General features: G+C 66.1%; 111 protein-coding genes (2 of these 111 cut by a window edge). 41 read left to right on the top strand and 70 right to left on the bottom strand.

The genetic code is table 11. The annotated features are described in order from the left end of the window. The 3 genes from ACUDP5_RS12005 to ACUDP5_RS11995 form a co-directional block, all read right to left on the bottom strand. Positions 1-250, bottom strand: partial view of an acyl-CoA dehydrogenase family protein gene (locus ACUDP5_RS12005; protein ID WP_263912525.1) — the 5' portion only. 905 nt of this gene lie to the left of the window's left edge; 250 of the gene's 1155 nt are visible here — the first part of the coding sequence; the start codon lies at positions 248-250; its stop codon lies off the left edge, out of view. Between the two features lie 210 nt (positions 251-460). Beyond that, on the bottom strand, positions 461-808 hold the full coding sequence (locus ACUDP5_RS12000) for an RnfH family protein (protein WP_263912524.1): 348 nt from the start codon (positions 806-808) through the stop codon (positions 461-463). After that, positions 798-1232: a type II toxin-antitoxin system RatA family toxin gene (locus tag ACUDP5_RS11995; RefSeq protein WP_006223413.1), complete on the bottom strand. Its 435-nt coding sequence runs from the start codon at positions 1230-1232 to the stop codon at positions 798-800. Before ACUDP5_RS11995 ends, ACUDP5_RS12000 begins: the two co-directional genes overlap by 11 nt. Positions 1233-1378: 146 nt before the next feature. Here ACUDP5_RS11995 and smpB point away from each other — a divergent pair, with 146 nt between their 5' ends. After that, positions 1379-1846 (top strand): SsrA-binding protein SmpB, encoded by a 468-nt coding sequence (gene smpB / locus ACUDP5_RS11990; RefSeq protein ID WP_445658835.1) that lies wholly within the window; start codon positions 1379-1381, stop codon positions 1844-1846. Positions 1847-1893: 47 nt separating this feature from the next. On the opposite strand, the gene ACUDP5_RS11985 is transcribed toward smpB, so the two are convergent. From ACUDP5_RS11985 to ACUDP5_RS11975, 3 genes are all read right to left on the bottom strand, one after another. After that, on the bottom strand, positions 1894-3084 hold the full coding sequence (locus ACUDP5_RS11985; RefSeq protein ID WP_445658834.1) for a GGDEF domain-containing protein: 1191 nt from the start codon (positions 3082-3084) through the stop codon (positions 1894-1896). Positions 3085-3110: 26 nt separating this feature from the next. Next, positions 3111-4037: an SPFH domain-containing protein gene (locus ACUDP5_RS11980; RefSeq protein WP_025138819.1), complete on the bottom strand. Its 927-nt coding sequence runs from the start codon at positions 4035-4037 to the stop codon at positions 3111-3113. A gap of 180 nt (positions 4038-4217) precedes the next feature. Beyond that, complete coding sequence (locus ACUDP5_RS11975; protein WP_445658833.1) at positions 4218-4658, bottom strand: NfeD family protein; 441 nt, start codon at positions 4656-4658, stop codon at positions 4218-4220. A gap of 167 nt (positions 4659-4825) precedes the next feature. On the opposite strand from ACUDP5_RS11975, the gene ACUDP5_RS11970 reads away from it, so the two are divergent. Both ACUDP5_RS11970 and ACUDP5_RS11965 read left to right on the top strand, forming a co-directional pair. Next, positions 4826-5563, top strand: coding sequence for a glutamine amidotransferase (locus ACUDP5_RS11970; RefSeq protein WP_263912517.1), 738 nt, complete (start codon positions 4826-4828; stop codon positions 5561-5563). Positions 5564-5685: 122 nt separating this feature from the next. Next, positions 5686-6528: a bifunctional transcriptional activator/DNA repair enzyme AdaA gene (locus tag ACUDP5_RS11965; RefSeq protein WP_445658832.1), complete on the top strand. Its 843-nt coding sequence runs from the start codon at positions 5686-5688 to the stop codon at positions 6526-6528. 88 nt (positions 6529-6616) lie between these two features. On the opposite strand, the gene ACUDP5_RS11960 is transcribed toward ACUDP5_RS11965, so the two are convergent. Continuing rightward, a complete protein-coding gene (locus ACUDP5_RS11960; RefSeq protein ID WP_445658831.1) occupies positions 6617-7492 on the bottom strand; it encodes a LysR family transcriptional regulator in 876 nt (291 codons plus the stop codon). A 377-nt stretch (positions 7493-7869) separates the two neighbouring features. Beyond that, complete coding sequence (gene ppsA, locus ACUDP5_RS11955; RefSeq protein WP_263912511.1) at positions 7870-10236, bottom strand: phosphoenolpyruvate synthase; 2367 nt, start codon at positions 10234-10236, stop codon at positions 7870-7872. Between the two features lie 193 nt (positions 10237-10429). On the opposite strand from ppsA, the gene ppsR reads away from it, so the two are divergent. Next, positions 10430-11257 (top strand): posphoenolpyruvate synthetase regulatory kinase/phosphorylase PpsR, encoded by an 828-nt coding sequence (ppsR, locus tag ACUDP5_RS11950; protein WP_263912509.1) that lies wholly within the window; start codon positions 10430-10432, stop codon positions 11255-11257. Positions 11258-11317: 60 nt separating this feature from the next. Here the strand turns inward: ppsR and ACUDP5_RS11945 are convergent, their stop codons facing one another. From ACUDP5_RS11945 to rpsB, 19 genes are all read right to left on the bottom strand, one after another. After that, positions 11318-11797: a DUF2846 domain-containing protein gene (locus tag ACUDP5_RS11945; protein WP_445658830.1), complete on the bottom strand. Its 480-nt coding sequence runs from the start codon at positions 11795-11797 to the stop codon at positions 11318-11320. Between the two features lie 34 nt (positions 11798-11831). Next, the gene (locus ACUDP5_RS11940; protein ID WP_263912507.1) at positions 11832-12245 is read right to left on the bottom strand and encodes a hypothetical protein; all 414 of its coding nucleotides are present in this window, start codon (positions 12243-12245) and stop codon (positions 11832-11834) included. Positions 12246-12316: 71 nt separating this feature from the next. Continuing rightward, a complete protein-coding gene (locus ACUDP5_RS11935; RefSeq protein WP_445658829.1) occupies positions 12317-12787 on the bottom strand; it encodes a DUF2846 domain-containing protein in 471 nt (156 codons plus the stop codon). A gap of 121 nt (positions 12788-12908) precedes the next feature. Continuing rightward, positions 12909-13697 (bottom strand): TrmH family RNA methyltransferase, encoded by a 789-nt coding sequence (locus ACUDP5_RS11930; protein WP_263912504.1) that lies wholly within the window; start codon positions 13695-13697, stop codon positions 12909-12911. Next, positions 13694-14302, bottom strand: a complete 609-nt coding sequence (gene rnhB / locus ACUDP5_RS11925) for a ribonuclease HII (protein ID WP_263912503.1) — start codon at positions 14300-14302, stop codon at positions 13694-13696. The genes ACUDP5_RS11930 and rnhB overlap by 4 nt, the downstream gene beginning before the upstream one ends. After that, on the bottom strand, positions 14289-15485 hold the full coding sequence (lpxB, locus tag ACUDP5_RS11920) for a lipid-A-disaccharide synthase (protein ID WP_263912501.1): 1197 nt from the start codon (positions 15483-15485) through the stop codon (positions 14289-14291). The genes rnhB and lpxB overlap by 14 nt, the downstream gene beginning before the upstream one ends. Beyond that, positions 15482-16276 carry an acyl-ACP--UDP-N-acetylglucosamine O-acyltransferase gene (gene lpxA, locus ACUDP5_RS11915; RefSeq protein WP_263912500.1) on the bottom strand — a complete coding sequence of 265 codons (795 nt, stop codon included), beginning with the start codon at positions 16274-16276 and terminating at the stop codon, positions 15482-15484. The genes lpxB and lpxA overlap by 4 nt, the downstream gene beginning before the upstream one ends. Further along, positions 16277-16732 (bottom strand): 3-hydroxyacyl-ACP dehydratase FabZ, encoded by a 456-nt coding sequence (fabZ, locus tag ACUDP5_RS11910; RefSeq protein WP_025138834.1) that lies wholly within the window; start codon positions 16730-16732, stop codon positions 16277-16279. A gap of 71 nt (positions 16733-16803) precedes the next feature. After that, entirely contained in the window at positions 16804-17898 is a 1095-nt protein-coding gene (gene lpxD, locus ACUDP5_RS11905; protein ID WP_263912497.1) for a UDP-3-O-(3-hydroxymyristoyl)glucosamine N-acyltransferase, read from the bottom strand. A gap of 11 nt (positions 17899-17909) precedes the next feature. Further along, the gene (locus ACUDP5_RS11900; RefSeq protein ID WP_263912495.1) at positions 17910-18470 is read right to left on the bottom strand and encodes an OmpH family outer membrane protein; all 561 of its coding nucleotides are present in this window, start codon (positions 18468-18470) and stop codon (positions 17910-17912) included. 109 nt (positions 18471-18579) lie between these two features. Continuing rightward, entirely contained in the window at positions 18580-20925 is a 2346-nt protein-coding gene (gene bamA / locus ACUDP5_RS11895) for an outer membrane protein assembly factor BamA (protein ID WP_263912494.1), read from the bottom strand. A gap of 53 nt (positions 20926-20978) precedes the next feature. Beyond that, the gene (rseP, locus tag ACUDP5_RS11890) at positions 20979-22310 is read right to left on the bottom strand and encodes an RIP metalloprotease RseP (RefSeq protein ID WP_445658828.1); all 1332 of its coding nucleotides are present in this window, start codon (positions 22308-22310) and stop codon (positions 20979-20981) included. A gap of 50 nt (positions 22311-22360) precedes the next feature. Beyond that, entirely contained in the window at positions 22361-23560 is a 1200-nt protein-coding gene (locus ACUDP5_RS11885; RefSeq protein ID WP_263912491.1) for a 1-deoxy-D-xylulose-5-phosphate reductoisomerase, read from the bottom strand. Continuing rightward, entirely contained in the window at positions 23557-24414 is an 858-nt protein-coding gene (locus tag ACUDP5_RS11880) for a phosphatidate cytidylyltransferase (RefSeq protein ID WP_263912490.1), read from the bottom strand. Before ACUDP5_RS11880 ends, ACUDP5_RS11885 begins: the two co-directional genes overlap by 4 nt. A 67-nt stretch (positions 24415-24481) precedes the next feature. Further along, the gene (uppS, locus tag ACUDP5_RS11875) at positions 24482-25246 is read right to left on the bottom strand and encodes a polyprenyl diphosphate synthase (protein WP_263912489.1); all 765 of its coding nucleotides are present in this window, start codon (positions 25244-25246) and stop codon (positions 24482-24484) included. 149 nt (positions 25247-25395) lie between these two features. After that, positions 25396-25956: a ribosome recycling factor gene (gene frr, locus ACUDP5_RS11870; RefSeq protein ID WP_263912487.1), complete on the bottom strand. Its 561-nt coding sequence runs from the start codon at positions 25954-25956 to the stop codon at positions 25396-25398. A 15-nt stretch (positions 25957-25971) separates the two neighbouring features. Further along, positions 25972-26688, bottom strand: coding sequence for a UMP kinase (pyrH, locus tag ACUDP5_RS11865; protein WP_025138843.1), 717 nt, complete (start codon positions 26686-26688; stop codon positions 25972-25974). A 180-nt stretch (positions 26689-26868) separates the two neighbouring features. After that, positions 26869-27747: a translation elongation factor Ts gene (gene tsf, locus ACUDP5_RS11860; RefSeq protein ID WP_199164072.1), complete on the bottom strand. Its 879-nt coding sequence runs from the start codon at positions 27745-27747 to the stop codon at positions 26869-26871. Positions 27748-27928: 181 nt separating this feature from the next. Beyond that, positions 27929-28678 (bottom strand): 30S ribosomal protein S2, encoded by a 750-nt coding sequence (gene rpsB, locus ACUDP5_RS11855; protein WP_025138845.1) that lies wholly within the window; start codon positions 28676-28678, stop codon positions 27929-27931. Positions 28679-29506: 828 nt separating this feature from the next. On the opposite strand from rpsB, the gene map reads away from it, so the two are divergent. The 5 genes from map to ACUDP5_RS11830 all read left to right on the top strand — a co-directional run bounded on the left by map (position 29507) and on the right by ACUDP5_RS11830 (position 34885). Beyond that, on the top strand, positions 29507-30328 hold the full coding sequence (gene map / locus ACUDP5_RS11850) for a type I methionyl aminopeptidase (protein WP_263912481.1): 822 nt from the start codon (positions 29507-29509) through the stop codon (positions 30326-30328). Positions 30329-30345: 17 nt separating this feature from the next. After that, positions 30346-32949 carry a [protein-PII] uridylyltransferase gene (locus ACUDP5_RS11845; RefSeq protein ID WP_445658827.1) on the top strand — a complete coding sequence of 868 codons (2604 nt, stop codon included), beginning with the start codon at positions 30346-30348 and terminating at the stop codon, positions 32947-32949. Between the two features lie 125 nt (positions 32950-33074). Further along, on the top strand, positions 33075-33788 hold the full coding sequence (locus tag ACUDP5_RS11840; protein WP_025138848.1) for a MarC family protein: 714 nt from the start codon (positions 33075-33077) through the stop codon (positions 33786-33788). A gap of 90 nt (positions 33789-33878) precedes the next feature. Further along, the gene (locus ACUDP5_RS11835; protein ID WP_445658826.1) at positions 33879-34370 is read left to right on the top strand and encodes a disulfide bond formation protein B; all 492 of its coding nucleotides are present in this window, start codon (positions 33879-33881) and stop codon (positions 34368-34370) included. Continuing rightward, entirely contained in the window at positions 34367-34885 is a 519-nt protein-coding gene (locus ACUDP5_RS11830) for a M48 metallopeptidase family protein (RefSeq protein ID WP_263912476.1), read from the top strand. The genes ACUDP5_RS11835 and ACUDP5_RS11830 overlap by 4 nt, the downstream gene beginning before the upstream one ends. A gap of 68 nt (positions 34886-34953) precedes the next feature. On the opposite strand, the gene purF is transcribed toward ACUDP5_RS11830, so the two are convergent. From purF to folC, 4 genes are read right to left on the bottom strand one after another with little or no spacing between them, the layout of a single operon-like run. Then, positions 34954-36474 carry an amidophosphoribosyltransferase gene (gene purF, locus ACUDP5_RS11825; RefSeq protein WP_263912474.1) on the bottom strand — a complete coding sequence of 507 codons (1521 nt, stop codon included), beginning with the start codon at positions 36472-36474 and terminating at the stop codon, positions 34954-34956. A gap of 30 nt (positions 36475-36504) precedes the next feature. Beyond that, positions 36505-36993: a CvpA family protein gene (locus ACUDP5_RS11820; RefSeq protein ID WP_025138852.1), complete on the bottom strand. Its 489-nt coding sequence runs from the start codon at positions 36991-36993 to the stop codon at positions 36505-36507. Beyond that, complete coding sequence (locus tag ACUDP5_RS11815; RefSeq protein ID WP_445658825.1) at positions 36993-37829, bottom strand: SPOR domain-containing protein; 837 nt, start codon at positions 37827-37829, stop codon at positions 36993-36995. Before ACUDP5_RS11815 ends, ACUDP5_RS11820 begins: the two co-directional genes overlap by 1 nt. A gap of 32 nt (positions 37830-37861) precedes the next feature. Next, on the bottom strand, positions 37862-39172 hold the full coding sequence (folC, locus tag ACUDP5_RS11810) for a bifunctional tetrahydrofolate synthase/dihydrofolate synthase (protein WP_445658824.1): 1311 nt from the start codon (positions 39170-39172) through the stop codon (positions 37862-37864). 163 nt (positions 39173-39335) lie between these two features. Here folC and ACUDP5_RS11805 point away from each other — a divergent pair, with 163 nt between their 5' ends. The 4 genes from ACUDP5_RS11805 (at position 39336) to ACUDP5_RS11790 (ending at position 43222) form a co-directional block, all read left to right on the top strand. Continuing rightward, the gene (locus ACUDP5_RS11805) at positions 39336-39752 is read left to right on the top strand and encodes a cupin domain-containing protein (RefSeq protein ID WP_263912469.1); all 417 of its coding nucleotides are present in this window, start codon (positions 39336-39338) and stop codon (positions 39750-39752) included. A 97-nt stretch (positions 39753-39849) separates the two neighbouring features. Next, entirely contained in the window at positions 39850-40824 is a 975-nt protein-coding gene (locus tag ACUDP5_RS11800; RefSeq protein WP_263912468.1) for a Bug family tripartite tricarboxylate transporter substrate binding protein, read from the top strand. Then, complete coding sequence (locus tag ACUDP5_RS11795) at positions 40821-42056, top strand: CoA transferase (RefSeq protein ID WP_263912467.1); 1236 nt, start codon at positions 40821-40823, stop codon at positions 42054-42056. The genes ACUDP5_RS11800 and ACUDP5_RS11795 overlap by 4 nt, the downstream gene beginning before the upstream one ends. Continuing rightward, positions 42056-43222, top strand: coding sequence for an acyl-CoA/acyl-ACP dehydrogenase (locus tag ACUDP5_RS11790; protein WP_263912465.1), 1167 nt, complete (start codon positions 42056-42058; stop codon positions 43220-43222). Before ACUDP5_RS11795 ends, ACUDP5_RS11790 begins: the two co-directional genes overlap by 1 nt. 2 nt (positions 43223-43224) lie before the next feature. On the opposite strand, the gene ACUDP5_RS11785 is transcribed toward ACUDP5_RS11790, so the two are convergent. Continuing rightward, positions 43225-43962 carry an IclR family transcriptional regulator gene (locus tag ACUDP5_RS11785; RefSeq protein WP_445658823.1) on the bottom strand — a complete coding sequence of 246 codons (738 nt, stop codon included), beginning with the start codon at positions 43960-43962 and terminating at the stop codon, positions 43225-43227. 143 nt (positions 43963-44105) lie between these two features. Here ACUDP5_RS11785 and ACUDP5_RS11780 point away from each other — a divergent pair, with 143 nt between their 5' ends. From ACUDP5_RS11780 to ACUDP5_RS11750, 7 genes are all read left to right on the top strand, one after another. Then, on the top strand, positions 44106-44483 hold the full coding sequence (locus ACUDP5_RS11780; RefSeq protein WP_263912461.1) for a flagellar protein FlaG: 378 nt from the start codon (positions 44106-44108) through the stop codon (positions 44481-44483). Between the two features lie 144 nt (positions 44484-44627). Further along, on the top strand, positions 44628-46037 hold the full coding sequence (gene fliD, locus ACUDP5_RS11775) for a flagellar filament capping protein FliD (protein WP_263912459.1): 1410 nt from the start codon (positions 44628-44630) through the stop codon (positions 46035-46037). An 18-nt stretch (positions 46038-46055) separates the two neighbouring features. Continuing rightward, positions 46056-46484, top strand: coding sequence for a flagellar export chaperone FliS (gene fliS / locus ACUDP5_RS11770; protein ID WP_263912457.1), 429 nt, complete (start codon positions 46056-46058; stop codon positions 46482-46484). A gap of 47 nt (positions 46485-46531) precedes the next feature. Continuing rightward, on the top strand, positions 46532-46885 hold the full coding sequence (locus ACUDP5_RS11765) for a flagellar protein FliT (RefSeq protein ID WP_263912455.1): 354 nt from the start codon (positions 46532-46534) through the stop codon (positions 46883-46885). Then, complete coding sequence (locus ACUDP5_RS11760; RefSeq protein WP_445658822.1) at positions 46882-48234, top strand: flagellar hook-length control protein FliK; 1353 nt, start codon at positions 46882-46884, stop codon at positions 48232-48234. The genes ACUDP5_RS11765 and ACUDP5_RS11760 overlap by 4 nt, the downstream gene beginning before the upstream one ends. Then, entirely contained in the window at positions 48234-48548 is a 315-nt protein-coding gene (locus ACUDP5_RS11755) for an EscU/YscU/HrcU family type III secretion system export apparatus switch protein (protein WP_263912453.1), read from the top strand. The genes ACUDP5_RS11760 and ACUDP5_RS11755 overlap by 1 nt, the downstream gene beginning before the upstream one ends. Positions 48549-48573: 25 nt before the next feature. After that, a complete protein-coding gene (locus ACUDP5_RS11750; protein WP_445658821.1) occupies positions 48574-49371 on the top strand; it encodes a flagellar brake protein in 798 nt (265 codons plus the stop codon). Positions 49372-49485: 114 nt separating this feature from the next. Here ACUDP5_RS11750 and fliE read toward each other — a convergent pair whose 3' ends face one another. Continuing rightward, positions 49486-49818, bottom strand: a complete 333-nt coding sequence (gene fliE / locus ACUDP5_RS11745; RefSeq protein WP_263912451.1) for a flagellar hook-basal body complex protein FliE — start codon at positions 49816-49818, stop codon at positions 49486-49488. A 340-nt stretch (positions 49819-50158) separates the two neighbouring features. Here fliE and fliF point away from each other — a divergent pair, with 340 nt between their 5' ends. The 13 genes from fliF (at position 50159) to fliR (ending at position 61451) form a co-directional block, all read left to right on the top strand. Next, positions 50159-51835: a flagellar basal-body MS-ring/collar protein FliF gene (fliF, locus tag ACUDP5_RS11740; protein WP_445658820.1), complete on the top strand. Its 1677-nt coding sequence runs from the start codon at positions 50159-50161 to the stop codon at positions 51833-51835. Next, the gene (fliG, locus tag ACUDP5_RS11735; protein ID WP_025138869.1) at positions 51825-52835 is read left to right on the top strand and encodes a flagellar motor switch protein FliG; all 1011 of its coding nucleotides are present in this window, start codon (positions 51825-51827) and stop codon (positions 52833-52835) included. Before fliF ends, fliG begins: the two co-directional genes overlap by 11 nt. Then, on the top strand, positions 52828-53571 hold the full coding sequence (gene fliH, locus ACUDP5_RS11730) for a flagellar assembly protein FliH (protein WP_263912449.1): 744 nt from the start codon (positions 52828-52830) through the stop codon (positions 53569-53571). The genes fliG and fliH overlap by 8 nt, the downstream gene beginning before the upstream one ends. Continuing rightward, the gene (fliI, locus tag ACUDP5_RS11725; RefSeq protein ID WP_025138871.1) at positions 53568-55043 is read left to right on the top strand and encodes a flagellar protein export ATPase FliI; all 1476 of its coding nucleotides are present in this window, start codon (positions 53568-53570) and stop codon (positions 55041-55043) included. The genes fliH and fliI overlap by 4 nt, the downstream gene beginning before the upstream one ends. Then, positions 55036-55485 carry a flagellar export protein FliJ gene (gene fliJ / locus ACUDP5_RS11720; RefSeq protein WP_263912448.1) on the top strand — a complete coding sequence of 150 codons (450 nt, stop codon included), beginning with the start codon at positions 55036-55038 and terminating at the stop codon, positions 55483-55485. The genes fliI and fliJ overlap by 8 nt, the downstream gene beginning before the upstream one ends. 16 nt (positions 55486-55501) lie before the next feature. Next, the gene (locus tag ACUDP5_RS11715) at positions 55502-56863 is read left to right on the top strand and encodes a flagellar hook-length control protein FliK (protein ID WP_263912446.1); all 1362 of its coding nucleotides are present in this window, start codon (positions 55502-55504) and stop codon (positions 56861-56863) included. 170 nt (positions 56864-57033) lie between these two features. Beyond that, positions 57034-57645, top strand: coding sequence for a flagellar basal body-associated protein FliL (gene fliL, locus ACUDP5_RS11710; protein WP_263912445.1), 612 nt, complete (start codon positions 57034-57036; stop codon positions 57643-57645). 2 nt (positions 57646-57647) lie between these two features. Then, positions 57648-58655 carry a flagellar motor switch protein FliM gene (gene fliM, locus ACUDP5_RS11705; protein WP_263912443.1) on the top strand — a complete coding sequence of 336 codons (1008 nt, stop codon included), beginning with the start codon at positions 57648-57650 and terminating at the stop codon, positions 58653-58655. Continuing rightward, entirely contained in the window at positions 58648-59196 is a 549-nt protein-coding gene (gene fliN, locus ACUDP5_RS11700) for a flagellar motor switch protein FliN (protein ID WP_025138876.1), read from the top strand. The genes fliM and fliN overlap by 8 nt, the downstream gene beginning before the upstream one ends. Before the next feature lie 13 nt (positions 59197-59209). Next, positions 59210-59533, top strand: a complete 324-nt coding sequence (gene fliO, locus ACUDP5_RS11695) for a flagellar biosynthetic protein FliO (RefSeq protein ID WP_025138877.1) — start codon at positions 59210-59212, stop codon at positions 59531-59533. 23 nt (positions 59534-59556) lie between these two features. Next, the gene (fliP, locus tag ACUDP5_RS11690) at positions 59557-60345 is read left to right on the top strand and encodes a flagellar type III secretion system pore protein FliP (RefSeq protein ID WP_445658819.1); all 789 of its coding nucleotides are present in this window, start codon (positions 59557-59559) and stop codon (positions 60343-60345) included. Between the two features lie 13 nt (positions 60346-60358). After that, the gene (gene fliQ, locus ACUDP5_RS11685; protein ID WP_175135941.1) at positions 60359-60628 is read left to right on the top strand and encodes a flagellar biosynthesis protein FliQ; all 270 of its coding nucleotides are present in this window, start codon (positions 60359-60361) and stop codon (positions 60626-60628) included. A gap of 34 nt (positions 60629-60662) precedes the next feature. Then, complete coding sequence (gene fliR, locus ACUDP5_RS11680) at positions 60663-61451, top strand: flagellar biosynthetic protein FliR (RefSeq protein ID WP_263912441.1); 789 nt, start codon at positions 60663-60665, stop codon at positions 61449-61451. A 112-nt stretch (positions 61452-61563) separates the two neighbouring features. On the opposite strand, the gene ACUDP5_RS11675 is transcribed toward fliR, so the two are convergent. The 16 genes from ACUDP5_RS11675 to flgB form a co-directional block, all read right to left on the bottom strand. Further along, the gene (locus tag ACUDP5_RS11675) at positions 61564-63159 is read right to left on the bottom strand and encodes a methyl-accepting chemotaxis protein (RefSeq protein WP_263912440.1); all 1596 of its coding nucleotides are present in this window, start codon (positions 63157-63159) and stop codon (positions 61564-61566) included. Between the two features lie 182 nt (positions 63160-63341). After that, positions 63342-65072, bottom strand: coding sequence for a methyl-accepting chemotaxis protein (locus ACUDP5_RS11670; RefSeq protein ID WP_445658818.1), 1731 nt, complete (start codon positions 65070-65072; stop codon positions 63342-63344). 140 nt (positions 65073-65212) lie between these two features. After that, a complete protein-coding gene (locus tag ACUDP5_RS11665; protein WP_445658817.1) occupies positions 65213-65683 on the bottom strand; it encodes a hypothetical protein in 471 nt (156 codons plus the stop codon). 29 nt (positions 65684-65712) lie between these two features. Further along, entirely contained in the window at positions 65713-67593 is a 1881-nt protein-coding gene (locus ACUDP5_RS11660) for a methyl-accepting chemotaxis protein (RefSeq protein WP_445658816.1), read from the bottom strand. A gap of 103 nt (positions 67594-67696) precedes the next feature. Continuing rightward, positions 67697-69598, bottom strand: a complete 1902-nt coding sequence (locus tag ACUDP5_RS11655) for a methyl-accepting chemotaxis protein (RefSeq protein ID WP_263912027.1) — start codon at positions 69596-69598, stop codon at positions 67697-67699. A gap of 141 nt (positions 69599-69739) precedes the next feature. Beyond that, entirely contained in the window at positions 69740-70999 is a 1260-nt protein-coding gene (gene flgL, locus ACUDP5_RS11650; protein WP_263912026.1) for a flagellar hook-associated protein FlgL, read from the bottom strand. A 47-nt stretch (positions 71000-71046) separates the two neighbouring features. Next, positions 71047-72723, bottom strand: a complete 1677-nt coding sequence (gene flgK / locus ACUDP5_RS11645) for a flagellar hook-associated protein FlgK (RefSeq protein WP_263912025.1) — start codon at positions 72721-72723, stop codon at positions 71047-71049. A gap of 73 nt (positions 72724-72796) precedes the next feature. Next, positions 72797-73780, bottom strand: a complete 984-nt coding sequence (flgJ, locus tag ACUDP5_RS11640; protein WP_263912023.1) for a flagellar assembly peptidoglycan hydrolase FlgJ — start codon at positions 73778-73780, stop codon at positions 72797-72799. Between the two features lie 5 nt (positions 73781-73785). Further along, positions 73786-74922: a flagellar basal body P-ring protein FlgI gene (locus ACUDP5_RS11635; RefSeq protein ID WP_263912022.1), complete on the bottom strand. Its 1137-nt coding sequence runs from the start codon at positions 74920-74922 to the stop codon at positions 73786-73788. A 2-nt stretch (positions 74923-74924) separates the two neighbouring features. Continuing rightward, positions 74925-75614, bottom strand: coding sequence for a flagellar basal body L-ring protein FlgH (locus ACUDP5_RS11630; protein WP_263912021.1), 690 nt, complete (start codon positions 75612-75614; stop codon positions 74925-74927). Next, positions 75614-76399, bottom strand: a complete 786-nt coding sequence (gene flgG, locus ACUDP5_RS11625; protein WP_020927340.1) for a flagellar basal-body rod protein FlgG — start codon at positions 76397-76399, stop codon at positions 75614-75616. Before flgG ends, ACUDP5_RS11630 begins: the two co-directional genes overlap by 1 nt. A gap of 54 nt (positions 76400-76453) precedes the next feature. Then, complete coding sequence (locus ACUDP5_RS11620; RefSeq protein ID WP_263912020.1) at positions 76454-77215, bottom strand: flagellar basal body rod protein FlgF; 762 nt, start codon at positions 77213-77215, stop codon at positions 76454-76456. A gap of 38 nt (positions 77216-77253) precedes the next feature. Next, positions 77254-78741, bottom strand: a complete 1488-nt coding sequence (locus ACUDP5_RS11615) for a flagellar hook-basal body complex protein (protein ID WP_263912018.1) — start codon at positions 78739-78741, stop codon at positions 77254-77256. Between the two features lie 70 nt (positions 78742-78811). After that, entirely contained in the window at positions 78812-79510 is a 699-nt protein-coding gene (locus ACUDP5_RS11610) for a flagellar hook capping FlgD N-terminal domain-containing protein (protein WP_263912017.1), read from the bottom strand. Positions 79511-79567: 57 nt separating this feature from the next. Continuing rightward, complete coding sequence (flgC, locus tag ACUDP5_RS11605) at positions 79568-79987, bottom strand: flagellar basal body rod protein FlgC (protein ID WP_263912015.1); 420 nt, start codon at positions 79985-79987, stop codon at positions 79568-79570. Between the two features lie 22 nt (positions 79988-80009). Further along, complete coding sequence (gene flgB / locus ACUDP5_RS11600) at positions 80010-80417, bottom strand: flagellar basal body rod protein FlgB (RefSeq protein ID WP_263912014.1); 408 nt, start codon at positions 80415-80417, stop codon at positions 80010-80012. Positions 80418-80585: 168 nt separating this feature from the next. Here flgB and flgA point away from each other — a divergent pair, with 168 nt between their 5' ends. The 3 genes from flgA (at position 80586) to ACUDP5_RS11585 (ending at position 82247) form a co-directional block, all read left to right on the top strand. Beyond that, entirely contained in the window at positions 80586-81296 is a 711-nt protein-coding gene (gene flgA / locus ACUDP5_RS11595; RefSeq protein ID WP_445658815.1) for a flagellar basal body P-ring formation chaperone FlgA, read from the top strand. Positions 81297-81423: 127 nt separating this feature from the next. Beyond that, positions 81424-81717 (top strand): flagellar biosynthesis anti-sigma factor FlgM, encoded by a 294-nt coding sequence (gene flgM, locus ACUDP5_RS11590; RefSeq protein ID WP_263912012.1) that lies wholly within the window; start codon positions 81424-81426, stop codon positions 81715-81717. Between the two features lie 53 nt (positions 81718-81770). Continuing rightward, the gene (locus ACUDP5_RS11585) at positions 81771-82247 is read left to right on the top strand and encodes a flagellar protein FlgN (RefSeq protein WP_263912011.1); all 477 of its coding nucleotides are present in this window, start codon (positions 81771-81773) and stop codon (positions 82245-82247) included. Between the two features lie 49 nt (positions 82248-82296). Here the strand turns inward: ACUDP5_RS11585 and flhF are convergent, their stop codons facing one another. The 16 genes from flhF to flhD all read right to left on the bottom strand — a co-directional run bounded on the left by flhF (position 82297) and on the right by flhD (position 101142). Next, positions 82297-85188, bottom strand: a complete 2892-nt coding sequence (gene flhF / locus ACUDP5_RS11580) for a flagellar biosynthesis protein FlhF (RefSeq protein WP_445658814.1) — start codon at positions 85186-85188, stop codon at positions 82297-82299. Next, the gene (flhA, locus tag ACUDP5_RS11575; RefSeq protein WP_263912009.1) at positions 85185-87305 is read right to left on the bottom strand and encodes a flagellar biosynthesis protein FlhA; all 2121 of its coding nucleotides are present in this window, start codon (positions 87303-87305) and stop codon (positions 85185-85187) included. The genes flhF and flhA overlap by 4 nt, the downstream gene beginning before the upstream one ends. Before the next feature lie 3 nt (positions 87306-87308). Continuing rightward, entirely contained in the window at positions 87309-88463 is a 1155-nt protein-coding gene (gene flhB / locus ACUDP5_RS11570) for a flagellar biosynthesis protein FlhB (protein WP_263912008.1), read from the bottom strand. A gap of 117 nt (positions 88464-88580) precedes the next feature. Continuing rightward, complete coding sequence (locus ACUDP5_RS11565; protein WP_263912006.1) at positions 88581-90128, bottom strand: methyl-accepting chemotaxis protein; 1548 nt, start codon at positions 90126-90128, stop codon at positions 88581-88583. Positions 90129-90340: 212 nt separating this feature from the next. Further along, on the bottom strand, positions 90341-90973 hold the full coding sequence (gene cheZ, locus ACUDP5_RS11560) for a protein phosphatase CheZ (RefSeq protein ID WP_445658813.1): 633 nt from the start codon (positions 90971-90973) through the stop codon (positions 90341-90343). Positions 90974-90982: 9 nt separating this feature from the next. Next, positions 90983-91372, bottom strand: coding sequence for a chemotaxis response regulator CheY (gene cheY, locus ACUDP5_RS11555; RefSeq protein WP_006387517.1), 390 nt, complete (start codon positions 91370-91372; stop codon positions 90983-90985). Positions 91373-91422: 50 nt separating this feature from the next. Beyond that, complete coding sequence (locus tag ACUDP5_RS11550; protein WP_445658812.1) at positions 91423-92481, bottom strand: protein-glutamate methylesterase/protein-glutamine glutaminase; 1059 nt, start codon at positions 92479-92481, stop codon at positions 91423-91425. A 30-nt stretch (positions 92482-92511) separates the two neighbouring features. Beyond that, the gene (locus tag ACUDP5_RS11545; RefSeq protein ID WP_445658811.1) at positions 92512-93366 is read right to left on the bottom strand and encodes a CheR family methyltransferase; all 855 of its coding nucleotides are present in this window, start codon (positions 93364-93366) and stop codon (positions 92512-92514) included. Between the two features lie 8 nt (positions 93367-93374). Continuing rightward, positions 93375-95078, bottom strand: coding sequence for a methyl-accepting chemotaxis protein (locus ACUDP5_RS11540; protein ID WP_445658810.1), 1704 nt, complete (start codon positions 95076-95078; stop codon positions 93375-93377). 91 nt (positions 95079-95169) lie between these two features. Beyond that, complete coding sequence (cheW, locus tag ACUDP5_RS11535; protein WP_025138907.1) at positions 95170-95670, bottom strand: chemotaxis protein CheW; 501 nt, start codon at positions 95668-95670, stop codon at positions 95170-95172. Positions 95671-95685: 15 nt separating this feature from the next. Further along, complete coding sequence (cheA, locus tag ACUDP5_RS11530) at positions 95686-97806, bottom strand: chemotaxis protein CheA (RefSeq protein WP_263911999.1); 2121 nt, start codon at positions 97804-97806, stop codon at positions 95686-95688. 29 nt (positions 97807-97835) lie between these two features. Next, positions 97836-98216, bottom strand: coding sequence for a response regulator (locus ACUDP5_RS11525; protein WP_263911998.1), 381 nt, complete (start codon positions 98214-98216; stop codon positions 97836-97838). A gap of 2 nt (positions 98217-98218) precedes the next feature. Beyond that, complete coding sequence (gene motB, locus ACUDP5_RS11520; RefSeq protein ID WP_025138910.1) at positions 98219-99208, bottom strand: flagellar motor protein MotB; 990 nt, start codon at positions 99206-99208, stop codon at positions 98219-98221. A gap of 11 nt (positions 99209-99219) precedes the next feature. Beyond that, positions 99220-100089, bottom strand: a complete 870-nt coding sequence (gene motA, locus ACUDP5_RS11515; protein WP_263911996.1) for a flagellar motor stator protein MotA — start codon at positions 100087-100089, stop codon at positions 99220-99222. Positions 100090-100206: 117 nt separating this feature from the next. Next, the gene (gene flhC, locus ACUDP5_RS11510) at positions 100207-100788 is read right to left on the bottom strand and encodes a flagellar transcriptional regulator FlhC (RefSeq protein ID WP_263911995.1); all 582 of its coding nucleotides are present in this window, start codon (positions 100786-100788) and stop codon (positions 100207-100209) included. 30 nt (positions 100789-100818) lie between these two features. Next, entirely contained in the window at positions 100819-101142 is a 324-nt protein-coding gene (gene flhD, locus ACUDP5_RS11505) for a flagellar transcriptional regulator FlhD (RefSeq protein WP_006219025.1), read from the bottom strand. 430 nt (positions 101143-101572) lie between these two features. Between flhD and ACUDP5_RS11500 the strand changes: the two genes are divergently transcribed. The 5 genes from ACUDP5_RS11500 (at position 101573) to ACUDP5_RS11480 (ending at position 107471) form a co-directional block, all read left to right on the top strand. After that, positions 101573-102328 (top strand): RNA polymerase sigma factor FliA, encoded by a 756-nt coding sequence (locus ACUDP5_RS11500; protein ID WP_025138913.1) that lies wholly within the window; start codon positions 101573-101575, stop codon positions 102326-102328. A 169-nt stretch (positions 102329-102497) separates the two neighbouring features. Then, positions 102498-104096: a methyltransferase regulatory domain-containing protein gene (locus ACUDP5_RS11495; protein ID WP_445658809.1), complete on the top strand. Its 1599-nt coding sequence runs from the start codon at positions 102498-102500 to the stop codon at positions 104094-104096. Positions 104097-104346: 250 nt separating this feature from the next. Beyond that, positions 104347-106029, top strand: a complete 1683-nt coding sequence (locus tag ACUDP5_RS11490) for a flagellin N-terminal helical domain-containing protein (protein ID WP_445658808.1) — start codon at positions 104347-104349, stop codon at positions 106027-106029. A 274-nt stretch (positions 106030-106303) separates the two neighbouring features. Then, positions 106304-107167, top strand: coding sequence for a hypothetical protein (locus tag ACUDP5_RS11485; protein ID WP_445658807.1), 864 nt, complete (start codon positions 106304-106306; stop codon positions 107165-107167). Positions 107168-107276: 109 nt separating this feature from the next. Continuing rightward, positions 107277-107471 (top strand): putative motility protein, encoded by a 195-nt coding sequence (locus tag ACUDP5_RS11480; protein ID WP_025138917.1) that lies wholly within the window; start codon positions 107277-107279, stop codon positions 107469-107471. A gap of 151 nt (positions 107472-107622) precedes the next feature. Here the strand turns inward: ACUDP5_RS11480 and ACUDP5_RS11475 are convergent, their stop codons facing one another. The 5 genes from ACUDP5_RS11475 to aceE form a co-directional block, all read right to left on the bottom strand. Continuing rightward, a complete protein-coding gene (locus ACUDP5_RS11475; RefSeq protein ID WP_263911988.1) occupies positions 107623-108531 on the bottom strand; it encodes a LysR family transcriptional regulator in 909 nt (302 codons plus the stop codon). Between the two features lie 175 nt (positions 108532-108706). Further along, on the bottom strand, positions 108707-109480 hold the full coding sequence (locus tag ACUDP5_RS11470) for an SDR family oxidoreductase (protein WP_263911987.1): 774 nt from the start codon (positions 109478-109480) through the stop codon (positions 108707-108709). A gap of 185 nt (positions 109481-109665) precedes the next feature. Beyond that, complete coding sequence (gene lpdA / locus ACUDP5_RS11465; protein ID WP_445658806.1) at positions 109666-111447, bottom strand: dihydrolipoyl dehydrogenase; 1782 nt, start codon at positions 111445-111447, stop codon at positions 109666-109668. Between the two features lie 12 nt (positions 111448-111459). Next, positions 111460-113130 carry a dihydrolipoyllysine-residue acetyltransferase gene (aceF, locus tag ACUDP5_RS11460; protein ID WP_263911985.1) on the bottom strand — a complete coding sequence of 557 codons (1671 nt, stop codon included), beginning with the start codon at positions 113128-113130 and terminating at the stop codon, positions 111460-111462. A 12-nt stretch (positions 113131-113142) separates the two neighbouring features. After that, positions 113143-113369, bottom strand: partial view of a pyruvate dehydrogenase (acetyl-transferring), homodimeric type gene (gene aceE / locus ACUDP5_RS11455; protein ID WP_445658805.1) — the final stretch only. It continues 2482 nt past the right edge of the window; only the last 227 of its 2709 coding nucleotides appear in the window; the start codon falls outside the window, past its right edge — the gene reads right to left on this strand; it ends in the stop codon at positions 113143-113145.

Below are 113369 nucleotides of genomic sequence, written 5' to 3'. Positions count from 1 at the left end.
TGGTCGACGGGTCCACCGCCGCCATTTCCTCGAACACCAGCGTGGCGTCCAGGCGCGGCAGGCCCAGGCCGCCGATATCCTCGCTGGCGTAGATGGCGCAAAAGCCCATCTCGCCGGCCCGCGCAAACGCGTCTTTGGGGAAGATGCCTTCGGCGTCCCAGCGCGCCGCGTGGGGCGCCAGTTCACCTTGCGCGTAGTCGCGCGCGGCCTGCGCGAACGCGCGCTGTTCGTCGGTCAGTTCCAAGTCCACAGCCTGTCTCCTGGTGTTATGGGTATTGTCTGTTGGCGTTGCTGCCGTCTCGTGAACGCCAGCCTGCCGATTTTGACATGACGTTGACGTAAACGTAAGTGCGGTGACGTCAATGTTACGCCGGAAGCGCCGACGGAATTTGTCCTATTGATGACAATGTGGCGGCCGCGCGCCGGGCAAGCGCGCCCGGCCGCGGCCCGCACGTGCTGACTACAGCAACCCGGCGGGGCGCACCCGCCCGTTGCGGGCGGTCTTGGCACGCCGGTGCTCGGCCCGGCGGCGCCGCGATTCCTTCGGATCGAAGGACAGGCCGCGGTAGATCTCGACCCGGTCGCCATCGGCCAGCAGCGTCTGCGGCTCGGCCACGCGGCCAAACACGCCCACGCCCCGCTCCCAGGGTTGCACCACCGGAAACGCCTGGGCGAAGCCGCTGGCTGCCAGGGCATCGGCAACCGTGGACCCGGCCGGCAGGCGCAACTCGCGCAGCCACACCTGGGCCGCCAGGGCATAACAGACGCTGACGCCGATCAGGCCGTCCGCGGACGCCTCATTCGCCATACTTGGCCTGCGCCCGCTTGGTGAAGGAATCGATGAAGCTGGTGGCGATGCGGTTGAACACCGGACCCACCACCATTTCCAGCGCGCGGTTCGAGAACGCGTATTCCATGGTGAACAGGACCTTGCACGCGTCTTCGGCCAGGGGCTGGAATTCCCAGTGCCCCACCAGGCTGGAAAACGGGCCGTCGACCAGTTCAAGGTCGATACGGTCCGGATAGACGTGCGTGTTGCGCGTGGTGAAGCGCTGCTTCATCCCCGCGAAACTGATCAGGATGGAGGCCTGCATGCCGTGCTCGTCGCGGGTCTGCACCTCGGCGCCGCCACACCACGGCATGAACTCGGGGTACTTTTCCACGTCGGCCACCAGGTCGAACATCTGGGCGGCGCTGTAAGGCACCAGGACGGATCGCTGTACTTTGTGCATCGACTATCGCAAATGGCTAGAATGACAGGATTTTACCGGCACCGCGCCCTCCAGGCCAAAATGGCGGTATCCCGACGATCGCCGCGTCGACGGCAACGTTGGCCGCCCCGACAAGATGGGCCAAGAAGAAAGATGGGCAAAACAAGATGAGCATTATCGATAACCGCAAGGCCTCGCACGACTATTTCATCGAAGACCGCTATGAGGCCGGCCTGGTCCTGCAAGGCTGGGAAGTCAAGGCGATCCGCGACGGCCGCGTGCAGCTCAAGGAAAGCTACGTCATCGTGCGCGACGGCGAACTTTACCTGCTGGGCATGCACGTCAGCCCCCTGCCCACCGCGTCCACCCACATCCACCCCGACGCCATGCGCACGCGCAAGCTGCTGCTCAAGGCCGAGGAAATCAGCAAGCTGATCGGCAAGGTCGAACAACGCGGCTACACCCTGGTGCCGCTTAACCTGCACTACAAGAACGGCCGCATCAAGCTGGACTTCGCGCTGGGCCGCGGCAAGAAGCTGTTCGACAAGCGCGACACGGCGCGCGAAAAAGACTGGCAGCGCGAGAAAGAACGCATCATGAAGCACGACACCCGTGCGCCTCGCAAGGCCGACTGAGGGCCGGCTCACACTGCCCTGCGGCTCGCACCAGCCGGGATCGACCCCTAGGCCGCCACCGGCAGCGCGGGTAGCTCCGCCGCCGCACCGCCCGGCCCCACCACCCGGTTGCGCCCGGCCTGCTTGGCCGCATACAGCATGCGGTCAGCGCGTTCGAAACAGGCTTGCAGGTTTTCACCAGGCAGCCAGTCCACCACCCCCGCGCTGAACGTATACGCGATCGTGCTGCCGCCGTGCGCACAGGGGGTGCGCCGCACGGAATCCAGCAGCCGGTCCGCCACGTCCATCACCGCGTCGCTGCGCATGTCGGCAAACAGCACGCTGAACTCCTCGCCCCCTACCCGGCCCACGTGGTCGCCCGTGCGCAGCGTGGCCGTGGCCAGCAGGCCGAAATGGCGCAGCACCGCGTCGCCCGCCGCATGGCCATGGGTGTCGTTGATGCGCTTGAAATGATCGATATCCAGCACCATCAGCGCCAGCGGCCGGCGCGTGCGCAGCGCCTGGGCGCAATACCGTTCGGCCTGCAGCCACCAGGCCTTGCGCGACATCAGCCCGGTCAGGAAATCGGTGCTGGCCTCCTGTTCGCGGTCAGCCAGCATGCGGTCGTGGATGATCATGATGGTGCCCAGCGTCAGGCACGGCATCGCCAGCACGCCCAGCGTCATGAACAGGATGTTCCAGGCGGTGGGTTCCAGCAGCGACTGCGCCGGCGCCACGCCGGAAGCGAAGACCAGCGACCGCAGCCCGCAGGTCAGGCCCGAGATCATCGCCACCGACCACACGAAGTAATAGCTGTAGCGCGAGCGGTTCGCCGGCATGCCGCGGCGCACGCCCACGGCCACGCCGAACATGAAGCCCATCTGCAGCGTCGACATCGCCACGATGCGCGGCGCCACCTGGCTGTCGATATAGGTGTAGCCAGCCACCACCAGCCAGGCGACCGTGCAGGCCACCCCCATCAGATGACGCGGCACCCGTTGCCCCATCAGGCGGCGGATGCCGGTGTAATAGGCGCACAGCGCCGCCGCAATCAGGGCGTTGGGCAGCAGGATCGACAGCCAGCGCGGCGCCTCGGTGACCTGCAGGCCGAATAAAAAAAACGCCAACAGCGTAAGCAGGTTGGCGCGTATGGTCTCGGGTATCCCCGCCATGCCGCTGCGCGCCAGGGACCCCAGCACGCAAAGCGACAACACCCCCGCCAGTACTGCTATCGACAGCAAATGAACGGGAGCGATCATGGGCGGTGCGCCAGACGGCGCGCGGGTCAGGTGTTGCGGGTGGATTTCACGATGGTCATGGCGGACGCGATCATGCCGCCGACATCCGCCAGGTTGGCCGGCAGGATCAGCGTATTGCCTTCCTTGGCCACGTTGCCGAAGGCTTCGACGTAGCGCTCGGCCACCTTCAGGTTCACCGCTTCCATGCCGCCCGGCTGGCGCACCGCGTCGGCGACCTGCGTGATGGCCTTGGCGGTGGCTTCCGCAATCGCGAGCACGGCGGCCGCTTCGCCCTGGGCCTGGTTGATCTGGGCCTGCTTCTCGCCTTCCGAGCGGGCAATGGCGGCTTCGCGTTCGCCGGTGGCGATGTTGATCTGCTCTTGGCGACGGCCTTCGGACGCCGCGATCAGCGCGCGCTTTTCACGTTCGGCGGTGATCTGCGCCTGCATCGAACGCAGGATCTCATTGGGCGGGGTCAAGTCCTTGATTTCATAACGCAGCACCTTCACGCCCCAGTTCAGCGCGGCCTCGTCCAGCGACGAGACGATGTTGCTGTTGATGGAATCGCGCTCTTCGAAGGTGCGGTCCAGTTCCATCTTGCCGATGACCGAGCGCAGCGTGGTCTGCGCCAGCTGCGTGATGGCCGAGATGTAGTTCGACGAGCCGTACGAGGCGCGCATCGGGTCGGTCACCTGGAAGTACAGCACGCCGTCCACCTGCAGCTGGGTGTTGTCGCGCGTGATGCAGACCTGGCTCGGCACGTCCAGCGGGATTTCCTTGAGCGAATGCTTGTAGGACACGCGTTCGATGAACGGAATCACGAAGCCGGCGCCCGGCGACAGGACGCGGTCGAACTTGCCCAGTCGTTCGACCACCCAGGCATGCTGCTGGGGAACGATGGCGATCGCCCTGATGACGATCAGGATCGCCAGCGCGACGATGACGAGCAGGACGATAGTGGAAGTATCGATCATGATGTAGAGCCTCTTCTGGGGTGAATGCGGTGGCGCTCCTGCCCGCGATAGCCAGGGCGCCTGCTGCTGCCGGCTCCGCCTGGGGCGGGCCTGGGTCTTGCATGGAGGCCGCCCGCGCCGCAAGGTGTACTTGCCGCGAGGGGCCTCCTTTGAGGGGAATGCCTTCTTGAGGGTTCCTTGTCAGCGCGCGGCGCCGGCCAGGTCGCCCTTGGGCGTCAGGACCAGGCATGTGCCGCGCATTTCGGTAATGGTGTGTTCGCCGGCGTGGGCCGGTTGCCCCTCGGCCAGTTGCGCCTGCCAGTGCGCGCCGCGGTACCAGACTCGCGCCGAGCCGTCGGCGGCCCAGGCTTCGACCTTGACGGTCTGGCCGATGTCCAGGTTGACGTCCGCGTTGCGGGCGGCATTGACCTCGCGCTTTTTCAGCACACGCGTCTTGCGCAGCAGCAAGAGGCCCAGCAGCAGCACCACGCCGCAAGCCACCAGTTGCCATTCCAGGCCCGCCAGCAGCCACGCCGCGACGCCGCCGGCGGCCAGTCCCAGCGCCACCAGCAGCAAGTAGAACGTTCCCGTCGCCAGTTCCCCGATGAGGGCCAGCGCGGCCAGTCCCAGCCATATCCACATAGTTGAATTCGCCTGAAAGGATGAGTCGTTCAGCGGATTGTACGGATTTCCAGGACGCAACGGGGGGCATCCGGCCCCATTGCGGACAATTGCCTGGATTATGATGTGTGCTGGCGTTCGCCATCCGGCCCGATCCGGCGCCCGGCATCTTCAACGCATAAGCCTCCATGACCGCTGCAATACCCTCAGTCCGCCCCGTCCTCATCCTGCACACGGGCGACCCGGACGACACGCTCAAAAGCCAGTTCGGCGGCTATGCCGAACAACTCGCCCGAGCCTCCGGCCTGGCCCCCGACGCGCTCGACATCGTCGCCGTCCACAATGGCGAACGCCCTGGCGCCCCCGGTCAATACCGCGCCGCCCTCATCACCGGTTCGCCCGCCATGGTCACCGACCTGGAACCCTGGAGCGAAGACACCGCTGCCTGGCTGCGCGAAGCCGCTGCGGCCGGCCTGCCCATGTTCGGCATCTGCTACGGCCACCAGTTGCTGGCGCACGCGTTGGGCGGCAAGGTCGGCTACAACCCCGCCGGCCGCGAAGTCGGCACCCAGACCGTCGAACTGCTGCCCGCCGCCGCCGGCGACAAGCTGCTGGCCGGCCTGCCCCCCACGTTCCCCGCCCAGATGCTGCATGCCCAGACCGTGCTGCAGCCGCCGCCCGGCTCTGCCGTGCTGGCCCGCTCCGATCTGGACGAACACCAGATGATCCGCATCGGCCGCAATATCTTCTCGACCCAGTTCCATCCCGAATTCGGTCCCGACTTCGTGCGCGCCCACCTCGAACGCTTCGGCCGCCGCTATGCCGCCGAAAACCTCGACGTGCCGGGCCTGTCCGCCAACGTGCGGGCCACGCCCGTGTCCGGCGAACTGGTGCGCCGTTTCCTGGACGCCTACGCACCCGCCTGAGGCCCCGGTGCCGGGCAGCGCGCAATGCCGCCGTCCGGCCCGCAACAACCGGAGTGCGGCACGGGGCGGCCTTTGAGAACATACCCAAAAGCGCGTCAATTCCCGCGCCCAGGAGCCCCCTCATGACCCAAGCCGCCCCCTTGAGCAAACAGCACGCCGCCGCCGTCGAACGCGCCTGCCGCGCGCTCGAAGCCGAGCAGCCGCCCGACCTGAACACGCTGGCCGAACAGGCCGGCATGAGCCGCTTCCATTTCCATCGCATCTTCAAGGCGGCCACGGGCATCACCCCCAAGGCCTACGCCAACGCGCTGCGCGCCGACCGCGCGCGCCAGCAATTGCGGCAAGGCGCCAGCGTCACCGACGCCATGTACGGCGCCGGTTTCAATTCCAGCGGCCGCTTCTACGAGGCCGCGCCCGCCATCCTGGGCATGACCCCCACGGCCTTTCGCAACGACGGCGCCGGCGTCGAGATCCGCTTCGCGGTCGGCCAGTGCTCGCTGGGCGCGTTGCTGGTGGCTGCCAGCGACACCGGCATCTGCGAAATTGCCCTGCACGACGACCCCGAACAACTGGTGCGCAACCTGCAGGACCGCTTCAAGGCCGCCCGGTTGATCGGCGCCGACCGCGAATTCGAACAATGGATGGCGGCAGTGGTCGGCTTTGTCGAAAACCCGTCCGTCGGCCTGCACCTGCCGCTGGACGTGCGTGGCACTGCCTTCCAGCGCCGCGTCTGGGAAGCCCTGCGCGACATCCCCGTGGGCGCCACCGCCACCTACACGGACATCGCCGAGCGCATCGGTGCGCCCCGCGCCGTGCGTGCCGTCGCCCGCGCCTGCGCCACCAACAACATCGCGCTGGCCATCCCCTGCCACCGTGTCGTGCGCACCGACGGCTCACTGGCGGGCTACCGCTGGGGCATCGAGCGCAAGCGCGAACTGATCGAACGCGAAGCGCTGGCGGCCTAGGGCGGGTTGCTGGCGGCCCGCTTCCCGGCAGCCAGGTCCCGGACAGGCCAGGCCCTTGCTTGATTCCTGCCAGCTCAGTGCCTGGCCCCTACGCCGCAAACGCCGCCAGCACATCCAGCACCGCGCCCACCGCATCACCGGGGGCCGGTGCATTGCGATACGCCAGCGCCATCGGCCGCATGAGCGGCGGCGACAGCGGGCGAACCCGATCCGGCTCGTCGCCCACCTCTTCCAGCGGCAGGATCGCCACGCTCTGGTTCGCCGCGGCCAGCCGCTTCAAGGCCTCGGGGTAGCTCAGCGCCAGGTAGGGCCGCGGATTCAAGCCGGCCTGGCCAAACCATGATGCGATCAAGCCGTGCATCTGCGTGCCCGGCGCAAAGGACGCCCAGCGCCTGGTCGAGAGCCACTCGGGCGTGACCGTCTCCGGCGCATCCCAGTCTGGCGGCATCAGCGCCACCATGGGGTCGCTGCGCCAGGGCGCCAGCGTCACCCGCGCCGCGGCCGGCTGGGGGCTGGCGACGATGCCGATATCCAGCGTATCGGCCTGCAAGCGCAGCATCGCCTCGGCAGACCCCACCGCTTCCAGCTTCAGTTCCACCCCGGGATTGCGGCGGCCCAGCGCATCGAGCATCAGCGGCAGCCGCCGCATCCCCACGCCAGCGGACACGCCGACCCTCACCACGCCGCCCCCGCCTGCCGCGCAGCGGCGCACCAGGTCGATCAGGTCATCGCTGGCCGACAGCAGCTTGCGCCCCGCCTGCACCAGCGCCAGGCCCGCGGGCGTCAATTCGGCCTGCCGGCGACCGCGCGCGACCAACGCGACCTGCATGCGCGCCTCCAGCTCTTTCACGTGCAGGCTGATGGTGGGCGGGGCCAGGTGCAAGGCTTGCGCAGCCGCGGCGAACGTGCCCAGGTCCGCAATGGCCACCAGGGTCTGGATCTGGTCCAGGTTGAGATTACGCATCAGTTTTTCTGACCAATCAGGTCAATAAAGTCAACTTTACGGATGCTAACCCATCGCCGAACATCCGGCCATGCACAACGACACCCCGCTTTCCCCCCAACGCGCCCCGGCCGAACAGACCGCCACGGACTTGCCGCCAGACCGTCCCGCCGGGCGCCTGCGACGCTGGGCGAGCGCTGCGCGCGCCAGGCTGGCACGCGCCGAGAAACGCATCATCGAACGCTTCAGGGTCCCGCCCAGCGGGGCCTGAAACCGGCCCCCGGATCGACCCTCCCCGATCCTTGGAACCGCCGTAAACGCACCTCCTGGAACAGACGCGAACAGCCATAAAAAAACCCGCGCCGAAAACGGCGCGGGTTTTGAAGATCGACTGGCGATTACTGCTTGGCCAGGCGCTGCCACGTATCGACAACGGTGTCGGGGTTGAGCGACATCGACAGGATGCCCTCGTCCTTGAGCCATTGCGCGAAGTCCGGGTGGTCGCTGGGGCCTTGGCCGCAGATACCCACGTACTTGTTGGCGGCCAGGCAAGCCTTGATCGCACGGCGCAGCATGAACTTCACGGCCTCGTCGCGTTCGTCGAAGTCGGCGGCCAGCAGTTCCATGCCGGAATCGCGGTCCAGGCCCAGCGTCAGCTGGGTCATGTCGTTCGAGCCGATCGAGAAACCGTCGAAATACTGCAGGAACTCGTCGGCCAGGATGGCGTTGGACGGCACTTCGCACATCATGATCAGCTTCAGGCCGTTTTCGCCACGCGCCAGGCCGTGCTTGGCCAGCAGGTTCACGACCTTCTCAGCCTGACCCAGCGTGCGCACGAAGGGCACCATGATCTCGACGTTGGTCAGGCCCATGTCATCGCGCACCTTCTTGAGGGCTTCGCATTCCATGCGGAAGCACTCGGCGAAGTCTTCGGCGATGTAGCGCGACGCGCCGCGGAAGCCCAGCATGGGGTTCTCTTCCTCGGGCTCGTAGCGCGAACCGCCCACCAGCTTGCGGTACTCGTTGGACTTGAAGTCCGACATGCGCACGATGACCGGCTTCGGGTAGAACGCGGCCGCGATGGTGGCCACGCCTTCGGCCATCTTCTCGACGAAGAACGCGCGCGGGCTGGCATGGCCGCGAGCAGCCGATTCCACGGCCTTCTTCAGTTCGCCATCCACGTTCGGGTAGTCCAGCACCGCCTTGGGGTGGATGCCGATGTTGTTGTTGATGATGAATTCCAGGCGAGCCAGGCCCACACCCCCGTTGGGGATCTGGGCAAAGTCGAACGCCAGCTGGGGGTTGCCCACGTTCATCATGATCTTCAGATCGATGGCGGGCATGTCGCCGCGGCGCACTTCCTCGACTTCGGTCTCGATCAGGCCGTCATAGATGCGGCCTTCGTCGCCTTCGGCGCACGACACGGTCACGGCCTGGCCTTCCTTGAGCAGGTCGGTGGCGTTGCCGCAACCCACCACGGCCGGAATGCCGAGTTCACGCGCGATGATGGCCGCGTGGCAGGTACGGCCGCCGCGGTTGGTCACGATCGCCGAGGCGCGCTTCATGACGGGTTCCCAGTTGGGGTCGGTCATGTCGGTGACCAGCACGTCGCCGGGCTGCACCTTGTCCATGTCGGAGATGTCGCCGACCACGCGCACCGGGCCCGCGCCGATCTTCTGGCCGATCGCACGGCCGGTGATCAGGACCTGGCCGGTGGCCTTCAGGCGGTAGCGCTGCTGCACGTCGTTGGCGCCCTGCTGCGACTTCACCGTTTCGGGGCGCGCCTGCAGAATGTAGATCTTGCCGTCGACGCCGTCGCGGCCCCACTCGATGTCCATCGGGCGGCCGTAGTGCTTTTCGATGATGACGGCGTAGCGGGCCAATTCATTGACCTCGTCGTCGGTCAGCGAATAGCGGTTGCGCTCGGACACGGGCACGTCCACCGTGCGCACGGCACGGCCTTCCGGACGCTCGGGGTCGAATTCCATCTTGATCAGCTTCGAACCGATGCGGCGGCCGACGATGGGGAAGTGGCCTTGGGCCAGCGTGGGCTTGAAGACGTAGAACTCGTCGGGGTTGACGGCGCCCTGCACCACGGTTTCGCCCAGGCCGTACGACGAGGTGATGAACACCACGTCCTGGAAGCCCGATTCGGTGTCGATGGTGAACATCACGCCGGCGCTGCCCTTGTCGGAACGCACCATGCGCTGGATGCCGGCCGACAGGGCCACATCGGCGTGGGCGTAGCCCTTGTGCACGCGATACGAAATGGCGCGGTCGTTGTAGAGCGAGGCGAACACGTGGCGGATCTTGTCCAGCACGTCATCGATGCCGACGACGTTCAGGAAGGTTTCCTGCTGGCCGGCGAACGAGGCGTCGGGCAGGTCTTCGGCGGTGGCGGACGAGCGCACGGCGAACGAGCCCTTGCCGTCAGCGTCGAGCTTGGCGAAGGCGTCGCGGATCTGCGATTCGAATTCCGACGAGAACGGCGCCTCGATGATCCATTGACGAATCTGCGAGCCGGCGTTGGCCAGTTCGCGGACGTCTTCGGGGTTCAGCGTGGTCAGGCGTTCGGCGATGCGCTTATCCAGGCCCGAGGCCTTGAGGAAGTCGCGGAAAGCATCAGCGGTCGTGGCAAAGCCGCCCGGCACGCGGACACCCGCGCCAGACAGCTGGCTGATCATTTCGCCTAGTGATGCGTTCTTGCCTCCTACCGAGTCCACGTCCGTCATGCGGAGCTGCTCGAACAAAACAACATACGACATTGAAGTCACCTTTTACAATGGAATGAAAGCGAGTTTGGTCAATGCAGATTCGGCGCCCGGCAACTGCCCGGAAATCGCCGATCCGACTGCGCTGACCAAACTGGCCTTGGACCGCCCTTGGGGTGACTTATAGGGGCCTGATTGTACTCGTACGAGCACAGTCGGCCATCTGCCTGGTTGGAATTTTTTACACATGACATCTACCCCGATCGTACGCACGGTATACATCGTTTCCGACAGCACCGGCATCACTGCGGAAACCTTCAGCCAGTCAGTGCTTTCCCAGTTCGAGGAAGTCAATTTCAAGCCCGTGCGGCTGCCGTTTGTCGACACGCTGGAAAAAGCCGCCGAAGTCGCCGCACGCATCGACCGCAGCGCCCTGGAAGCCGGGGTGCCGCCCATCGTGTTCAGCACCTTGGTCAACCCCGACATCCTGGCCCGTGTTCGTCAGGCGAACGGAATTTTCCTGGACCTGTTCGGCACCTTCGTCAGCCACATCGAGCAGGCGCTGGGGCTGAAATCCAGCCATTCCATCGGCCGCTCGCACATGCAGGCCAATTCAGAAAAGTACCGCAACCGCATCGACGCCATCAACTTCAGCCTGGCGCACGACGACGGCCAGTTCGTGAACCAGCTGGACCAGGCCGACGTCATCCTGGTGGGCGTCTCGCGCTGCGGCAAGACCCCCACCAGCCTGTACCTGGCCATGCAGTACGCCATCAAGGCGGCCAACTTCCCCCTGACGCCCGATGACTTCGAGCGGGGCACCCTGCCCTCGACCATCGCGCCGCACCGCTCCAAGCTGTTCGGCCTGTCGATCCAGCCCGAGCGCCTGTCCGAGGTGCGCAACGAACGCCGCCCGAACAGCCGCTACGCGCAGCTGGAGCAATGCCGCTATGAAGTCGCCGAAGCCGAACGCATGATGCGTCGCGAAGGCATTTCGTGGCTGTCCACCACCACCAAGTCGATCGAAGAAATCTCGACCACGGTGTTGCAGGAAGTCGGCCTGGACCGGGGCTGAAAATGCCCAGGGCGCGCCATTGGCGCGCCCTGGGCCGGCCGACGGATCCGCCAGCTGCGATCAGCGACGCAGCTTGACGCGCTCGCGCGAGTCGGCGCCCCAGTACCGCAGTGGCGCCATTTCTTGCTGCGCCACCGTCTCGGAATCCTCCAGGCGCATGGCCTGCGCACCCATGCTGGAAGAATTGCCCCCCACGCCCTCGACACTCAACCGCACGTAGCGCGTCTGGCCCGGCGCCAGGTCGAACGTCAGCGATTCGTTGTCGCGCAGGGTATCCACACGGTAGGTCCCTGCCGGACGATTCACGAAGAAGAAGCTGCCCGGCTTGGAACGCCCGACCTTCACCTCATTGACGCGCAGGTAAGGCTGGCTCGCAACCACACTGATCGGCGCCGGGGGCTGGTAGAAATAGATCCGGCCGGTGTCCGGCACCATCACGGGCATGTTCGCCGCCACATCCCGATAGCGGGCGCCACCGCAACCCGCCAACAATCCCGCCGCGACCGCGACGGCGGCCAGCATATTGATCCCGCGATTCATTGCTTTTTCTCCTCTGCTGCATGGTGTAGATCAGTTATTGCCGCTGCGGTATGGGCAGCGCCACAGGGCGCGGCAATTCGATATAAGTGCCGTCGCCGGGCAGGTAGAACCCCACCAGCTTGCCGGAAGAGGCCACGAGATTGGCCTCGGCCTGCCGCGGCAACGGGATCGTGAACGCCTCCCCTAAGGCACGGTACACATCGCCCTGCACAATGGCGCCGATACGCTTCCACGGCACCCCCGACGCCAGCGTTACGGCCGCCCCGTCGGGCAGCGAAGCGACGACATCGCGCGACAGCTGGACGGCGCCAGCCCCCTCGACAGCATCCACCGGCACCAAACTGACACGCTGCGGCTTTCCCCCGCCGCAACCGCCCAGCGCCACCATGCACAGGACGACTCCCAGCGCGCGACACGACAGGCGATACATGACCGGAGAGGACAGCATGGGTACCTCGATGCGAAGGATGTGGGCTTACTTATTGGAGCAATTTATTGGCGCAACGATGTAACCCGGCATCAATAGCGCAGCTTTTCGCGATCGCGCCAACCGGCGCCCCAATAGCGCAAACCGGACATGTCCTGCCGAGCCTTGTCGGCATCGTCCTCCAGGTGCAGCACCTGGGTGCCCGCCACGACTTCCGTGCGCACATAGCGGGTCTGGCCGGCGTCCATGGGTATGTCCAGCGCCGCCCTGCCCGCCTTCTTGTCGGTAGCGGTGGCCACGGTATGCGTGCCGGCGGGACGATCGACGAAGAAGAAGCGTCCCGGCTTGGAGCGACCGATCTTGCGGCCGTCGACCAGGATCGCGGGCTCGGCGGCGTTGCCGCTCCCGGTTGCCTGGACGGGCTGGTAGATATAGATGCGGCCATTGCCGGTCTCGATGGCGGGAATCTGCGCGGCGATCTCGCCGTAGCGCGGCCCCGCGCAACCTGCCAGCAGCAGCGTGGCCGCGGACACGGCCAGGGTCAATCGGATCCAGCCCTTCATGCGCATTCCTCCTCGTTGGCGGGCGCAATGCCGTCGATAACGGCGCCGCGTCCCGGGCACGCAAGAGTATAAGCGGGGACAGGCCCCCGTAATGCGTAACGAAAAATAAGAGAGGACCGAATCAGCGTGCGGCCGCGGCAAGCGCCTGGCGCCGCTGTTCGAACAGACAGACGGCTGCGGCCGCGCCCACGTTCAGCGACTCCACGGCCGCCATGTCGTGCGGGATGCGCACCTTGAGCCGGGCGGCCGCCAGCAGCGACGGCGCCACGCCCTGCCCTTCGTGGCCGAACACCCACGCGCAGCGCTCGGGCAGGCGTGCGGCATACAGGTCCTGGGCGCCATCCAGCGCCGTGGCGACCAGCGGCACGCCCAGGCGCGAAGCCAACGCCTGCAGGTCCACGTGCTCGTGAATCGCCAGGGCGAAATGCGCGCCTTGCCCACTGCGCAGCACCTTGGGCGACCAGGCAGCCGCCGTGCCCGTGGCCAGGAACACGCGCTTGATGCCCGCGGCCGCGCTGGTGCGCAGCAACGTGCCGACATTGCCGGGGTCCTGGATACGATCAAACAGCACGCAGTTCTCGTCGACCGTGTCCGGCAACGCAGGACTGGGTGGCGTGACCACGAATGCCACGCCCTGCCCGCTTTCGACGCTGGCCAGCGCCTGCATCAGCCGGGCGTCCAGCGCCAGGCAGCGCGCGTCCGGCACCGAAGCGGCCAGCGCGGCGATGTCGGGCTGCGACAGGCGTTCGATGTCGAAGATGGCCTGATCCGGCGCGCCATGGTGCTGCAACCACGCCTGGCATAGATGCACGCCATCGAGCAGCACGGGCGCGCCGCGCTTGCCGGCGGTGCCGGCCAGCTTGACCAGCGCCTTGACCGCGGGGTTGTCGCGGGAACTGATGTGCTTCATGGCGTCGCGCCAAAGGCCTTGATGGGCGCGAAGCTGCGGCGGTGCTCGGCGCAGGGGCCATGCTCGCGCAGCATCTGCAGGTGCAGTGCGGTGCCGTAGCCCTTGTGCTGGTCGAACGCGTATTGGGGATACAGCGCATGCAGGCGCAGCAGATCGGCATCGCGCGCGGTCTTGGCCAGGATGGAGGCCGCCGAAATGGCCGGCACCAAGGCGTCGCCCTTGATCACGGTCTGGACCGTGCAGCCCAGCTTGGGCGCCTGGTTGCCGTCCACCAGCGCCAGCTGGGGCATGGTGGCCAGGCCCTGCACGGCACGCTGCATCGCCAGCAAGGTGGCGCGCAGGATATTCAGGCTGTCGATCTCGGCCACGCTGGCGCTGGCCACGCACCAGGCCAAGGCGTGCGCCTGGATTTCCAGCGCCAGGGCCTCGCGGGTGGCCGCCTTGAGCACCTTGGAATCGGCCAGGCCGTCGATGGGGCGCGCGGGGTCCAGGATGACGGCCGCGGCATACACCGCGCCCGCCAAGGGGCCGCGGCCAGCTTCGTCCACGCCGGCCGTCACCAATGCCGGCTGGGCCGGCATGGCGAACAGGTCAGGCTGCTCCACCGGCCACCTCCAGGATCGCCTGGGCCGCGAGCGCCGGCGTATCGCGCAGCAGCTCTTGATGCAAGGCGGTAAAGCGTGCCTCGATGCGGGCGGTATGGGCCTCGTCGGTCAGGGCCGTCCAGGTGGCTTCGGCCAGCTTCTCGGGCGTGGCGTCGTCCTGCAGCAGCTCGGGCACGGCAAAGTCGCGCAGCAGCACGTTGGGCAGGCCCACCCAGGGCAGATAGGGGCGTTCTTGCCCGGACTTCCAGGCCATGATGCGTCGCATCCAGGGCGAGAGCACGTACGAGATGACCATGGGGCGCTTGTACAGCGCCGTTTCGAGCGTGGCGGTACCGCTGGCCACCAGCACGGCGGTGCTGGCTTCCATGACGGACCAGGCCACGGGGGCCTGGCGTTCGCCCCCCTCGCCATGCAGGTCGTTCGCCGTGATGCAGCGCAGGCCCGGCACCGGATACTGGGCCAGGATCGCCTGGAATTCGGCGCGGCGCTGGTCATTGACCATGGGCACTACGCATTGCAGCGCCGGATCCCGTTTTTGCAGCAATTGGGCGGCTTGCAGGAAGCGCGGCGCCAACAGGCGAATCTCGGACGAACGGCTACCCGGCAGGATCGCCAGCACGCGGGCATTCTGGTCGATGCCCAGTCGCGCGCGCGCCGCGGCACGATCGGGCTGCATGGGCACTGCGCCAGCCAGCGGATGGCCGACGTAGGTCACCGGGATGCCTTCCTTGCGGTAGATCTCTTCCTCGAACGGAAACAGCACCAGCATGTGCGAGACCGATTCGCGGATCTTGTGGATGCGGTCGTAGCGCCAGGCCCAGATGGACGGGCCGACGAAATGCACCGTGGGCGTACCGGCCTCGCGCAGCTTGTGCTCAAGCCGCAGGTTGAAATCCGGCGCATCGATGCCGACGAAGACCGCCGGCGGCTCGGCCAGCCAGCGCTCGCGCACGTCGCGATAGGTGCGCAGCAGGCTGGGCAGGCGCTTGAGCGCGTCCACATAGCCGAACACCGTCAGCGCATGCATCGGATGCCAGGCATCGAAATCGCGGGCCTGCATCTGCGGCCCGCCGATGCCCTGGCAAAGCACGCCGGGGTCGCGTTCCTGCAGACCGGCAATGATGCGCCCGGCCAGCAGGTCGCCCGAGGGCTCGCCGGCCACCATGCCGATCCGCATGTTCATGGGCGGATGATGCCGCGGGAGGCGACGTCCAGGAAGTCCAGCAACGTCTGCAGGTGCTCGGCGACCTCGGGTTCTGCCTGTTGGCGAGCGCGCAGTTCGGCGCGCGCGTCATCCAGCGGCAGGCCGCGGCGGTAGATGATCTTGTAGGCATCGCGCAGCGCCGACACCTGAGCCGGCGTGAACCCGCGGCGCTTCAGGCCTTCGACGTTGATGCCCACCGGCCGGCACGGGTTGCCCGCAGCCAGCACGAACGGCGGCGTGTCCTGCATCAGCGAGCTGTTGCCGCCCGTCATGCTGTGCGCGCCAATGCGCGAGAACTGGTGCACGCCGGTCAGGCCGCCCACGATGGCCCAATCGCCCACATGGACGTGGCCGCCCAGTTGCACGGAATTGGCCAGGATCGTGTGGCTGCCCACATGGCAGTCATGCGCGATGTGCACGTAGGCCATGATCCAGTTGTCGTTGCCCAGCGTCGTGGCGCCGCCGTCCTGCACGGTGCCAGTGTTCAGCGTGACGAACTCGCGCACCGTGTTGCGATCGCCGATGACCAGGCGGGTAGGCTCGCCGTTGTACTTCTTGTCCTGCGGCATGCCGCCGATCGAGCAGTACCGGTAGAACCGGTTGTCGCGCCCGATGGTGGTCACGCCATCGACCATGCAATACGGGCCAAGCTCGGTGCCGGCGCCGATCGTCACATTGGGGCCCACGACGCAGAAGGCGCCGATGACCGCGCTGGGGTCGATTGTCGCCGCCGGGTCGACGACGGCGGTAGGATGGATGTTCCCTGCCATTTACTCTTCCAGAGTACGGATCGCGCACATGAGCTTGGCCGAGGCCACTTCCTGCCCGTCCACCGTCGCGCGCGCCTGGTATTTACAGATGCTGCGGCTCAGGCGCTCGGCTTCGACTTCGATGCGCAACTGGTCGCCCGGCACCACGGGGCGGCGGAAACGCGCGCCGTCGATACCGACGAGGTAATACGCGGTCTTGCTGCCTTCGCACTTCAGGCCGCCGTTTTCGTCGGTGAACGAAAACAGCGCCGAGGCCTGCGCCATGGCTTCGACGATGAGCACGCCCGGCATCACCGGATGATGGGGAAAGTGGCCGTTGAAAAACGGTTCGTTGATCGACACGTTCTTGATGGCGACGATGGACTTGCCGGGCACCATTTCGACGACGCGATCAATCAGCAGCATCGGGTAACGATGCGGCAGCCTCTCCATGATCCCCTTGATGTCGAGTTCCATTTTTCTGTGAATTCCTGCGAGTGAGATAAATCTAGCGGCGCCGGACACGCCAGGGCAGCGACGCGCGCGCCCTAGTCTTTTTCCAGCGTCCGCACACGGCGGCGCAATTGCGCCAACTGTTGTATCACGGCGGCGTTGCGCTGCCATTCGCCATGTTCCGCATACGGGTACACCCCGGTATAGCGGCCAGGCTTGGAAATATTGGACGTCACCGCGGTGCCGCCCGAAATATGCACGTCGTCGCCCAGCGTCAGGTGGCCGGACAGCATCGAGGCGCCGCCGATGGTGCAGCGCTCGCCGATGGTGGTGGATCCGGCCACGCCCACGCAGGCCGCGATGGCCGTATGGGCACCGATGCGCACGTTGTGGGCCACCATGATCTGATTGTCCAGCTTGACGCCGTCGGCCACGACCGTGTCTTCGAGGGCGCCGCGGTCAATCGTGGTATTGGCCCCGATTTCGACATCGTCGCCCACCGATACGCCGCCCAACTGCGGAATCTTGCCCCAGGCTCCCTTGCCCAGCGACGGATCCGGCGCAAAACCGAAGCCGTCGGCACCCAGTACGGCGCCACTGTGGATGATGGCGCGCGCGCCCACCTTCACGCCTTCATACAGCGTGACATGGGCATGCAACCGGCTGTCGGGCCCGATCGAGGAGCCCACCCCGATGACGCATCCCGCACCCAGCACCGAACCGCGCCCGATGCGGGCCCCCGATTCGATGACACAGTTCGGGCCGATGCGCACGTCTTCTTCGATGGTGGCGTCAGGCGCGACCACGGCGGAAGGGTGCGTGGCGGCCGGCAAGGCGGGCCGCCGGGCGGCATCGAACCATTGCGCCACACGGGCGTACAGCAGATAGGGATGCTTGCAGACGACCAGCACGAACGGCGGCCGGGCATCACCGGCCTCCAGGGCCTCGGCCACGTCGGCCGAGACGATGACCGCCCCCGCCTGGGTGGTGGCCAACTGGCTCTGGTACTTGGGATTGGCCAGGAAAGTGATTTCCTGGCTGCCCGCCGATGCCAGGGTGCCGATGCCGCAGACACGCAGCGGGGCGGACCCCGCCGGTGCGCTGATGCGCCAGTCCATGCCCTGGGTATTGGCGGCGCTCAGCAGCGTGTCGAGCGTGGGCGCGCGGGCAAGATCCAGTAAAACCGGCATACGGCTGAGACTTACTTGCCCAGGCTCTGGATCACCTTGTCGGTGATGTCGATGCGCGGGTTGACCGTCACGGCGTCCTGGATGATCAGGTCGTAGTTTTCTTGTTCGGCGATACGCTTGATGGCCTCGTTGGCCTTCGTGACGATGCCGGAAAACTCTTCGTTGCGACGACGGTTGAAGTCTTCCTGGAATTCGCGGCGCTTGCGCTGCAGGTCGGTATCCAGGTTGGACAGTTCACGCTGGCGCTTGACGCGATCGGACTCGGACAGGACAGGCGCGTCCTTGTCGAACTTCTCGGCTTGCGTGCGCAGGCTGTTGTTCAGGCGCTGGAGCTCGTCGTCGCGCTTCTTGAATTCGGCTTCGATCTTGCTTTGCGCCGTCTTGGCAGGGCCAGACTCACGCAGGATCCGCTCGGTATTGACGAAGCCGATCTTGGTGTTTTGAGCCTGAGCGGGCACCGCCGCAACGGAACCCAGGATGAGCGCACCCACCAGGGCAATGGAGCCGCCCAGCTTGCCACGGCGCGTTGCGCGCGGCGAATTCGATGATTTAAGTGCGAAATCAGACATCATGAAAATCTCACCTTCCAGTAAGGCAAAGCCAAAGTGTGTATTGTGCCACTAAACGGCAAGGGAGCCGGGCCGCGGGCCCTCCCCCTTGTTTTCAAGCGTAACGCGACGATTAGAATCCGGTCCCGATCTGGAACTGGAAGGCCTGCTTGTCGTCGCCCGGCTTGGCATTGAGCGGACGGGCATACGACAGTTGCAACGGACCCATCGGCGACTGCCACGACAGGCCGATACCGGCCGAGAAACGCCAGCCGCAAGGATCGTCGACCTCGCTGCCCGGCTTGCCGTTGGTGCAAGACAGGCCACTGCCCGCGCCCACCTGGCCCGCATCGCTGAAGATGAACCAGCGCAGCGTGCGGTCCTTCGAGGCGCCCGGGAACGGCAGGTACAGCTGCGCGTTCGCCACGATACGGCGCGAACCGCCCAGGTAGTCGCCCGTGATCGAGTCGCGCGGACCCAGCGACGAACCCTCGTAGCCCCGCACGGTACCGATACCGCCCGCGTACACGTCCTTGATGATCGGGTAGTCCTTGCCGCCGTAGCTCTGGCCCCAATCGACCATGCCGTTCAGCGCCAGGGTGTACGAGCCGCCCAGCGGGATGAAGTACTGCTGCTGACCGGTCAGCATGTAGTACTTCAGGTCCACCGTCGAGAAGTCGCTCTTGAGGCGGGTATACGAACCCTTGGTCGGCGCCAGGGCGCTGTCGCGGGTGTCGTTGGACCAGCCCGCGGTGAAGATCACCGAGTTGGTGGCATCGCCATATTGGTCGACGAACTTGCGGTAGGCCAGCGGCGAATTCGAGAACAGGTCGATCTGGTTGCGCTCAAGGTTGGCGCCCAGGAAGATCCGGTCGTATTCCGAGATCGGCACACCGAAGTTCATGCCCAGGCCCATGGACTTGACGCGGTAGTCGCCGTCGTTGTTGTTCCAGGGCTCGGTCACGCGGTAGTACGCCGACGTGGTGCGGCTGATGCCGTCCTTGGTCCAGTACGGGTCGGTGTGCGACAGCACCACGGCACGGTTGGACTTGCTGGTGTTCAGCTGCAGCGTCAGGTTGGTGCCGCTGCCGAAGACGTTGTCTTCGCTGATACCGGCCGACAGAATGGCCTTTTCGGACGAGCCGTAGCCCACGCCCAGGTTGATCATGCCGGTGGGCTTTTCCTTCACGTCGACGTTGACGTCGACCTGGTCGGGCGAGCCCGGCACGGGATCGGTCTTGACGTTGACGTCGCTGAAGTAGCCCAGGCGGTCGACGCGGTCGCGGGACGTCTTGATGTCCTTGGCGTCGTACCAGGCGGCTTCCTGCTGGCGCATTTCGCGGCGCACGACTTCGTCGCGCGTGCGGGTGTTGCCACCGATCTGGATGCGGCGCACGTACACACGGCGGCTCGGGTCGACGTAGAACGTCAGGTCGGCTTCGTGCTTGGCACGGTCCAGCTGCGGATTCGGGTTGACGTTGGCGAACGCGTAGCCCAGTTCACCCAGGTAGTCCGTGATGGCCTTGGCCGAGTCGTTGGCCTTGGCGGCCGAGAACGTCTCGTCAGGCTTGACCTTGACCAGGGCGTTGATTTCCTTGTCCAGGCCGATCAGGTTGCCCGCCAGCTTGACGCTGCGAACCTTGTAGGGTTCGCCTTCGTGCACGGTGATCGTGATGCGGATGTCTTTGCGGTCCGGCGAGATCGTGACCTGCGGCGGCTCGACCGAGAATTCCAGGTAGCCGCGGTCGAGGTAGAACGAGCGCAGGCGTTCGAGATCGCCCTCGAGCTTTTCGCGGGAATACTTGTCGGTATCGGTGTACCAGGTCAGCCAGCCCGGCGTCGTCAGCTTGAATTCGTCGAGCAGGTCGCTTTCGGAGAACGCCTTGTTGCCGACGAAGCGGATTTCCTGGATGCGTGCGACCGAGCCTTCGAACACGTCGAAGCTCACCCCGACGCGGTTACGCGGCAGCGGCGTGACGGTGGAAGTCACTTCAACGCCATACTTGCCCTTGGACAGGTATTGCTGCTTGAGTTCGTATTCGGCGCGCTCGAGCATCGAGCGGTCGAAAATACGGCCTTCAGCAAAACCCACCTGCCCCAGCGACTTGGTGATGGCCTTGGAATCGAACTCGCGCATGCCGTTGAAATTCACGGAGGCGATCGTCGGACGTTCCTGCACCACCACGACCACGACATTATTGTCGGTCTGGATCTGCACGTCGGTGAAGAAACCCGTGCCATACAGGCGGCGGATGGCTTCGGTGGCTTCTTCTTCGGTGAATTTCTCGCCGACTTTGACGGGGAGATAACCGAAGACGGTGCCGGCGTCGGTTCGTTGAATACCCTCTACGCGGATATCCCGCACGACAAAAGGGTCGAAGGCGTGGGCCATGCCTGGAAGCAGCAATGCGGCGATCAGACTCGGCACTATGCCCGGCAGTACACCCTTTTTGTGATGAAACATCCGGCGAAAAGACATCCTTGAGTATCCTCGGTCGTGCAAATGGCGGGGGATTTTATGCTAAATGGCGTTCAAGTGAATAAACGCGTGAAATCATTAAACAGCGCAAGCCCCATCAGGCTTGCCAATAAACCAATGCCTGCGCGCTGTCCAATATCGATCCATCGTGCGGGCGGAGGACTGCCCCGCACAATTTCGACGAGATAGTACAGCAGATGACCACCGTCCAGCATAGGAATCGGGAGCAAATTTAGTACCCCCAGGCTGATGCTGATCAACGCGATATAGGCGATGTACGCAACAATGCCGATCCGGGCGGTCTGGCCGGCGTAATCGGCGATGGTGACCGGACCGCTGACATTGCGCCAGGAAACGTCGCCCGTGACCATGCGGCCCATCATGCGCAGCGAGAACAGTGCGGTATCCCAGGTGCGGACCGCGCCGCGCCACAGGCTGTCGAGCACGCCGTAGCGAACCGTTACCATGGGCACGTCGCCGCCCAGCTGGACACCCAGGCGACCGATGACCTGGCCGTTGACGGTTTCGGCCCGCGGCGTGACGTTGACGGTGACGTTGGCGCCGTCGCGCGCCAGGGTCAACGCCAGGACCTTGCCCGCGCTTTCCTGGATCTGCTTGACCAGCGCGCCGGTATCGGGGGTGGGCTGGCCGTCGACGGCCAGGATCAGGTCGCCCTGCCGCAGGCCGGCCGCCTGCCCTTCGCCGCCATCGTTGACGACGCGCACGGCGGGCTTGGGCTGGGCCAGGCGGATACCGGCGGCGGCCAGCGGGTCGCCGCCAGCCGGGTCCATGGCGTTGGCCGGCAGGGTCAGTTCGCGTTGATGCGAGCCGCCCGTGGCGGTGCCGACTTCGATCTGGGTGCGCCCCCCCGTGGCCATCAGGTCCATCAGGCGCCACCGGGCGTCGGACCACGATGCCACTTCCTGCCCATCGATGGACAGGATGCGATCGCCGGCGGACAGGCCTGCGCGCGCAGCCGGCGTGTCGGCGGCGGGCTGGGCGATGACGGCGACCGGCTCTTCGGTGCCCGCCATGTTCAGGCCGGCGTACAGGAAGACCGCGAGAATGAGATTGAAGATGGGGCCGGCGGCGACGATGGCGATGCGCTTGCCGACGGACTTGTTGTTGAACGCGCCCGCCGCTTCGGACGGACTGGCGCCGGCCGGGGCTTCGTCCTGCATTTTGACGTAGCCGCCCAGCGGCAGGGCCGAGACGGCCCATTCGGTGCCGTGCTTGTCGACACGGCGCAGGATGACCTTGCCGAATCCGACCGAGAACCGCAATACCTTGACGCCGCAAAGCCGGGCCACCCAATAGTGCCCCAGTTCATGGAAGATGATCAGGGAGCCAAGCGCGACGGCAAAGGCCAGCAGGGTGAAAAGCATCGAGGTCGGAAAATCCAGGGATCGGGAATTGCGCTGCGGGGGTTGCCGTATTACGCCAGGCCGAGATTGCCGGCGTAGACGCGCGCCGCAGCATCCAGCGCCAGCACATCGTCAAGACTGTTGAGCGTAACAGATGATTGCCCCCCCTGCCACTCCAGGGTCGCCTCGATCACCCGGGAAATCCACGTGTAGGCCAGCCGGCCGGACAGGAAGGCATCCACGGCCACCTCGTTGGCGGCATTCAGGGCAATGCAGGCCGCCTGCCCCGCCCGCAATGCGGCGAACGACAGCGCCAGGCACGGGAAGCGCGCCAGATCGGGCTTTTCGAAGTCCAGCCGGCCCAGGCGGGTGAGATCCAGGGGACCGACCCCGCTGTCGAGCCGTTCGGGAAAGCCCAGGCCGTAGGCGATGGGGGTCCGCATGTCGGGCTGGCCCAATTGCGCGAGGATCGAGCCGTCGGTGTATTCGACCATGGAGTGCACCACGCTCTGCGGGTGCACCACGACTTCGATGCGGTCGGCGGGCATGGCGAACAGCCAGTGGGCTTCGATGACCTCAAGGCCCTTGTTCAGCATGGTGGCCGAATCGACCGAGATCTTGCGGCCCATGCTCCAGTTGGGGTGGGCGCAGGCTTGTTCCGGGGTGACCTCGTGCAGGTCTTCAAGGTCGCGACCGCGGAACGGACCGCCGGAGGCAGTCAGCAGCAGACGGCGCACGCCGGGCGCCGGCGCATCAGGCGCCCCTGCCCGGCCAGCGTGCGGCATGCATTGGAAAATGGCGTTATGTTCGCTGTCGATAGGCAGCAATTCAGCGCCGTTATCGCGTATGGCCCGCATGAACAGCGAGCCCGCGGCCACCAGGGCTTCTTTGTTGGCCAGCAGCACCCGCTTGCCTGCACGGGCGGCTGCCAGGGCGGCGGGCAGGCCCGCGGCACCCACGATGGCCGCCATGACGGAATCGCACTGTGGGTCCGCTGCCGTGTCCGCCAGCGCCTGCGCCCCCACGCGAATGTCCGGCATGACCTGGCCTGCGGGCCAGGCGGCGATGAACTGCTTGCGGGCCTGATCGTCCGGCACCACCACCACGGCGGCGCGACTGGCCAGCGCCTGCTCGGCGAGCCGCTGCATGCGGCTATAGGCGGACAAGGCATAGACCGCCAGGCGGTCGGGGTGCCGGGCAATCACATCCAGCGTGCTTTCGCCGATCGAGCCGGTCGACCCCAGCACGACGACGCGTTGAAAAGCCGTCAAAACAAGACTCCAGACAAAAGTAGCGCGAATGGCGCGACGGGCAGGATCGCGTCGATGCGATCATAGACCCCGCCGTGGCCGGGCAGAAGCGTGCTGGAATCCTTGCGGCCCGCACGGCGCTTGAGCAGCGACTCGAACAGGTCCCCGACAATGGACAGCACGCCCAGCAGCGCGGCAATGGGCAAGGCCAGCCAGAACGACCAGCGCGCCACCAGGGCATGGCCGAACGTGCCATCCCACAGGCTGGACAGGCCGATCCAGACAACCGCGCCCAGCACGCCGGCGACCGCGCCGGCGATGGTCTTGCCCGGACTGACGCGAGGCGCCAGTTTACGCTTGCCGAACGCGCGGCCCGCAAAATAGGCCGCGATGTCCGCCACCCATACCAGGGCCAGCAGCGACACCACGAAAACGGCGCCACGCGCCATGAACAGCTGCGCCAGCACCACCCAGGCGACGAAGGCGGCGGGCACCGAAAACACGGACCATCCCAGGCTGGCGGGCGGCGCATCGGCACGCCCCCGAACCACCGCCACCACCGCCCCGATCAGCCAGACCGCGGCGACAGCGGGCGTCAGGTAACGCAAGATCCAGGCGGGATCGGCCAGGCCGCTGCGATGGCCCGCGAGCCAGGCCGACGCCAGGGCCAGCATGGCCGCGAACAGCAGGACGGGAATGCCGACCGCGATGATCGACGCAGGCGGCTGGGGCAGCGTCAGGCGCAGCCATTCCCAGTTGGCGCAGGCGGCGGCCAGCGCCAGCAGGGCCACGAACCACCAGGGATTTGCGCTGATCATCGCGGCGGCCAGGATGGCGAGCAGGATGACGGCGGTAACGATACGCTGGCCCAACATAAGACGGTCTCCTCGGGGTCGACTCAGGGCTGCCGCTGGCGGATCGCCGCGAGCGGACCCAGCCGCTTTATTTTGCGCCGCCCTCGGCGAGCTGGGCGCTGGTGCGGCCGAAACGGCGCTCGCGCGTCTTGTACCACTCAAAGGCCTCGCGCAGCTCATCCGCACCGAAGTCGGGCCAGTAACGGTCGGTGAAATAGAACTCCGCGTACGCCATCTGCCAGATCAGGAAATTCGAGATGCGTTGTTCGCCACCCGTGCGGATGAACAGGTCGGGTTCGGGCGCCCAGGCCATGGAAAGGTGGCGCGCCAGGCGCTCTTCGTCAACCAGGTGGGGCTGCTCGGCCAGGCCGGGTTCGGCGGCCAGCATGGCGCGGGTGGCCTGCAGGATGTCCCAGCGGCCGCCGTAGTTGGCCGCCACCGTCAGGTGCAGGCGATCGTTGTGGGCGGTACGGGCCTGGGCCGCGAAGATCAGCTCTTGCAGCCGAGGCTCGAAAGCGGTCAGGTCGCCGATGACGTGCAGACGCACGCCCTGCTCTTCGAGCTTGCCGATTTCACGCTCCAGCGCCTGCACGAACAGGCGCATCAGCAGTGAGACTTCTTCGGCCGGACGGCGCCAGTTCTCGGAACTGAAGGCGAACAGGGTCAGGTAGCGCACCCCGGCGCGGCCGCAGGCCTCGACCACGCGCCGCACGGCCTGCACGCCCTTGGCATGCCCCGCCGTACGCGGCAACAACCGCCGCGTCGCCCATCTGCCGTTGCCATCCATGATGATGGCCACGTGCTCCGGGATGTCGCGGATGTCGGGAACCGCCTGGGTAGAACTGGTTGCCATGGATCTGGGGGTGGAAATACGGGGGAAAAACCCGCGCCGTCCAGCCACCGCGCTCGAGCGAGCGCTGCGAGGCGATGAATGGGACGGCGCGAAGGCAAGAATCCTGGTGTCGCGGCAGGCCGTCGGGCCAACCACGGCGATGCCAAGGATTATACGGTCATGATTTCCGCTTCTTTCTGGACGACCATCTTGTCGATCTCGACCACGTTGCGGTCGGTCAGCTTCTGGATGTCGTCCTGGGCGCGACGCTCGTCGTCCTCGGAGATTTCCTTGTCCTTGACCAGCTTCTTGAGCGAATCGTTGGCTTCACGGCGCAGGTTGCGCACGGCGATCTTGGCGTCTTCGCCTTCGCTGCGCACGACCTTGGTCAGGTCGCGGCGGCGCTCTTCGGTCAGGGCAGGCATCGGCACGCGGATGTTGTCGCCCATCGAGATGGGGTTCAGGCCCAGGTCCGATTCACGGATGGCCTTTTCGATCGGGCCGGCCATGTGCTTTTCGTAGGGCTGCACGCTGAGGGTGCGGGCGTCCACGAGGTTGACGTTGGCGACCTGGCCAACCGGCACGGGCGAACCGTAATACTCGACCTGCACGTGATCCAGGATGCCGGTGTGGGCGCGACCCGTGCGGATCTTGCCCAGGTTGGCCTTGAGCGTGTCAAGCGACTTGGCCATCCTGGCTTCGGCGGATTTGCGGATTTCTGCGGCGCTCATGGATTTTCCTTTTCTTTAAACGTGTACCAACGTGCCTTCGTCTTCGCCGCTGACGACGCGCTTGAGCGCGCCCGACTTATTGATCGAAAACACCTTGATCGGCAGCTTCTGGTCGCGGCACAGCGCAAAGGCGGTGGCGTCCATGATTTCCAGGCGACGGACAATCGCCTCGTCGAAGCTGATGCGCGCATAGCGCGTGGCGGAAGGATCCTTGTTGGGATCCGCGCTGTAGATGCCGTCGACCTTGGTGGCCTTCAGCACGATCTCCGCGCCGATCTCGGCACCGCGCAGGGCGGCCGCGGTATCGGTCGTGAAGAACGGGTTGCCCGTGCCCGCGGCGAAGATGACGACCTTGCCTTCTTCGAGGTAACGCAGGGCCTTGGGACGAATGTAGGGTTCGACGACCTGGTCGATGTTCAGGGCCGACTGCACGCGGGTGTCGATACCCTTGTGCTTGAGCGCGTCCTGCAAGGCAAGCGCGTTCATGATGGTGGCCATCATGCCCATGTAGTCGGCGGTTGCGCGGTCCATGCCCTGCGCACCCGGGGCGACGCCACGGAAGATGTTGCCCCCGCCGATGACGATGGCGAGTTCGACGCCGGTGGCGGCGACTTCGGCGATCTCATCGGTCATGCGGACGATGGTGGCGCGATTGATGCCGAATGCATCATCGCCCATCAGCGCCTCGCCGGAAAGTTTGAGAAGAACCCGTTTGTATGATCTGCTGCTCATAGGTGATATCCCGAAGAACAATCCGACGAAAGTTTAAGACAAGAAGGGGGAAATCCCCCACGCCGCACCCGCCGGGCGGGCTGGCTGCCCTGAGGTGACGTGCACCTTGGGGCGGCGCGGCGCTGAAAAAAGGCCGGTCTAGAATAATCTAGCGCCGGCCTCCTGAGCACTACCCTGGGGTCAGGCGCGGCCGGCGGCGGCGGCGGCAACCTCAGCGGCGAAGTCGCTGGTCTTCTTCTCGATACCTTCGCCGACGACGAACAGCACGAACTTGCTGATCGAAGCGCCCTTGGCCTTGAGCATCTGCTCGACCGTGTGCTTGTCGTCCTTGACGAACGGTTGCGACAGCAGGGTGACTTCCTTCAGGAACTTGGCAACCGAACCGTCGACCATCTTGGCGACGATGTCAGCCGGCTTGCCCGATTCAGCAGCCTTCTGCTCGGCGACCGAGCGCTCGGCGGCGATGTCGGCCGGATTGACGCCGTCGGCGTTCAGGGCCTTGGGCTTGGTCGCAGCGATGTGCATCGCCAGGTCCTTGCCGACTTCTTCGGCACCGGCGTATTCCACCAGCACGCCGATCTTGCCGCCGTGCACGTAGCTGGCCAGCGCGTTCGGGGTCTCGATGCGCTCGAAGCGGCGGATCGAGATGTTTTCACCGATCTTGCCGATCAGGGCGGTGCGGGTCGATTCGATGGTGCCTTCGCCGTAGGGCAGCGCCGACAGCGCGGCCACGTCGGCCGGGTTCTGCGTGGCGACCAGTTCGGCCAGCTTGTTCACGAAGCCGACGAAGTCGTCGTTCTTGGCGACGAAGTCGGTTTCGCAGTTCACTTCGATGACGGCGCCCTTCTTGGCGTCGGCGGAAATGAACAGGCCGATCAGGCCCTCGGCGGTGACGCGAGCGGCAGCCTTGCTGGCCTTGTTGCCCAGCTTGACGCGCAGGATTTCCTCGGCACGAGCCAGGTCGCCTTCGGCTTCCGTCAAGGCCTTCTTGCACTCCATCATGGGCGCATCGGTCTTTTCGCGCAGTTCCTTGACCAGGGCGGCGGTAATTTCAGCCATGTTAGCTCCAAATTTTGCTAAGACATGCCCCGGCGGGCCGGGGCAATGGTGTGATTCGATGGGACGTCCGCGGGTGGCGGATCGGGAAGATGGGAGCCCACCTTCGCATAGCCGGCGAGGCGGGGGCGTACCGGATTAACGGGCCGCCCCCAGACACTAACCGCCGGACATGACAGCAGGCTTAGGCCTGGTTGTCCTGCACTTCGACGAACTCTTCCTGACCTTCACCGATTTCTTCGACCAGACCGTTCAGGTTCTGTTCGCGGCCTTCCAGCACGGCGTCGGCGATGCCCTTGGCGTACAGCGCGATGGCCTTGGCCGAGTCGTCGTTGCCGGGGATGACGTAGTCGATGCCGTCGGGCGAGTGGTTGGTATCAACCACGGCGACGACGGGGATGCCCAGCGTCTTGGCTTCGGCGATGGCAATCTTGTGGTAGCCGACGTCGATGACGAACATGGCATCGGGCAGACCGTTCATGTCCTTGATGCCGCCGATCGACTTGTTCAGCTTTTCCAGTTCGCGCTGGAACAGCAGGCCTTCCTTCTTGATCATGCGCTCGGCGCCGCCTTCGGCGACGACGGCTTCCATGTCCTTCAGGCGCTTGACCGAGGTCTTGACCGTCTTGAAGTTGGTCAGCATGCCGCCGAGCCAGCGGGCGTCGACGAAGGGCATGCCGCAACGGGCGGCTTCGGAAGCGACCAGCTCACGAGCAGCGCGCTTGGTGCCGACGAACAGGATGTTGCCGCCGCGAGCAGCCAGCTGCTTCACGAACTTGGTGGCTTCCTGGTACTTATCAACCGTCTTTTCCAGGTTGATGATGTGAATCTTGTTGCGATGGCCGAAGATGTAAGGGGCCATCTTGGGGTTCCAGTAGCGGGTCTGGTGACCAAAGTGGACACCCGCTTCCAGCATTTCGCGCATCAAAGACATAACTTTCTCCAAGGGTTGATTTCTTGCGCCGCACCTGCATCAGCCTGTGGCTGACACCCTGGGTGGTGTTGCGCGCGATTTCCCGCACCTGCGGGATGGACAATATTTTAACCGGGCCGGCCGATCACTGCCGCAATACTACGGCGTGGCCAGATGCGCCTTGCGACGCCGCCTGTTTCACGCCTTCTACTACGCTGCCGCGATAAACCCAGACGGCCGCCACGACGGAGAACCTTGCACCACATGCCTGCATTGCGCTTTCCGACCCGCCAGGAGATTCCTGGCAGTTTCTTCAAGGCGCGCCCGGACCTGTTTTGTTGGCAGCGACATCCAGCTCTTCGCGCCCTGGCCTTTTCAGCCAGACCGCGCATCAGCCGCCGGGGCATTTCTTCAAGAACCGCAGGCAAAAAGCCAACGTTTCCAAGAACTTAAGCCGGCACCCACACCGAACCTGCATCGCCGCTCGAAAACACGACCCGGGTTTGCGAACACGCCGTGCCCAGCATCTGCCGGCTTTCGCATCCAGACAATTTCGCGCGCCCCCTGCTTTGCACCTGCCCCGCCCATCTCCAGGAACCTGGCGGCCTGACCGAATTCGTATCGCAACCTTCGCTTGCGGTAAAAATCCAGGCTTGCCACCGATCTCGCTGGTGATCAGCAGACAGGTGAAAATCAAAGAAAGATCGAAATTTGCCCAGGTGCATCTTGCCCTGGCACTTGCCGGGCGGGCTCTTGCCGCTACCCAGATTGCTCCCCAAAATTTTAGGGAAGCCTATAATTCTACTATTCTTTCAAGCAGACATTCAAGCGAGATCCGCCAGTTACCACATGGGCACCATTACTACTCCGGCCGAGCTGGCCAAGATGCGCGCCGCCTGCCAGGACGCCGCCAAAGTCCTCGACTTCATCACCCCCTTCGTCAAGCCTGGCGTCACCACGGGCGAACTGGACCGCCTGTGCCTGGAATACCTGACCGACGAACTGAAAGTGAAGTCGGCCACGGTGGGCTACGCGCCCCCCGGATACCCCCCCTTCCCCGGCGCCATCTGTACCTCGGTCAACCATCAGGTGTGCCATGGCATCCCTGGCGACAAGGCACTGAAAAATGGGGACTCGCTCAATATCGACGTCACCATCATCAAGGATGGCTGGTTTGGCGACACCAGCCGCATGTACGCCGTGGGCGAGCAGTCGATCCTGTCGCGCCGCCTGACCGACATCACCTTCGAATGCATGTGGAAAGGCATCCAGCAGGTGAAAAACGGGGCCACATTGGGCGACGTCGGCAACGCCATCCAGAAGCACGCCGAGGCCAACGGCTTTTCGGTCGTGCGCGAATTCTGCGGCCACGGCATCGGCCAGCGCTTCCATGAAGACCCGCAGGTGCTGCACTACGGCAAGCCGGGCACGGGCGTGAAATTGGTGACGGGCATGCTGTTCACCATTGAGCCGATGATCAACGCCGGCCGCCGCGAGATCCGCCAGCTGTCCGACGGCTGGACGGTCGTGACCCGCGACCACAGCCTGTCCGCCCAATGGGAGCATGCTGTCTGCGTCACCGACACGGGCTACGAAGTGCTGACCTTGTCGCCCGGCATGCCCCAGCCGCCCGCCTTCATTACCGAGCCCATCGTCATTCCCGCCGTCTGACCGGGCGGCTTGCCACCATGACCGCCGAAATTCTCACTGCCCTGCGCGAACGCATCCAGGAATCCCGGCGTGCCGCCGTGGCGCAGTTCCGTGAACACGAGCGTCCCGACACGCTGCTGGGCGACCTGCGCCGCATCGTCGATGCGGCGCTGCGCGACCTGATCAAGCACTGCCCGCTGCCGGCGGGCGCCACCCTGGCAGCGGTGGGCGGCTATGGCCGCGGCGAGCTTTATCCGCACTCGGACGTGGATCTGCTGATCCTGCTGCCCCACGCCCCCACCACCGACGACGAATCGGCCATCGAACGCCTGGTCGCCGCGCTGTGGGACCTGGGGCTGGAACCCGGCCACAGCGTGCGCACCATCGAAGACTGCGAACGCGAGGCCGACGCCGACATCACCGTCGAGACCGCGCTGCTGGAATCGCGCTGGCTGGCGGGCAGCCGCGCGCTCATGAAGAAATTCGACGCGGCCACCAAGTCGCGGCTGGACCCGCGTGCGTTTTTCCGCGCCAAGCGGGTCGAAATGCAGCAGCGCCACGCCCGCTACCACGACACGCCCTACGCGCTGGAGCCGAACTGCAAGGAATCGCCCGGGGGCTTGCGCGACCTGCAGGTCATCCTGTGGATGGCGCGGGCGGCCGGTTTCGGCAACAACTGGCGCGCAGTGGCCCAGGCCGGCCTGCTGACCTCGTCCGAGGCGCGCGACCTGCGCAAGGCGGAACAGGCCTTCAAGCGCCTGCGCATCGAGCTGCACCTGCTGTCGAACCGCCGCGAAGACCGCGTGCTGTTCGACCTGCAACCCGCGCTGGCCGAGGTCTATGGCATCCACGCCACCGCCACGCGGCGCGGCAGCGAACTGCTGATGCAGCGCTATTACTGGGCCGCGCGCCTGGTGACGCAGTTGAACGGCATCCTGGTGCAGAACATCGAAGAGCGCCTGTTTCCCCGTCCTGACAGCGATGCGCGCGACATCGACGACGATTTCCGCAACCTGCGCGACCGCCTGGATATCATTCGCGACGACGGCTTCGAGCGCAACCCGACGCTCTTGCTGCGCGCCTTCCTGGTGATGCAGCAACACCCCGAGCTGACCGGCATGTCGGCGCGCACGCTGCGCGCCATCTGGCATTCGCGCCACCGCATCGACGCGCAATTCCGCCGCAACCCGGTCAACCGCAAGCTGTTCCTGCAGATCCTGCAGCAGCCGCGCGGCATCGTGCACGAGCTGCGCCGCATGACCATGCTGAACATCCTGCCGCGCTACCTGCCGGTGTTCCGGCGCATCGTCGGCCAGATGCAGCACGACCTGTTCCATGCCTACACGGTGGACCAGCACACGCTGGCCGTGGTGCGCAACCTGCGCCGCTTCACCATGCCCGAGCACGCCCAGGAATATCCGCTGGCCAGCCAGTTGATCGCCGGGCTGGACCGTCATTGGTTGCTGTACGTGGCGGCGCTGTTCCACGACATTGCCAAGGGCCGCGGCGGCGACCATTCCGAACTGGGCGCGCGCGAAGTGCGCAAGTTCGCGCAAGACCACGGCATGGAGCCCGAAGACACCCGGCTGGTGGAATTCCTGGTGCGCCAGCACCTGCTCATGTCGGCCGTGGCGCAAAAGCGCGACCTGTCCGACCCGGCGGTCATCCAGGACTTCGCCGCCACCGTGAAGGACGAGCGCCACCTGACCGCGCTGTACCTGCTGACCGTGGCCGACATCCGCGGCACCAGCCCCAAGGTCTGGAACGCCTGGAAGGGCAAGCTGCTCGAAGACCTGTACAAGCTGACGCTGGCCGCCCTGGGCGGCGCCCACGCCGATGCCCACACGGTGCTGACCGAACGCAAGGAAGAAGCCGCCCGCCTGACGCGCCTGGCCGGCCTGCGCGACGATGCCCGCGAAGCCTTCTGGAACCAGCTGGACGTGGCGTACTTCCTGCGTCACGACGCCTCGGACATCGCCTGGCACACCCGCCACCTGTACCACCAGGTGGCGCCCGCCCAGGCCGTGGTGCGCGCCCGCCCCACCGAACAGGGCGAAGGCCTGCAGATCATGGTGTACACCCGCGACGTGCCGGACCTGTTCGTGGCCATCTGCGGCTATTTCGACGCCAAGTCGCTGTCGGTGCAGGACGCCCGCATCCACACCACCCGCCATGGCTGGGCGCTGGACAGCTTCATCGTGCTGCTGCCCGAAGGCGCCAGCGACCTGCGGGCACAGGCCACGCTGGTCGAGCATGAACTGGCCGAACGCCTGAAGGACCCCCGCGCGGCCCAGGCACAGCCCAGCCGCGGCGGCTATTACGGGCGCGGGCGCCAGTCGCGCATGTCGCGGGTGTTCCCCATCATGCCGCAAGCCGAACTGCAGCCTGACGAACGCAGCACGTCGTGGCGCCTGTCGGTCACCGCGACCGACCGCCCCGGCCTGCTGCACGCGCTGGCGCGCGTGTTCGCGCAGCACGAGGTGAACCTGCTGATGGCCAAGATCATGACGCTGGGCGACCGGGTCGAAGACGTGTTCATCGTCGACGGCTCGGCGCTGGCCCGCCCGCGCAGCCAGATGCAGTTCGAACGCGACATCCTGGACGCCTTGGCCGGCGACGACGCGCGCCAGCAGGCGGCCTGACGGCCACGGCCCGCATGCCGCCCGCCCGTGGCGGCATGCGAGCCGGCGCCCCCCCCCCCCTTCCCACATCGCCAGCGCGCCGCTGACCGCATACAATCCGGTTTTCGGCTTGGCGATGCCCTGCGATGGAGCTCAACGAATACTTGCGTGTCCTGGGTACCAGCTTCTTTTTCGCGCTGGCGACCTTGTTGCCATTCCTGAATCCGCCGGCAATCGCCCCCATCTTCCTGTCGCTGACCGAAGGCGCGTCTTCGGCCACCCGCACGGTGCTGGCCAAGCGGGTTGCCGTGAATGTCGGACTGATGCTGATCGTGGCCATGGTGGCCGGCAACGTGCTGCTGAGCTTTTTCGGCATCTCGCTGTCGATCGTGCGGGTGGGCGGCGGCCTGCTGGTCATCGCCAGCGCCTGGCGTCTGGTCAATTCGCCCGACGCCGACACCGAGCGGGTGGCGCGCATGGCCGAATCCTTCACCCCTGAAATGGCCAAGGCGCGAGCGTTCTATCCGCTGACCTTTCCCATCAGCTGCGGCCCCGGCTCGATCGCGGCGGCCATCACCGTGGGCGTGTCGCTGCGCGACCAGAACCACGTGCTGAGCCTGCTGCGGCTGGGCGGATCGATTCCCGGCATCATCGTCGTGTCGCTCACGCTATACGTCTGCCTGCGCTTTGCGGCGCAGATGCTGCACCGGCTGGGCGACAATGGCACCGCGGTGTTCATGCGCATGTCGGCCTTCATCATGCTGTGCCTGGGCGTACAGATCTTCTGGGAAGGCTCGCGCGAACTGCTGCTGGGCGTGCTGCAGCAAGGCATGCAACCAATTCCGATTCCCAAGGCCTAAGCCTGCCTGATCCGCCGTCCCGGCGCGCCGCACCCGACTCGGGCTGCCGCGACCGGGGCTTACCTTTTGAACCCTTAACGCAGAATCACCATGACTTCCCGCTCAGAACGCCTGCTTCGCCTGATCGCCCTCTTCTGTTTCGGCGCCGTGGGCATTGCCCTGATTTCCCAGTATGCCTTCGACATGCCGCCCTGCGCCTGGTGCGTGATGCAGCGCCTGATCTACCTGGTGATCGGCGTCATTGCCCTGGTGGGCGGTTTTGGCGGCGGCCGTGTGCTGACCCGCGTCTGCGGCGGCCTGGCGGCGCTGCTGGCCGCCACCGGCGTGGCCGCGGCGTGGTACCAGTACAGCGTGGCCGCCAAGATGCTGTCGTGCGACCAGACCTTCGCCGACCGCTTCATGACCGGCATCGGCCTGGACGGCAGCGTGCCCTGGCTGTTCGGCATCTACGCCACCTGCATGGACGCCGTGGTGCCGGTGCTGGGCATCGAATATGCCCTGTGGAGCCTGGCGCTGTTCGTGATCCTGTTCTTCATGGCGTTGCCCGTCGTGTTTGGACGCGGCCGGCCGGGCGCCCTTTGAAGTACCTGACCGGTTACCCCGAATCGTTGCTGGCGCAGGCCCGCACCCTGCTCGACCAAGGCAAGCTGGGGCCGGCGCTCTTGGCCCGCTATCCCGGCGGCGCACACGACGTGCGCACCGACCGGGCGCTCTACGACTATGTGGTGGACCTGAAGAACACCTATATCCGCAACGGCGCGCCGCTCAGCAAGATCGCGTTCGACAGCAAGATCCACGTGATCCAGCACGCGCTGGGCCAGCACACCTATATCTCGCGCGTGCAGGGCGGCAAGCTCAAGGCCAAGCACGAGATCCGCGTGGCCACGCTGTTCAAGGCCGTGCCCGAGCCATTCCTGAAGATGATCACGGTGCACGAACTGGCCCACCTGAAGGAAAAGGACCACAACAAGGCCTTCTACAACCTGTGCCAGTTGATGGAACCGCAGTACCACCAGTACGAGTTCGACCTGCGGCTGTACCTGACCCATCTTGAGGCCACCCGCCAGCCGCTCTGGGACGTCAACGCCCAGGCGTGAGGCCATGCGGCCCAAAAAAATCGCCGCCCCGAGGGGCGGCGATTTGCATGCCGAAGCAAGATCCGCAATCAGGCGTCGTTGGCGGCGTAGCCCATGTTGAATTGCAGGCCGCTGGCGCCTTCGTCTTCGCCGGGCTCCGCACGCGACTGGCCCAGGCGAGCCAGGTATTCCGCGGTGATGTCGCCGGTGATGTATTCGCCGTCGAAGCACGAGGCTTCGAAGCGCGACAGCTTGGGATTGATGTCCCGCACGGCCTGCTGCATGTCGTGCAAGTCTTGGTAGACCAGGCTGTCGGCGCCGATGGCACGGGCGATTTCCTCGTCGCTGCGGCCGGTGGCGATGAGCTCGCTCTGCGTGGGCATGTCGATGCCGTAGACGTTGGGGAAACGCACCGGAGGCGCGGCCGAGGCGAAGTACACCTTGTTGGCACCGGCGGCGCGCGCCATGTCGACGATTTCACGGCTGGTGGTGCCGCGCACGATGGAATCGTCCACCAGCAGCACGTTCTTGCCCTTGAATTCCATGCCGATGGCATTGAGCTTCTGGCGCACCGACTTACGGCGCACGGCCTGGCCCGGCATGATGAAGGTGCGACCCACGTAGCGGTTCTTGATGAGACCTTCGCGGTAGTCCAGGTTCAGGCGCGCGGCCAGCTGCATGGCGGCCGGGCGCGAGGAATCAGGAATGGGCATGACCACGTCGATATCGCCCAGGCGCATGTTGCGGGCAACCTTGTCGGCCAGGTATTCGCCCATGCGCAGGCGCGCGTCGTACACCGACACGCCGTCGATCAGGGAATCGGGACGCGCGAAGTAGACGTATTCGAAGATGCAGGGCACGAGCTGGGGGTTGTCGGCGCACTGGCGGCTGACGAAGCGGCCGTCCAGGTCGACGAACACGGCTTCGCCCGGCTCGACGTCGCGCACGAAGGCAAAACCGCTGCCTTCCAGGGCCACGGATTCGGATGCCACCATCCATTCGACGCCTTCGTCGGTTTCCTGGCGGCCGATGCACAGCGGACGAATGCCGTTGGGATCGCGGAAGGCCAGCAAGCCATAGCCGGAAATCTGCGCGACCACAGCGTAGGCGCCGCGCACGCGCTTGTGCACGGCCGAGACGGCGCGGAAGATCGCGTCGTCATCGAGCGACACGCCGTTGGCCGAGGATTGCAGCTCGTGCGCCAGCACGTTCAGCAGGACTTCGGAGTCGGAGTTGGTGTTGATGTGGCGGCGGTCGACGCGGTAGAGCGATTCGCGCAGTTCGCGCCAGTTGGTCAGGTTGCCGTTGTGGGCAAACATGATGCCGAACGGGGCGTTGACGTAGAACGGCTGCGCTTCTTCTTCGCTGGCGCTGGAGCCGGCGGTGGGATAGCGCACCTGGCCCACGCCGGACGTGCCCGGCAAGGCGCGCATGTTGCGCGTGCGGAATACGTCGCGCACCAGGCCGTGGGCCTTGTACATATTGAACTGGTTGCCTTGCGACGTCGCAATGCCCGCGGCGTCCTGCCCGCGATGCTGCAACAGCAGCAAGCTGTCATAGAGCAGCTGGTTGACCGGCCCGCGCCCGATGACCCCTACGATTCCACACATGGTGACATTTCCTGGTTGATGTAAAGCTAATCAATACGGCAGCCAAGTCGCCAGGGACGGCGGCAGCCACGTCTTGATATGTTTGATGGCCTCGATGGCCGAATGCGAAAACATGGCGTCCTGCCACCAGGGCTCTTGGGGCAACGGCGTATAGCCGGCGGCGGCGACCAGCGCCAGCACGATCAAGAGACCCCGGGCAAGACCGAACATGCCGCCCAGGCCGTGGTCGGCCGGGCCCAGTCCGGTGCTGCGGATCAAGGCGGCAAGCGTCATGTTGACCAACCCCACGCCGAGCAGCACGATAATGAAAACCACCGCGTACGAGACACCCATGCGCAGCAGCGTCGTTTCAATATAGGGCTCCAGCCAGGTATAGACCGTGGGGCCCCACCATATCGCGGCCACGAAGGCCAGCAGATAGGCGACCAGCGACAGCACCTCTTTGAGCAGGCCGCGCACCAGGCCCAGCACACCCGATACCGCCAGGATGGCCAGCACGACGAAGTCGAAACCGGTCACTACTGGGCGGCGGCAATGAAACCGTTGTCATAGCCCAGGGTGCGCAACCGCGCCTGGGCCGCCTGCGCCGCCTCGCGCGAGGGGAACGGCCCCACGCGCAGACGGTACTGCTGCTTGCCTCCGATGGAAGCCTGCTCGACGAATGCGTTGGTGACACCGGCCTGGTGCAGCTTGGCGCGGCGCGACTGGGCGTCTTCGGACGTGGTGTAGGCGGCGATCTGCAGCACGAAATTGCCCTTGGCGGCCGCCGGCTTGGGCGCGGGCGTGGCAGCGGCGGGCGCGGAGCGCCCTTCCAGCAGCGCCAGCGCGCGGGCACCGTCGTCGGAACGGGTTTCAGGCTTGGGCGTGGCCGGCTTGGGCTCGGGCTTGGTTTCCGGCTTGGGCGGCGGGGTCTGGGCCGTGCGCGGCGGCGTGGCGGCCGGCGGCGTGGCAACAGGCGGCGTCGTGGCCGGCGGGGTGGTCGCCGGCGGCGTGGCGGTCTGCGGCTGTGCCGACGTGACCGGCGGGGGCGTGGGAATGCTGGGCGGCTCGTTGGGCGCGGTGCCCTGCGCCGCGGGCGTGGGGGTGGCCACGCCGGCCTGGGGTTCGCTCACCTGCGGCTGGAACGGCGTATTGCGTTCCGGCACCCTGATGGGGATGTTGTCGGCAACGGGGACGGGCTGGGAATCCAGCACCATGGGCAGGATGATGACGGCCGCCAGCACCAGCGCGATGGCGCCTGCCAGTCTGCGCCGAGCGCGTCCGCGCAGTTCCGCCGCCTGGACCTCGCTAGGCACCGCCGCCCGTTTGGAGGGCTGCGCCTGGTCGGCAGGATCTTTGCGATTGAAAAAACCCATGGGAGAGAATTCCTTGCCTACGTGTTTTTTGCTTACGCCTTGCGGCCCAGCGACTGCAAAACCGAGGCCACGGTGAGAAACGAGCCAAACACCACGATTCTATCATTCTCGCCCGCCCGTTCGCGCGCCGCGGCAAAGGCTTGCGCGGGGTCCGGGAAGGCGGACACGCCCGGCGCCTGCCCTGCAGCGGGCGCGGCAGGCAAGGCGGCGGCGACCTGGTCGGCCAGGGCTTGACCGCTGCCCCCGCGCGGGCCGGGCAGGCCCGCGCAGAACCAGTGATCGATGCGTGCGCCCAGCTTGGCCACGACGCCGGCCAGGTCCTTGTCGTTGAGCATGCCGAACACCGCGTAGGTGTAGGGATGGAAACCCATGTTGTCCAGGTTCTGCGCCAGCACGGCGGCGGCGTGCGGGTTATGGGCGACGTCCAGGATGATGGTGGGTTGGCCAGGCAGGATCTGGAAGCGGCCTGGCAGTGACGCCTGCAAGAGGCCCTGGCGCACGGCCTGCGCGGGCACCGGCAGGCGGTCGCGCACGGATTCCAGCGCGGCGAGCGCCGCCGAGGCGTTCAGCAGCTGGTTGGCGCCGCGCAGCGCCGGGTACGCCAGCGCACCGCGGCGCTGTTCACGTCCGCCATAGGCCCACTGCTGGCGGTCGCCGGAATAGTTGAAGTCGCGGCCGAACAGCCAGAGGTCGGCGCCGATGGTCTCGACGTGGTCCAGCAGCGACTGCGGCGGCACCGGGTCGCTGCAGATGGCGGGCCGGCCGGCGCGGTAGATGTGGGCTTTTTCGAAGCCGATCTTTTCGCGGGTGTCGCCCAGCCAATCGGTGTGGTCCAGGTCGACGCTGGTGACGACGGAACAGTCGGCGTCGATGATGTTGACGGCGTCCAGGCGGCCGCCCAGGCCGACTTCGAGCACCACGGCGTCCAGGCGCGACTGGGCAAAGAGACGCAGGATGGCCAGGGAGGTGAATTCGAAGTACGTCAGCGAGGTTTCGCCGCGCGCGGCTTCGACGGCGACGAACTGCTCGATCAGCGCCGCATCGGTGGCGATCTGGCCGTTGACGCGGGCGCGCTCGTTGAAATCGATGAGGTGGGGCGACGTGTACAGCCCGACCTTGTAGCCCGCGGCCAGCAGGATGGCTTCGAGCATGGCGCAGGTGGAGCCCTTGCCGTTGGTGCCGCCCACCACGAACTTCACGCCCGACAGCGCCAGATCCATGCGCGCAGCCACCTCACGGACGCGTTCCAGTCCCATGTCGATGGCCGTGGCGTGGATGGATTCCAGGTATTGCAGCCAGTCGGACAGGGTGGCGGAAGCGTCGGGCGTGCGGGCAGAAGGCATGTCGGGGTCGCAAAGGAAGTCAGCCCGCAATTTTAACAGTCGCGGCCCGTGTTTTCCCTAATCCCCCAGGGAGTGCAGCGGTATCGCCCGGGAAAAATCGCTTGCCGATGTTTTTTTCATACGTGAAAATAAATTCACATATGAAAACTCAAAAGGAAGAGACATGACGCAGCGCAAGACCCCGGCCTGGCTGGTGCGGGAAGCGGACGTTCCGGGTTACCACCCCGCCAACCACACCGGTACGCTGAACCGCCGACTGATCGGCCCGGACACGGTGGGCGCGCGCGGCGTGGAGGTCCTGCTGGGCGTGATCGACAAGGGCAAGGGCGCGCTGCCGCACGCCCATCCGGGCATCGAGCAGGTCTGTTACCTGCTGTCGGGCACTGCCCGTGCCCAGGTGGCGGATGAATGGGCCGACATGGGCCCGGGCGACTGCTGCTATTTCCCGCCGGACATCCCGCACGTGTTCACCGTCACCAGTGACGAGCCCGCCCGCCTGCTGGTGATCTACACACCGCCCTACGAAGAGTCGCCCGACCGCGTGATCCGGAATTTCCCGCCAGCCGCGGCCGGCGCCTGAGGCGTCGCGGATACCGGCAACGAACCCGTCCACCCCCCAAGAAAACCAGGCAGCGGCCGCAGAGCCGCGCCCGGCATCCCCATCAGGAGACAACCCCATGCAAGCCCTAAGACTATTTGCCGCCCTGCTCGCCAGCGGCGCCACGCTGCTGGCCCAGCCCGCCGCACACGCGGCGACGGACTACCCCAACAAGCCCATCACCCTGATCGTGCCCTTCCCGGCCGGCTCGGGCACCGACGCCGTCGGCCGCATCTTCGGCGCCGAGCTGTCGACCATCCTGGGGCAGCAGGTGGTGGTGGAGAACAAGCCCGGCGCCAACGCCACCATCGCGGCGAGCTATGTGGCGCGGGCGCGGCCGGACGGCTACACCCTGTTCGTCACGACCAATACCTCGCACTCGGCCGCCCCCTGGCTGATGAAGAACATTCCCTATGACCCGGTCAAGGATTTCACGCCGATCGCGCGCGGTGGCAACCTGCCTTTCATTCTGGTCGTGAACCCCAAGCGCCCCTGGAAGTCGGTGGCGGACCTGGTGGCCGATGCGCGCCAGCATCCCGGCCGCATCACCTACGCCAGCGGCAACAGCACCGGCATCGTGGCCGGCGCCACGCTGGCCAATCGCGCCAAGATCGACATCCTGCACGTGCCCTACAAAGGCACCCCGCAAGGCCTGACCGACGTGGTCGGCGGCCAGGTGGATTTCATGTTCACCGACCTGGCATCCGGCCTGCCGTTCGTGCAATCGGGCCAGTTGCGCGCGCTGGCGGTCTCCACCGCCGAGCGCAGCGCCATCGTGCCGGACCTGCCGTCCATGGCCGAATCGGGCGTGCCGGATTTCGACCTGAATTCCTGGAACGGCTACTTCGGGCCGGCCGGCATGCCGCCCGAGGTAGTGGCCAGGCTGAACGACGCCATCAAGCAGGTGGTGGCCAAGCCCGACGTGCGCAAGCGCCTGGCCGGCCTGGGCTTTGACGCCTTTTCGAGCACCCCGCAAGCCTTCGCCCAGTTTGTCGGCGAGCAGCGCGACCTGTGGGGCAAACTGATTCGCGATGCGGGGATCGAGCAGCAATGACGCACGCCACCCAGACGCCCCCCACCCCGGACACAGGCCCCTTGGCCGGCGTGCGCATCCTGGACCTGAGTTCGGTGGTGATGGGCCCCTATGCCACGCAGGTGCTGGCCGACCTGGGCGCCGACGTGATCAAGGTGGAATCGCCGGCCGGGGACAACATGCGGGCCGTCGGCCCCATGCGCAATCCGGGCATGGGACATCTGTACCTGCACCTGAACCGCAACAAGCGGTCGGTGGTGCTGGACCTGAAGACGCCCGAAGGCCGCGAGGCCTGCCTGCGGCTGGCCGAGAGCTGCGACGCCCTGCTCTACAACATCCGGCCCCAGGCCATGGCCAGGCTGGGCCTGTCGTACGAAGCGGTGGCGGCGCGCAACCCGCGCATCGTCTACCTGGGCGCCTATGGCTTCGGCGAGGCCGGACCCTACGCCGGCCGCCCGGCCTATGACGATCTGATCCAGGGGCAGACCGGCATCGCCGCGCTGTCGGCGCAGCAAAGCGGCGACGTGCCGCGCTATGCGCCGCTGACGCTGGCCGACCGCGCGGTGGGGCTGCACGTGGGCATCGCGCTGGTGTCGGCGGTGCTGCACGCCCGCGCCAGCGGCCAAGGCCAGCCAGTGGAGATTCCCATGTTCGAAGGCATGGCGCACCTGGTGCTGGGCGACCACCTGGGCGGGGCCACCTTCGAGCCGCCGCTGGGCCCCACCGGCTATGCGCGGCTGCTGGCGCCGCACCGCCGGCCCTACGCCACGGCCGACGGCTACCTGTGCCTGCTGATCTACAACGACAAGCACTGGCGCAATTTCTTCGACCTGATCGGCCAGCCCGAACTGGCCGACGACCCGCGTTTTTGCACCCACGGCGCACGGGCGGCGCACATCAGCGAGGTGTACGCCTTTGTCGCCGACGTGATCCGCACGCGGGCGACAACGGCCTGGCTGGCGGACCTGGCGCGGGCCGACATCCCGGCCTCGCAGCTCTATACGGTGGACGACCTGCTGCAGGACGAACACCTGACCGCCACCGGCTTCGTGCAGGACGTGGACCACCCCACCGAGGGCCGCCTGCGCACCCCGGCCCCGCTGGGCCGCTATCAAGGCACGCCCACGTCCCTGCGCCGCCCGGCCCCCACGCTGGGCCAACACAGCCGCGAAGTGCTGGCCGAAGCTGGCTACGACGACGCCGGCATCGCCGCCCTGTTCGCTCACCGCATCACCCAAGACGGAACCGACTGATGGACTTTGCATTCACCCCCGACCAATTGGCGCTGCGCGACGCCGTGTCCCGCATCTGCGACCGCTACCCCGACGACTACTGGCTGGAACGCGACCGCGAAGGCGGCTTTCCCGAACCCCTGCATGCGGACCTGGCACGCGACGGCTGGCTGGGCATCGCCATGCCGCAGGAATACGGCGGCGCCGGCCTGGGCATGACCGAGGCCGCCCTGATGATGCAGACCATTGCGGCGTCGGGCGCGGGCTTTACCGGGGCATCCGCCGTGCACATGAACATCTTCGGGCTGAATCCGGTGGTGGTGTTCGGCAGCGACGAGCAGCGCGCCCGCTGGCTGGAGCCGCTGATCGCGGGCCGCGAAAAAGCCTGCTTCGCGGTGACGGAGCCGGACGCCGGGCTGGACACCACCAAGCTGAGCACCCGCGCGGTGCGCGACGGCGACGACTACGTGGTGCACGGCCGCAAGATCTGGATCTCGACCGCCCAGGTCGCCACCAAGATGCTGCTGCTGGCCCGCACCACCCCGCTGTCCGAGGTGGCCAAGCCGACCCAGGGCCTGTCGCTGTTCTATACGGACTTGAACCGCGACAAGATCGAGGTGCGCGAGATCGAGAAGATGGGCCGCAAGGCGGTCGACTCGAACATGCTGTTCATCGACGGCCTGCGCATTCCGGTGGCGGACCGCATCGGCGAAGAGGGCCGCGGCTTTGAATACATCCTGCACGGGCTGAACCCCGAACGCATCCTGATCGCGGCCGAAGCCGTGGGCATCGGCCGCGCCGCGCTGGACCGGGCGGTGAAGTACGCCGGCGAACGCACGGTGTTCGGCCGGCCCATCGGCCAGAACCAGGGCATCCAGCACCCGCTGGCGCAAGCCTGGATGCAGCTGGAAGCCGCCGACCTGATGGTGTTCAAGGCGGCCAGCCTGTACGACGCGGGCCAGCCCTGCGGCCCGGCGGCCAACGCCGCCAAGTACCTGGCGGCCGAGGCCGGCTACAACGCCTGCCAGACGGCGGTGATGACGCTGGGGGGCATGGGGTATGCCAAGGAGTACCACGTGGAACGGCTGCTGCGAGAAAGCTTCATTCCGCGCATCGCGCCGGTCAGCCCGCAGCTGATCATGTGCTTCATCGCGGAAAAGGTGCTGGGGCTGCCGAAATCGTATTGAAGCTAGGACTGCTGTTCCAGCCCCGTGCAGGCCGCCCGCAGGATGCGGGCATACTCTTCCTGGTGCGGCTCGATCCGGTAGATCGGGCCGCCGACCGAGATCGCGTAGTGCTCACCGGACAGCGTGACGGGCCAGGCGATGGCGCCGACATCCGCGATGGATTCACCGCTGTTCATGAACCAGCCGCGCTGGCGCGAATGATCCAGGTCAGTCAGGATCGCCTCGCGCGTGACCAGCGTGCGCTCGTTGTAGCGTGTCAGGGGCGTGGCGCCCAGCAGCGCATCCCGCCCCGCGTCGTCCAACAGCGACATCAGCGCTTTTCCCAGCGAATTGGCGTGTACGTCCTTGAACTCGCCTGCAACAGGCGCGTATCGGATCGTATGCGGCGAATCCAGCACATCCAGGTAGACCACCCGGCCGTCCTGCGTCAGCTTGGCGAACACGACGGTTTCCCGGGTTGCGTCCCTTAATTCAACCAGGCTGGGATAGACGCGGTCGAGCACGGGATCGGCCCGGGCGATGCGCTGCGCCATCGCCAACAGGCGCCCGGTGGGGTAATACCCCTGGCGGCGCCCGGTTTCATACAGATAGCCGAGCCCGGTCAGGGTCCGGATCAGGGCCAGGCAACTGGACACCGGCACATCCAGCAGGCGGGCCAGCTCGGACAGGGGCAGTGCGCGCTTCTCCCGGGCGTAGGTTTCGATGATTTCTATGACTCGCAGCGCCGTCTTGACACTCATTGCCCGATCCGAACTATTTAGCACGTGAAACATCCGGCCTTGCAGGGGGCTAAAGTTCCCTGCGAGGGTGCCGTTATCGTAGCTGAGAATTCCCTGAAAACAGCGCGTTCCTCCGAGACGCCCACCTCGCCGTTGGAGTGATCATGGCCGTATCCCCCATAGCCCCCGCTACGTTCGCTCCGGCGCCGGTAGCCGCTACGCCGGTCGTAGCAGACCCATCCGTCACCGTTACCCCGCCCGTGGCGAGCAGCAACAGCAGTGGCAGCGACACCGCCACGTCGGAGCAGTCCACCTCGCAGAAGCTGCCGCTGGAAAAAGCGCTGGACGAGATCAATGACCAGATGAAAGCGTGGTCGACCCAGTTGCAGTTCGAGATCGACCCGAACGTGCATCAGGTGGTGGTGTCGGTGGTGGACGCCAATACGGGGGACGTCATCCGCACCATCCCCAGTGAAGCCCTGCTCAAGATCGCCAAAATGATCGTGAACATGCAGGGAAATGGCATCAAAACCACGGCTTGATATGGCCCCGAATATTTTCTGCTGTGCCCGTTTTGGCGCCATTCGATGACAGAAGCATCGAATTAGGCCCGCCTTATGCCCTTACCCGGCCAATCGCCGGCACCCTATTTTTGACAGAATCGCATCGCTAGGAAGGAATTTCACATGGCCTCTATCACTAACCTCGGTTCGGTTTCCGGCTTGCCCCTGGAAAAGATCCTGTCGGACCTGCAGGCCGCCGAGGATAAAAAGCTCTCGATCTACACGACTCGTGCGGCCAGCTACAAAACGCGCATCGATGCCTATGCGCAGCTGCAAAGCGCGCTGGAGGCCGTGCAGAAATCGGCTGGCGTGCTCGGCAAGCCCGAAACGATGTCCGCCATCAAGGGCAGCGTCACGGGCGGCACCGCCTTGACGGCCGTCATCACGGCCGAAGGCGCGCTTGCGGGCAAGCCGGGCGCCGTGGCCGGTCAATACACGATCGCCGTGAACACCCTGGCACGCGCCCAAAGCCTGCAATCGGGCGCAGTGGCCGACCGTACCGCCAAGAACGGCGACACGGGTTCCTTCGAAGTCGAGCTGGCCAACGGCACCAAGCACACCGTCGATCTGAAGGGCGATACGTCGCTGAACGGCATCGTCAAGGCCATCAACGCCGACGACAAGTCCGGCCTGCGCGCCACGGTCATCAACGACGGCAACGGCAACAACTACCTGATGCTGACGGCCAAGGACACCGGCGTGCAGGCCTCGGTGAAGAACATCACGGTGACGGGCGACCAGTCGCTCAAGAACGTGCTGAGCTTCAGCACCGCCGCCGACGGCACCACTACCGGCATGACCCAGACCAAGGCCGTCGACGCCGAAGTGGTCATCAACGGTCTCACCGTCAAGAGCGGCTCGAACAGCCTTTCGACGGCGATCGACGGCGTCACGCTGAACCTGACCGAGACGACCCCGACCGACAAGCCGATCACCCTGAAGCTGGAATCGGATACGTCCGTCGCCAACAAGGCCATCCAGGACTTCGTCAAGAACTACAACGCACTGCAGTCGACCATCAAGAACCTGACGGCCTTCGACGCCAAGGCAGCCACCAACCAGCCGCTGACCGGCGACGGCACCACGCGCTCGATCCAGTCGTCGATGACCAGCGCACTGCAAGCGGTGCTGGGCGAGGGCACCGTGCGTTCCCTGGCCGACCTGGGCATCACCACCGATCCGCAGACGCGCCAGTTGAAGCTGGACCAGACCAAGCTGGACAAGGCCCTGGCCGAGAACCCCGGCGACCTCACCAAACTGCTGTCGGGCGACAACGGCCTGGCCAAGAATTTCGAGGCCGCGTTCAAGGACGTGCTGGGCACCAACGGCTCGTTGAAGACCCGCACCGACGGCCTGAACAAGACCATGAGCGACCTGGACGCCCAGCAAAAGCGCGCCAAGGCCTCGAGTGACGCGGAAATGGACCAGATGCGCACCCGCTTCGTCGCATTGGACAAATTTGTTGCCCAGACCAGCGTCACGGCCAACTACCTGACCCAACAATTTGCGGCGATGAACAAATCGAGCAAATAACCTGTAGAAGATGCATTAATGACTTACGCCGCCCGCCGTCCCACAGGGTCCCACTCTGTCCGCTCCTACGCCGATATCGGCCTGGAAACCCAGGTCCTGGGCGCGAGTCCGGAGCGGCTGATCACCCTGCTGTATCTGGGCGCCCGGGCGGCTATCGGGCAAGCGCGCATCCACATGCAGGAAGGCCGCATCGCCGAACGCGGCGCGGCCATCTCGAAAGCGATCAAGATCGTCGATGAAGGCTTGAAGACCGGGCTGAACATGGAGGCCGGCGGCGACATCGCCGCCAACCTCGCCCGGCTTTACGATTACATCGTCCGCACGTTGCTGATGGCGAATCTGAAAGCAGATCCCGAGCAGCTCGACATCGCCGACCGCCTGCTGGCGGACCTGGCCGAGGCTTGGCAGACTTCCATCGACCGACCGGCTGGCGTGACGCAGCCCTGATGGCCCACTCCACGATTTCAGCCAGCCATCGAACGCCCGAGATTTCCATGACGTCCCTTACCCAGTACTCCTCTCCCATCCTGGAACACTACCAGGAGATCGCTCACATCACGGGCGAAATGCTGACGGCCGCCCAGGCTGGCGACTGGGATGCGGCGATGGTCCATGGACTGCAATACTGCGAGCTGGTCGAGCGCCTGCGCGTCGCCGAACCCAAGGCGCCGCTGGACGAAGCCGGCCGCGCCATGAAGTACGACCTGCTGGTGCGTATCCTGGAAAACGATGCGCTCACGCGCGACCTGGCGCTTCCGCAACTGGCCCGGCTGGGCGAACTGCTCGGCCGCATGAAGCGCCAGCAGACCTTGCTGTCGGCCTACGGCTACCAGGCGTCTGAAGAATGAGCGTAGGTCCCGCGGCACTCGGCAACGTCCTGGTGCAGCGGTTGGACGCCGTGCTTGGCACGACCATGTCCGCCGCGAACGCCAACCAGGTTTCGGGCGCGCGGCCCGATGCGGTCAGCCAGCCCGCCGGCCTGGACCGGCCCGGCTCGGCGGATGGCTCCACGCGCGACGCGCGGCAAGGCATACAGACCGGCGGCGCCCGGGGCGACCGGCCGGCAACCGTTGTCGACGCCAAGACCGCTGCGGCGCTGGCGCTGGCCGCACGTGGCCTGGTCACCAGCAGCGACACCACGGCCTCGGCCCCCACGACGCTGGGCACCACCGCCCGCGCCATCCTGGCGCTGCTGGCCCAGTACCCTGAAGCCGCACCCGCAGTCCAGGGCCGAGCCCCGCTCTGGACGGGCGAGGCGCCCGCCCAACCCGCCGGCACACCGGCACAGCCGGCCGCCGGCCAGCCCGCAGGGCAGCCAACCGCGCAGCCCGGCCAGCCGCCGGCGCAGCCGGGCAACGCACCGCAAACGGCCCTGCCCGCCAGCACTGCGGCGGCCATGGCGGCCACAGCCGCCGCCGATCCCGCCGCAGAAACGCAAACCGCCGCCAAACCCGGCCGGCCCGCCGGCGCAGGTGATGCACCGACCGGCGCCAAGGGCGCCGACGCCACCCAACACGCCTCCCTGGCCGCAGCCGGCCCGTCGGCCCGCGCGCTGGGCCAGGCGCTACGCACGGCCTTGCAGACCAGCGGCCTGTTCTACGAATCGCACCTGACCGACATGGTCTTTGGCCGCAGCAACCCGGCCCAGCTGCAGCTCGAACCGCAAGCCAGGCTGACCAAGGCCGGCGTGCCGACGGACGCCGACACGGCCCGCCCGCGCGCCGACGCGCCGACCTCGAGCCGCGCCAGCGCCGATGCGCCGGCCACGCCAGGTTCGTCCAGCACGCCCGCGCCCGGCACCCCGGTCAGCGGCATCCACCAGGACCTGACCCTGCTGGTTCGCCAGCAGCTGGACGTCCTGGCCAACCAGACCCTGACCTGGCAAGGCGAAGCCTGGCCCGGCACGCCGATGGAATGGGAAGTCGAGCGCGAACCCTATGGCGGCGACCCCGATTCCGCCGTGCCCACCTGGGCCACCCGCCTGAAGCTGGACCTGCCGCGCCTGGGCCTGGTCGACGCCCGCCTGAACCTGGCCGGCGACCAGATCGTGCTGCAACTGGTGGCCCCGCACAGCGCCACGGAAATCAATGATTCGTCGGACCAATTGCGGGCGCGCCTGTTGGCGTCGGGCCTGACGCTCAGCCATCTGGTGGTGAACGTGGTGGATCCGCGTCCCGTCATGCCGACGGATTTCTGATGAGCCTCGTTCCGCCCTCCGATACCGGCCCCAACGCCAACCGCAACGCGGCCGTCGCCATCTCGTATGACGAAAAAGACGGCGCCCCGCGCGTGGTGGCCAAGGGCTACGGCCAACTGGCCGACACGATCGTGCGCGCCGCCGAAGAGAATGGGCTGTATGTGCATGAATCCCGCGAGCTGGTCGGCCTGCTGATGCAGGTGGACCTGGATTCCCATATTCCTCCCCAACTCTACGTAGCAGTGGCAGAATTGCTGGCCTGGCTGTACCGCCTGGAATCGCGCGACCTGCCCGATGGCGCGCCGCCTGCCTGACCCCATTTCCCCAAGGACGATCACCGTGTTGGATGCCAGCGATCCGGAATTTCTGCTTACCCGGCCGGAAGACATGCGCGCCGCGCTGTTTGAATTGACGCACCCCGACAGCCACATCCTGGTGCGCGATGCCGCCGACCGCGAGATGGCGGTGCTGGTGCTGGGCGCCGACAAGCAGACCCGCCAGTTCTTCTGGCGGCCGCGCGACTACGCCGGCGCCGATTTCGAACAATCGGACAGCATGGGTTTGCTCAGCGGCACCACCTTCCATTTCCACGCCACCGCCTACGGCGGCGTGCAGATCCGCTTCCGGGTCCAGCGCCCCGAGGTGATCTATTTCGACGACGGCAGCGCCGCGCTGATGTCGCCGTTTCCCGACCGCCTGGCGCGCATCCAGCGCCGCAAGATGTTCCGCGCGTCGCTGGCCGCCAGCGCAGGCCGCTGCCAGGCAAGCTGGCGCCCGGCGCCGATGGAAAAGCCCATCAGTTTTTCGGTGCGCGATATTTCGGTCGATGGCGTGGGCTTGCGGGTTGGCATGGCGGTGCAGGCCCTGCCGGAACGTGGCACGGTGCTGGAAGACGTGCAACTGGATTTCGGCGAGCTGGGCCAGTTGAACGCGCGCCTGCAAGTGCGCAACGTCTACCCCATTTCCGGCCAACCCATGACCCAGGCGACCAGCCCGGACGAACCGGCGCCGGTCCACGTCTCCCTGACGGGCGAACCGCCCATGAGCCACCTGGGCGCGGTCTTCCTGGACCTGAATGCGCGCCAGGAAAACTGGCTGCAACAAGTGGTCTGGCGCCTGGAAAAAACCGCCAGATAGCGGTTGCCCCCACGCCGCACACCCTGCGCGTGCTTGCGGCCCCCAAAGGGGGCTGCCCTGCCTTGGGGCGGCTCGGCGGCGGGGGCTTTTCCAGTGTGACGCTGCGAGCTGGCGTCAGACAGCCATCGACGAGATTTCCTTGTAGGCCGCGACGAGTTTGTTGCGGACCTGGACGGCCGTCTGGAAGCCGATGCTGGCTTTCTGCAGGTCGATCATCACGTCGTTGAGCGACACGTCGGGCGCGCCCAGCTCGAAGGCCTTGGCCTGTGCCGAGGCGGCGTTCTGGGCGCCGGTGACGCGGCGGATGGAACGGTGCAACTCGGCGGCGAAACCGTCGGGTTGGGCCACGGCCTCGCCTGCGGCCAGATTGCCGGTTTCCGCCTTGCTGACGACCGCGCGCATCTGCTGGAGCATGCTTTCGATGCCGGACAAGCCTGATACAGCCATTACGTTATTCCTTGCTGGTGGATTACGCCAAAGATGCAGGCAGCGTAACCCCGTGCGGTCGGCGCCATAGCCGATAAAAACCGCCAAAACACCCGATATTTCCGCGAATGCGCAGAGCCGGGCGCCGCCCGGCGCATCCGGGTTCGCGCCCGGGTTTCACCGCGTTACGGACATAGGGGATAAGTAACGCCAAAAAACCGCTGTTTTCGACGATTGGGTTTGCTAACGCAGCAGCAATAATCCAGGCTCTCCCCAGACCAGAAGCACGTTGCATGTGTAATCTGCCCTACCCGAACATGAAGTCATTTTCCCTGCTCCGCGAAGCCAGCGGGAGCCGCCAATGAATCAGCAGGCTACCCTGAGCGCGTCGCTTCTGGCGAAGTTTCCCGTGTTGGAAAGGATCCGCGCGCTGCCCAAGCCCATCTTGCTGGGCACGGCCGCGGCGCTTGTCGCGGTCATCGTCGCCGTGGCGATGTGGAGCAGCGAACCCAAGTACAAGGTGCTGTTCTCGAACCTGGACGACCGCGATGGCGGCGCCATCGTGACGGCCCTGGGCACCATGAACGTGCCCTACAAGTACAACGACACGGGCACCGCCCTGCTGGTGCCGGCCGACCGCGTCTATGACGCCCGGCTGCAGCTGGCCTCGCAAGGCCTGCCGCGCGGCGGTTCGGTCGGCTTCGAGCTGATGGACAACGCCCGCTTCGGCGCCAGCCAGTTCGCCGAGCAGATCAACTACCAGCGCGGCCTGGAAGGCGAACTGGCCCGTTCGATCGAATCGATGCACACCGTGCAGCACGCCCGCGTGCACCTGGCCATGCCGCGCCAGTCGCTGTTCGTGCGTGAACGCCAGCCGCCGACCGCCTCGGTGCTGCTGAACGTGTACCCGGGCCGCAGCCTGTCCGACGCCCAGGTGTCCGCCATTTCCTGGCTGGTCGCTTCCAGCGTGCCGGAATTGACCGCCGAGAACGTTTCGATCGTCGACCAGAACGGCCGCCTGCTGTCGTCGCCGCTGGGCGAAGGCCGCGGCATGGATGCCGACCAGATGCGCATGGTCCGCGAAACCGAGCAACGCACCGTCGAACGCATCCTGACCATCCTGAACCCGCTGGTCGGCCCGGGCAACGTGCACGCCCAGGCCAGCGCCGAAATGGATTTCGCGCGCCGCGAGGAAACCTCCGAGGTCTACCGTCCCAACCAGGAACCGGGCCAGGCCGCCGTGCGCAGCCAGCAGACCAGCGATTCGACCCAGCGTGGCGTCAATCCGGCCCAAGGCGTGCCGGGCGCCCTGTCGAACCAGCCTCCGGGCAACGCCCAGGCGCCCATCGCCAACCCGCCCCAGGCCCAGCCGCCCCGCCCCGGCCAGCCGCAGCAGCCCAATGCCCAACAGCAGCAGCAACAGCAGCAACAGACCGGCACCCAGGCCGCCGGCGGCAGCCTGAACGAGCGCCGCGACGCCACCACCAACTACGAAGTGGACCGCACGATCAGCCACATCAAGCAACCGGTGGGCAACCTGAAGCGCCTGTCGGTGGCCGTGGTGGTGAACTACATCCGCGACAAGGACGGCGAACCCCAGGCCCTGCCGCCCGAAGAACTGAACAAGCTCACCAACCTGGTGCGCGAAGCCATGGGCTATTCCGAAAGCCGCGGCGATTCGCTGAACCTGGTGAACAGCCAGTTCAACGACGGCCCCCCGGCCGTGCCGATGTGGCGTGATCCGGAAATGATCTCGCTGTTCAAGACCATCCTGGCCTGGCTGGTGGGTGGCGTGCTGGCCCTGTGGTTGTATCGCAAGCTGCGCCGCACCGTGGGCGAGTACCTGTACCCGCCGGTGGATCCGGAAGTGGCCGAGGCCGAGCGCCTTGAAGCCCAGCGCGAGGCCCAGGACCTGGCCCGCGCCAAGGAAACGGACCGCTACCAGGACAACCTGGACCGCGCCCGCACGATGGCGAACAAGGATCCGCGCGCCGTCGCGATGGTCCTGCGCACCTGGATGACCAAAGATGAAAAATGATTCCAAACCCATGGACGGCATGACGCGCAGCGCCGTCCTGATGATGTCGCTGGGCGAAGACGCCGCAGCCGAAGTCTTCAAGTACCTGTCCGCCCGTGAAGTGCAGCAGGTCGGTGCCGCGATGGCCAGCCTGAAGCAGGTGACCCGCAACGACGTGGCCGTCGTGCTGGAGGAATTCCGCCAGGAAGCCGACCAGTTCATGGCCGTCACGCTGGGTTCGGACGACTACATCCGCACCGTGCTGACCAAGGCGCTGGGCAGCGACCGCGCCGCCGGCCTGATCGAAGACATCCTGGAAGCCGGCGAAGGCGGCAGCGGCATCGACGCCCTGAACTGGCTGGACCCGCACACCGTGGCCGAGCTCATCGGCGACGAGCACCCGCAGATCATCGCGACGATTCTGGTGCACCTGGAGCGCGACCGCGCCGCCGGCGTGCTGGCCCTGTTGACCGACCGCCTGCGCAACGACGTCATGCTGCGTATCGCCACGTTCGGCGGCGTGCAGCCGGCCGCCCTGTCGGAACTGACCGAAGTGCTCAATTCCGTGCTGGCCGGCCAGGGCGCCAAGCGCAGCAAGATGGGCGGGGTGCGCACCGCGGCCGAGATCCTGAACATGATGAATTCGGCCGAAGAGGAAACCGTGGTCGCCAGCCTGCGCGAACGCGACAACGACCTGGCGCAGAAGATCATCGACGAGATGTTCGTGTTCGACAACCTGCTGGACGTCGAAGACCGCGCCATCCAGCTCATCCTCAAGGAAATCGACAACGACACGCTCATGGTCGCGCTCAAGGGCGCCCAGGAAGAGCTGCGCGCCAAGTTCCTGCGCAACATGTCCAGCCGCGCCGCCGAAATGCTGCGCGAAGACCTGGAAGCGCAAGGCCCGATCCGCATGTCGAAGGTCGAGACCGAGCAGAAGAAGATCCTGCAGATCGCGCGCCGCCTGGCCGAAAGCGGCCAGATCGTGCTGGGCAATTCCGGAGACGACGCGTATGTCTGAAGCGGATACCGGCCAGTCGACGCTCATCTCGCGCAGCGCCGCCTGGCGGCGCTGGCAGATGCTGTCGTTCGACGAGCCGCCGCCCGTGGAAGTTGCGCCCGAACCGGAACCCGATCCGGGCCCCGACCCCGAAGTGGTGTTGGCGCAGTTGCGCGCCGAGGCCATCGCCGAGGGCCGTGCCGAAGGCTTTGCACAGGGCCACGCCGCCGGCCAGGAAGCCGGCCGTGCCGAAGGCTTTGACGCAGGCCAGGCAGCCGGACGCGAAGCCGGCTATGCCGACGGCCTGGCGCAAGGCCGCGAACAAGGCGCAGAAGAAGCCCGGCAGCTGCACGCGCTGGTCGAGGCCTGCGCCACGTCGATCGGCTCGCTCGAAGAAAAAATGGGCCAGAGTCTCTTGACGCTGGCGCTGGACATCGCCCAGCAAGTCGTGCGCACCACGCTTGCCGAGCAGCCCGAGACCGTGGCCAGCGCCGTGCGCGAAGTGCTGCACATCAACCCGACCGCCGGCGGCCAGATGCGCCTGTGGGCCAACCCCGCCGACATCGAACTGATCCGCCTGCACCTGGCCGACGAACTGAAAGAAGGCCACTGGCGCGTGCTGGCCGACGAATCGATCGCCCGCGGCGGCTGCCGCGCCGAGACGCCGTTCGGCGACATCGACGCCACGCTGCAGACCCGCTGGCGCCGCGTGGCGGCCTCGCTGGGCCGCAACGTCAACTGGGAGGAGCCGGCGTGAGCGGCAGCCAGGCCCCCGCGCAGCCCGGCCAGGCGGCCGTGCCCGTGATCGACCGCTGGCAGACCCAGCTGGAGATCGGCTCGATTCGCGCCGCCTCGACCGACCCCTGGCTGGTCAGCGGCAAGATCACCCGCGCGACCGGCCTGGTGCTGCACGCCACCGGCCTGCGCCTGCCCGTGGGTGCCGCCGCCCGCATCGAGATTGCGCGCGGCCATGACCACTGGGCCGACGCCGAAGTCGTCGGCTTCGACGGCCACACCTTGTACCTGATGCCGCAGGCCGACATTTCCGGCCTGCCGCCCGGCGCCCGCGTGGTGCCCGGCGAGCCGCCCGTGCAGCGCCAGATTCCGCTGCCGCGCAAGGCCGAACTGAACGGCAACGCCAAACCCCAGCTGGGCCGCCACCTGCCGGTGGGCAACGCCCTGCTGGGCCGCGTGCTGGACGGCGCCGGCCGCCCGCTGGATGGCCTGGGCCCGCTGACCGGCGCGGAACTGGCGCCGCTGTCGGCCCAGCCGATCAACCCGCTGTCGCGCGCACCGATCGATACCGTCCTGGATACCGGCGTGCGCGCCATCAACGGCCTGTTGACCGTGGGCCGCGGCCAGCGCATGGGCCTGTTCGCCGGCTCCGGCGTGGGCAAGAGCGTGCTGCTGGGCATGATGGCCCGCTACACCAAGGCCGACGTGATCGTGGTTGGCCTGATCGGCGAACGCGGCCGCGAAGTCAAGGAATTCATCGAGCACAACCTGGGCCCCGAAGGCCTGGCCCGTTCGGTGGTGGTGGCCGCGCCGGCCGACGTCTCGGCGCTGCTGCGCCTGCAAGGCGCCGCCTACGCCACGCGCCTGGCCGAGCACTTTCGTGACCAGGGCCTGGACGTGCTGCTGATCATGGATTCGCTGACCCGCTACGCCATGGCGCAACGCGAAATCGCCCTGGCCATCGGCGAACCGCCCGCCACCAAGGGCTATCCGCCGTCGGTGTTCGCCAAGCTGCCGATGCTGGTGGAACGCGCCGGCATGGGCGCGCCCGGCCCCGGCGGAAAAGCCGGTTCGATCACCGCGTTCTATACCGTGCTGGCCGAAGGCGATGACCAGCAGGACCCGATCGCCGACTCGGCGCGCGCCATCCTGGACGGCCACGTGGTGCTGTCGCGCCACCTGGCCGAGGCTGGCCATTACCCCGCCATCGACATCGAAGCCTCGATTTCCCGCGCCATGACCTCGCTGATTCCGCAACAGCAGTTCGCGGTCGTGCGCCGTTTCAAGCAGACGCTGTCGCGCTACCAGCGCAATCGCGACCTGATCGCCGTAGGCGCCTACGCCGCCGGCAACGACCCGCAGCTGGACGATGCCATCGCCCGCTATCCGCGCCTGGAAGCCTTCCTGCAGCAGGATATCGGCGAAAACGTCGGCTACGAGGATGCGGTCAACCAGTTGCGTGCAAGCTTTGAATTGAGGGACACCTATGCCTAGCCAATTGCCCCTGGACATGCTGATCAACCTGGCCAAGGAAAGCACGGACGAAGCCGCCCGCCTGCTCGGCCGGCTCAGCGCCGAACGCACCAACGCCGAACGCCAGCTCGGCATGCTGCACGACTATCGCCAGGACTACCTGGAGCGCCTGCAGCAGGCCATGACGACCGGCATGTCGGCCAGCGACTGCCACAACTACCAGCGCTTCATCGGCACCCTGGACGACGCCATCGGCCAGCAGCAGAACGTGCTGCGCCAGGCCGACGAGAACCTGGCCAAGGGCCGCCTTTACTGGCAGCAGGAAAAACGCAAGCTCAGTTCGTACGACGCCCTGGCGCAACGCGAATTGCGCGCGCAGGCCGTGGTGGAATCCCGCCGCGAACAACGCGCCAACGATGAATACTCCGCCCGCCTGGTCCAGCGCCAGGCCGGGATGCACTAATTAGAGGAAGCCCAAGATGACCGCTCCCCTGCCCTTGCCCACCGTCGCGCCCGCCGCGCCGAGCTCGATCACCGACACGCTCGGCGCCAAGTCGTCCGCCGCCTCGTCCAGGAAGGGCCCGTCCTTCTCCGACGTGCTGGCCCAGCAGCGCCCGAATCCGAGCGCCAACGCGCGTCCGGCCACCAGCAACAACGCCAAGACCCCGACCGGTAACGGCAAGACCCCCAGCGATGCTGCCGGCAACGCGGAAAACGCCGCCGCCGACGCGATCGACAACGCCGTGCAGACCGCCACCCAGGCCGAAGCCGGCGCGCTGGCCGTCGCCGCCGCGCAGCAACCGGTGACGCCGGTGGTGCTGCCGCAGCAGACGCTGGAAATCGCCGCGCAGGCTGCCGAGCAGGTGCAATTGGCCCGTGGCGCTGCCCAGGCCGCCGCGACCGCCGTCACCACCGGCGCCGCCGTGGTGCAGGCCGCGCTGACCGCCAACGAGGCCGTACCGACGCCGCGCGCGCCGGTGGCCGCCACCGCGCAGCAGGCCGAAGCCGCTGCCGCCCAAGCCAGCCGCGATGCACAAGTCGCCCTGCCGGTCGTCACCGCTGCCGTCAAGCCTGGCACGGCGCCCGACGCCGCTCCGGCCAAGGCGGCACCCGCTGCCGAACTGCCGCGCCCGGCGCCCGAAGCCGCCGTGCCGCGCGCCGCCACCCCGCGCGTGGCCGCCGAAGCCGCGCCCGCCGCCCCGCTGCACGCGCGCACCGAAGAAGAATCGAACGAACCGGTGCTCAGCACCGCGCAACAATTCCAGGTGCCGCAGCACACCACCGGCCCGCAGGACCACCTGGCCCAGGCGGTGGCCGCCGCCGTCCAGCGCCAGCAGCCCGCCCCGATCGCCAACCCCGCCAGCGTGGCCGTACCTACCGTGCCGGTCGTCATGCAGGTGGCCACGCCCGTGGGCGGCACCCACTGGGGCACCGAGCTCGGCCAGCAGATGGTGGTGATGAGCAACAACGTGCGCCAAGGCACCCAGACTGCCGAACTGCGCCTGGATCCGCCGGACCTGGGCCCCTTGCGCGTCAGCCTGAACCTGGCCGACGGCGTGGCCAGCGCCTCGTTCGTGTCGGCCCACGCGTCCGTGCGCCAGGCAATCGAAACCGCGATTCCGCAATTGCAGCAGGCGCTGGCGCAGGCCGGCATCTCGCTGGGCCAGACCAGCGTCGGCGAACAGGCCGCGCAGCAGGAATTCGCGCAACAGAATGGCGGCGGTTCGCAACGCCAGGGCGGCGGCAATGGCGCCGCGGTGGCCGATGGCGCGATCGATGGCCAGCCGGTGGCCGTGACGTCGCCGCGCAACGCCAATGCGTTGGTCGACACCTTCGCGTAACAATCCCGCGGCCCGCAGCCGGCAACGGTTGCGGGCGGTGCAGCAATAGCTTGAGATACGCGGCTTTCGCCCTGTTTTTCGCCTCCAAGCCGGGGCGTGATTTCGGGCAGAATGCTTTCATCCACTAAGAATCCGTTTTCATCAGCGGCAAAACACGCATCGACACCGAGATGGCGACTTCCAAACCCACAACCATGCCGCCGCGCGGCCCGCTTCCGACACGCTCTGGCGGCATCGGCCGCATTCTTCGCCCGTTGATCATGATCCTGGTGCTGCTGCTGGTGGCCGCCGCCAGCGCAGGCGCGACCTGGTTCATCACCCAGCGCATGCAGCCGCAAGGCGGCGCGCCGGTGCAACTGGGCGTGGGCCAGACGCCCGCCGGCCAACCGGGCCAGCCCGGCGCCGCGGGCCCGCAAGCCACGCCGACCACGTTCGTGGCCCCGCCGGCCACGCCGGCCGCCGTGCCCGCGCCGATCTTCGTGCCGATCGAAGCCTTCACGGTGACGCTGCAGAACGCCGACACCGAACGCATCATGCACGTCGGCCTGACGCTGCGCGTCAGCGACGAGCAGACCCGCGTGCGCCTGGAAAAGTACATGCCTGAAGTGCGCAGCCGCATCCTGATGGTGCTGTCGTCGCAATCGCCCACCGGCGTGCAGACCCAACAAGGCAAGACCGACATGGCCAACGCCATCAAGCAAGCCGTCAACCGTCCGTTCTCGCCCCTGCCGGACGGCCAGTATGTCACCGACGTACTGTTCACGGCGTTCGTGGTGCAATAAGCATGGCCTACGAGGCGTTTCTTTCGCAGGACGAAGTCGACGCGCTGCTGGCCGGCGTCACGGGCGAGAGCGACAGCAAAAAGGAATCCGCGGGTCCCAACGACGGCGCCCGCGCCTATGACCTGAGCTCGCCCGACCGCGTGGTGCGCCGGCGCATGCAGACGCTGGAGCTCATCAACGAGCGTTTCGCGCGCCAGATGCGCAGCGTGCTGTTGAACTTCATGCGCCGCAGCGCGGACATCACCGTCGGTTCGATCAAGATCCAGAAGTACGCGGACTTCGAGCGCAACCTGCCCGTGCCGAGCAACCTGAACATGGTGCAGATGAAGCCGCTGCGCGGCACCGCCCTGTTCACGTACGACCCGAACCTGGTGTTCCTGGTCATCGACAGCCTGTTCGGCGGCGATGGCCGCTACCACACGCGCGTCGAAGGCCGTGATTTCACCACCACCGAGCAGCGCATCATCCGGCGCCTGCTCAACCTGACCCTGGAAAGCTACGGCAAGTCCTGGGACCCCGTCTATCCGATCGAGTTCGACTATGTCCGCTCGGAGATGCACACCAAGTTCGCCAGCATCACCGGCAACAATGAAGTGGTGGTCGTCACCTCGTTCCATATCGAATTCGGCGCGACCGGCGGCGACCTGAACATCTGCCTGCCCTATTCCATGATCGAGCCGGTGCGTGACCTGCTCACGCGGCCGCTGCAGGAAACCACGCTGGAAGAAGTGGACCAGCGCTGGTCGCAGCAGTTGTCGCGCCAGGTGCGCAGCGCCGATATCGACGTGGTTGCCGAATTCGCGCGCATCCCGTCCAACATCCGCGAACTGATGCGCCTGAAAGTCGGCGACATCCTGCCCGTGGATGTACCGGAAACCGTCATCGCCAACGTCGACGGCGTACCGCTGATGGAATGCGGCTACGGCGTCTTCAACGGCCAGTACGCCCTGCGCGTGCAAAACATGTTTACCTACGATACCGAATCAAACGAGGCCCCCGACCATGACTGACAAGAACGAGCCCGGCACTGGCTCGTCCCCGGCCGACGACTGGGCCGACGCGCTCGCCGAACAATCCCGCGCCAATCCGCCCACCCAGGCGGATGGCCTGAAGCCCCAGGACGACTGGGCCGCGGCCATGGCCGAACAGACCGCCGCCACGCCGCCCGCGGCTGCCGCGCCGGCTGCGCCCGCACCCGCGCCCGCGGCACCGGCCGCAGCCCCCGCGCAATCGGCGGCGCAATCGGTGTTCAAGCCCCTGGCCGGCAGCGCTGCCGGCACCGGTACCGACATCGACCTGATCATGGACGTGCCCGTCCAGCTGACGGTCGAACTGGGCCGCACCCGACTGACCATCAAGAACCTGCTGCAGCTGGGCCAGGGCTCGGTGGTCGAACTGGACGGCCTGGCCGGCGAGCCGATGGACATCTTCGTCAACGGCTACCTGATCGCCCAGGGCGAAGTGGTGGTGGTGGAAGACAAGTACGGCATCCGCCTGACCGACATCATCACCCCGTCCGAACGCATCAACCGCCTGAACAACCGGCGTTGACGCGTTGTCCGCCATGAACGATTCCGCCCTGCTGCGCGTCATCATCGGCCTGGTGCTGGTGCTGGCCGCCATCCTGGCCGCGGCCTGGATGGCGCGCCGCGCCGGCCTCACGCAGCGCGGCGGCGGCAACCTGCTCAAGCAGGTCGCCAGCATGCCGGTCGGCGCGCGGCAGAGCATCGTCGTGGTCGAAATCGAGAACACCTGGCTGGTCGTGGGCGTGAGCCCCGGCCAGATCACCCCCCTGCATACCCTGCCCGCCGGCGAACTGCCGCAGGGCGCGCCGCTGCCCGCCGCCGCCTTCGCGGCCAAGCTGGGCCAGGCGCTCAAGCGCCGCTAGACGGTGCCCGTATTCCCCAGATCATGAGCTTGCCGACAAGCACCCTACCCCGCGCCCGCCGCAACCTCGTGCCCATGCTGGGCGCCGCCGCGGTGCTGGGCCTGGCGATGTTTCCGGCCGGCGTCGTCGCCCAGGCCACGCTGCCGGCGCTGACCGCGACGCCGGGCCCGAACGGGTCCGAAACCTACTCGCTCAGCATGCAGACGCTGCTGCTGATGACGTCGCTGTCGTTCCTGCCGGCGGCGTTGCTGATGATGACGGGCTTTACCCGCATCATCATCGTGCTGGGTTTGCTGCGCAGCGCGATGGGCACCGCCATGTCGCCGCCCAACCACGTGCTGATCGGCCTGGCGCTGTTCCTGACCTTCTATACGATGTCGCCGGTGTTCGACAAGATCTACGCCGACGCCTACAAGCCGCTGTCCGAAGGGTCGATCCAGTTCGAGACCGCGGTCGAGCGCGCCGCCGGCCCGCTGCGCACCTTCATGCTGCACCAGACCCGCGAGAACGACCTGTCGCTGTTCGCCAACCTGGCCAAGCAGCCGGCGCTGGACGATCCGTCGCAGGTGCCGCTGCGCATCCTGGTGCCGGCGTTCATCACCAGCGAACTGAAGACGGCGTTCCAGATCGGCTTCACCATCTTCATTCCGTTCCTCATCATCGACCTGGTGGTCGCCAGCGTGCTGATGGCGCTGGGCATGATGATGGTGCCGCCCGTGACCGTGGCGCTGCCGTTCAAGCTGATGCTGTTCGTGCTGGCCGACGGCTGGAACCTGCTCATGGGCTCGCTGGCCCAGAGCTTCTACCAATAGCCGGGGAATCGCCATGACCGCTGAAACCGTCATGACCATGACCTACCAGGCGATGAAAGTCGCGCTGGCGATGGCGGGTCCGCTGCTGGTCATCACGCTGATCGTGGGCCTGGTGATCAGCATCTTCCAGGCCGCCACCCAGATCAACGAAATGACGCTGTCGTTCATTCCGAAGCTGCTGGCCATGTGCGGCGTGCTGGTACTGCTGGGCCCCTGGCTGATCGGCATCATGGTCGACTACATCCGCCAGCTCATCGGCCAGATTCCCGGCCTGGTGTCGTAGCGGCACGCGCCGCCGGCCCCGGGGACGCGTCCACATGTTTGCCTTCACGATCGAACAGCTCAACGGCTGGATCGGCCAGTTCCTCTGGCCGTTCGTGCGCATCCTGGCGCTGATCGGCACCGCGCCCCTCTTTTCCGAATCCACCGTGCCGGTCAAGGTCAAGGTCGGCCTGGCGTTCGTGCTGGCCGTGGCCATCAGCCCGGCCCTGGACCCCGCGCCGCCCATTGCCCCGGGCTCGTTCGCCGGCCTGTGGATGGTGATGCAGCAGGTGCTGATCGGCATCGCCATGGGTTTTTCGATGCGCCTGGTGTTCGCCGCCGCGCAGACCGCGGGCGAATTCGTCGGCTTGCAGATGGGCCTGTCGTTCGCTTCGTTCTTCGACCCCAGTACCGGCGCCAACACCGCCGTGCTGTCGCGCCTGTTCAATATCGTGGCGATGCTGACCTTCCTGGCGCTGGACGGCCACCTGCTGGTGCTGGCCGCGCTGGTGCGTTCGTTCGACACGCTGCCGGTGGCGGCCATCCAGCTGCACCAGAACGGCTGGGGTGTCGTGGTCGAATGGGGCAAGACCGTGTTCGTATCCGGCCTGCTGCTGGCGCTGCCGCTGATCTGCGCACTGCTGACGATCAACCTGGCCATGGGCATCCTGAATCGCGCCGCGCCGCAGCTGTCGGTGTTCTCGGTGGGCTTTCCGGTCAGCCTGATCGTGGGTGTGGTGCTGCTGACCGTGGTGTTGCCCAACTCGGGGCCGTTCCTGGAGGCGCTGTTCGAATCCGGCCTGTCGACGATGAGTCGGGTGACCGACGCGTTGGCGGGACGGTAGGCCGTCCTTGTTTCGGCTTGAAAAAGCCGGCCCCACCGGGCCGGCTTTGTTCTGGGCGGGCTGCACGACAGGGCCGCCCATCGCGCGCCGCCCTGACGCGGGCCGCGCGCTGCTACTGCTGGCCGGTCAGGCGAAACACCCGGATCGTCTCGCGCAGCGCGCCCGACTGGTTGCCCAGTTGCAGCACGGCGCCGCCCAGTTCCTGCACCAGGGCCGTGTTCTGCACCGTCATTACATCCATCTGCGACACTGCGGTGTCCACCTGCTCGATGCCGCTGGACTGCTCCTGCGAGGCCTGCGAGATCTCGCCGATGATGTCGGTCACGCGGTGCACGGCGGCCACGATCTCTTCCATGGTGGCGCCGGCCTGTTCGGCCTGGGCCGAGCCTTCGGTGACGCGGTCGACCGAATCCTCGATCAGGCCCTTGATCTCCTTGGCCGCTTGCGCGCTCTTTTGCGCCAGGCTGCGCACTTCGCCCGCCACCACCGCAAAGCCCTTGCCGGACTCGCCGGCTCGGGCCGCTTCCACGGCCGCGTTCAGCGCCAGGATGTTGGTCTGGAAGGCGATGCCCTCGATGATGCTGACGATGTCGACGATCTTGCGCGAGCTGTCGGAAATGCCGTGCATGGTGTTGACCACCTGCCCCACCGCCACGCCGCCCCGCCGCGCCACGTCCATGCTGCTGGCGGCCAACTGGTTGGCCTGGCGGGCATTGTCCGCGTTCTGGCGCACGGTCGACGTCAGTTGCTCCATGCTGGCCGCGGTCTGCTGCAGCGATGCCGCCTGGCCTTCGGTGCGGCCGGCCAGTTCCTGGTTGCCACGGGCGATATGCACGGCCGCCTGGGTGGTGCCTTCGATGCCGCGGTACACGTCCTGGGCAATGCCGACCAGGCTCTTGCGCATGACTTCCAACGAGAACTTCAGGCTGCCGATCTCGTCGTCGGAATCCGCGACGATCTGCGTAGTCAGGTTGCCCGCAGCCACCTGGCGGGCCATGTTGGCCGCATCCACCAGGGGATCCAGCAGCGAACGCGACAGGCTCCAGCCCAACGCGAAGATCCCGGCCACGCCCAGCGCGATCAAGCCGCAGGCCAGGCCGACGCCGGTCGCGTCCAGTGTGTCCCAGTTGGCGCGCAGGCCGTAGGCGCCCGCCGCCACCACGATGCCCGAGGACAGCAGCGCATGGCGGAACATGCGGCTGCGCACGCTGCGCTTGAAGGGAAAGGCCAGCAGGTCCAGGCTGCGGCGCCAGCCCGCCCGCACCGGGCGGCCGCGCACGATACGCACGCCGCGGGCACGGCCTTCGCGGATGCGGGCATACAGTTCCTCGGCCATTTCGATCTGGTCTTCGCTGGGGCGCACGCGCACCGACGAATACGCCACGACCTCGCCGTTCTCGACGATGGGCGTGGCGTTGGCCAGCACCCAGTAGTAGCCCCCATCCTTGCGGCGGTTCTTGACCAGGCCCAGCCACGACTCGCCGGCCTCCAGTGTCTGCCACAGGTCTTCATAGGCCTCGGGCGGCATGTCCGGATGGCGCACGATGTTGTGGGCCTTGCCGATCAATTCTTCGCGGGTGAATCCGCTGACCTCGACAAAAGCCGGATTCGCGTAAACGATGCGGCCCTTGGTATCGGTGCGCGAGATCAGGTACTGATCCTCACGCAGCTTGGTTTCCACATTGTTGACTGGAAGGTTCACGCGCACAGCTTGTCTCCGGTTACACCACATATAAGCCACAACCTGTTCACCGGCCAGGTTTCAGGCGTTATTGTCATTAACGTCAATATTTTCGAAAACTTAACGGCCAATAGCTTTCGCCCCGGCGGCCGCGATCGGGCGCCGGGGCGAATGGGGACCGGTCAGCGGCCCTGCCGGGCCGCCGCGGATCAATCCTGCGTCAGCGTGGGCGCCTGATAGCCGCCCAGTTGCTGCGCCGGCACTTCGATCACTTCGCCGGCATTGATCTTGAAGACGGCCACGGCTTCGGACAGGCGATGTGCCTGTTCCTGCAACGAGCCGGCCGCGGCTGCGGCTTCTTCCACCAGCGCCGCGTTCTGCTGCGTCACTTCGTCCATCTGCGAGACCGCGCGGTTCACCTGGTCGATGCCGCTGGATTGCTCTTCCGATGCCGCCGAGATCTCGCCCATGATGTCGGTCACGCGCTTCACGGACGACACGATTTCCTGCATCGTGGCCCCGGCGCGCTCCACCTGCTGCGAACCGGCGCCGACCTTGCTGACCGAGTCCTCGATCAAGCCCTTGATTTCCTTGGCCGCCTGCGCGCTGCGCTGGGCCAGCGAGCGCACTTCGCCCGCCACCACCGCAAAGCCCTTGCCCTGCTCGCCGGCACGCGCGGCTTCCACCGCCGCGTTCAGCGCCAGGATGTTGGTCTGGAAGGCGATGCCATCGATGACCGACACGATTTCCGAGATCTTGCGCGAGCTGGCCGAAATGCCTTGCATCGTGTTGACCACTTCGGCCACGGCGGAGCCGCCGCGCTCGGCCACGTCCGACGCGCTGGCCGCCAGTTGATTGGCCTGGCGCGCGTTGTCGGCGTTCTGCTTCACGGTCGAGGCCAGTTCTTCCATCGACGCGGCCGTCTCCTCCAGCGAGGCGGCCTGCTCTTCCGTACGGCTGGACAGGTCGGTGTTGCCGGCGGAGATTTCGCGCGAACCCACCGTGATCTCGTCCACGCCACGACGCACCGTGGCCACGGTGCGGGTCAGGCTTTCCTGCATGCGCTTGAGCGCGGCAAACAGCTGGCCGATTTCGTTGTGCGAACGCACCTCGACGCGGCTGGTCAGGTCGCCCGCGGCGATCTTGTCGAAATGCTGGCCGGCTTCCACCAGCGGGCGCACCACCAGGCGGCCGAACAGCACGCGGCAGAACACCATCAGCACCAGCGCCAACGCGACGGCGACGCCCACCGCGACCATGGCGCGGTTGAAGTTGGCTTCGGCCTGGTCGATGGTGGCCTGCTGCTGGTCGGAAATGTATTTGCCGAATTCGCTGATGGCCTCGATGAAGGCGGCGCTGCGCGGCGTGCCGTATTCATTGTTGACCATGTAGAACGTGGAATAGTCCTCGCTGCGCAGAGCCTCGACCATGGTGTCCACGCCATCATCGATGTACGAGCGATAGCGGCGCACCAGGTTCATGGACAGCTGGCGACCGGTGTCGTCCTGCAGCATGTTCTTCTGGAAGTCGGCGAAGCGGCTGCGCACGCCGGTCAGCAGATCGGTGGCGCCTTTGAGGGCTGCCGCAGCATCGCGGGCCGAGTTCTCGCCGCTGCCCCAGCCGGATTCCTGCAGGTGCCGGGCCGCGACCATCAGGCTGACGCGGGCGCGCAGCATATCGCTGTTGATCACTTCCACTTGCTTGGCGCGTTCGGTCAGCGCATTGACCTCGCGGATGGATTCGTAGTTGTGCTGCAGGAAGAACGCGGCCAGGCCGCCCACCGCCGCGATCAGCACGGCAAAGAACGCCATGACCCACAACAGCATCGTGCCGACGCGGGCATCGCGCAGCCTGAGTTTGCGTTTCACCTTGGGCGCGCGCGCGGCCTTTTTCTTACCGACCTTGCCGGACTTCGCACCGGATTCGAGACTCGCTTCCATATTCTTTCCCCATCCCTCAGGAACTGCTCTGACCAAATGAAAAACCACCCCGGCGCGGCGTCCTTGCCGGACGGACACGCATCAGGGCGACGTACACCCCGGCTGTCAGCCAGGGCGCTCTGCGCGGAAAACCAGGTGTCTTACGACCCCTTGCGCGTCGGCTCGGGCGGCGCAGCCGGCACCGGGATGACGATGGTTTCCACCTGGGGAGCCGGCGCGGGCTGCTGCGCCCATTCCTGACGGGTATCAGGCACGGGTGCGGGGCCCAGCAATTTCTGGCGTTCCCAGGGTTCCAGCAGAATATTGGTGCTGTCGACAAGGCGCATCAGCCGGCCATCGGGGCCGAACTGCAACAGCGCTTCTTTGCGGCTGTACAGGCCGTCGGGGACAAACGTGATCTTGAAGGACCAGAGGGCGAGGAAGGTGCCGTCGGTCTGCTTGTAGAACTTGTCGGGCGGTGCGGTGAGCGCCCGCGAGGCCTCTTCCAGCGTCGTCTGCCCCGGCGTCAGGGTCGACAGCTTGCCGGGGTCGAAGTTGTGCCCGGTCGCGGAACAACCCGCGATCAGCGCCGCAATCGCCGCGGCAGCCAGAAGATGTAGATAGCCTCGCATACCTGCCCATTTACCGGCCGAAACCGGCCTCAAAAGGATTCCCAATCATCGTCCGCCGGCGGCTGGCGACGCGTGGCCGCAGCCGACGGCTTGGCCTCGTTCGCAGCCGCGGCCGGCCGCGGCGCCGGACGCCGCAGCGGCCGCGCGGCGCTGGCCGCTTCCGCCGCTGCCGGCTTGGCGCGCGCAGGCGCGCTGTGTGCCAGGCGCACGGCGGGCGCGGCCCGGCGGGCGGGCGGCGGCGTGGCCGCGCTCTTTTCCTGCGGCGCGGGCTCGGCGGGTTCTGCCGCCGGGGCCGCCACGCGCGGCGCGCTGCGCGGCTGGGCCAATTGACGCGCCGGCACGTCGATGACGGCGCCCGCGTTGATCTTGAACACCGCCACCGCTTCAACCAGCCGCTCGGCCTGTTCCTGCAGCGAGCCCGCCGCGGCCGCCGCCTCTTCCACCAGTGCCGCGTTCTGCTGCGTCACTTCGTCCATCTGCGAGACCGCGCGGTTCACCTGGTCGATACCGCTGGATTGTTCTTCCGATGCCGCCGAGATCTCGCCCATGATGTCGGTCACGCGCTTCACCGACGCCACGATTTCCTGCATCGTGGCCCCGGCGCGCTCCACCTGCTGCGAACCGGCGCCGACCTTGCTGACCGAATCCTCGATCAGGCCCTTGATTTCCTTGGCCGCCTGCGCGCTGCGCTGGGCCAGCGAGCGCACTTCGCCCGCCACCACCGCAAAGCCCTTGCCCTGCTCGCCGGCACGCGCGGCTTCCACCGCCGCGTTCAGCGCCAGGATGTTGGTCTGGAACGCAATGCCATCGATGACCGAGACGATTTCCGAGATCTTGCGCGAGCTGGCCGAAATGCCTTGCATCGTGTTGACCACTTCGGCCACGGCGGAACCGCCGCGCTCGGCCACGTCCGACGCGCTGGCCGCCAGCTGATTGGCCTGGCGCGCGTTGTCGGCGTTCTGCTTCACAGTCGAGGCCAGTTCTTCCATCGACGCGGCCGTCTCCTCCAGCGAGGCGGCCTGCTCTTCCGTACGGCTGGACAGGTCGGTGTTGCCGGCGGAGATTTCGCGCGAACCGACGTTGATCTCGTCCACGCCGCGGCGCACGGCCGACACGGTGCGGGTCAGGCTTTCCTGCATGCGCTTGACGGCGGCCATCAGCACACCGATCTCATTGGTGGAATTGACTTCCACACGCGTGGTCAGGTCGCCGCCGGCGATGCGATCAAAGCTGTCGCTCACCTGGCGCAGCGGCCGCAGCACCACCCGGTTCATGAACAGGAAGGCGCCCAGCGACACCAGCAGGATCACCACCGCCAGGGCGATGTAGACATACGTCATCACCGTCGCCTGCGCACGCGACGCCGCCACCTGCTCTTCGCTGTAGGTGGTGATGGTGGCCGCGAACTCGTTCAGTTGCTTGGAAAATGCCCCGCTGGCGGCTGCCGTCCTGGTGTTCTTCAGGCTCAGGTATTCAGCATTGTCGCCCCGGTCCAGTGCGGCCAGCATGGCCTGCAGGCCGTCGGCAAAGCCATTGAACGAGGACAGCAATTGCCCTTCGGCGGTGCGACCGATCTCGGTAATCTTCGGAATGGCCTTGAAGCTCTCCAGCTTCTTTCTGGCATCGGTCATCAGTTGCTGCACGGTACGGGTGTTTTCCGCCGCACCGGCCTTGTCGCCCGCCGCGCGTTGCGCCGCGGCGAGGTCGGCGCGGATGGTCGCGCGCAGCATCTGCACATAGGCGTCCTTGATCAGATTGCTCTGCTGCACGCTCAGGCTGTCCAAGGCGTTGATCGCCTCGGCGTTGGACCGCATGTTGCTCCAGCCCAGCGCAATGGCAACCAGCGCGGCCACGGCCACAGCCAATTGGGCAAGCATCAAGCCCGTGCGCACCTTCAGATTGCTAAACATGTTCCGATAGTTCCGGTGGTCGTCCGGGCGGCGCTTCACGAGCCGCCCCAACGTAAAAGGGTGTGTTCTCTGCTACCTGTTCAAGACACCGACAGCCTTGCCGTCAGAAGGACTCCCAGTCATCGTCCGCGGGCGGCGCACGGCGGGACGCCGCGGGCGAAGGCTTGATCGGCTTGGCATCGGTGGCGTCGGTGGTCTTGACGACCGGGCGGCGCAGCGGACGGGCGGCGGTGGCGCCGCTATTGGCCGTCGGCTTGGCGCGGGCCGGCTGCGCCAGGCGCGGCGCGGTCGCGGCGGCAGGCTTGACAGGCGCCGGCGCGGGCTCGGCCGCCGGCTTCGCAGCCGCTTCGGGCGCGGGCTGGGGCACGGCTTCCGGCGTCGAGGCCGCGGCCACGCGCGGCGGGGTGCCGCGCGCCGGGGCCGCCAAGGGGCGAGCCGGCACGTCGATGACCGCACCGGCGTTGATCTTGAACACGGCCACGGCTTCGGCCAGGCGCTGGGCCTGTTCCTGCAACGAGCCGGCCGCGGCTGCGGCTTCTTCCACCAGCGCCGCGTTCTGCTGCGTCACTTCGTCCATCTGCGAGACCGCGCGGTTCACCTGGTCGATGCCGCTGGATTGCTCTTCCGATGCCGCCGAGATCTCGCCCATGATGTCGGTCACGCGCTTCACGGACGACACGATTTCCTGCATCGTGGCCCCGGCGCGCTCCACCTGCTGCGAACCGGCGCCGACCTTGCTGACCGAGTCCTCGATCAAGCCCTTGATTTCCTTGGCCGCCTGCGCGCTGCGCTGGGCCAGCGAGCGCACTTCGCCCGCCACCACCGCAAAGCCCTTGCCCTGCTCGCCGGCACGCGCGGCTTCCACCGCCGCGTTCAGCGCCAGGATGTTGGTCTGGAACGCAATGCCATCGATGACCGAGACGATTTCCGAGATCTTGCGCGAGCTGGCCGAAATGCCTTGCATCGTGTTGACCACTTCGGCCACGGCGGAACCGCCGCGCTCGGCCACGTCCGATGCACTGGCCGCCAGTTGATTGGCCTGGCGCGCGTTGTCGGCGTTCTGCTTCACGGTCGAGGCCAACTGCTCCATCGACGCCGCGGTTTCTTCCAGCGAGGCCGCCTGCTGCTCGGTGCGGCTGGACAGGTCGGTATTGCCGGCGGAGATTTCGCGCGAACCGACGTTGATCTCATCCACGCCGCGGCGCACCGAAGCCACGGTGCGGGTCAGGCTTTCCTGCATGCGCTTGATCGCCGCGAACAGCTGGCCGATCTCGTTGGTGCTGCGCACCTCGATCCGGCCCGTGAAGTCGCCGCCCGAAATCTTTTCGAAATGGTCGCTGGCCTCGTGCAGCGGGCGCAGCACCGTACGACTGATGAAAATCCAGCATCCGGCCGCCAACAACAATGCAATCGCCAACAAGGCAATCGTGACCATGCGCGAAATGTTGTGGTCGACCTCGGCCTGCGCCGCCAGTTCATCGGTGCGCTTGTCGATGAAACCCAGGTAGGCATCAACCGCTTCGCGGAATTTGGTGTTGACGCTGCTGGCCGAGTCGTTCAGGTTCAGGTAGTCCTGGATGGCCATGCCGGCCAGCGCGGCCGACTGGCGCTTGAGCACGCTTTCGTATTCCTTGAGCGCGGCATCCACGGCCTGCAGCAACGGCTCGGTGCCGGGCAGTTGCGGCGTCTTGCGGAAGGCATCCATCATCTTGAACGCATCCTGCATCAGGCCATCCGAGCGCTGGGCCTGCTGGGTGGCCTGCTCGGTCTTGCCCTGCTGCATGTCCATCAGCGACGTCGACAGCAGCAGGCGGGCGCGCAGGAACACGGTGTAGGCCCGGTTCAGGGGCACTGCCTGGTCCGAATACGCGCGGTTGATCTGTTCCAGCTTGTCATTGCTGGAATTCAACCCCAACCACGCCACGCCGTTGGAGACGAACATGGCGCCCGTGAAGAGCAACAGCACCAGAACTATGCAGGTGCGAACTTTCAAATTGACAAGCATGAAATATCCGAGCGTTATGCAGCGTGAAACGACAAATTTCCTACCCTGCACGCACACACGGACGCTCCGATTTGGCACCGGAAGCGTCCGTAAGGGCGCAACTTGCCGCGCCTTCCGGGCGCGGCCTATGGACTCACCGCATTACTTGCGGCTGAACAGGCTGGAGCCCTGGATGGTCATGAACGCGGCCGATGCGGCCTGCAGCGCCACCTGGCGCAGCGCCAGCTGGCTGGCGCCCGAGTAGTAATCCAGGTCTTCCAGGTCCGACAAGGACTTGGAATACGACAAGCCCTTCTGGACACCCGTGCCGTCCAGCGCTTCCAGTTCATTCATGCGGGCGCCGACCGAAGCCGCGACCGTCTGCACGTTGTCGTAGGTGTTGGACAGCTTCTTGTTGGCCGTGGCCAGTTCATTGGTCAGCTTGGCCAGGGCCACGGCGTCGCCGGCAATCGGCGAATCCAGCGTCTTGATCAGGCTGTCCAGCGTGTTGAACATGTCGACGTTGGCGGACTGCATGCTCTCGACGTCGATCACGTCGCCGTTCTGCGGCGTGCCCTTGACCGTCACTGCCACGCCGCCGAAATCGATCGACGAATCCGGCTTGTAGGGGGTCGGCACAGCCGGCGGCGCCGGGTTGATGACGGGCGGCACTGGCGGATTGGCGTTGGGCGAGGTCGTGATGACCCGATAGCCCATGTTGCCCGTCGCGGGGTCCGATTCAAATTGCAGGCTGAAATTCTTGCCGATGTTGGGGCTGCCCGGCGTCACCGACACCGTGCTGAACTGCGCGGTGCCCTTGTTGGCCGACGCGGCGGTGCTGACATAAGCCTGCGAGCCCGGATTGGCGCGATTGAAGATATCGCTGCCGAGGTCGCTGGTCGACATCTGGCGCGACTGGTCGACCTGCACGGTGCGCTCTCCGGTGGCGCCGCTGTAGACGATCTTGCCGTTGGCGTCCTGGGCGTACGGAATCACGCCGCCCTGGTAGCCGGAGAACAGGTATTGACCATTGCCGTCGGTGCTGTTGGCCAGACCCAGCAGTGCGTCGCGGGCGCTCTTGAGGGCCGTGGACAGGGCCTGGCGATCGCTGTCGGCGAAGGTGCCGTTACCGGCCTGCACGACGCGGGTACGCACGTCGGCCAGCGCCGTCGTGATCGAATCCAGGATGTTGTTTTCCTGGCCCAGATTGGTCTTGGCCGTACCGCGGTTCAGCGAGTACGTCGAGTTCATGCTCTGCGTCTGTGCGACGTTGATCGCCAGCGACGCCGACAGCGGGTCGTCGGCGGGGGTCAGGAACTTCTTGCCGCTGCCCACCTGCTCGACCAGGCGGTTCATGTCGGATTCCTGAGAAAGAACGCCCTTCAGGCCGTTCGAATACATCATGGAGGTGCTCAGGCGCATGGGGAAGCTCCGAATTTATCTTTATTGGTCACGATTCAACGGCCCGATCAGCCGCGCAAACCCAGCAGCGTGTCGAACAACGTGCTTGCTACGTCGATGATGCGAGCGCTTGCCTGGTATTGCTCCTGGTAGAGCGACAGGCTTACGTATTCTTCATTCAGGTTCACGCCCGACACGGCTTGCTGCGCTTCCAGCTTCTGCGTGATGAGGTTGGCCTGGGCGGTGGCCGCCGACTTGATCTGCTGCGTCTGCACGCCGACAGTGTTGACCACCTGCGAGAACATCTCGTTGATGCTCATCGTGCCGTGGCCCAGCACCTTGGCCGTCTGCAGCTGCGCCAGCTTCAGGGCGTTCTTGCCGTTGGCGTCGCCGCCGGTGGCGTCGGCCGCGGCGATTTTGTTCGGATCGGTGATCAGCACGTTGATATCGCGGGCAGCGTCGCGGGTAGGCGACAGCGACCACTTGTCGCCAGCCTGGGGGGGTGCATCGATCGTCAGGGTGACGCCCATTTCGGCGTCCAGGTTCAGGGTCGCGGTCGGCGGGGTGCCGTTGGCCGGGCCGTTGTACACCTGGGTGCCTTCCGGCAGGCGCGTCACCATGTAGTTGGTGCCGTCAAACGCGATCTCGTAGTCTTTGGCGTTGATGTTGTTCACGTTGGTGAACGTGCCGCTGATCTGCGCACCGCTCTTGTTATTGGCGTTCGGCACGCCCTGGGGCTTGCCGACGCTGAAGAAGTCGGTGCCGGGGTTGCCGGCGGTGTCCAGGCCCTGCTTGTGCTGGTCGTTGAACGACAACGCCAGGCCTACGGCCATCTGGCCCAGCTGCGCCTGCATCACGTCCAGCGAGGTCGCGCGGAACTGCAACAGACCACCCAGCTTGCCGCCGGTGACCTCCGCATCGTTCAATTCCACCGACACGGTCTTGCCGCCCGAACCGGCCGGCAGCGTGTAGGCGATGACGGTGCGGCTCACGTCCTTGGACGAAGACACCGCTTGCAGCGGGTAGATGGTCTGGCCCGACAGCAGCGCCTGCCCGCCCGAGGCGAGCGAAATGTTGATCTTGTCGCCCTGCTCGTAGGTGGTCACGCCGATCAGCTGGTTCAGCTCCGACACGGCCTGGTCGCGCTGGTCCATCAGGTCGTTGGGCGGATTGCCGCCGGCCTTGGCGCGAGCGGTCGAAATCTGGGTGTTCAGGTCGTCGATGCGGGTCAGGTAGCTGTTGACCTGGTCCACCGTCGTGGAGATCTGCGTGTTCAGGCCCAGGCGCTGGTTCTGCATTTCCTGGTAGGCCGAACGGATCTGGGTGGCCATGCTGTTGGCCTTGCCCAGCAAGTCCTGGCGGGCCGCGGGGTCGGCCGGCTTGCTGGCCACGGTGTTCATGCTGGTGAAGAAATTGGACAGGCCCGGGGCAATGCCCACGGTGCGGTCGGCGAACAGGTTGTTGACCTGCGAGACCTGGTCGAACTGGGCCTGCAACTGGGCACCGCTGCCTTGCGCGCCGACCAGCTGCTTGTACAGGAAGCTGTCGTAGCTGCGCACAACGGTGTCCACCTGCACGCCGCGGCCGATGTAGCCGTTGCTGGTGGCCTGGGCGCCGGCGGTCGAGATCATGACGCGCTGACGGTTGTAACCGACCGTGGTGGCATTGTTGATATTGTGGCTGGTGGTGGCCAGGCCTGCCTGGGACGCGTTCAGCCCGCCCAATGCCAATTTATACAGATTCATGCTGACAATGCCCCGTATGTAACCGCAACTGATATGTCTGGATACCTGCTTAACGGCAGCAGATGGTCCAAATTTAGAGTCCTTCCAACATCTGGCGCGAAATATCGACCTTGGCGGCGGCGCCTCGCAGTTGGCCCATGACACCGATCAATTTCTGTGCGTACTGCGGGTCGGTGGCATAGCCGGCGGCCTGGATGCGGCGCGCGGCCTCGATCTCGTTGCGCGCCTGGGTCACGCTTTCGTAGCGCGGGCTGTTACCGATCAGGCGGGCATAGTCCGCAAAGGATTCTTCGTACGACGCGTAGGCCCGGAAGGGTTGCGTCACCTTTTTCGCGACACCGTCTTCATATTCGGTGGTCAGCACATTGACGACCTTGCCCTTCCAGCTGGCGCCGGCCTTGATGCCGAACAGGTTGTAGCTGGTGCTGCCGTCCGGATGCTTGATCTCGCGCTGGCCCCAACCGGACTCCAGCGCGGCCTGGCCCATGATGAGGCGGGCCGGCACGCCGCTTTGCTGCGAGGCCAGGTTGGCCGCGCGCGACATCTTCGAGACGAAGTTGATGACGTGTTCGGGCGCGCCCTCGGCCGCGGCCAGGGCCCGGTCGCTGGCGCGGTTGTTGCGCATCACGTCCATCAGCGCGGACACCTCGCGCGAGCTGCCGGTACGGAAATCGAAATCGGCGCCCTGCCCCAGGTTCTTGACCGCGTCGGCGGACAGGTCGCCCGGCTTACCCTGCTGCATCTGCGCCAGGATCGACTTCGACAGGCCGATGCCCGGCGTGGCCAGGTGCAGCGCCAGTTGCTCGTCAGCCATGGATTGCAGCATCTGCGTCTGCTGCGAGTCGAACAGGCCCTCTTTGGGCGTGGCCTCGCGCATGCGCTTGAGCATCATCTGCAGGAACAGGGCCTCGAACTGCTTGGCGACCTGCTTTTGCTGGTCGGTGCCGGGGCCGTCGGGGTCGCGGGTCACATCGCGCTTCAGGTCCGACAGGCGCCCCATGTCGAACACGGAGTCCTGGCGGCTGCCCACGCGCGCGGCGTCGTTGGTGTAGGCCATGGCGGTCAGATGATCTCGAGTTCGGCGCGCAGCGCCCCGGCGCTCTTCATGGCCTGCAGAATGGCCAGCAGGTCTTGCGGCGTGGCGCCCAGGGCGTTCAGGCCCTTGACCACGTCAGCCAGGTTGGCGCTGGTGGTCACGCGTTGCAGCGAACCGTTGTCCTGGCGCACTTCGATCTGGGTGTTCGGCACCACCACCGTCTGCCCTTCCGTGAAGGGCGTGTCCGGTTGCGACACCTGGTTCTGGCGGTTGATGATGACCGACAGGTTGCCGTGGGCCACGGCGGCCTCTTCGATCATGACCGTGCGGTTCATGACGACCGAACCGGTGCGGGCGTTGATGATGACCTTGGCCACCGTCGGCGCGCGCGTCACCTGCAGGTCTTCGATCTGGGACAGGAAGCGGGCCTGCGAGGCCTGTTCCATCGGGCTGCGCACCTGCACCACGCGACCGTCCAGCGCCGTGGCCGTGCCCTGGCCAAACTTGCGGTTCAGCGCCGCCACCACGTTCTGGGCGGTGCCGAAGTCGGTGTTGTTCATTTCCAGGTAGATGTAGCCGTCACGGGCGAAGGTGGTCGGCACGCCGCGCTCGACGATGGCACCCGCGCTGATGCGGCCGCCGTTGAGCTGGTTGATCTGCACGCTGGAACCGCCGGCCGACGCGCCCGCGCCGCCGACCAGGATGTTGCCCTGGGCGATGGCGTAGACCTGGCTGTCGGCGCCCTTGAGCGGCGTCATCAGCAAGGTGCCGCCGCGCAGGCTCTTGGCGTTACCCATGGACGACACCACCACATCCAGCGTCTGGCCGGGCCGGGCAAACGCCGGCAAGGTGGTGGTGACCATCACGGCCGCCACGTTCTTCAACTGCATATTGCTGCCGGCGGGCACGGTGATGCCCAGCTGCGACAGCATGTTGGTCAGGCTCTGCTGCGTGAACGGCGTCTGGCGCACCTGGTCGCCGCTGCCGTCCAACCCCACCACCAGGCCATAGCCGATCAGCTGGTTGCCGCGCACACCCTGGATCGACGCCAGGTCCTTGAGCCGCTCGGCGTGCGCCGCCGAAGCGCCGGCCAACAGGCCGGCCGCCACGCACAGGCGGGCCAGCAGGGACAGCACGGCGGAAATCGGAGTGGGTTGTTTCATGGTCAGAACGGCGAAGCGATCAGGAAGAAGCGTTGCAGCCAGCCCATGGTCTGGACTTCGTCCATGACGCCCTTGCTGCGATATTCGATGCGGGCATCGGCCACCTGGGTGGACGACACGGTGTTCGTTCCGGTGATCGAACGCGGGTCGACCACGCCCGAGAAGCGCACGTACTCGCTGCCCCGGTTGATGGCGATCTGCTTTTCGCCGGCCACTTGCAGGTTGCCGTTGGACATCACGCCCACCACGGTGGTGGTGATGGTGCCGGTGAACGCATTGTTGGCCGTGCTGTCGCCCTTGCCCTGGGATACGTTGCCGCCCTTGGCATCCAGGTTCAGGTTGGCGTTGGCCCAGCTGTCCATGAAGGACGGCGCGGCGGCGATGCCCAGGCTGGCGTTGCCGCTGCGGTTGGTGTTGGTGGCCACGTTCTTGGAGGCATTCGTCTTCTCGTTGAGCACGATGGTGACGATATCGCCGACGTTGCGCGGCCGGCGATCCTCGAACAACGGATAGTTGCCGTACGTCGTGGGCTGGTAGATCGAGCCCGTGGGCTGCGCCATGGGCATCGGCGGCGGCGGCGGCGCCGCCGTCGTCGGCCCGGTCACGATGGGTTCGGGCGGAATCATGGCACAACCGGCCACCAGCAAAGCCAGGGCCGCACTCGAAACCAGGCGCAGGACAGACATGGGCATCACAGTTGGGTCAGGCGGGCCAGCATTTCGTCCGAGGTCTTGACGGCCTTGCTGTTCATTTCGTAGGCGCGCTGGGTGGTGATCATGTTGACCAGCTCTTCAGCGACGTTCACGTTGGACGTTTCCACGTAGTTCTGCATGAACGTGCCGGCGCCGTCCACGCCGGGCTGCAGCAGGTTGGCCGGGCCCGAGGCGTCGGTTTCCAGGTACAGGTTCTCGCCCACGCTTTGCAGGCCGGTCGGGTTGATGAACGTGGCGATCTGCAATTGGCCTATCTGCACGTTCACGCCGGCAGCGCCCGGCTGGGTCACCGACACGATGCCGTCCTTGCCGATCGAGATCGACAAGGCGTTGTCCGGCACGTTCATCGGCGGCTGGATCACGTAGCCGCTGACCGTGGTCAGCTGGCCGTTCTGGTCGCGTTGCAGCGCGCCGTCGCGGGTGTAGGCCTGGGTGCCGTCAGGCAGTTCCACTTGCAGGAAGCCGCGGCCGTTGATCGCCACGTCCAGTTCGCCGCCGGTGTTGTTCAGGCCGCCGGTGGTGTGGATGCGTTCGGTCGCGGCCACGCGCGCGCCCGTGCCCAGCTGCAGGCCCGAGGGCAGCTGCGTGGCATCGCCCACCTGGGCACCCGGCTGGCGCAGGGTCTGGTACATCAGGTCCTGGAACACGGCACGGCCGCGCTTGAAGCCGTTGGTCGAGACGTTGGCCAGGTTGTTGGAAATGACGTCCATCGAGGTCTGTTGACCTTCCAGGCCCGTCTTGGCAATCCACAGTGAACGCATCATGGTGTAGTACTCCTGCTGCGGCGGCCGGGCCGCCCGCGAAAATTTTTATGGGGATCAGCTGACCGACAGGATGCCGTTGGCGCGCTCGGCGTTGCGATCCGCCTGCTGCACCACCTGCATCTGCTGCTCGAAGCGGCGGGCGTTTTCGATCATGCCCACCATCGCCGCCATGGGGTTGGTGTTGCTGCCTTCCAGCACGCCGGACAGCACCCGCAGGCTGGGGTCGGCAGGCACCGGTGGCGCCGGCTGGCCATTGACCGGCGCCAGGCGGAACACGCCGTCGTCGCCATGCACCAGTTGCGCTTCCGGCGGATTGACCAGCTTGATGCGCCCCAGGTTCAGGATGTTGTTGGGCGCGTCGCCCGCACCGATGGCGGTAATCGTGCCGTCGGAGGTGATCGTCAGCGAGGCCTGGTCGGGCACGTCGATGATGCCGTTCTGGTCGGACATCACCGGTTGGCCCAGGGACGTCTGCAACAGGCCGTTCACACCCACCTGCAGGCTGCCGGCGCGGGTATAGGCCTCGCCCTGCGGGGTCTGCACGGCGATCCAGCCGTTCGAGCTGGCCAGGGCCACGTCCAGGTCGCGGCCCGTGGTCTGCATGTTGCCCATTTCGAAGTTGTTGCGGGGCGTGGACGCCACCGTCGAGACACGCGTCGGCAGGCTCACGCCGTCGTTCACCGGAACCGACCGGTACAGCGCGATCTGCTCGCGAAAGCCCGGCGTGTTCACGTTGGCCATGTTGTTGGAGAGCGCGGCCTGGTGCTCCGTGATCCGCGCTGCGCCATTCATGGCGGTGTAGATGATTCGATCCATTGCCTATTCCGTCGGTGTCGTCGCTTGCCCGTCAGCCATTACTTCAGGTTCATCAGGACTTGCATGATTTCGTCCTGGGTCTTGATGGTCTGCGAGTTGGCCTGGTAGGTGCGCTGGGCGATGATCATGTTGACCAGCTCCTTGCTCATGTCCACGTTCGAGGCTTCGGTCGCCTGGCCCACCACCTTGGACAGGCCGTTGCTGCCCGGCTGGCCCAGGATCGGCTGGCCTGAGGTCGAGGTTTCCTTCCAGGCGTTGTTGCCCACCGGCTGCAGGCCTTGCAGGTTGGCGAAGTCGGCCAGCACGATGGTGCCCACCACGGACGTTTCGCCGTTGGTGTAGTCGGCCACCAGGCTGCCGTCGGCGCCGATGTTGATGCCGCGGAATTCACCCGAGGTGTAGCCGTCCGGCACGGCCTTGAGCGCGTAGGCGCTGCCGTACTGGGTCGTGCCGGTGTAGTTCACGGCGATTGCCAGCGGATCGGCGGGCGTGGTGCCGCCGCCCGGGGTCGCGAACGACAGGTTCACCGTGGTGGCGCTGGTCATCACGCCGGCCTTGTTGAACGTGAACTTGGTCGGGTTGCCCCACACGCCGGCCGCCTGGGTGGTCGGCGCCATGGCCTGGCCGTCCATCGTGTAATAGACGTCGTAGGTGCTGTTGCCCGCGGCGTCGGCCGCGCGCTTGACGAAGTACTGCATCACCTGGTGCGAGTTGCCCAGCGAGTCAAAGACCGTCATGGGCGACGCATTGGTGTAGCTGCTGGTGACCTTGGGGTCGAACGGCTTGCCGACTTCGGTCACGGCGGCCGTATAGTTCTTGTAGCCCGGCACCTGGGCCAGGTCGCCCGTGGTGACGGCGCCGGCGGCGTCGATGGTGACCAGGTTGGGCGCGGCGCCATAGGTGCCGGCCGGCGGCTGGTTCACCCACACGATATTGCCCACGGGGTCGCGGGTGAAGTCGTACTGCGTGGCGGGCGACGGCGGCGTGGTGCCGGTCATCGTCACCGAGCCGTTCACGGCCGGCGAGGTCACGGTGTTGGTTTCGTAGATGACCTTGGCGTTGGCGTCCAGGTTGGCCACGGTGGTCGCGGTGGTGGTCGCCTTGGGCGCCACGTTGGCGGTGGGCAGCTGCAGCTCGACCGGGTTGGCGCCGATCGCGCCGGCGGGGTAGCCGGTCAGGCGGTAGCCCTGGGCATTGACGATGAAGTTGTTCTTGTCGACCAGGAATTCGCCGTTGCGGGTGTACATCACGGCGCCGCTCTGGTCAGTGACGCGGAACATGCCCTTGGCGCCGTCGATGGCGATGTCGTATTCGCCGCCGCCACCGTTCACGGTGCCCACGGTGAAGCGCTGGGTGATGGCCGACACCTTGGTGCCCAGGCCCACCCGCGAACTGGCGTACACGTCGGCGAACGACGCGGTCGACGACTTGAAGCCGACGGTGCCCGAGTTGGCGATGTTGTTGCCGATGACGTCCAGGTTCTGCGCTGCGGCATTCAAGCCGCTCAATCCTTGTCCGAAGCCCATGTTTTCTCTCGCTAATCTCTAATGTGGAAACCGCCGCCGTGGCGCCGGCTGATAATCAAACCGGCCCGCCTCAGGCGCCGATCACCTTGCGCACGTCCAGCATGCTGGTCTGGCCGTCCAGGCCCAGATCCAGACGCAGGCCGTTGGTGGAGTACGCCACGCTCTTGACCTGGCCGAACTTCAGCATTTCCGCAGAAACCTTCTTGCCGTCGGCATCCGACGCCGACACGGACACGGTGTACGCGCCCGCGTCCAGCGCCACGCCGCCGTCGTTCTTGCCGTCCCAATCCAGCGTGTACACGCCGGCGCCCTTCTGGCCCAGTTCCATCGTGCGCACCACCGCGCCGTTGGAATCCGAAATGCGCACCTGCACCTTGGTCGCATCGCCCTGCAGGTCGATACCGTACGGCGTCACCACGCGCTCGGTCGGATGCTCGGCGTTCACGCCCACCTTGACGGTCGAACCCGGGATCAGCACGCCCTTGCCGATCATGGCAACGGCGTTCATGGACTGCGACACGTCGATCTGGCCGCTGATGGCCAGCATGGTGTTCTTCAGGTTGTTGATGCCTTCCACCGTGGAGATCTGCGCCAGCTGCGACGTCAGTTCGGCGTTCTGCATCGGGTTCAGCGGATCCTGGTTCTTCAGCTGCGTCACCAGCAGCTTCAGGAACTGGTCCTGCAGCCCTTGCGCGGTGGACGAGCCGTTGGCGCCCGATTGCGCCAGGCCCAGGCCGGTCTTGCTCGTGGATTGATCGACGGTGGTCATGAATTCACTTTGTCTGGATTATTCCGCGCGGGCGGCGCGGCGCGCGGAATGTGGGAATCAGGACTGACCGATGGTCAGCGTCTTCTGCATCAGGCTCTTGGCGGTGTTCAGCACTTCGACGTTGGCCTGGTAGGAACGCGACGCCGCGATCATGTTGACCGTTTCGGCCACCGGATCGACGTTGGGCATGCTGACGTAACCCTGGGCATCAGCCAGCGGATGCTTGGGGTCGTAGACCTGCTTCAGGGGCGACTGATCCTGCACCACGCCGGCCACGCGCACCCCGCCGATCTCCTGGCCCAGCGCCTGGCCGGCCGGAGGATTGACCTGGAACACCACTTGGCGGGCGCGGTACGGCTGACCGTCGGGGCCCACCACGCTGTCGGCGTTGGCCATGTTGCTGGCCGCCACGTTCATGCGCTGCGATTGCGCGCTAAGCGCCGAACCGGCGATATCGAAAATGCTCAACAAGGACATTGCCTGCGGCTCCCTATGAAAATCAATCCTGGATGGCGGCCATCATGGTCCGGATACGGCCCGACAGCAGCTGCATGGTGCTTTGGTAGTGCAAGGTGTTGTCGGCGAACTGGACGCGCTCGATGTCCATGTCCACCGTGTTGCCGTCCATGCTGGGCTGGTACGGCAGGCGGTACAGCAGGTCCGTCGGACCCTGCGACACGGCCTTGGCGGGGATGTGGCGCGCCGACGTCAGCGTGAGCGACGTGTCCGGCAGACGCTTGGTGCCTTCCATGGCGTTCTGCATCGCCGCCTTGAAATCGAAGTCACGCGCCTTGTAGTTGGGCGTGTCGGCGTTGGCGATGTTCGAGGACAGCACTTCCTGGCGCTGCGCGCGCAGTCCCAGGGACTGCTGGTAGAAGCGGAAATCTTCGTTAAGCCTGTCTAGCATCGGATCGCCTTCAATACGGATGAAACCCGGGACAGCGGACGCACCGTTATCCCATTGGATGACGGCATCATAGGGGTCGCGGCCGGAACACAATCAGCCAAATAACCCGTCATTTCTCATCCAATTCACGTATTGCCAAGTGACGCGGGCTTCTACAATTCAGTCATCATGAAATTCCCCGCAAGCCTTCGCGCGCGCGCCGCCTGCCTGGCCGCCCTGATCCTGGCCCCCACCGCCGCGGCCCAGGCGCAAGAGGCCGTCCAGGCGCCGGAGGCCATCGTCATTGCCGCGCAGACCTATCTGCTGGAACAGCTGGCGGGCCTGTCCGGCCAGCCGTCGGTCGCCATCGACCCGCCCAGGGTCGAGCGGCTGGCGCCCTGCGATGCCTTGTCCCCATTTATGCCCGCAGGCATGAAGCCGCGCTCGCGCATGACCGTGGGCGTGCGCTGCAATGCGCCCAAGTCCTGGACCACCTATGTGCAGGCCACGGTCAGCGTGCCGGGCTATTACTACGTGGCCTCGCGCATGATCGCGGCCGGCCAGGCCCTGACGCCAGCCGACCTGTCGCCGCGCGACGGCGACCTGGTCGCCCTGCCCCCGGGCGTCATCACCAACCCGGATACCGTGGTGGGCATGACGGCGGCCTATCGCATCAATGCCGGCCAGCCGGTCAAGGGCGCCGCGCTGCGCAACGCCCAGTCGGTCACGCGGGGGTCGAACGTGCGCATCAACGCCCGCGGCAACGGCTTCGTGGTCAGCAGCGAAGGCCAGGCCCTGGACAACGCGGCGCCGGGCGCCACCGTCCAGGTGCGTACCGCCAGCGGGCAAGTCGTGACCGGCGTCGTGCGCAACGCCGGGCTGGTCGAAATACAACTTTAGGCTATGTTACATATCGCGCGGCGGCGAGGGCTCGTCTACCCTAAAGTTCCTTCCGACCCTGTCGTTACAGAGACATAAGTAGGCGGATCCGTCGCAAACCGACCCAGGACGCCCTGCGGAGAAAACCTTGAAAATCAATTCGACCCCCAACCGGCCCATCTCGGCGGACGCCATCAGCCCCCGCGCCGAGTCCTCGGTCGCCCAGGCCTATGGCGCCGGCGGCGGTAGCAGCGCCAGCAGCTCGCAGGTCGCGCTGAGCTCGGCATCGCGCAAAATGCTCGCCTTGCAGGACGGCTCGAACGACATCAATGTCGAACGCGTCGCTGCCATCCGCGCAGCCATCGCCTCGGGCCAGCTCAAGATCGATACCAGCCGCATCGCTGACGGCCTGATCGCCAGCGCCCGTGACCTGTTGAAGTAGGCCTGCTCGCAGGCCTGTCGCCCCGTCCGTTTCATCTTCCGACCCGCATGACCATGAGCCCTGTCGATTCCCTGCAAGCCTGCCTCAAGCAGGAAGACGTCCTGATCACCGAGTTCTCCGCCATCCTGGAAGAAGAAACCAAGGTGCTGGTCGGACCGGGCAACGTCGACGCGCTGCATGACGTCACCGAACGCAAGGGCAACGTGGCCCAGCAACTGGTCGACCTGAGCCACGCCCGCGACGGCCTGCTGGCCGAACTTGGCCTGCCCGCCGGACACGCCGGTACCGAACAGGCTGCCGTACTGCACCCGCAACTGTCGGGCGTGTGGCAGGCGCTGCTCAGCAAGTCCGCGTCGGCCAACGAGATCAACATGCGCAATGGCGCGCTGATCGACGTGCACATGCGCTACAACCAGCAATCGCTGGACGCCCTGCGCAACCTGGGCGGCATGGGCGTCACGTCCACCTACGACGCGCAAGGCCGCGGCGCCCGCAGCGCCCCGGGCCGCAAGCCCATCGTCGCCGGCTGACCGTCAGCCCGCCCAAAGAAAACAGCCCGCATCAGCGGGCTGTTATGTTTTAGCCTTCAGCCATTTCCAGCAGGGCAAACATTTTCAGCAGTGCTACCGGCAACAGACGTCCCGACAGCTTGCGGTCGGCGCTGACCACGCCCGACAGCGTCGAGCGGGCCGAATCGGCCGCCGGCGCATGCGCCAGTTGCCAGCACGCCGCGCCCAGCTGGCCGGCCATCAACGATTGGCGCGCCAGGGTGTGGGCGCCATCGACAGCGGGCAGCGCCTGCCAGGCGTTGGCCATGTAGCGGAAACCGGCGCGGGCTTCTTCCTGCAAGACCAGCCAGCGCGCCACGGTGGCGGCATCGGCCTGGCTGGCCGTCAGGTTGGTCAGGCCGAACAACTGGCCGGCGACCTCGCCGCTGGCCGTGTCGATCAGGCGGGCGCAGACCAGCCGCAGGCGCGTGTCGTCGCCCCGACCCGGCAAGCCGATCTCGGTACCCGACGCCCACAGCGCCAGCGGCGCCGGCCGCGTACCCGGCACGGCGCGCAGGCCCGGCATGTCGCCCGGCTGGCCCACCGGCAGGTAGCCGACGCTCTTGCCCACTGCATTCAGGTTGGTCGGGCAATCATCCTGGATCACGCGCAGGCCGCCCGGGTTGCGCGCCACCCACGACACGCCCTGCCCGCTCAGGCTCTGCCACAAGGCAGACGTGCCGGCTTCCAGCATGTGTACCACCGGCAGGCGCTCGAGCTGGCCGCCCAGCCAACCGATGCGGGCTTCCAGCGCCAGCGCCGTGTCCGGCTGGGCCGCGCTGGCGGGGTCGAACGAGGACAGCATGCCGTGCGGCAACACCAATTGCTGGGCGGGCGCGGCCATCGCGGCGCCGCGGTCGCTCATCAGAACGGAACTGAGCAGCGTGCCGCCCGGCAGGCCATCGCCCTTCATGCTGGTCTTGCCATGCATGGCCAGGAGGTGGCGGCCGCAGGCGCTGGAGAATTCGCGCCGCACCATCGCCAGGGGCGACTCACCCAGCGCGGCCAGGCTGGAGCCCGCGCCGTCGCTGACATATTCACGCCACGACGCGCGCGCCTGCACGCAGGCCGGATCGCTGTCGAGCCAGCCGATGGCGTCGTCCAGGTTCTGCGCGGCGTCGATCGCGGCCGCGCCGCCTTGTGGCCGCAGGATGGCCGAGGCCAGCAATTGACGCCGGCGGGCCGGATCGACCGCTGCGCTGTCGCGCGGCGCCGCGGACCACAGCGACGCCAGATCCGCCTCGCTGGGGGTATACAGGGCACGAGCCCGCTCGACCATGGCGAAGGCGCGGTCGATCAGCGCGTCGGCGCGCGCCAGTTCCAGGTGTTCAGGCACCTTCTGGCCGACCGAGGAATAGTGAATCGGCAGCCGGTGGCGGATCGCCGTATCCAGCGCCGCACCCAGGCGCGAGGCCTCGTCGAGCTTGGTGATGATGCAGCCGGCCACGTCCTCGCCCACGCCGTTGCGATAGGCATGCGCCACTTCGTCCAGGGTGTCGCCCTGGCTGGCGGCGTTCAGCACCAGCAGCCGGCGCACCGGTTTGCCGGCGTTGCACAGCATGGCGGCCTGCTCGGCCACGTGGCGGTCGCGCTGGCTGATGCCGGTGGTGTCGATCAGCACGATCTTGCGGTTGCCCAGTTCGGCCAGGATGCGGCGCAGCTCGCCGGCATCGCGCACTGAGTGCGCCGGCACGCCCATCAGGCGGCCGTAGATCTGCAACTGTTCCAGTGCGCCGATCCGGAAATTGTCAGTGGTCAGCATGGCCACCTGCTCGCGGCCTTCGCGCGCCACGCAGCGCGCCGCCAGCTTGGCCAGGGTGGTCGTCTTGCCCACGCCGGTCGGGCCGACCAGCGCGTACACGCCGCCGCCCAGGAATTCGTCTTCCGATCCCAGCACCGGCAGGTGGGTAACCAGTTCATTGCGGGCCCATGCCAGCGCGGCCTCGGCAGACATGCCTTCCGGCATGCGCTCGACCAGCGCGCGCACGAGCTTGGTGCTGAAGCCCGCGTCCAGCAGGCTGCGGAACAAGGCAGCGCCGGCCGGTTCGCGGCCCGGGCCCTGGCGGCCGCCCCACAACAGGCCGTCCATGCGGCTTTCCAGCGCGCCGCGCAAGGCGCTGATCGCGTCCTGCAGGCCGGCCGCGGCATCGCCCGGCAAGGCTGCGGGCGGCACGACCGGTCCGTTGCGCAGCGGCGCGTCGGGCATGCGGGACATGGGCGATTGGGGCGCCATCGGTTGCGGCAAGGTCGGTTGGGGCGAGGCCGGCGGCAACACGGCCGGCTGCGGCGCCGGCACGGCGGGCATGCGGGCGACGGGTGGCTGGGCCGCATCCGGCTGGGGCGCCTCAGGCAGACGCGCCATCGGCGGCCGGAGTGCAGCCGGCTGCTCGCGCGCAAGCGGCGGCAAGGCGGGCATTTCCATGCGCACCGGCGCGACGGGCGCGGCCACGGCAGCGGCAGGAGGCGCCGACGGTGCGACCGATTCCTGCTGTTCATCCTGCTCCGGCAACGCCGACGAGGCGTAGGCAGACTGATACGCGGCGATGGAGCGGGCCGGCGCAGCATAGCCGGGCTGCGGCACGGCGGCCGGCGCGGCATAGGCAGGCTGCGGCGGGACATAGGCAGGCTGCGGCGCGACATAGGCCGGCTGCGGCGCGGCGGCAGGCGCAGCGTAGGCAGGCTGAGGTGCGCCATAGCCAGGCTGCGGCGCGGCGTAGGCCGGCACAGGCGCGGTCTCCTGCGGCGCCGGCTGACGCGGCGATTCCTGCGGCACGTCGTCAAACGCGCCTTCCACCGTGGCCAGCACCTCGATGCCGCCATCGACGCTGCGATTCGACACGATCAGCGCGTCCGGGCCCAGCACCTGGCGCACCTGACGCATCACATCCCGGCTGTTCGCCCCAAAGAAGCGGCTTATCTTCATTGACCATTACCCCCGCCGATCAGCGCGGTCACGCGGACCATGCGCTCATCCGGAATTTCCGTATTCGACAACACACCCAACTGCGGCAAATGGTGGCGCAGGAAGCGCGACAGCGGTGCGCGCAGCACCGGCGACACCAGCAGCACCGGCGCATTGCCCTGCGATTCCTGGCGTTCGACCGCGGCCTGCGTCTCGCGCAGCAGCGTATCGGCCAGGCCGGGCTCCAGCCCGCCGCTGGTGGTCAGCGCCTGCGACAGCACGCGCTCGAGCTTGACGTCCAGGCCGATCACGCGCAGCTCGCCTTCGCCCGGGAACCATTGCTGGGTGATGGCGCGGCCCAGCGCGCGGCGCGTCAGCGCGATCAGTTCGTTGATGTCCGGCTGCCCGCCCGCCCCGGCCGCCAGCGCCGCCAGGCGCGGACCGTGTTCGGACAGGGTGTCGATGATCGTGCGCATGTCGCGGATGGGCACTTCCTCGGCCAGCAGGCCCTGCAGCACCTTCTGCAGCGCGGTCAGCGACAGGGTCTTGGGCACCAGGTCCTCGACCAGCTTGGGCGCGTCGCGGCCGATGCGGTCCAGCAGCTGCTGCACTTCCTGGCGGCCCAGGAGGTTCGAGCCGTGGCGGTGCATCAGGTGGTTCAAATGGGTGGCCACCACGGTGCCCGCGTCCACCACCGTGTAGCCGACCACCTGGGCCTGGTCGCGCAGGCTGCCGTCGATCCACAGCGCCGGCAGGCCGAAGGCCGGATCGGTGGTGGGGGTGCCCTTGATCTGCATCGTCACGCCGCCCGGGTCGATGGCCAGCCACTGGCCCGGCATGGCCACGCCGTGGCCGATTTCGACGCCGGACAACAGGATGCGATAGTCGTTGGGCTTGAGTTCGAGGTTGTCGCGGATGTGCACCACTGGCGGCAGGAAACCCACGTCCTGGGCGAATTTCTTGCGCAGGCTGCGGATGCGGTGCAGCAGCTCGCCGTTCTGGGCGTGGTCCACCAGCGGAATCAGCCGGTAGCCCACTTCCAGGCCCAGCTGGTCCACCATCGACACGTCGTCCCAGCTGGCTTCGGCCGCCGCGGCCTGCGCCTGCGTCACGGCCTGCTGCGGCACGTCCCGGGCGGCCACCTCGGCCGCCTTGCGCCGCTTCTGCAGCGCCCAGCCGCCCCAGGCCAGGCCGGCGGCCAGGGTCAGGAAGGCGATGTGCGGCATGTTGGGAATCAGGCCCATGATGCCGATGATGCCGGCCGTCAGGAACAGCACGGCGGGGTTCGAAAACAGCTGGCTGATGATCTGCTGGCCGATGTCCTGGTCGGTCGACACGCGCGACACGACCACGCCCGCGGCGGTGGAGATCACCAGCGCAGGGATCTGGGCGACCAGGCCGTCACCGATGGTCAGCAGCGTGTAGACGCGGGCCGAATCGCTCATCGACATGTCGTGCTGGGCCACGCCCACGATCAGGCCGCCGATGATGTTGATGGCCATGATCAGCAGGCCGGCGATGGCGTCGCCGCGCACGAACTTGCTGGCGCCGTCCATCGAGCCGAAGAAGTCGGATTCCTGCGAGACCTCGGCGCGGCGCCGGCGTGCCTCGTCCTCGCCGATCAGGCCGGCGTTCAGGTCGGCGTCGATGGCCATCTGCTTGCCGGGCATGGCGTCCAGGGTGAAGCGCGCGCCGACTTCGGCGATACGGCCCGCACCCTTGGTGATGACGATGAAGTTGATGATCGTCAGGATGATGAAGACGATGATACCGACAGCGAAGTTGCCGCCCACCAGGAAGTGGCCGAAGGCCTCGATCACCTTGCCGGCGGCGTCCGGCCCGGTATGGCCGTGCAGCAGCACCACGCGGGTCGACGCCACGTTCAGCGACAGGCGCAGCAGCGTGGCGAACAGCAGCACGGCCGGAAAGGCGGCGAAGTCCAGCGGCTTGCGGGTGAACATGGCCACCAGCAGGATCATCACCGACAAGGCGATGTTGAAGGTGAACAGCAGGTCCAGCAGGAAGGTGGGCAGGGGCAGCACCATCATGCCCAGCACCATCACGATCAGGACGGGGCCGGCCAGAAGGCGCGCGTGCGTGCCTCCGCTGCTTTTCAACATGGTGAGCAAAGCGCTCATTCCTTAAACTCCTTGTGCTGCGGGTTTGGCCTGCGGGTCCAGGTCGGCCGGCACGGGCAGGGACGTGGGGGCCGTCGGCTCGACCCCCCATCCCGAACGCCATGAGCGCAACTGGAAGACCCACGCCAGCACTTCCGCGACCGCGGTATATAGCTCGGCCGGGATTTCTTTACCCAGGTCGACGTGTTGATACAGGGCGCGCGCCAGCGGCGGCGCCTCCAAGGTGGGAATGCGGTGTTCGGCGGCCAGCTCACGGATCTTGGCCGCGATCAGCCCGGTGCCCTTGGCCAGCACCCGCGGCGCGCCATTCTTGTCTTCTTCGTACTTCAGCGCCACCGCGTAGTGGGTCGGGTTGGTCACGACCACGTCGGCGTTGGGCACTTCGGACATCATCCGACGGCGCGCGGCCTGGCGCTGCTGCTGGCGGATGCGGGCCTTGGTGTGGGGGTCGCCCTCGCTTTCCTTGTGTTCCTGGCGCACGTCTTCCTTGGACATGCGCAGCTTTTTCAGGTGGCTCCAGATCTGCCACGGCACATCCAGCATCACGATCACCATCAGCGAGGCCACGATGAAGGCGCAGCACATCGCCACCAGGGTCAGCGCCTTGGTCAGCGCCGCCGTCGGGGCCACGTGCATCAGGCCCAGCATGTCGTCGTGATAGCGCCAGATGATCCACACCGCCACGCCGCCCACCAGCAGGGCCTTGGCCAGCGCCTTGACCAGTTCGACCACCGTCTGGGCCGAGAACATTCGCTTGAGGCCGGCGAACAGGCTCAGCTTGGAGAAATTCGGCGACAGCGGCTTGCCCGAGATGACGATCCCGCCCAGCAGCACGCTGGACAGCACGGCAATCACGGCCAGCAGGCCGAAGATCGGCAGGATCACCATCAGCGCATGGCCAAAGCCGTTCACGGCCAGCTCGACCATCACGCCCGGGTCGGTCACCACGCGCTGGTCGAACGCCAGCCCGCCGCGCAGCACCCCGCTCAGTCCCCGATAAAGCGAACCGCCGCCCATCCAGATGGCCGCGACACCGGCGGCCAGCATCATGAACGTGCCCAATTCCCGGGAACGCGCAATCTGCCCCTCCTCGCGCGCCTTTTCCAGGCGCCTGGGAGAGGCGGCTTCGGATTTCTCGAGGTCGCTTTCTTCGGCCATGCTCTGCGGTGTCGTTGCGGCTCGCGGATTGACGGATTACGAGCTGCCCGCCGAGATTCTAGGTGGCATGGCCATTTGGCGATAAGCCAAGAAACGGGGGGAAAGCGGCGCTATTCCTCAGCCCGCCGCCGCCAGCGGGTGACGGCCGGGCTCACCGGCCGCCAGGGCGGCCTGGAAGCGCATGTAGTCCAGCCCGATCCGGACCGCGCCCCAGTGCTCGCCGTCCAGGTACAGGGGCACCGAAATGTCGTTGACGATCTCCCCGGTATCGCGGGAATAGGTCTGAAACAGCAGGGTTTCGGTGTTGGCCGCCAGCCGGGCCCCGACCGGGTCGTCGAAGATCCGCTTGTGGCGCACCCGCAGGATGTCCTGCGCCGGATCGCCGCTGGGCGCATGGGAATAACGGCTGTTGTGGGCCGGCGCGTAGCCCCGCCCGTCCACCAGCAAGGTGTAACTGCCGCCCGGCACCGCCTCCAGCACGCTGTCCAACAGGCGCGTCAGCGCCTCGTCGATGCCGCGGTCATAGGCCGTGTGATAGCGCGGCGGCTCGCTGCCCGCAATTCGCTGGTAGTGGCGGTCGAACACGTCCAGTCCGCGCTCGCGCGCGTGCTGGAGCAGCCGGATGGCCGCCAGCCGGAAGGCATCCAGCGTCTCTGACAGCCGGTCGAACGCCGTATTGCCCGTGCGCATGTCCGATAGCACCTCCTGCACGCTCTCGGTCTGGCGCCGGATGCGGTCGATTTCGCCGGACATGCTGGCCACCCGCTCGCGCACGTCGGCGCTCAGCGCCGCGATGCGGCTGACGTCCTGGCTCATGCCGTGGTTGGTGGCGTCGACCTCGCCGATGGCCTGCACCACCTCGCCCACCTGGCGATTCATGCTGTCGAAGTCGCGCACGAAATGCTGGAAATCCTGGCGGGTCTTGTCCAGCACCGCGCCCGAAGCGTCCACGTCTTCGCGCAACAGGCCGGTCTGCCGCTGGGTCGAATCCACCAGTTCCAGCATTTCGCCGGTATGGCGGCCGATATCGCTGGTCGCCGCATTGACCCGCTCGGCCAGCCGGCCGACTTCGCTGGCCACCACCGCGAAGCCGCGACCGGCGTCGCCCGCCCTCGCCGCCTCGACCCCGGCATTCAGCGCCAGCAGCTGTGTCTGCAGGGCAATGTCCTTGATCAGCTTGCTGATGTCCCCCACCGACCGGGCCCGGCCGGTCAGTTGTTCGACCACGGTCGTGAAGGACGCCATCTCGCGGGTCATGCGGTCGACGCGTTCCTTGACCTCGGACAATTCCGCCAGCGCCTGCTCGGCAGCCCGCAGGTTCTGTCCCGAGACCTGCGCGATCTCGCGCGCGTGGGTCGAGGTGGACGCGGACAACGCCGCGATCTGCGCGCCGCTGGCGGCCAGCGCCTCGGCCGCGCGCGCCTGTTCCTGCGCCAGCGCGGCGCAGCGGCCCGCCTGGAACTGGGTCCGGGCGGTGTTCAGGGCGATTTCGATGCTGGATTGCCGCACCGTCACCACGCGGCTGCGGATGCCGGACAGAAAGCGGTACAACGGCCAGGCGGCCGGACTGACGGACAGCGGGCGGTCGGACAGCGCGGCGCGGCCGCGATTGAGCCGGCGCAATAACCCCCAGATGCCTCCGAATGCGAATACGGATCTGGCCACGATGCACCTCCTTGTGCGGCCCGGATCGCCTTCTATGGGCATCCGTTGCCTGGACGCGGCGGGCGCGCCCTGTCTCTTGCTGCTGGCCCCGATTCTTATGGTTGTGCAGTCTACCCAAGCGTGCGGCTTCGTACTCTTAGGGAATACGACCATGCCTGGTCAAGCAACGCGGCGGACGGGACAGGCATCCCGGCCGCCGCCGGACCCAGCGGTCAGAAACCCAGGCTGGCCAGCAGGTCGTCGACCTGGTCCTGGCTGGTCACGACGTCGGTCTTGCCTTGTGGGCTGACCTGCGGACCGTTGAGCAGGCTGTTGGCCTCGTCGCGGCGCTCTTGCGGCACGCTGTCCAGCAGCACCTGCAGCAGCTCGCGCTCGATCGCGCCGACCACGTCCATCATGCGCATGATGACCTGGCCGGTCAGGTCCTGGAAGTCCTGCGCCATGATGATTTCCATCAGCTTGGACTGGGTCTGCTGCGTCTGCTTGGGCACGTCCTGCAGGAAGGCGCGGGTGTCCTTGACCAGTTCGCGGGCCTCGGGCAATTCCAGCGGCTGGTCATACCATTGCTGCCAGCGGCTATCGAGCGCCTGGGCCGAACGCGACATGCCGTCCTGGATCGGGCCGGCGGCCTCGGTGGCGTTCAGCACGCGGTTGGCGGCCTGTTCGGTCATCTGCGCCACGTAGCGCAGGCGGTCGCGGGCATCGGGGATGGCGTTGGCCGCGTCCTTGATGGCCTGGTCCAGGCCCAGCTCGCGCATGCTGTCGCGCAGCATGCGGGTCAGCGAGGCAATGCGGTGGATCAGGTCCGGGGATTCGGCCGGGTCAACATTCTGCGTCGTGCTCATTCACGCACCTCAGCCGCCAATTTTCTCGAAGATCTTGACCAGCTTCTCTTCCAGCGTCGCCGCGGTGAAAGGCTTGACCACGTAACCGTTGGCGCCGGCCTGGGCCGCCGCAACGATGTTTTCCTTCTTGGCCTCGGCCGTCACCATCAGCACCGGCAGCGAAGCCAGGGAGGCATCGGCGCGGATCTGCTTGAGCATTTCCAGGCCATCCAGGTTGGGCATGTTCCAGTCGGACACGACGAACTGGAAGCCGCCGTTGCGCAGCTTCTCCAGGCCGATGGCGCCGTCTTCGGCCTCGTCCACGTTCTCGAAACCCAGCTCTTTGAGCAGGTTGCGGATGATCCGCCGCATGGTGGGGAAGTCATCCACCACCAGAATCTTGATGCCCTTGTCTACCATCTTCAACTCCAAAAGAAATGTGCTTGAGACCGATCGGGGAGACGTCCGCGTCAGACGCGGTGCCCCCGGTCGCCCAGGCGAGTCAGAATGCGCTCACTCATCGCCGACAGCGGCACCACTTCGTCAGCCGCGCCTATCGCGATAGCCTCCCGGGGCATGCCGAAGACCACGCAACTGGCTTCATCCTGCGCCATGGTGTGGGCGCCGGCGCGGTGCATGGCCAGCATGCCGGCCGCTCCGTCCTTGCCCATCCCGGTCAGGATGACGCCGATGGCGTTCTTGCCCGCTGCCACGGCGGCGGAATTAAACAGTACGTCCACCGACGGGCGATGGCGGTTCACGGGTTCGCTGGCTTCCAGCTCGATCACGTAGTTGGCGCCGCTGCGGCCCAGGCGCATGTGCGTATCGCCGCCCGGCGCCAGGTAGACGTGGCCCGGCAGCACCCGCTCGCCGTGCACGGCTTCGCGCACCGTCACCGCGCACAGGGCATCCAGACGCTGCGCGAACGACCGGGTGAAGCCGGCAGGCATATGCTGCGTGATGAGAATGGCCGGGCTGTCAGGCGGCAGGGGCTGCAGCACCTCGCGAATGGCTTCCGTGCCGCCCGTGGACGCGCCCACGATGACCAGCTTTTCCGAGCTGGACAGCGGCCGGCGCAGCATCGGCGACGGTGCCGGCGCAGCCGCGTGCGGGCTGGGCGCGCGCAGCTTGGCGCGCGAGGCCGCGCGGATCTTGTCGGCGATCAGTTCGGTGTATTCCAGCAGCCCGTCGCGAATGCCCAGCTTGGGCTTGGTGACGAAGTCGATGGCGCCCAGTTCCAGGGCGCGCAGCGTGATTTCGCCGCCGCGTTCGGTCAGCGACGACACCATCACGACCGGCATCGGCCGCAGGCGCATCAGCTTTTCCAGGAAATCCAGCCCGTCCATGCGGGGCATTTCCACGTCCAGCGTCAACACGTCCGGGTTGTGCTTCTTGATGAGCTCGCGCGCCACCAACGGATCCGGCGCGGTCGCGACGACCTCCATGTCCGGCTGGCTGTTGATGATCTCGGTCATCAGCCCCCGCACCAGCGCGGAGTCGTCCACACATAACACTCTGATTTTCTGCATTGTTTTTACCGCCTCGGTCTGGCGTAAGCCCTAAGCCCGACCCACGCATTCGTAGACTGTCTGCCCGCGCAGACGGAAATCCCGGCTGATATAGGTAAAGTTCTCCGAGTGGCCCGCGAACAGCAGGCCGCCCGGCTTGAGCAGCGGAACAAAACGCTCGAGTATCTTTGCCTGGGTCGGTTTATCGAAATAGATCATCACGTTGCGGCAGAAGATCACATCGAACTTCTCGCTGATCGGCCAGGACGGCGCCAGCAGGTTCAAGGTCTCGTAGCGCACCATGTCGGCGATCTCGGGCCGCACCCGCACCTGGCCGGCGTTGGCGCCGCGGCCCTTCAGGAAAAAGCGCTTGAGGCGGCTTTCTTCCATCTTGGCCACGCGTTCGGCCGGATAGACCGCCGTGCGGGCCCGGTTCAGTACGTTGGTGTCGATATCGGTCGCCAGCACCGTCGAACCGCTGGCTCGGGGGCCCAGCGCCTCGGCCAGGGTGATGGCGATGGAATACGGTTCTTCGCCGGTCGACGCCGCACAGCACCACACCGACACCGGACCGCCGCGCTTTTGCGCAAAATCGGCCAGGATCGGGAAGTGATGCGATTCGCGGAAAAACGCCGTCAGGTTGGTCGTCAACGCATTGACGAAATCTTCCCATTCGGCCGCGTCGGGCTCGTTTTCAAGCTGGTCCAGGTAGCTGCCGAAATCCTGCCGGCCCAGCGCCCGCAGGCGCCGCGCCAGCCGGCTGTAGACCATTTCGCGCTTGTGCGTGCCCAGCGAGATGCCGGCGCGCGCGTGGATCATCTTGCGCACGCGGGTAAAGTCCGCGTCGCGAAAATCGAATTGGCGGTCCACCGAAATGGACGGTGCCGGGTTTGCTGCTGTCGCCACCACTGCCCTCAATGTCCCAGGGCAAGCGCGTCAGGCGCTTGCAATCGCGAATCGTCCTGGGCCGCGCGGCCCGAGGACAGCCGGTGCGCCGGCACTTCAATCACTTCACCCGCATTGATCTTGAACACGGCCACCGCTTCAGCCAGGCGCTGGGCCTGTTCCTGCAGCGAGCCGGCCGCGGCTGCGGCTTCTTCCACCAGCGCCGCGTTCTGCTGCGTCACTTCGTCCATCTGCGAGACCGCGCGGTTCACCTGGTCGATGCCGCTGGATTGCTCTTCGGAGGCCGCCGAGATCTCGCCCATGATGTCCGTCACGCGCTTGACCGACGCCACGATTTCCTGCATCGTCGCGCCCGCACGTTCCACCTGTTGCGAACCCGCGCCCACCTTGGTCACCGAGTCCTCGATCAGGCCCTTGATTTCCTTGGCCGCCTGCGCGCTGCGCTGGGCCAGCGAGCGCACTTCGCCCGCCACCACCGCAAAGCCCTTGCCCTGCTCGCCGGCACGCGCGGCTTCCACCGCCGCGTTCAGCGCCAGGATGTTGGTCTGGAACGCAATGCCGTCAATGACCGACACGATTTCCGAGATCTTGCGCGAGCTGGCCGAAATGCCATGCATGGTGTTGACCACCTCGGCCACCGCCGAACCGCCGCGCTCGGCCACGTCCGATGCACTGGCCGCCAGCTGATTGGCCTGGCGCGCGTTGTCGGCATTCTGCTTCACGGTCGAGGCCAGCTCTTCCATCGATGCCGCGGTCTCTTCCAGCGAGGCCGCCTGCTGCTCGGTGCGGCTGGACAGGTCCGTATTGCCGGCCGCGATCTCGTGCGAACCGACGTTGATCTCGTCCACCCCGCGGCGTACCGACGCCACGGTGCGGGTCAGGCTTTCCTGCATGCGCTTGAGCGCGGCAAACAACTGGCCGATTTCATTCGTATTGCGCGCCTCCACGCGGGCGGTCAGGTCGCCGCCGGCAATGCGGTCGAAATGGTGGCCGGCTTCCTTGAGCGGCTGCAACACGCGGCGGCGCAGGAACACATAGGTGGCAAACACCAGCAGCGCGGCGATCACGCCGCCGGCGCTGACGGCCATCAGCACGAACTGGTAACGCACCTGCGCGACCTCGTGCGCATCCAGCATCTTGCTGGCACGCCAGAAATCAAAGCCTTCCACGGCGCGGGCAAAACGCCCTTCCAGCGCGTCCTGCACCTTCTGCACCTGCGCCTGGTAGGCCGGCATGTCGGCCTTTTCCAGCGCGGCGGCCAGCGGCGTGAGGCCTTGCTGCACCAGCGCGGTGTAGGCGTCCTCGACTTCCTTGAGCGACTCGGCTGCTTCGGCCGGCTTGGGCAGGGTCTTGAAGAAATCGAACTCGGCCTGGCCCTTGTTCATCGACGCCTTGGCGCGCTCCAGCAGGCCGGCGGCCTCGCTGGACAGACCTTGCGCCAACAGCGTGGGCTGGCCCACGCTGCGCACGATGTCGGCGTAATTGGCCGCAGCCGAACGGCCCAGGCCGTTCAGCGTATCTTTATAGCTGGACACGACGCGGCCCACCGCGTCGTCCAGTTCCTGCGATTGCTTGATTTCCGCCAGGGTGCCATTGCTGATGCGCAGCGACAGTACGCCGAGCGCCGCTCCAATCACCAACATGAATGAGAAGAACGCCAGCACCCACAACAGGCTGCTGCGTATCGTCATGTTCGCGAAAAACTTGCGCATCACAAGAACCACTCCTGACTGCAATCGTTAAGGAAAGCGCCATATTGGTTCAATATGGCGCGCTCATCTCACTGGATTCCGACCGCTCCGATCAGGAGGCGGCCTTCTCCACCAATGCCATTTCGTCGCTGGTCATCATCTTTTCGATGTCGACCAGGATCAGCATGCGTTCGTCCACCGTGCCCAGGCCCGTCAGGTACTCGGTGGACAGCGTGGCGCCGAACTCCGGGGCCGGACGGATCTGGCCGGCGTTCAGCATCAGCACGTCCGACACCCCGTCGACCACGATGCCGACGACGCGGCGATCCAGGTTCAGGATGATGACGACGGTCTGCTCGTTGTATTCGACGCTGCCCAGGTTGAACTTGATGCGCAGGTCGACGATCGGCACGATGATGCCGCGCAGGTTGGTCACGCCCTTGATGAAGGGCGGAACGTTGGCGATGCGGGTCACCGTGTCGGCGTCGTAGCCGCGGATTTCCTGCACCTTCAGGATGTCGATGCCGTACTCTTCGTCGCCCAGCGTAAACACCAGGAACTCGTTGCCGACATCTTCATTGCGCGCGGCTTGCGCTTGCGGTTTGGCTGCCATGGGGCTATTTCTCCATCAATTCAGAATGGCTTCGGGCTGCGACCAACGCTCACGGTTGGCGCGCGCAAGCGCAAATACGTCGACGATCAACGCCACGCTGCCATCGCCCAGGATGGTGGCGGCGGAGATGCCGGGGACCTTGCGGTAATTCGATTCCAGGTTCTTGACCACCACCTGGTGCTGGCCGATCAGGTGATCCACCAGCAGCGCGAAACGACGGTCTTCGGCCTGCATGATGACCGCGATGGCCTGCGTCGGGTCGGTCTGGGCTTCGCTGACCGAGAACACGCGGTGCATTTCCACCAGCGGCAGGTATTCGCCGCGCACGTGCATCACGCGCTCGTTGCCGGCCACGGAATAGATCTGGTCGTTGGTCGGCTGCAGCGATTCGGTCACGTGGTTCAGCGGCAGGATGAAGGTCTCTTCACCCACCCGCACCGACATGCCGTCCAGGATCGCCAGCGTCAGCGGCAGCACGATGCGCGTGGTGGTGCCATTGCCCGGCTCGCACGACAGCTGCACGTGGCCGCCCATGTCCTGGATGTTGCGTCGCACCACGTCCATGCCCACGCCGCGGCCCGAGATATCGGTGACCTTTTCGGCGGTAGAGAAACCGGGCGCGAAAATCAGCTGCCAGATTTCGTCGTCCGGCGAATTCTCGTTGACCGGCAGGCCCTGGGCCATGGCCTTCTTCAGGATCTTCTCGCGGTTCAGGCCGGCGCCGTCGTCGCTGACTTCGATGACGATGTTGCCGCCGTTATGCTGGGCCGACAGCACCAGCTGGCCCACCGGGTCCTTGCCCGCGGCGACGCGCTTTTCAGGCGTCTCGATGCCGTGGTCCAGGCTGTTGCGCACCAGGTGGGTCAGCGGATCGATGATGCGTTCGATCAGGCTCTTGTCCAGTTCGGTCGCGCGGCCGTAGGTCTGCAGTTCGATCTGCTTGCCCATCTTGCCGGCAATGTCGCGCACCAGGCGCGGGAAGCGGCTGAACACGTAGTCCATCGGCATCATGCGGATGGACATCACGGCTTCCTGCAGGTCGCGCGCGTTGCGCTCGAGCTGTTCCATGCCGTTGAGCAGGCGGTCGTGCAGCACCGGGTCCAGCGTGGACGCGGTCTGCGCCAGCATCGCCTGGGTGATGACCAGTTCGCCCACCAGGTTGATCACCTGGTCGACTTTTTCCACGCCCACGCGAATCGACGTCGATTCCTTGTCGGCATGGGCCGGCGCGGCGGCGCGGCTGGTGCGCGCGGCCTGCGAGATGGCTTCGGCCGCCGCGGCGGATTCCGCCATGGCCGGCGCAGCCGCAGCGGGCGGCGCCTCGACCGGGGCAGCGGCCACCGGGGCGGCCACGACCGGCTCGGCCACCGCCGGCGCTGCCGCGGCGGGCGCGGCTTCACGGGCAATGTTCAGTTGGTCGGCATCGACGATGAAGCAGCACACCGCTTCGATATCGTCCGGCGTGCAGGTGCTGTCCACCCACACGGTCAGCACGCCATTGGCGCGCTCGCTGGCCTTGACCTGGCCCAGGTTGCCCATTTCTTCCAGCAACGACTCGGCGTCCTTGTCGGATACCTTGGTGATGCGCACGCGCAGCGGCAGTCCGGCCGTGTCGGCGGGCGCGGCCACCTCGGCCACTGGTTCAGGCGCGGCCTGCACCGGCGCGGGCGCCACGACAGGCGCCGCAACGGGTGCCGCAACAGGGGCCGGAGCGGGCGCCGCGGCGGCGGGGTCCTTGTGCTCCAGGGCGAGCTGCCTCAAGACCGCGCAGATACGCTCAAACACGGCGTCATCGGGCTCTTCGGAGGCCCGGTAGGCATCCAGTTGGCTTTTGAGCACGTCTTTCGTTTCCAAGAAAATATCAATCATGTCCGTGCGCAGCGCCATTTCGCCGCGGCGGATCGCGTCCAGAAGGTTTTCCAGCAGATGGGTCGTGCCCGCCAGCTGCGTGAAGCAGCCGAACGTGGCCGCGCCGCCCTTGATCGAGTGGGCCGCGCGGAAAATGGCATTGAGCTGCTCGATGTCGGGCGCGCCCACGTCGAGCTCGAGCAGAAGCTGCTCCATTTGCGCGAGCAGTTCGTCTGCTTCGTCGAAAAAGGTCTCGTAAAACTGACTGAGATCCAAACCAGAACTCATGACCCGTACGCCTTCATAAATGAACCTGCTTACGCGCCGGACTGCTCATCGAGCAATTCGGACGCCAATTCCACCAGCACATCGGGGTCGACCGGCTTGGAAAGCCAGCCACAAACGCCCAGATCCCGAGCGGCCATCTTGCTATCCACATCGTCTTCGGTGGTCAGCACCAGCACCGGCACATCCAGGTACTGGTCCTGCTCACGCAAACCCTGGATCAGCTCCAGGCCGCCCATCACGGGCATGTTCCAGTCGCTGACCACCAGATCCACCGGATGGCGCCTGGCCATCTCCAGCGCTTCCTGGCCGTTGCCGGCCGTCAGCACCTTCCACCCCGCGCCCGTCAGCGTCGCCTGCACGATCATTCTCATCGTCGCCGAATCGTCCGCCACCAGAATCGTTGCCGCCATTGCTATCGAGCCCCTTCAGCTTGCGGCGTTGCCGCCGTTTCGCCCTGCTTGGTTGCCGTCGTGGCCTGGGCGGCGGCTTGCACCGCCTCCACGGCCGTTCCAACCTCGCGGGCATCCTTGGCGCTCACGTCCGCTGCGGCGGCGTTCTCGTTTTCGATGCGCCGCTGGGTGCTCTGGTTGAGCACCACTAGGCTGATACGTCTATTAACGGCCGCATACGGATCATCTTTAACCAGGCTCATGCTGGAAGACAGACCCTGGATGCGCATGACCTTGCTTTCGTTCATGCCGCCGGCCACCAATTCCTGCCGCGAGGCGTTGGCGCGGTCGGCCGACAGCTCCCAATTGCTGTAGGCGCGCTCGCCGCGGGCGTACTGCGACGCGTCGGTATGGCCGGAGATGCTGACCTTGTTGGGCAGCTCGTTCAGAACCGGCCCCAATTCACGCAGGATGTCGCGCATGTAGGGCTGCACTTCGGCACGCCCCGTCGCGAACATCGGGCGGTTCTGGTTGTCGATGATCTGGATGCGCAGGCCTTCGGTGGTCAGGTCGATCAGCAGCTGGGGCCGGAAACTCTTCAGGACCGGGCTGTTCTCGATGACGTTTTCCAGGCGCTTCTTGAGGTTTTCCAGGCGGTGCTGGTCGCGCCGCTCGGCGTCGCCCATGGGCTGGGCCTCGACCCGGTTGCCCTGGGCGCGGCGCACATCGCCGTCGTTGCGCAGGGGGTCGCGCCCGCCGCCGGGCACCGCGCTGGTCTCGGCCGAGCTGCTGGGGCCGCCCGTCAATGCCACGCGCAGCGGCATGCGGAAGTACTCCGCGATGCCCTTCAGTTCTTCGCGCGGCACGATGCTGATCAGCCACATCACCAGGAAAAACGCCATCATCGCCGTGATGAAGTCGGCGTAGGCGATCTTCCAGCTGCCGCCGTGGTGTCCGCCGCCGTGGACCTTCTTGCGGCGAATCACCACACGGTGGTTGTTTACCGTGCTCATGGCCCGCTCCGTCAGGCCTTGGCGGTCGACTTGGTCTGCCGGACGTGCTCTTCCAGCTCACCGAAGGTCGGACGCACGGACGAGAACAGCACCTTGCGGCCGAATTCCACCGCCAGCTGCGGCGGGTAGCCGTTCATGCTGGCCAGCAGCGTGGTCTTGATGCATTCCAGCACTTTCATGGCTTCGTCCGAACGACGTTCGACGCGCGAGGCCATCGGGCCGACAAAGCCGTAGGCCAGCAAAATACCCAGGAAGGTGCCGACCATGGCCTTGGAGATCAGGTCGCCCAGGATAGCCGGCGGCTGGTCCACGGCGGCCAGCGCCTTGATCACGCCCAGCACCGCGGCCACGATGCCGAAGGCCGGCAGCCCGTCGGCCATCTGCTTGAGCGCATTGGCAGGCACTTCGCGCTCGTGGCGGTAGGTCTCGATTTCCTCGTCCATGAGCGTTTCGATTTCGAACGAGCTCATGTTGCCGCTGATCATGATGCGCAGGTAGTCCGTGATGAACTCCATGAGCTTGGCGTCTTTGGCGATACGCGGGTATTCACTGAAGATCGGGCTGGAGGCCGGATCCTCGATATGCGATTCGATGGCCATCAGGCCTTCGCGCCGCGCCTTGTTCAGCAGCACGTACAGGAGCGCCATCAGCTCCATGTAGACGTCCTTGCCGTAGCGCGAGCTTTTCAGCATGTCGGGCAGCGCGTTCTTGACCAGCATCAAGGACTTCTTGCTGTTGCTGGCCAGGAAGGCGCCGAAGGCGGCGCCAAAGATCAGCGTGAGTTCGAACGGCTGGTAAAGCGCGCCCAAGTGGCCGCCCAGCGCTATGAAGCTGCCGACGACCGACACGATCACCACGAGAAAACCGATAACAATCAACACATCAGGCCCCTGCCAACGAAGTCTAAAACCGGCGTCAATGATCCCCTGTTCCCCCCGACCCAAAAAGGCGGGTTACGGGGAGTTTTCCAGGGCTTTTGATGTATTTGGAAACGCCGCTCAGGAGCGGGCGGCGTCCACGGCGGGTGCGGGACGGCTGCCGGCGCGCGCCTTGGCCGCGGCGCGGGTCTTGCCCGCCCGGGGTGGCGGACGGCAGATCGCGCACACGAAATCCGACTGCGGATCATGGGCGTGCGCAATGAAATGGCCGCCGCACTGGCGGCAGGCGGACAGCTGCAGCATGCCGCTGTCGAAAAAGCGCACCAGCATCCACGCGCGGGTAAAGCTCAGCACGGGTTCGGCGGATTCGGCGCTGTCCACGCCGGCGTTTTCGAGGTACAGGCGGTACGCGTCGATGATGGCGCGGATGCCTTTGCTGCTGGTACGCGAATTCAGGAACGAATACACGTTGTAGAAGAGCGACGAATGAATATTCGGCAACCAAGTCATGAACCAGTCAACCGAAAACGGCAGCATGCCCTTCGGTGGCGAGCAGCCGCGTATTTCGCGGTACAGGCGTGCCAGGCGGTCGTGGCTCAGGCTGGTTTCAGCCTCCAGCACCTGCAGCCGCGCCCCCAAAGTGATCATGGAGCTGGCAAGCAGAATGTCATCCGCTTCCTGCGAAACGCTCTTGGTGGCCATTACACGTGTCCCAGTGGGGTCGACAGGCCGTCAGGCCAGTTCTTCAACAGGTTGCTTGGCCAGCAGGATCGTCGCGTGCGCCTGTTGCAGCGCGCCGCCCAGCACGTCGTGCGTCAGGGCGGACAGCAGGCTGTAATCGTCGAAACGGAAACGGCACAGCAGCGAGCTGGAGCTGGCCAGCTTCACCAGCTGAGCCGGAGAAAGACGCATCAGGATATCGGCAACTTCGTTGCTGAAACCCAAGCGGAACATCGATGCAGCATAGTCATCGCGCAGCATGCGCTGTGCGAGCAGTAAATAAGACAGATTCACTTCGCGAATATCTGCCAGCAAAGAATTTTCGACTTGTTGCACGCCCGACTCCCTATTCCCTATCCCACCGAAGGGGCTTGATAACCAAGGACAATTCGCAACACTGTTGCGCCCTGCCCGCTGCATCCTGTTTTAATGCGAAATGTATCATTTGTTCGCAATTTAAGTAAAATTTACCACAGGTCATGTCATTTTCTATGACTTATATGACAAATCTTTGTTGATATTGCGCAACTCGGGCGTTTCGATACACCTTGACATAGAAATCCCTGACAAATCTACGTCAATTTGCCAAATAAGCATTCAAAACGTTGCGTGCTTTAAGGAATGAAATAACGGCTTTTGCCGACAATGACACCTTGCCGATCACAGAATCTTGCTAGCTTTATCGCAGCCGCGCGTTTGTCGACAATGTCGCAAATTGACAACAACCGACGACGCGTCACGATGGACACCGCCCGACATTCCCGCAATGCCCCACGCAGATGACAGCTTGGTCGAATATGCCCCGCTAGTGCGGAAGCTGGCCCTGCAATTGCTCGCCCGGCTGCCGGCCAGCGTCGAACTGGACGACCTGATCCAAGCCGGCATGATCGGCCTGCTGGACGCCGTGCGGCGTTACCAGGAAACGGCTGACGCCCAGTTCGAAACCTACGCCACCACCCGCATCCGCGGCGCCATGCTCGATGAGCTGCGCGGACAGGACTGGCTGCCGCGCAGCGTGCGCGCCAAGGCCCGCAAGATCGAACAGGCCATCCAGCAGCTGGAACAGCGCCTGATGCGCGCCCCCACCGAGGCCGAGATCGCGCAGCAGCTGGACATGCCGCTGAACGAATACCAGACGCTGCTGCACGACGCCCAGGGCGTGCAGATCGTGCATTACGAAGATTTCGCCACCGAGCCCGACGCCGCCTCCGGCCAGACCGACTGGACCGCCACGCTCAACCACGGCTCGGCCGGCGGCAATCCGCTGGATTCCCTCCTGGCCGGCGACTTCCGCCAGGCGCTCATCCACGCCATCGACACCCTGCCCGACCGCGAAAAGCTGCTCTTGTCGCTGTGCTACGAGCAAGGCCTGAACCTGAAGGAAATCGGCGCGATCATGAACGTGACCGAAGCCCGCGTCTGCCAGCTGCGCTCGCAGGCCACCGCCCGCATCCGCGCCAAGCTGCGCGAGCAGGCCTGGCAGGATTTGCCCCAGGAAGGGCAGATCGCGCAGATCATCTAGGCGCGGCCTGGCGGGCGCCGTCGCGGCAACCCACCAAAACCCCGGCACTTTCCGCCCCTTTTCAAGCCTTCCGCGCGGCGCCCCGGCTGGTAGGCTGCTGACCTACCGTTGACCTCTTTTCGCACGGCAAAGACGCCAGGCAAGCGATTGCCTAGACATGGACCCCGAGATGACTGAACCCGATCTGCTGAATCAGGCAATTTCCGATACCTACGACGAAACCCCTTACACGTCCAACGCTTTCGCGCAGACTGCTCCGGGGCACTTGCGGGCGGTCGCCCACCTGTACGGCCTGGATTCCGCACCGCTGGAAAAGGCTCGCGTGCTTGAATTGGGCAGCGCTGCGGGCGGCAACCTGATTCCCTTCGCCGCCGCCTACCCTGACGCGGACGTGGTCGGCATCGACTTGTCTCCGGAGCAGATCGCCGCAGGACGGAAAATCGTGCAACAACTGGGCCTGCGCAATCTGGACCTGCGCGCGCTGAGCATCACGGACATTGACGACAGCCTGGGCAAGTTCGACTACATCATCTGCCACGGCGTCTTCAGCTGGGTCCCGCCCGTTGTGCGCGAGGCCATCCTGCGCGTATGCCGCGACAACCTCGCCCCGAACGGCATTGCCTACATCAGCTACAACACCTATCCCGGCTGGAAGGCGTCGGACGTGCTGCGAGATGCAATGCAATTGAACAGCTTCGGGGCCACTACTCCCGCCGAAAAGCTGAAAAAAGCCAGGGAGATGCTGCAGTTGATGGAATTCGGCCTTGCACCGAGCAATCCTATGCGTGAAGCCTTGCAGCAAGCTGCAAACAAGCTCAGCCCGCATCCGGACCACTACCTGTTCCACGAGTATCTCGAGACAATCAACGCCCCGTGCTATTTCCTGGAATTCGCCGCCAATATCCAACAAGCGGCCCTCACGTACGTCAGCGACGCCCAACCCGAGGGCTCCTTCGCCTCGAACTACGGAACTGCGACAGCGGCAATGCTCTCGTCGCTATCCTCCGACGCTGACCGCCTCATGCGGGAGCAATACCTGGATTTCGCCGTGGGCAGACAATTCCGCCAGAGCTTGTTGGTGCATGCCGAGCGTGCCGAACAAATTCTGGACCGCCCCGAAGCCAGTTTCTTCAACTCGATGCACTTTGCCGCGCAACTTGCCACGGATACGCAGCGCGACCAGGCCAACGCTGAGCAACGGCACTTCCGTACTCCATCCAACTTGGGTCTGGCCACGCACGACGCATCGTTGATCGCATTGATCGAAGCCCTGCAGCAGACCTGGCCCGCATCGCTTTCGTTCGACCAAGTTTGCGCCGTCACTGGCACCAAATCCCCCCATAAGGGTGCGGACCTGGAACACGCCACCTTCCTGAATCTCGTCACGCTGCTCAATTGCGGCGCCTTGCGCTACCGTTGCGAACCTGTTTGTTATCTCAACAGCCCAGGCAAGCCAGCCCTGATCCCCGCCGCTCGTGAATTGATAATTGCGGCAAGCCAACAATCCCTGCAAGTCGGCCATTCAAACCTTTGGCATCAGACAGTCAATCTGAGTACGGACCCCGCCACCCGCTATGTCGCATCTCTGCTGGATGGCTCACTGACCCAGGCCGAATTACGCACGAAACTGCGTGATGCATTGACGTCTGGTCGCGTTCCTCACCCAGACGGCTTGGAACTCAAGGGAGCCCGCAACGCCGACCCGGTCGCCCAAGCTTTGCTGGTCCGCATCCTCTCGGCCTTGCGAGTGGGCGGCCTCCTGAGCTAAAGCCACAATATCCCGTCCCCTATATTCAATAGAGCTCTCTGTCCGCGCAGAATCAGGCTCTGGAGAATACAACGAGGGCGGGAACAGAAAAAAGTACGACTTTCGCGAATTAGCCCTAAAGATTGATTTGGCAATGCCGTAATCCTGGCAACGGACGAACTTGAAAGCAACTAAGTCAGTTCTTCACGTTACAGTTGGGCGGCTCAGCTGCCCGGTTTGAAGAAGCCTTTCTCTCCTTGGGAGCTTAAACATGGCTGCAGTTATCAATACCAACTACTTGTCGCTGGTTGCCCAGAACAACCTGAACAAGTCCCAATCCGCCCTGGGTACCGCCATCGAGCGTCTGTCGTCCGGCCTGCGCATCAACAGCGCCAAGGATGACGCCGCCGGTATGGCCATTGCCAACCGCTTCACCGCGAACGTCAAGGGTCTGACCCAAGCCGCCCGCAACGCCAACGACGGCATCTCGCTGGCCCAGACGACGGAAGGCGCCGCCTCCGAAATCAACACCCACCTGCAGCGCGTTCGCGAACTGTCGGTGCAAGCCGGTAACGGCAACTACTCGCAAGAGCAGTTGAACTCGATGCAAGATGAAATCAAGCAACGCTTGGACGACATCAACCGCATCTCCGAACAAACCGACTTCAACGGCGTGAAGGTTCTGTCGGGCAACGCCAAGCCGCTGACGCTGCAAGTCGGCGCCAACGACGGCGAAACGATCACCCTGAACCTGTCGGAAATCAGCGTCAAGACGCTGGGTCTGGACGGCTTCAACGTGAACGGCAAGGGCGTGACGAACAACCGCACCGCCACCGTGTCCGACCTGCAAGCTGCTGGCGGTGTCGCAGGCACCGGCGCCACTGCCAACGACTGGACCGTGACGACCAAGTTCGCCAAGGTCAGCGCTGATCAAGCCTTCGCCAAGCTGGAAAATGGCAACCAAGTCAACGTGGGCGGCGGCAACTCCTACACGTACGACGCAGCCAACGGCAACTTCACGTTCACCAACAAGACCGCTGCCGCTGGCATCGGCGCGCTGGCTTCCTCGCTGACCCCGGCGTCGGGCACGGTGACCGGTACTTTCTCGAACAAGGGCGCAGCCACGACCACCTTCGAAGTGGATGCAACGGGCAAGGTAACGATCGGCGGCAAGGACGCCTTCCTGACCGCTGCTGGCGAACTGACCACCAACAACGGCGGCGGCACCACCGCGGCTGCTACGCTGACGAACGTCCTGACGGCCGCTGGCAAATCGGGCACCGTTGGCGAAGCCTCCGTCTCGATCGGCGGCAAGACCTACAATAGCGCCGCCACCGCAGGCGACCTGACCTTCACCGACACCAAGAGCAAGGACGCTGTCCTGGCCGAGTTCAAGGCTGCCGCTGCCGGCACCGTCGTTCTGGGCCAAGGCATCACCAGCGCCACGCTGAACTTCGCGACGGGTACGTCCTCGGATACGTACGTTGACGACGCAGGCTCGTTCACCAAGATCGCTGGCGGCACGTTCGACACCGTCTACACCGTCGACCCCAACACGGGCAAGGCCACGGTCAAGAGCGGCACGGGCACGGGCGACTACGCTCCGAAGGTCGGTTCGACCGCCTACGTGAGCAGCGGTGGCAAGCTGACGACCGAAACGACCAGCAAGGGCGACAAGACTGTCGATCCGCTGAAGACGCTGGACGCTGCCTTCACGAAGCTGGACAAGCTGACCGGCGAACTGGGCGCTGTGCAAAACCGCCTGGAATCGACCGTTGCCAACCTGAACAACATCGTGAACAACCTGTCGTCGGCCCGCTCGCGTATTCAAGACGCGGACTACGCCACGGAAGTGTCGAACATGTCGAAGGCTCAGATCCTGCAACAGGCTGGTACCTCGGTTCTGGCGCAAGCCAACCAAGTGCCGCAAACCGTTCTGTCGCTGCTGCGTTAATCACGCCGCAACGTCCGACGGTGGGGTCGGACAGGCCGCAAGGCCTGCTCCACCCGCCTTCGCACCAGGTCCTTCGCACCTGGTCGCAACCCAAGCCGGCGCAAGCCGGCTTGTTTTTTGTGCGAGGCCCTCGCTGTGCTTCGCCAGCGCGCCCGCTTCCTCCCGGCGAATCAACGCCAAGCCCCCCTTTTTCCCAGCTATTCGTGATTTGCCTGCCTTGGCACTTCCCGCATAATTGCCGTCGCACGCTTTTTGTATCCATATCTTTCGCAACATGACCACCACGCCTCCCGATCCACTCGCTACGCAGCACGACAGCACTACGGATCCCCACGACGCGGAGCCGGAGGATGCGCAGACGGTGCGCCTGCGCGAAGAGAACCGCGCGCTGCGAGCGTTGCTGGCCGCACAGGTGCAGGCGTCGCTGCCCCGCCCCAACCCGGCCAAGCGCCTGGGCTGGTGGCTGATCAGCGCGCCCGGCGCCGCCCTGGTTGGATGGCGCAATCTGCTGGGTCGGGAAGATGCACGTCCCATGACCGGCAAACGGGTGGGCTACGCCACCCTGACGGTCCTGTACACGCTGGCCATCTACGGCGCCTTGGTATTGCTGGTGGTGTCGTGGAGCACGCCCAACGCCGCGCGCTCCGGCGTCAACGCCGCCGGGCCGGTACGCGTGCCGCTGGCGCCACCGCCCGGTGCAGGGATGCAAGCCCCCAACCCGGCATCCCCTGCCACCTCGCCCGGCGGCTCGACCGCGACGGCCGGCGGTTCGAGCGAAACGGCTCCTTCCGATGCTGGCGCGGCACCCGACGCAGGCAAGCCCTCCCCATCCGGCAATGCCGCGCCCGCTGCCGGTATACCCGCTGCCGGTATGCCCGCAGCCGGTATGCCCGCAGCCGATACCCCCGCGGCCAATCCACCCGCCCCCTCCACCGCCGCACCGAAATCAACGCTGCGCATCACCGAAATCCCCGCCGAGAATCCGCACGCCTGGGTCGACGCATTGAAGGCAGAATTGGGGCGCTGCGCGGCGCTGGGCTTTTTCGAGCGTCCGGATTGCGCCTGGGCCGCACGCAAGCAGTACTGCGGCCCGAACCAAGGCTGGGGCGCCATCAAGGAATGTCCCGCCCAGCAATAAAACAACGCCGTATCACGCGGCAGATCATTGCCCCGCCCACGACAAGTGGGCGATAATTCAACCACTCTCCGGGCTCCCGCCCGGCATGCATGCCACCAGGACACCCGCCATGGATCTTTCCGTCAACAACACCGTCAACACCGGCCTGGCCATGCGCGATGCGCAACTGATGGCGGAAATCCAGGCGCGCGTCACCAAGAAAGCCATCAACGCGCAAGCCGACACCGTCGCCACGCTGATGCAATCGCTGCCGGTGGTGGCCATCGACGGCACGCTGGGCACGCGCATCAACACTCAGGCGTAAACCTCGCGGCACTAGCCGCCCCGCGGCGGCGGCCCGCGGCACATCACGCACTCTGCGTGGCGCCCCTTTGGCCGGGGACATTACCTGGCGGCGTCACAGCCGGGGCGAAGTCACAACGCCCGCCCGCTCCCGGCCATCGCCCCGCCTGCCCTCAGGCGTCCAGGTGCTTGCACATCAGTTCCTCGAACCATTCCAGAAATACCGCCAGCCGGCGCGACCGCTGCCGCCGGTGCGGATACAGCAGCGTCACCGGCATGGCCGGGGCGCGGTGGGTCGGCATGACCTCGACCAGCTCGCCCGCGTCCAGCAGGTGCTGCACATCGAAGCGCGGAATCTGGATCAGCCCCAGGCCGGCCAGGCAGCAGGCGATATAGCTTTCGGCGTTGTTCACCACCACGCGGCTGGGCAGCGCGATGGCCTGCGCGGCGCGCTCGCCGGCCGCGATGTCCCAAGGCAGTTCACGGCCCGTCGTGGGCGACGCATAGCCGACCATCCAGTGGCCCTCCGCCAGGTCTGCCGGATCCCGCGGCACGCCCTGGTCGCGCAAGTAGGCCGGGCTGGCGCAGTTGATCAGCGCAATTTGTCCCAGCGGCCGCGACACCAGGCTGCTGTCATGCAGCGCGCCGATACGCACCGCACAATCGACGCCCTCCTGGATCAGGTCGATGGCGCGGTCGCTGGACCCCAGCGCCAGCTGCAAGCGGGGATGGCGGCGCAGCAGCCCCGGCAGCGCCGGGGCCACCAGTCGCCGGGCGATGCGGCTGGGCACGTCCACGTTCAGGCGTCCGGCCACCTGGCGCGCGCTCTGCTGGAACAGGTGGTCGATCTCTTCCACCTCGGCCAGCAGCGGCCGCAGGCGTTCCAGCAACTGGGCGCCGTCGGCGGTCAGGCGCACCTGGCGCGTGGTCCGGTGCAGCAGCCGCACGCCCACCTGGGTTTCCAGTTGCTGGATGGCCGCCGATACGGAGGCGCGCGGCAGCTCCAGCGCATTGGCGGCCTTGATGAAACTGCCCATCTCGGCCACCTGCGCGAAGACGCGATACTGTTCGAATCTGTCCATTCCTGTCCCGGCGTGGCGTGGCGGCACGGTGCCGCCGGTGCCAGCATAGCGGGTCTGCCTGCCATCGCAACCGCCCGCCTTGGCCACCACGGCCAGCCAGGGCGACCGCCCGCCGATCCCGACCGCCTGCCTGACGCCTTGGGATAGCCGTGGGCCCGGCAGGCCCGCCGATCGCCTACTTCGTGGTGTAGCCGCCGTTGATCAGGATGGTCTGCCCCGTGATCCACCAGCCGTCGCTGACCAGGTGGCGGATGAACGGCACCACGTCTTCGATGTCGGTCAGGCCGGTCTTGGAAAACGGCGACAGCGCGGCCGCGGTCTTGTGGTACGCCACCGCATCGGCGCCTTCTGCCGGATAGAAGAATGGCGTGTCCATCGGGCCCGGGCCCACCGCCGTCACCGAGATGCCGCGGGCGCCGAACTCTTTGGCGGCGGCGCGGGTGTAATGCTCGACCGGCGCCTTGCTGCCGGCATAAGCCGCGTAGAACGGGGTGAAGGCGCCCAGCAGGGAGGTCACCAGGGTGCAGACCTTGCCGTTGTCATTCACATGACGGCCCGCCTCTTTCAGGAAGAAGAACGCCGACTTGGCGTTGACGGCGGCCATCTCGTCGTACTCGGCTTCGCTGATCTCGGCCAGCGGCTTCTTGAGCACCTTGCCGACCGTGTTGATGGCGATGTCGGGGCGGCCCACCGCGGCCACGGCATCGGCAAACAGCTTTTCGACGGCGCCCGCCGTGCTCAGGTCGGCCTGCAACGCCACCGCCTTGGCCCCGGCGGCCTCGATGGCGGCCACCGTGGCGTCGGCGTCCGGCTTGGACGCGGCGCTGTTGTAGTGGATGACGACGGCGCGGGCGCCTTGCGTAGCCAGGTCGCGGGCGATCAGACCGCCCAGGTTCTTGGCGCCGCCGGCGATCAGCGCGACTTTGCCTTTGATGGAATGGTCTGCCATGGAAACTCTCCTGCATCGGTAAGGGGAGATTCGATTCTAGGCAGCTGCCCCGCCGGAATCAGCCCGCTGCGGCGGGATGGATTATCCAGAAAAACGTCCCAATGAAAACAGCCCGACGGGGGAAGATCCCCATCGGGCTGCGTGGCCTTGGCCAAGCCGGACCGGAGTCCGGCACACGCCGCGGCTTACTTCTTCTTCATGGGAGGCAGGTCGGTGCAGACGCCTTCGGCCACTTCGGCCGCCATGCCCACCGATTCACCCAGGGTCGGGTGCGGGTGGATGGTCTTGGCGATGTCGATGACGTCGGCGCCCATTTCCACGGCCAGCGCCACTTCGCTGATCAGGTCGCCGGCGTGGGTACCCACGATGCCGCCGCCCAGGATGCGATGCGACTCGGCGTCGAACAGCAGCTTGGTGAAGCCTTCGTCGCGGCCGTTGGCAATGGCGCGGCCCGAGGCGGCCCACGGGAACACGCCCTTCTCGATCTTGATGCCCTGCTTCTTGGCTTCGTCTTCGGTCAGGCCGACCCACGCCACTTCCGGATCGGTGTAGGCCACCGACGGAATCACGCGGGCGTCGAAGAACGACTTCTGGCCGGCGGCGGCTTCGGCCGCCACGTGGCCTTCATGCACAGCCTTGTGCGCCAGCATGGGCTGGCCGACGATGTCGCCGATGGCGAAGATGTGCGGCACGTTGGTGCGCATCTGGCGGTCGACTTCGATGAAGCCGCGGTCGGTCACCGCGATGCCCGCCTTGTCGGCGCCGATCTTCTTGCCGTTGGGGCTGCGGCCCACGGCCTGCAGCACCAGGTCGTAGCGCTGCGGCTCTTTCGGCGCGCCCTCGCCTTCGAAGGTGACGTAGATGCCGTCTTTTTTGGCCTCTGCGCCGACCGTCTTGGTCTTGAGCATGATGTTGTCGAAACGGCCGACGTTCTTTTTCTGCCAGACCTTGACCAGGTCGCGGTCGGCGCCCTGCATCAGGCCGTCCAGCATTTCCACGACGTCCAGGCGCGCGCCCAGCGTGGAATACACCGTGCCCATTTCCAGGCCGATGATGCCGCCACCGATGATCAGCATCTTCTTGGGGATTTCGCGCAGCAGCAAGGCGCCGGTGGAATCGACGATGCGCTCGTCGTCGGGCAGGAACGGCAGCTTCACCGACTGGCTGCCAGCGGCGATGATGGCCTGCTTGAAGCGGATGGTCTGCGACTTGCCGTCGGCGCCCTTGACCGCCAGGTGGTTGGCGTCGGCAAATTCGCCCACGCCCGTCACCACGGTGACCTTGCGGGCCTTGGCCATGCCAGCCAGGCCGCCGGTCAGCTTGGCGACCACGCTGTCCTTGTAGCCGCGCAGCTTGTCCAGGTCGATCTTGGGCTCGCCGAAGCTGATGCCGTGGGCCGCCAGCTCGCGCGCTTCGTCGATGATGGCGGCGTTGTGCAGCAGCGCCTTGGACGGAATGCAGCCCACGTTCAGGCACACGCCGCCCAGCGTCGAATAGCGCTCGACCAGCACCACGGACAGGCCCAGGTCGGCGGCGCGGAAGGCGGCCGAATAGCCGCCGGGGCCGGCGCCCAGCACCAGCACGTCGCATTCGGAATCGGCCGAACCCTTGAAGCTGGCGGCAGCGGGAGCCGGTGCGGCAGCCTTGGGGGCCTCGGCTTTCGCGTCGGCCTTCGGGGCTTCTGCCTTGGTCGCGTCGGCCTTGGCGGCCGGCGCGGCGGCGGCGTCCGAGGCTTCGACCTCGAGCACCACGGCGCCCTCGGCGACCTTGTCGCCCACCTTCACGGCGATCGACTTGACCACGCCACCCTGCGAGGCCGGGATTTCCATCGAGGCCTTGTCGGATTCGACGGTGATCAGGCTTTGCTCGGCCTTGATCGTATCGCCCACGGCGACCAGCACTTCGATGACTTCGACTTCTTTGAAGTCACCGATGTCCGGCACTTTGATTTGAACGGTATTGCTCATAGGGCTCCCCGTTTACAGCGCGATGCGGCGGAAGTCGGCCAGCAAGGCGCCCAGATAGGCGTTGAAGCGGGCAGCGGCGGCGCCGTCGATGACGCGGTGGTCGTACGACAGCGACAGCGGCACGATCAGGCGCGGCACGAACTGCTTGCCGTCCCAGACCGGCTTGTGCGACGAACGCGACACGCCCAGGATGGCCACTTCGGGCGCGTTGATGATCGGCGTGAACGACGTGCCGCCAATGCCGCCCAGCGACGAGATCGAGAAGCAGCCGCCCTGCATGTCGGCGGGCGAGATCTTGCCGTCGCGCGCTTTCTTGGACAGGTCGGTCATTTCCTGGGCGATCTGCAAAATGCCCTTCTTGTCGGCATCGCGGATCACCGGCACCACCAGCCCGTTGGGCGTGTCGGCGGCGAAACCGATGTGGTAGTACTGCTTGAGCACCAGGTTGTCGCCATCCAGCGAGGCGTTGAACTCGGGGAATTTCTTCAGGGCGGCAACCACGGCCTTGATCAGGAAGGCCAGCATCGTGACCTTGATGCCCGACTTCTCGTTTTCCTTGTTCAGCGTGACGCGCAGCGCTTCCAGGTCGGTGATGTCGGCTTCGTCATTGTTGGTGACGTGCGGGATCATGACCCAGTTGCGGTGCAGGTTCGCGCCGGAAATCTTCTTGATGCGCGACAGGGGCTTGGCTTCGACCGGACCGAACTTGGTGAAGTCGACCTTGGGCCACGGCAACAGGCCCAGCGCGGCGCCGTCGGCCGAACCGCCGGCGGCGGCAGGCGCGGCCGAAGACGACAGGGCCTGCTTGACGAAGGCGCGCACGTCCTCGGCGGTGATGCGGTCTTTCGGACCGGAACCCTTCACCTTGCTGAGGTTCACCCCCAGTTCGCGGGCGAACTTGCGCACCGACGGCGATGCGTGCGGCAGCTGGCCGGGCTTGAGGTTGGCGTCTTCCAGCGCGGCGGCCGGGGCCGGGCGCGAGGCGGGCGCGGCCGGGGCGGCTTCCGACTTGGCTTCGGCCTTCGGCGCAGCGGCGGCTTCGGTCTTGGTGGCAGAAGCGGTGGCTGGTGCAGCGGCGGCAGGCGCGCTGCCTTCCACCACGACCACGATCGAGCCCTTGGCGACCTTGTCGCCGACCTTGACCTTCACTTCCTTGACCACGCCGCCTTGCGAGGCGGGGATTTCCATCGAGGCCTTGTCGGACTCGACGGTGATGAGGCTTTGCTCGGCCTTGATGGTGTCGCCGACGGCGACCATGACTTCGATGACTTCCACTTCCTTGAAGTCGCCGATGTCCGGCACTTCGATCTCGACCGGGCCGCTGGCGGCGGCCGGCGCGGCCGCTTCCGCCTTGGCGGCGGGCGCGGCGGCGGCAGCCTGCCTGGGCGCTTCCTTGGCTTCGGCCTTGGGGGCGTCTTCCTTGGCGGCCGGTGCGGCAGCGTCCGACGCTTCCACTTCGAGCACCACGGCGCCTTCGGCGACCTTGTCGCCGACCTTCACGGCGATCGACTTCACCACCCCGCCCTGCGAGGCGGGGATTTCCATCGAGGCCTTGTCGGACTCGACGGTAATCAGGCTCTGCTCGGCCTTGATCGTGTCGCCCACCGCCACCAGCACTTCAATGACTTCCACTTCCTTGAAGTCGCCGATGTCGGGAACCTTGATTTGCACGACGTTGCTCATGTCTCTTTACCCTCAGGCGTATTGCGGGTTGGCTTTGTTCGGATTGATGCCGTACTTCTTGATGGCTTCGGCCACCTTGGCAACCGGCACGCGGCCTTCGTCGGCCAGCGCGCGCAGCGCGGCGACCACGACGAAGTGGCGATCCACTTCGAAGTGCTCACGCAGCTTGGCACGGAAATCCGAACGGCCGAAACCGTCGGTGCCCAGCACCTTGTATTCGCGGCCCTTGGGCACGAACG

It is taken from the genome of Achromobacter sp. NCFB-sbj8-Ac1-l, from assembly GCF_052695805.1.
The sequence above is the reverse complement of the archived record's forward strand: the minus strand, read 5'-3'. Positions and strand labels throughout refer to the sequence as shown.

What these genes read in the sequence shown, in the direction of transcription:
- ACUDP5_RS11760 (WP_445658822.1), top strand. Translation starts at nt 46,882, where the DNA reads ATGAGCGTAGGTCCCGCGGCACTCGGCAACGTCCTGGTGCAGCGGTTG.
- ACUDP5_RS11480 (WP_025138917.1), top strand. Translation starts at nt 107,277, where the DNA reads ATGGATCTTTCCGTCAACAACACCGTCAACACCGGCCTGGCCATGCGC.
- ACUDP5_RS12000 (WP_263912524.1), bottom strand. Translation starts at nt 808, where the DNA reads ATGGCGAATGAGGCGTCCGCGGACGGCCTGATCGGCGTCAGCGTCTGT.
- flgB (WP_263912014.1), bottom strand. Translation starts at nt 80,417, where the DNA reads ATGCTAGACAGGCTTAACGAAGATTTCCGCTTCTACCAGCAGTCCCTG.
- pyrH (WP_025138843.1), bottom strand. Translation starts at nt 26,688, where the DNA reads ATGAGCAGCAGATCATACAAACGGGTTCTTCTCAAACTTTCCGGCGAG.
- flhC (WP_263911995.1), bottom strand. Translation starts at nt 100,788, where the DNA reads ATGGCCACCAAGAGCGTTTCGCAGGAAGCGGATGACATTCTGCTTGCC.
- bamA (WP_263912494.1), bottom strand. Translation starts at nt 20,925, where the DNA reads ATGTCTTTTCGCCGGATGTTTCATCACAAAAAGGGTGTACTGCCGGGC.
- ACUDP5_RS11975 (WP_445658833.1), bottom strand. Translation starts at nt 4,658, where the DNA reads ATGTGGATATGGCTGGGACTGGCCGCGCTGGCCCTCATCGGGGAACTG.
- lpxA (WP_263912500.1), bottom strand. Translation starts at nt 16,276, where the DNA reads ATGGCAGGGAACATCCATCCTACCGCCGTCGTCGACCCGGCGGCGACA.
- ppsA (WP_263912511.1), bottom strand. Translation starts at nt 10,236, where the DNA reads ATGTCGTATGTTGTTTTGTTCGAGCAGCTCCGCATGACGGACGTGGAC.
- ACUDP5_RS11780 (WP_263912461.1), top strand. Translation starts at nt 44,106, where the DNA reads ATGGCCGTATCCCCCATAGCCCCCGCTACGTTCGCTCCGGCGCCGGTA.
- ACUDP5_RS11805 (WP_263912469.1), top strand. Translation starts at nt 39,336, where the DNA reads ATGACGCAGCGCAAGACCCCGGCCTGGCTGGTGCGGGAAGCGGACGTT.
- lpdA (WP_445658806.1), bottom strand. Translation starts at nt 111,447, where the DNA reads ATGAGCAATACCGTTCAAATCAAAGTGCCGGACATCGGTGACTTCAAA.
- ACUDP5_RS11980 (WP_025138819.1), bottom strand. Translation starts at nt 4,037, where the DNA reads ATGATCGATACTTCCACTATCGTCCTGCTCGTCATCGTCGCGCTGGCG.
- fliJ (WP_263912448.1), top strand. Translation starts at nt 55,036, where the DNA reads ATGCCTAGCCAATTGCCCCTGGACATGCTGATCAACCTGGCCAAGGAA.
- ACUDP5_RS11490 (WP_445658808.1), top strand. Translation starts at nt 104,347, where the DNA reads ATGGCTGCAGTTATCAATACCAACTACTTGTCGCTGGTTGCCCAGAAC.
- cheW (WP_025138907.1), bottom strand. Translation starts at nt 95,670, where the DNA reads ATGGCAGCCAAACCGCAAGCGCAAGCCGCGCGCAATGAAGATGTCGGC.
- purF (WP_263912474.1), bottom strand. Translation starts at nt 36,474, where the DNA reads ATGTGTGGAATCGTAGGGGTCATCGGGCGCGGGCCGGTCAACCAGCTG.
- ACUDP5_RS11800 (WP_263912468.1), top strand. Translation starts at nt 39,850, where the DNA reads ATGCAAGCCCTAAGACTATTTGCCGCCCTGCTCGCCAGCGGCGCCACG.
- fliD (WP_263912459.1), top strand. Translation starts at nt 44,628, where the DNA reads ATGGCCTCTATCACTAACCTCGGTTCGGTTTCCGGCTTGCCCCTGGAA.
- flgL (WP_263912026.1), bottom strand. Translation starts at nt 70,999, where the DNA reads ATGCGCCTGAGCACCTCCATGATGTATTCGAACGGCCTGAAGGGCGTT.
- ACUDP5_RS11935 (WP_445658829.1), bottom strand. Translation starts at nt 12,787, where the DNA reads ATGAAGGGCTGGATCCGATTGACCCTGGCCGTGTCCGCGGCCACGCTG.
- flgG (WP_020927340.1), bottom strand. Translation starts at nt 76,399, where the DNA reads ATGATGCGTTCACTGTGGATTGCCAAGACGGGCCTGGAAGGTCAACAG.
- ACUDP5_RS11930 (WP_263912504.1), bottom strand. Translation starts at nt 13,697, where the DNA reads ATGAAGCACATCAGTTCCCGCGACAACCCCGCGGTCAAGGCGCTGGTC.
- folC (WP_445658824.1), bottom strand. Translation starts at nt 39,172, where the DNA reads ATGCCTTCTGCCCGCACGCCCGACGCTTCCGCCACCCTGTCCGACTGG.
- fliM (WP_263912443.1), top strand. Translation starts at nt 57,648, where the DNA reads ATGGCCTACGAGGCGTTTCTTTCGCAGGACGAAGTCGACGCGCTGCTG.
- ACUDP5_RS11615 (WP_263912018.1), bottom strand. Translation starts at nt 78,741, where the DNA reads ATGGGCTTCGGACAAGGATTGAGCGGCTTGAATGCCGCAGCGCAGAAC.
- fabZ (WP_025138834.1), bottom strand. Translation starts at nt 16,732, where the DNA reads ATGGAACTCGACATCAAGGGGATCATGGAGAGGCTGCCGCATCGTTAC.
- ACUDP5_RS11795 (WP_263912467.1), top strand. Translation starts at nt 40,821, where the DNA reads ATGACGCACGCCACCCAGACGCCCCCCACCCCGGACACAGGCCCCTTG.
- fliR (WP_263912441.1), top strand. Translation starts at nt 60,663, where the DNA reads ATGTTTGCCTTCACGATCGAACAGCTCAACGGCTGGATCGGCCAGTTC.
- ACUDP5_RS11965 (WP_445658832.1), top strand. Translation starts at nt 5,686, where the DNA reads ATGACCCAAGCCGCCCCCTTGAGCAAACAGCACGCCGCCGCCGTCGAA.
- ACUDP5_RS11755 (WP_263912453.1), top strand. Translation starts at nt 48,234, where the DNA reads ATGAGCCTCGTTCCGCCCTCCGATACCGGCCCCAACGCCAACCGCAAC.
- ACUDP5_RS11835 (WP_445658826.1), top strand. Translation starts at nt 33,879, where the DNA reads ATGACTTCCCGCTCAGAACGCCTGCTTCGCCTGATCGCCCTCTTCTGT.
- rseP (WP_445658828.1), bottom strand. Translation starts at nt 22,310, where the DNA reads ATGCTTTTCACCCTGCTGGCCTTTGCCGTCGCGCTTGGCTCCCTGATC.
- ACUDP5_RS11660 (WP_445658816.1), bottom strand. Translation starts at nt 67,593, where the DNA reads ATGTTTAGCAATCTGAAGGTGCGCACGGGCTTGATGCTTGCCCAATTG.
- ACUDP5_RS11945 (WP_445658830.1), bottom strand. Translation starts at nt 11,797, where the DNA reads ATGAATCGCGGGATCAATATGCTGGCCGCCGTCGCGGTCGCGGCGGGA.
- flgC (WP_263912015.1), bottom strand. Translation starts at nt 79,987, where the DNA reads ATGTCCTTGTTGAGCATTTTCGATATCGCCGGTTCGGCGCTTAGCGCG.
- ACUDP5_RS11995 (WP_006223413.1), bottom strand. Translation starts at nt 1,232, where the DNA reads ATGCACAAAGTACAGCGATCCGTCCTGGTGCCTTACAGCGCCGCCCAG.
- ACUDP5_RS11525 (WP_263911998.1), bottom strand. Translation starts at nt 98,216, where the DNA reads ATGGCGGCAACGATTCTGGTGGCGGACGATTCGGCGACGATGAGAATG.
- ACUDP5_RS11550 (WP_445658812.1), bottom strand. Translation starts at nt 92,481, where the DNA reads ATGCAGAAAATCAGAGTGTTATGTGTGGACGACTCCGCGCTGGTGCGG.
- lpxB (WP_263912501.1), bottom strand. Translation starts at nt 15,485, where the DNA reads ATGAACATGCGGATCGGCATGGTGGCCGGCGAGCCCTCGGGCGACCTG.
- lpxD (WP_263912497.1), bottom strand. Translation starts at nt 17,898, where the DNA reads ATGCCGGTTTTACTGGATCTTGCCCGCGCGCCCACGCTCGACACGCTG.
- ACUDP5_RS11840 (WP_025138848.1), top strand. Translation starts at nt 33,075, where the DNA reads ATGGAGCTCAACGAATACTTGCGTGTCCTGGGTACCAGCTTCTTTTTC.
- fliL (WP_263912445.1), top strand. Translation starts at nt 57,034, where the DNA reads ATGGCGACTTCCAAACCCACAACCATGCCGCCGCGCGGCCCGCTTCCG.
- tsf (WP_199164072.1), bottom strand. Translation starts at nt 27,747, where the DNA reads ATGGCTGAAATTACCGCCGCCCTGGTCAAGGAACTGCGCGAAAAGACC.
- map (WP_263912481.1), top strand. Translation starts at nt 29,507, where the DNA reads ATGGGCACCATTACTACTCCGGCCGAGCTGGCCAAGATGCGCGCCGCC.
- ACUDP5_RS11500 (WP_025138913.1), top strand. Translation starts at nt 101,573, where the DNA reads ATGCCCCACGCAGATGACAGCTTGGTCGAATATGCCCCGCTAGTGCGG.
- ACUDP5_RS11845 (WP_445658827.1), top strand. Translation starts at nt 30,346, where the DNA reads ATGACCGCCGAAATTCTCACTGCCCTGCGCGAACGCATCCAGGAATCC.
- fliE (WP_263912451.1), bottom strand. Translation starts at nt 49,818, where the DNA reads ATGGCTGTATCAGGCTTGTCCGGCATCGAAAGCATGCTCCAGCAGATG.
- fliS (WP_263912457.1), top strand. Translation starts at nt 46,056, where the DNA reads ATGACTTACGCCGCCCGCCGTCCCACAGGGTCCCACTCTGTCCGCTCC.
- ACUDP5_RS11985 (WP_445658834.1), bottom strand. Translation starts at nt 3,084, where the DNA reads ATGATCGCTCCCGTTCATTTGCTGTCGATAGCAGTACTGGCGGGGGTG.
- flhB (WP_263912008.1), bottom strand. Translation starts at nt 88,463, where the DNA reads ATGGCCGAAGAAAGCGACCTCGAGAAATCCGAAGCCGCCTCTCCCAGG.
- ACUDP5_RS11970 (WP_263912517.1), top strand. Translation starts at nt 4,826, where the DNA reads ATGACCGCTGCAATACCCTCAGTCCGCCCCGTCCTCATCCTGCACACG.
- uppS (WP_263912489.1), bottom strand. Translation starts at nt 25,246, where the DNA reads ATGGCAACCAGTTCTACCCAGGCGGTTCCCGACATCCGCGACATCCCG.
- ACUDP5_RS11900 (WP_263912495.1), bottom strand. Translation starts at nt 18,470, where the DNA reads ATGATGTCTGATTTCGCACTTAAATCATCGAATTCGCCGCGCGCAACG.
- ACUDP5_RS11960 (WP_445658831.1), bottom strand. Translation starts at nt 7,492, where the DNA reads ATGCGTAATCTCAACCTGGACCAGATCCAGACCCTGGTGGCCATTGCG.
- ppsR (WP_263912509.1), top strand. Translation starts at nt 10,430, where the DNA reads ATGACATCTACCCCGATCGTACGCACGGTATACATCGTTTCCGACAGC.
- frr (WP_263912487.1), bottom strand. Translation starts at nt 25,956, where the DNA reads ATGAGCGCCGCAGAAATCCGCAAATCCGCCGAAGCCAGGATGGCCAAG.
- flgJ (WP_263912023.1), bottom strand. Translation starts at nt 73,780, where the DNA reads ATGGCCTACACCAACGACGCCGCGCGCGTGGGCAGCCGCCAGGACTCC.
- ACUDP5_RS11715 (WP_263912446.1), top strand. Translation starts at nt 55,502, where the DNA reads ATGACCGCTCCCCTGCCCTTGCCCACCGTCGCGCCCGCCGCGCCGAGC.
- ACUDP5_RS11470 (WP_263911987.1), bottom strand. Translation starts at nt 109,480, where the DNA reads ATGGCAGACCATTCCATCAAAGGCAAAGTCGCGCTGATCGCCGGCGGC.
- ACUDP5_RS11765 (WP_263912455.1), top strand. Translation starts at nt 46,532, where the DNA reads ATGACGTCCCTTACCCAGTACTCCTCTCCCATCCTGGAACACTACCAG.
- ACUDP5_RS11815 (WP_445658825.1), bottom strand. Translation starts at nt 37,829, where the DNA reads ATGGGTTTTTTCAATCGCAAAGATCCTGCCGACCAGGCGCAGCCCTCC.
- flgK (WP_263912025.1), bottom strand. Translation starts at nt 72,723, where the DNA reads ATGAATCTGTATAAATTGGCATTGGGCGGGCTGAACGCGTCCCAGGCA.
- ACUDP5_RS11940 (WP_263912507.1), bottom strand. Translation starts at nt 12,245, where the DNA reads ATGCTGTCCTCTCCGGTCATGTATCGCCTGTCGTGTCGCGCGCTGGGA.
- ACUDP5_RS11880 (WP_263912490.1), bottom strand. Translation starts at nt 24,414, where the DNA reads ATGTTGGGCCAGCGTATCGTTACCGCCGTCATCCTGCTCGCCATCCTG.
- flhF (WP_445658814.1), bottom strand. Translation starts at nt 85,188, where the DNA reads ATGAAGATAAGCCGCTTCTTTGGGGCGAACAGCCGGGATGTGATGCGT.
- ACUDP5_RS11475 (WP_263911988.1), bottom strand. Translation starts at nt 108,531, where the DNA reads ATGGACAGATTCGAACAGTATCGCGTCTTCGCGCAGGTGGCCGAGATG.
- fliQ (WP_175135941.1), top strand. Translation starts at nt 60,359, where the DNA reads ATGACCGCTGAAACCGTCATGACCATGACCTACCAGGCGATGAAAGTC.
- cheY (WP_006387517.1), bottom strand. Translation starts at nt 91,372, where the DNA reads ATGGTAGACAAGGGCATCAAGATTCTGGTGGTGGATGACTTCCCCACC.
- smpB (WP_445658835.1), top strand. Translation starts at nt 1,379, where the DNA reads ATGAGCATTATCGATAACCGCAAGGCCTCGCACGACTATTTCATCGAA.
- cheA (WP_263911999.1), bottom strand. Translation starts at nt 97,806, where the DNA reads ATGAGTTCTGGTTTGGATCTCAGTCAGTTTTACGAGACCTTTTTCGAC.
- fliF (WP_445658820.1), top strand. Translation starts at nt 50,159, where the DNA reads ATGAATCAGCAGGCTACCCTGAGCGCGTCGCTTCTGGCGAAGTTTCCC.
- fliO (WP_025138877.1), top strand. Translation starts at nt 59,210, where the DNA reads ATGAACGATTCCGCCCTGCTGCGCGTCATCATCGGCCTGGTGCTGGTG.
- fliN (WP_025138876.1), top strand. Translation starts at nt 58,648, where the DNA reads ATGACTGACAAGAACGAGCCCGGCACTGGCTCGTCCCCGGCCGACGAC.
- ACUDP5_RS11630 (WP_263912021.1), bottom strand. Translation starts at nt 75,614, where the DNA reads ATGCCCATGTCTGTCCTGCGCCTGGTTTCGAGTGCGGCCCTGGCTTTG.
- ACUDP5_RS11635 (WP_263912022.1), bottom strand. Translation starts at nt 74,922, where the DNA reads ATGAAACAACCCACTCCGATTTCCGCCGTGCTGTCCCTGCTGGCCCGC.
- ACUDP5_RS11540 (WP_445658810.1), bottom strand. Translation starts at nt 95,078, where the DNA reads ATGCGCAAGTTTTTCGCGAACATGACGATACGCAGCAGCCTGTTGTGG.
- rpsB (WP_025138845.1), bottom strand. Translation starts at nt 28,678, where the DNA reads ATGTCTTTGATGCGCGAAATGCTGGAAGCGGGTGTCCACTTTGGTCAC.
- ACUDP5_RS11785 (WP_445658823.1), bottom strand. Translation starts at nt 43,962, where the DNA reads ATGAGTGTCAAGACGGCGCTGCGAGTCATAGAAATCATCGAAACCTAC.
- flgA (WP_445658815.1), top strand. Translation starts at nt 80,586, where the DNA reads ATGAAATTCCCCGCAAGCCTTCGCGCGCGCGCCGCCTGCCTGGCCGCC.
- cheZ (WP_445658813.1), bottom strand. Translation starts at nt 90,973, where the DNA reads ATGAGCACGACGCAGAATGTTGACCCGGCCGAATCCCCGGACCTGATC.
- flhA (WP_263912009.1), bottom strand. Translation starts at nt 87,305, where the DNA reads ATGAGCGCTTTGCTCACCATGTTGAAAAGCAGCGGAGGCACGCACGCG.
- ACUDP5_RS11620 (WP_263912020.1), bottom strand. Translation starts at nt 77,215, where the DNA reads ATGGATCGAATCATCTACACCGCCATGAATGGCGCAGCGCGGATCACG.
- ACUDP5_RS11670 (WP_445658818.1), bottom strand. Translation starts at nt 65,072, where the DNA reads ATGGAAGCGAGTCTCGAATCCGGTGCGAAGTCCGGCAAGGTCGGTAAG.
- ACUDP5_RS11610 (WP_263912017.1), bottom strand. Translation starts at nt 79,510, where the DNA reads ATGACCACCGTCGATCAATCCACGAGCAAGACCGGCCTGGGCCTGGCG.
- ACUDP5_RS11665 (WP_445658817.1), bottom strand. Translation starts at nt 65,683, where the DNA reads ATGCGAGGCTATCTACATCTTCTGGCTGCCGCGGCGATTGCGGCGCTG.
- motB (WP_025138910.1), bottom strand. Translation starts at nt 99,208, where the DNA reads ATGAGCACGGTAAACAACCACCGTGTGGTGATTCGCCGCAAGAAGGTC.
- fliG (WP_025138869.1), top strand. Translation starts at nt 51,825, where the DNA reads ATGAAAAATGATTCCAAACCCATGGACGGCATGACGCGCAGCGCCGTC.
- ACUDP5_RS11655 (WP_263912027.1), bottom strand. Translation starts at nt 69,598, where the DNA reads ATGCTTGTCAATTTGAAAGTTCGCACCTGCATAGTTCTGGTGCTGTTG.
- ACUDP5_RS11790 (WP_263912465.1), top strand. Translation starts at nt 42,056, where the DNA reads ATGGACTTTGCATTCACCCCCGACCAATTGGCGCTGCGCGACGCCGTG.
- ACUDP5_RS11585 (WP_263912011.1), top strand. Translation starts at nt 81,771, where the DNA reads ATGAGCCCTGTCGATTCCCTGCAAGCCTGCCTCAAGCAGGAAGACGTC.
- ACUDP5_RS11495 (WP_445658809.1), top strand. Translation starts at nt 102,498, where the DNA reads ATGACTGAACCCGATCTGCTGAATCAGGCAATTTCCGATACCTACGAC.
- aceF (WP_263911985.1), bottom strand. Translation starts at nt 113,130, where the DNA reads ATGAGCAACGTCGTGCAAATCAAGGTTCCCGACATCGGCGACTTCAAG.
- fliH (WP_263912449.1), top strand. Translation starts at nt 52,828, where the DNA reads ATGTCTGAAGCGGATACCGGCCAGTCGACGCTCATCTCGCGCAGCGCC.
- ACUDP5_RS11485 (WP_445658807.1), top strand. Translation starts at nt 106,304, where the DNA reads ATGACCACCACGCCTCCCGATCCACTCGCTACGCAGCACGACAGCACT.
- fliP (WP_445658819.1), top strand. Translation starts at nt 59,557, where the DNA reads ATGAGCTTGCCGACAAGCACCCTACCCCGCGCCCGCCGCAACCTCGTG.